The sequence below is a fragment of the Microbulbifer variabilis genome, from assembly GCF_020524905.1.
Lineage (GTDB): Bacteria > Pseudomonadota > Gammaproteobacteria > Pseudomonadales > Cellvibrionaceae > Microbulbifer > Microbulbifer variabilis_A.
The window spans coordinates 57,672-173,014 of sequence record NZ_JAIVKI010000008.1 but is presented as its reverse complement, the minus strand read 5'-3'; the positions used below and the strand labels follow the sequence as shown (position 1 = coordinate 173,014).

General features: G+C 54.1%; 101 protein-coding genes (2 of these 101 cut by a window edge). 55 read left to right on the top strand and 46 right to left on the bottom strand.

The genetic code is table 11. The annotated features are described in order from the left end of the window. A protein-coding gene (locus LC073_RS11470) for a hypothetical protein (protein ID WP_226647135.1) crosses the window boundary here: on the top strand, positions 1-996 show its 3' portion. 258 nt of this gene lie to the left of the window's left edge; only the last 996 of its 1,254 coding nucleotides appear in the window; its start codon lies off the left edge, out of view; the stop codon is at positions 994-996. A gap of 115 nt (positions 997-1,111) precedes the next feature. On the opposite strand, the gene LC073_RS11465 is transcribed toward LC073_RS11470, so the two are convergent. The 5 genes from LC073_RS11465 to LC073_RS11445 form a co-directional block, all read right to left on the bottom strand. Then, a complete protein-coding gene (locus LC073_RS11465) occupies positions 1,112-1,927 on the bottom strand; it encodes an isocitrate lyase/PEP mutase family protein (protein ID WP_226647132.1) in 816 nt (271 codons plus the stop codon). 242 nt (positions 1,928-2,169) lie between these two features. Then, a complete protein-coding gene (locus LC073_RS11460; RefSeq protein WP_226647131.1) occupies positions 2,170-3,000 on the bottom strand; it encodes an alpha/beta fold hydrolase in 831 nt (276 codons plus the stop codon). Positions 3,001-3,387: 387 nt separating this feature from the next. Next, positions 3,388-3,771: a hypothetical protein gene (locus tag LC073_RS11455; RefSeq protein ID WP_226647129.1), complete on the bottom strand. Its 384-nt coding sequence runs from the start codon at positions 3,769-3,771 to the stop codon at positions 3,388-3,390. A gap of 690 nt (positions 3,772-4,461) precedes the next feature. Further along, complete coding sequence (locus LC073_RS11450; RefSeq protein ID WP_226647127.1) at positions 4,462-5,181, bottom strand: hypothetical protein; 720 nt, start codon at positions 5,179-5,181, stop codon at positions 4,462-4,464. 124 nt (positions 5,182-5,305) lie between these two features. Continuing rightward, entirely contained in the window at positions 5,306-5,572 is a 267-nt protein-coding gene (locus LC073_RS11445) for a hypothetical protein (RefSeq protein ID WP_226647125.1), read from the bottom strand. Between the two features lie 124 nt (positions 5,573-5,696). On the opposite strand from LC073_RS11445, the gene rpsF reads away from it, so the two are divergent. From rpsF to LC073_RS11415, 6 genes are all read left to right on the top strand, one after another. Further along, positions 5,697-6,143: a 30S ribosomal protein S6 gene (rpsF, locus tag LC073_RS11440; RefSeq protein ID WP_226647123.1), complete on the top strand. Its 447-nt coding sequence runs from the start codon at positions 5,697-5,699 to the stop codon at positions 6,141-6,143. A gap of 12 nt (positions 6,144-6,155) precedes the next feature. Next, positions 6,156-6,386 carry a 30S ribosomal protein S18 gene (gene rpsR, locus LC073_RS11435; RefSeq protein WP_108731487.1) on the top strand — a complete coding sequence of 77 codons (231 nt, stop codon included), beginning with the start codon at positions 6,156-6,158 and terminating at the stop codon, positions 6,384-6,386. Positions 6,387-6,429: 43 nt separating this feature from the next. Beyond that, positions 6,430-7,272 carry a hypothetical protein gene (locus LC073_RS11430; RefSeq protein ID WP_226647121.1) on the top strand — a complete coding sequence of 281 codons (843 nt, stop codon included), beginning with the start codon at positions 6,430-6,432 and terminating at the stop codon, positions 7,270-7,272. Positions 7,273-7,309: 37 nt separating this feature from the next. After that, complete coding sequence (gene rplI / locus LC073_RS11425; RefSeq protein WP_226647119.1) at positions 7,310-7,756, top strand: 50S ribosomal protein L9; 447 nt, start codon at positions 7,310-7,312, stop codon at positions 7,754-7,756. A gap of 108 nt (positions 7,757-7,864) precedes the next feature. Then, positions 7,865-9,307: a replicative DNA helicase gene (dnaB, locus tag LC073_RS11420; protein WP_226647117.1), complete on the top strand. Its 1,443-nt coding sequence runs from the start codon at positions 7,865-7,867 to the stop codon at positions 9,305-9,307. A 68-nt stretch (positions 9,308-9,375) separates the two neighbouring features. Then, positions 9,376-10,467 (top strand): winged helix-turn-helix domain-containing protein, encoded by a 1,092-nt coding sequence (locus tag LC073_RS11415; protein ID WP_226647116.1) that lies wholly within the window; start codon positions 9,376-9,378, stop codon positions 10,465-10,467. On the opposite strand, the gene LC073_RS11410 is transcribed toward LC073_RS11415, so the two are convergent. The 6 genes from LC073_RS11410 to LC073_RS11385 form a co-directional block, all read right to left on the bottom strand. After that, positions 10,457-11,137 carry a DUF6515 family protein gene (locus LC073_RS11410; RefSeq protein ID WP_226647114.1) on the bottom strand — a complete coding sequence of 227 codons (681 nt, stop codon included), beginning with the start codon at positions 11,135-11,137 and terminating at the stop codon, positions 10,457-10,459. The two genes, LC073_RS11415 and LC073_RS11410, sit on opposite strands and share 11 nt — an antisense overlap. 110 nt (positions 11,138-11,247) lie before the next feature. After that, positions 11,248-12,120 carry an agmatinase gene (speB, locus tag LC073_RS11405; protein ID WP_226647112.1) on the bottom strand — a complete coding sequence of 291 codons (873 nt, stop codon included), beginning with the start codon at positions 12,118-12,120 and terminating at the stop codon, positions 11,248-11,250. A 63-nt stretch (positions 12,121-12,183) separates the two neighbouring features. Then, a complete protein-coding gene (gene nspC / locus LC073_RS11400) occupies positions 12,184-13,374 on the bottom strand; it encodes a carboxynorspermidine decarboxylase (protein ID WP_226647109.1) in 1,191 nt (396 codons plus the stop codon). Positions 13,375-13,445: 71 nt separating this feature from the next. Then, the gene (locus tag LC073_RS11395; protein WP_226647107.1) at positions 13,446-14,639 is read right to left on the bottom strand and encodes a saccharopine dehydrogenase family protein; all 1,194 of its coding nucleotides are present in this window, start codon (positions 14,637-14,639) and stop codon (positions 13,446-13,448) included. Between the two features lie 71 nt (positions 14,640-14,710). Next, positions 14,711-16,633, bottom strand: a complete 1,923-nt coding sequence (speA, locus tag LC073_RS11390) for a biosynthetic arginine decarboxylase (protein WP_226647105.1) — start codon at positions 16,631-16,633, stop codon at positions 14,711-14,713. A gap of 231 nt (positions 16,634-16,864) precedes the next feature. Beyond that, positions 16,865-17,575 carry a DUF6515 family protein gene (locus LC073_RS11385; RefSeq protein ID WP_226647103.1) on the bottom strand — a complete coding sequence of 237 codons (711 nt, stop codon included), beginning with the start codon at positions 17,573-17,575 and terminating at the stop codon, positions 16,865-16,867. A 307-nt stretch (positions 17,576-17,882) separates the two neighbouring features. On the opposite strand from LC073_RS11385, the gene panC reads away from it, so the two are divergent. Further along, a complete protein-coding gene (gene panC, locus LC073_RS11380) occupies positions 17,883-18,731 on the top strand; it encodes a pantoate--beta-alanine ligase (RefSeq protein WP_226647101.1) in 849 nt (282 codons plus the stop codon). A gap of 13 nt (positions 18,732-18,744) precedes the next feature. Further along, positions 18,745-19,131: an aspartate 1-decarboxylase gene (gene panD, locus LC073_RS11375; RefSeq protein ID WP_226647099.1), complete on the top strand. Its 387-nt coding sequence runs from the start codon at positions 18,745-18,747 to the stop codon at positions 19,129-19,131. Between the two features lie 107 nt (positions 19,132-19,238). Here the strand turns inward: panD and LC073_RS11370 are convergent, their stop codons facing one another. Next, positions 19,239-20,156, bottom strand: a complete 918-nt coding sequence (locus LC073_RS11370; RefSeq protein WP_226647098.1) for a polysaccharide deacetylase family protein — start codon at positions 20,154-20,156, stop codon at positions 19,239-19,241. A gap of 178 nt (positions 20,157-20,334) precedes the next feature. Between LC073_RS11370 and LC073_RS11365 the strand changes: the two genes are divergently transcribed. The 11 genes from LC073_RS11365 (at position 20,335) to LC073_RS11315 (ending at position 30,028) form a co-directional block, all read left to right on the top strand. Then, entirely contained in the window at positions 20,335-20,829 is a 495-nt protein-coding gene (locus tag LC073_RS11365) for a DUF523 domain-containing protein (protein WP_226647096.1), read from the top strand. Between the two features lie 48 nt (positions 20,830-20,877). Next, positions 20,878-21,147, top strand: coding sequence for a cupin domain-containing protein (locus tag LC073_RS11360; protein WP_226647094.1), 270 nt, complete (start codon positions 20,878-20,880; stop codon positions 21,145-21,147). 358 nt (positions 21,148-21,505) lie between these two features. Then, positions 21,506-23,443, top strand: coding sequence for an acetate--CoA ligase (gene acs, locus LC073_RS11355; protein ID WP_226647092.1), 1,938 nt, complete (start codon positions 21,506-21,508; stop codon positions 23,441-23,443). A gap of 143 nt (positions 23,444-23,586) precedes the next feature. Beyond that, on the top strand, positions 23,587-24,003 hold the full coding sequence (locus LC073_RS11350; RefSeq protein ID WP_226647090.1) for a hypothetical protein: 417 nt from the start codon (positions 23,587-23,589) through the stop codon (positions 24,001-24,003). Between the two features lie 186 nt (positions 24,004-24,189). After that, positions 24,190-24,567: a VOC family protein gene (locus LC073_RS11345; protein WP_226647088.1), complete on the top strand. Its 378-nt coding sequence runs from the start codon at positions 24,190-24,192 to the stop codon at positions 24,565-24,567. 38 nt (positions 24,568-24,605) lie between these two features. Next, positions 24,606-25,004: a DUF6632 domain-containing protein gene (locus LC073_RS11340; RefSeq protein WP_226647086.1), complete on the top strand. Its 399-nt coding sequence runs from the start codon at positions 24,606-24,608 to the stop codon at positions 25,002-25,004. A 134-nt stretch (positions 25,005-25,138) separates the two neighbouring features. Then, the gene (locus LC073_RS11335; protein WP_226647084.1) at positions 25,139-26,638 is read left to right on the top strand and encodes a catalase; all 1,500 of its coding nucleotides are present in this window, start codon (positions 25,139-25,141) and stop codon (positions 26,636-26,638) included. Between the two features lie 65 nt (positions 26,639-26,703). Beyond that, positions 26,704-27,186 (top strand): ankyrin repeat domain-containing protein, encoded by a 483-nt coding sequence (locus LC073_RS11330; RefSeq protein WP_226647082.1) that lies wholly within the window; start codon positions 26,704-26,706, stop codon positions 27,184-27,186. Positions 27,187-27,344: 158 nt separating this feature from the next. Further along, positions 27,345-28,331, top strand: a complete 987-nt coding sequence (locus tag LC073_RS11325; RefSeq protein WP_226647080.1) for a serine/threonine protein kinase — start codon at positions 27,345-27,347, stop codon at positions 28,329-28,331. A 1-nt stretch (position 28,332) separates the two neighbouring features. Then, on the top strand, positions 28,333-29,163 hold the full coding sequence (gene cysE / locus LC073_RS11320; protein ID WP_226647078.1) for a serine O-acetyltransferase: 831 nt from the start codon (positions 28,333-28,335) through the stop codon (positions 29,161-29,163). Between the two features lie 70 nt (positions 29,164-29,233). Beyond that, positions 29,234-30,028 carry a GNAT family N-acetyltransferase gene (locus tag LC073_RS11315; RefSeq protein ID WP_226647076.1) on the top strand — a complete coding sequence of 265 codons (795 nt, stop codon included), beginning with the start codon at positions 29,234-29,236 and terminating at the stop codon, positions 30,026-30,028. A 38-nt stretch (positions 30,029-30,066) separates the two neighbouring features. Here LC073_RS11315 and epmA read toward each other — a convergent pair whose 3' ends face one another. The 4 genes from epmA to LC073_RS11295 form a co-directional block, all read right to left on the bottom strand. Further along, positions 30,067-31,020 carry an EF-P lysine aminoacylase EpmA gene (gene epmA / locus LC073_RS11310; RefSeq protein ID WP_226647073.1) on the bottom strand — a complete coding sequence of 318 codons (954 nt, stop codon included), beginning with the start codon at positions 31,018-31,020 and terminating at the stop codon, positions 30,067-30,069. A 53-nt stretch (positions 31,021-31,073) separates the two neighbouring features. After that, entirely contained in the window at positions 31,074-31,646 is a 573-nt protein-coding gene (gene efp, locus LC073_RS11305) for an elongation factor P (RefSeq protein ID WP_226647071.1), read from the bottom strand. A gap of 344 nt (positions 31,647-31,990) precedes the next feature. Beyond that, the gene (locus LC073_RS11300; RefSeq protein WP_226647069.1) at positions 31,991-32,785 is read right to left on the bottom strand and encodes an aldolase; all 795 of its coding nucleotides are present in this window, start codon (positions 32,783-32,785) and stop codon (positions 31,991-31,993) included. 189 nt (positions 32,786-32,974) lie between these two features. Then, complete coding sequence (locus LC073_RS11295) at positions 32,975-33,685, bottom strand: TenA family transcriptional regulator (protein WP_226647067.1); 711 nt, start codon at positions 33,683-33,685, stop codon at positions 32,975-32,977. Positions 33,686-34,383: 698 nt separating this feature from the next. On the opposite strand from LC073_RS11295, the gene epmB reads away from it, so the two are divergent. Beyond that, positions 34,384-35,424, top strand: a complete 1,041-nt coding sequence (gene epmB, locus LC073_RS11290) for an EF-P beta-lysylation protein EpmB (RefSeq protein ID WP_226647065.1) — start codon at positions 34,384-34,386, stop codon at positions 35,422-35,424. Positions 35,425-35,554: 130 nt separating this feature from the next. Here epmB and LC073_RS11285 read toward each other — a convergent pair whose 3' ends face one another. Continuing rightward, on the bottom strand, positions 35,555-36,166 hold the full coding sequence (locus LC073_RS11285) for a hypothetical protein (protein ID WP_226647063.1): 612 nt from the start codon (positions 36,164-36,166) through the stop codon (positions 35,555-35,557). A gap of 760 nt (positions 36,167-36,926) precedes the next feature. Here LC073_RS11285 and LC073_RS11280 point away from each other — a divergent pair. Beyond that, positions 36,927-37,652 carry an autoinducer binding domain-containing protein gene (locus tag LC073_RS11280; RefSeq protein ID WP_226647061.1) on the top strand — a complete coding sequence of 242 codons (726 nt, stop codon included), beginning with the start codon at positions 36,927-36,929 and terminating at the stop codon, positions 37,650-37,652. Here the strand turns inward: LC073_RS11280 and LC073_RS11275 are convergent. From LC073_RS11275 to LC073_RS11230, 10 genes are all read right to left on the bottom strand, one after another. Then, the gene (locus tag LC073_RS11275; protein WP_226647059.1) at positions 37,649-39,187 is read right to left on the bottom strand and encodes an AMP-binding protein; all 1,539 of its coding nucleotides are present in this window, start codon (positions 39,185-39,187) and stop codon (positions 37,649-37,651) included. The genes LC073_RS11280 and LC073_RS11275 overlap by 4 nt on opposite strands. Positions 39,188-39,274: 87 nt before the next feature. Then, positions 39,275-40,096, bottom strand: coding sequence for a class I fructose-bisphosphate aldolase (locus tag LC073_RS11270; RefSeq protein ID WP_226647058.1), 822 nt, complete (start codon positions 40,094-40,096; stop codon positions 39,275-39,277). Positions 40,097-40,127: 31 nt separating this feature from the next. Then, complete coding sequence (locus tag LC073_RS11265) at positions 40,128-41,450, bottom strand: ABC transporter permease (RefSeq protein ID WP_226647057.1); 1,323 nt, start codon at positions 41,448-41,450, stop codon at positions 40,128-40,130. Between the two features lie 8 nt (positions 41,451-41,458). After that, complete coding sequence (locus LC073_RS11260) at positions 41,459-43,468, bottom strand: outer membrane lipoprotein-sorting protein (RefSeq protein ID WP_226647153.1); 2,010 nt, start codon at positions 43,466-43,468, stop codon at positions 41,459-41,461. Beyond that, positions 43,468-44,202: an ABC transporter ATP-binding protein gene (locus LC073_RS11255; protein WP_226647054.1), complete on the bottom strand. Its 735-nt coding sequence runs from the start codon at positions 44,200-44,202 to the stop codon at positions 43,468-43,470. The genes LC073_RS11260 and LC073_RS11255 overlap by 1 nt, the downstream gene beginning before the upstream one ends. A gap of 41 nt (positions 44,203-44,243) precedes the next feature. Next, entirely contained in the window at positions 44,244-45,443 is a 1,200-nt protein-coding gene (locus tag LC073_RS11250) for a hypothetical protein (protein ID WP_226647052.1), read from the bottom strand. Between the two features lie 23 nt (positions 45,444-45,466). Beyond that, positions 45,467-47,254 carry a class I adenylate-forming enzyme family protein gene (locus tag LC073_RS11245; protein ID WP_226647050.1) on the bottom strand — a complete coding sequence of 596 codons (1,788 nt, stop codon included), beginning with the start codon at positions 47,252-47,254 and terminating at the stop codon, positions 45,467-45,469. 7 nt (positions 47,255-47,261) lie between these two features. Then, positions 47,262-48,671 carry a hypothetical protein gene (locus LC073_RS11240; RefSeq protein WP_226647048.1) on the bottom strand — a complete coding sequence of 470 codons (1,410 nt, stop codon included), beginning with the start codon at positions 48,669-48,671 and terminating at the stop codon, positions 47,262-47,264. Positions 48,672-48,681: 10 nt separating this feature from the next. After that, entirely contained in the window at positions 48,682-49,797 is a 1,116-nt protein-coding gene (locus tag LC073_RS11235; RefSeq protein WP_226647046.1) for an NAD-dependent epimerase/dehydratase family protein, read from the bottom strand. 74 nt (positions 49,798-49,871) lie between these two features. Further along, a complete protein-coding gene (locus tag LC073_RS11230; protein ID WP_226647043.1) occupies positions 49,872-51,185 on the bottom strand; it encodes a 3-dehydroquinate synthase II in 1,314 nt (437 codons plus the stop codon). A gap of 752 nt (positions 51,186-51,937) precedes the next feature. Between LC073_RS11230 and LC073_RS11225 the strand changes: the two genes are divergently transcribed. Then, positions 51,938-54,025 carry an EAL domain-containing protein gene (locus LC073_RS11225; RefSeq protein WP_226647041.1) on the top strand — a complete coding sequence of 696 codons (2,088 nt, stop codon included), beginning with the start codon at positions 51,938-51,940 and terminating at the stop codon, positions 54,023-54,025. 82 nt (positions 54,026-54,107) lie between these two features. Here the strand turns inward: LC073_RS11225 and LC073_RS11220 are convergent, their stop codons facing one another. Next, positions 54,108-55,769 carry an alkaline phosphatase D family protein gene (locus tag LC073_RS11220; protein WP_226647040.1) on the bottom strand — a complete coding sequence of 554 codons (1,662 nt, stop codon included), beginning with the start codon at positions 55,767-55,769 and terminating at the stop codon, positions 54,108-54,110. Between the two features lie 62 nt (positions 55,770-55,831). On the opposite strand from LC073_RS11220, the gene LC073_RS11215 reads away from it, so the two are divergent. The 3 genes from LC073_RS11215 (at position 55,832) to LC073_RS21670 (ending at position 58,509) form a co-directional block, all read left to right on the top strand. Then, entirely contained in the window at positions 55,832-56,062 is a 231-nt protein-coding gene (locus LC073_RS11215; RefSeq protein ID WP_226647038.1) for a hypothetical protein, read from the top strand. Between the two features lie 17 nt (positions 56,063-56,079). Then, positions 56,080-58,023: a M1 family metallopeptidase gene (locus tag LC073_RS11210; RefSeq protein ID WP_226647036.1), complete on the top strand. Its 1,944-nt coding sequence runs from the start codon at positions 56,080-56,082 to the stop codon at positions 58,021-58,023. A 360-nt stretch (positions 58,024-58,383) separates the two neighbouring features. Next, on the top strand, positions 58,384-58,509 hold the full coding sequence (locus LC073_RS21670) for a hypothetical protein (protein ID WP_264190523.1): 126 nt from the start codon (positions 58,384-58,386) through the stop codon (positions 58,507-58,509). 25 nt (positions 58,510-58,534) lie between these two features. Here the strand turns inward: LC073_RS21670 and serB are convergent, their stop codons facing one another. Then, positions 58,535-59,644: a phosphoserine phosphatase SerB gene (serB, locus tag LC073_RS11205; RefSeq protein ID WP_226647034.1), complete on the bottom strand. Its 1,110-nt coding sequence runs from the start codon at positions 59,642-59,644 to the stop codon at positions 58,535-58,537. Between the two features lie 404 nt (positions 59,645-60,048). Between serB and LC073_RS11200 the strand changes: the two genes are divergently transcribed. The 7 genes from LC073_RS11200 to LC073_RS11170 all read left to right on the top strand — a co-directional run bounded on the left by LC073_RS11200 (position 60,049) and on the right by LC073_RS11170 (position 68,456). After that, positions 60,049-61,107: a hypothetical protein gene (locus LC073_RS11200; RefSeq protein WP_226647032.1), complete on the top strand. Its 1,059-nt coding sequence runs from the start codon at positions 60,049-60,051 to the stop codon at positions 61,105-61,107. Between the two features lie 129 nt (positions 61,108-61,236). Further along, positions 61,237-61,653: a MerR family transcriptional regulator gene (locus LC073_RS11195; RefSeq protein ID WP_226647030.1), complete on the top strand. Its 417-nt coding sequence runs from the start codon at positions 61,237-61,239 to the stop codon at positions 61,651-61,653. A 134-nt stretch (positions 61,654-61,787) separates the two neighbouring features. Beyond that, a complete protein-coding gene (locus LC073_RS11190; protein WP_226647028.1) occupies positions 61,788-62,957 on the top strand; it encodes an isovaleryl-CoA dehydrogenase in 1,170 nt (389 codons plus the stop codon). Between the two features lie 118 nt (positions 62,958-63,075). Then, complete coding sequence (locus LC073_RS11185) at positions 63,076-64,683, top strand: carboxyl transferase domain-containing protein (protein ID WP_226647026.1); 1,608 nt, start codon at positions 63,076-63,078, stop codon at positions 64,681-64,683. Between the two features lie 71 nt (positions 64,684-64,754). Beyond that, a complete protein-coding gene (locus tag LC073_RS11180) occupies positions 64,755-65,552 on the top strand; it encodes an enoyl-CoA hydratase/isomerase family protein (RefSeq protein ID WP_226647024.1) in 798 nt (265 codons plus the stop codon). A gap of 4 nt (positions 65,553-65,556) precedes the next feature. Then, positions 65,557-67,560, top strand: a complete 2,004-nt coding sequence (locus LC073_RS11175) for an acetyl/propionyl/methylcrotonyl-CoA carboxylase subunit alpha (protein WP_226647022.1) — start codon at positions 65,557-65,559, stop codon at positions 67,558-67,560. Then, on the top strand, positions 67,557-68,456 hold the full coding sequence (locus LC073_RS11170; protein ID WP_226647020.1) for a hydroxymethylglutaryl-CoA lyase: 900 nt from the start codon (positions 67,557-67,559) through the stop codon (positions 68,454-68,456). The genes LC073_RS11175 and LC073_RS11170 overlap by 4 nt, the downstream gene beginning before the upstream one ends. Before the next feature lie 91 nt (positions 68,457-68,547). Here the strand turns inward: LC073_RS11170 and LC073_RS11165 are convergent, their stop codons facing one another. The 6 genes from LC073_RS11165 to LC073_RS11140 all read right to left on the bottom strand — a co-directional run bounded on the left by LC073_RS11165 (position 68,548) and on the right by LC073_RS11140 (position 75,762). Next, entirely contained in the window at positions 68,548-69,768 is a 1,221-nt protein-coding gene (locus LC073_RS11165) for an SDR family oxidoreductase (protein ID WP_226647018.1), read from the bottom strand. 2 nt (positions 69,769-69,770) lie between these two features. Continuing rightward, a complete protein-coding gene (locus LC073_RS11160; RefSeq protein ID WP_226647016.1) occupies positions 69,771-70,805 on the bottom strand; it encodes a Mut7-C ubiquitin/RNAse domain-containing protein in 1,035 nt (344 codons plus the stop codon). Between the two features lie 571 nt (positions 70,806-71,376). Further along, positions 71,377-71,829 carry a multicopper oxidase domain-containing protein gene (locus LC073_RS11155; RefSeq protein WP_226647014.1) on the bottom strand — a complete coding sequence of 151 codons (453 nt, stop codon included), beginning with the start codon at positions 71,827-71,829 and terminating at the stop codon, positions 71,377-71,379. A gap of 299 nt (positions 71,830-72,128) precedes the next feature. Further along, a complete protein-coding gene (locus LC073_RS11150) occupies positions 72,129-73,295 on the bottom strand; it encodes a multicopper oxidase family protein (protein ID WP_226647012.1) in 1,167 nt (388 codons plus the stop codon). A gap of 152 nt (positions 73,296-73,447) precedes the next feature. Beyond that, positions 73,448-74,023: a DUF1287 domain-containing protein gene (locus LC073_RS11145; protein ID WP_226647010.1), complete on the bottom strand. Its 576-nt coding sequence runs from the start codon at positions 74,021-74,023 to the stop codon at positions 73,448-73,450. A gap of 677 nt (positions 74,024-74,700) precedes the next feature. Continuing rightward, a complete protein-coding gene (locus tag LC073_RS11140; protein ID WP_226647008.1) occupies positions 74,701-75,762 on the bottom strand; it encodes a hypothetical protein in 1,062 nt (353 codons plus the stop codon). A 965-nt stretch (positions 75,763-76,727) separates the two neighbouring features. Between LC073_RS11140 and LC073_RS11135 the strand changes: the two genes are divergently transcribed. Beyond that, on the top strand, positions 76,728-77,975 hold the full coding sequence (locus tag LC073_RS11135) for a DUF945 family protein (RefSeq protein ID WP_226647006.1): 1,248 nt from the start codon (positions 76,728-76,730) through the stop codon (positions 77,973-77,975). Between the two features lie 184 nt (positions 77,976-78,159). Here the strand turns inward: LC073_RS11135 and LC073_RS11130 are convergent, their stop codons facing one another. Continuing rightward, positions 78,160-79,368 (bottom strand): nitroreductase family protein, encoded by a 1,209-nt coding sequence (locus tag LC073_RS11130; protein WP_226647004.1) that lies wholly within the window; start codon positions 79,366-79,368, stop codon positions 78,160-78,162. Positions 79,369-79,477: 109 nt separating this feature from the next. Between LC073_RS11130 and LC073_RS11125 the strand changes: the two genes are divergently transcribed. Next, complete coding sequence (locus LC073_RS11125; RefSeq protein ID WP_226647002.1) at positions 79,478-80,038, top strand: TetR/AcrR family transcriptional regulator; 561 nt, start codon at positions 79,478-79,480, stop codon at positions 80,036-80,038. 24 nt (positions 80,039-80,062) lie between these two features. Here the strand turns inward: LC073_RS11125 and ppc are convergent, their stop codons facing one another. The 5 genes from ppc to alaE form a co-directional block, all read right to left on the bottom strand. Then, positions 80,063-82,726 carry a phosphoenolpyruvate carboxylase gene (gene ppc / locus LC073_RS11120; RefSeq protein WP_226647000.1) on the bottom strand — a complete coding sequence of 888 codons (2,664 nt, stop codon included), beginning with the start codon at positions 82,724-82,726 and terminating at the stop codon, positions 80,063-80,065. A gap of 409 nt (positions 82,727-83,135) precedes the next feature. Next, complete coding sequence (locus LC073_RS11115) at positions 83,136-83,504, bottom strand: DUF4870 family protein (RefSeq protein ID WP_226646998.1); 369 nt, start codon at positions 83,502-83,504, stop codon at positions 83,136-83,138. Between the two features lie 128 nt (positions 83,505-83,632). Continuing rightward, positions 83,633-85,006, bottom strand: coding sequence for a response regulator (locus tag LC073_RS11110; protein ID WP_226646996.1), 1,374 nt, complete (start codon positions 85,004-85,006; stop codon positions 83,633-83,635). A 383-nt stretch (positions 85,007-85,389) separates the two neighbouring features. After that, entirely contained in the window at positions 85,390-86,085 is a 696-nt protein-coding gene (locus LC073_RS11105; protein WP_226646994.1) for an aspartate/glutamate racemase family protein, read from the bottom strand. 47 nt (positions 86,086-86,132) lie between these two features. Next, positions 86,133-86,636 carry an L-alanine exporter AlaE gene (alaE, locus tag LC073_RS11100; protein WP_226646992.1) on the bottom strand — a complete coding sequence of 168 codons (504 nt, stop codon included), beginning with the start codon at positions 86,634-86,636 and terminating at the stop codon, positions 86,133-86,135. Positions 86,637-86,878: 242 nt separating this feature from the next. Between alaE and LC073_RS11095 the strand changes: the two genes are divergently transcribed. Next, entirely contained in the window at positions 86,879-87,430 is a 552-nt protein-coding gene (locus LC073_RS11095) for a PadR family transcriptional regulator (protein WP_226646990.1), read from the top strand. 60 nt (positions 87,431-87,490) lie between these two features. Here LC073_RS11095 and LC073_RS11090 read toward each other — a convergent pair whose 3' ends face one another. Beyond that, positions 87,491-88,636, bottom strand: a complete 1,146-nt coding sequence (locus LC073_RS11090; protein WP_226646988.1) for a beta-ketoacyl-ACP synthase III — start codon at positions 88,634-88,636, stop codon at positions 87,491-87,493. A 159-nt stretch (positions 88,637-88,795) separates the two neighbouring features. Further along, a complete protein-coding gene (locus LC073_RS11085) occupies positions 88,796-89,485 on the bottom strand; it encodes a ComF family protein (protein WP_226646986.1) in 690 nt (229 codons plus the stop codon). A gap of 162 nt (positions 89,486-89,647) precedes the next feature. Between LC073_RS11085 and bioB the strand changes: the two genes are divergently transcribed. From bioB to bioC, 3 genes are read left to right on the top strand one after another with little or no spacing between them, the layout of a single operon-like run. Then, on the top strand, positions 89,648-90,697 hold the full coding sequence (bioB, locus tag LC073_RS11080) for a biotin synthase BioB (RefSeq protein WP_226647151.1): 1,050 nt from the start codon (positions 89,648-89,650) through the stop codon (positions 90,695-90,697). Further along, the gene (bioF, locus tag LC073_RS11075; protein WP_226646984.1) at positions 90,694-91,887 is read left to right on the top strand and encodes an 8-amino-7-oxononanoate synthase; all 1,194 of its coding nucleotides are present in this window, start codon (positions 90,694-90,696) and stop codon (positions 91,885-91,887) included. The genes bioB and bioF overlap by 4 nt, the downstream gene beginning before the upstream one ends. Further along, the gene (bioC, locus tag LC073_RS11070; RefSeq protein ID WP_226646982.1) at positions 91,884-93,443 is read left to right on the top strand and encodes a malonyl-ACP O-methyltransferase BioC; all 1,560 of its coding nucleotides are present in this window, start codon (positions 91,884-91,886) and stop codon (positions 93,441-93,443) included. The genes bioF and bioC overlap by 4 nt, the downstream gene beginning before the upstream one ends. Here bioC and LC073_RS11065 read toward each other — a convergent pair. Then, positions 93,434-93,922: a L,D-transpeptidase family protein gene (locus LC073_RS11065; protein ID WP_226646980.1), complete on the bottom strand. Its 489-nt coding sequence runs from the start codon at positions 93,920-93,922 to the stop codon at positions 93,434-93,436. The genes bioC and LC073_RS11065 overlap by 10 nt on opposite strands. A gap of 234 nt (positions 93,923-94,156) precedes the next feature. Between LC073_RS11065 and bioD the strand changes: the two genes are divergently transcribed. The 7 genes from bioD to creD all read left to right on the top strand — a co-directional run bounded on the left by bioD (position 94,157) and on the right by creD (position 101,410). Next, positions 94,157-94,843, top strand: a complete 687-nt coding sequence (gene bioD, locus LC073_RS11060; protein WP_226646978.1) for a dethiobiotin synthase — start codon at positions 94,157-94,159, stop codon at positions 94,841-94,843. Positions 94,844-94,961: 118 nt separating this feature from the next. Next, a complete protein-coding gene (locus LC073_RS11055) occupies positions 94,962-96,743 on the top strand; it encodes an acyl-CoA dehydrogenase C-terminal domain-containing protein (protein ID WP_226646976.1) in 1,782 nt (593 codons plus the stop codon). Between the two features lie 126 nt (positions 96,744-96,869). After that, a complete protein-coding gene (locus LC073_RS11050) occupies positions 96,870-97,061 on the top strand; it encodes a DUF3094 family protein (protein ID WP_226646974.1) in 192 nt (63 codons plus the stop codon). A gap of 10 nt (positions 97,062-97,071) precedes the next feature. After that, on the top strand, positions 97,072-97,740 hold the full coding sequence (locus LC073_RS11045; RefSeq protein ID WP_226646972.1) for a nitroreductase family protein: 669 nt from the start codon (positions 97,072-97,074) through the stop codon (positions 97,738-97,740). Between the two features lie 59 nt (positions 97,741-97,799). Further along, a complete protein-coding gene (gene creB, locus LC073_RS11040; RefSeq protein WP_226646970.1) occupies positions 97,800-98,486 on the top strand; it encodes a two-component system response regulator CreB in 687 nt (228 codons plus the stop codon). A 1-nt stretch (position 98,487) separates the two neighbouring features. Then, positions 98,488-99,912: a two-component system sensor histidine kinase CreC gene (gene creC, locus LC073_RS11035; protein ID WP_226646968.1), complete on the top strand. Its 1,425-nt coding sequence runs from the start codon at positions 98,488-98,490 to the stop codon at positions 99,910-99,912. Positions 99,913-100,036: 124 nt separating this feature from the next. After that, positions 100,037-101,410, top strand: a complete 1,374-nt coding sequence (creD, locus tag LC073_RS11030; RefSeq protein ID WP_226646966.1) for a cell envelope integrity protein CreD — start codon at positions 100,037-100,039, stop codon at positions 101,408-101,410. A gap of 60 nt (positions 101,411-101,470) precedes the next feature. Here the strand turns inward: creD and LC073_RS11025 are convergent, their stop codons facing one another. Beyond that, positions 101,471-101,932, bottom strand: a complete 462-nt coding sequence (locus LC073_RS11025; protein WP_226646964.1) for an EVE domain-containing protein — start codon at positions 101,930-101,932, stop codon at positions 101,471-101,473. A gap of 120 nt (positions 101,933-102,052) precedes the next feature. On the opposite strand from LC073_RS11025, the gene LC073_RS11020 reads away from it, so the two are divergent. The 9 genes from LC073_RS11020 (at position 102,053) to LC073_RS10980 (ending at position 114,114) form a co-directional block, all read left to right on the top strand. Next, positions 102,053-103,141, top strand: a complete 1,089-nt coding sequence (locus LC073_RS11020) for a sensor histidine kinase (protein WP_226646962.1) — start codon at positions 102,053-102,055, stop codon at positions 103,139-103,141. A 4-nt stretch (positions 103,142-103,145) separates the two neighbouring features. Next, the gene (locus tag LC073_RS11015; protein WP_226646960.1) at positions 103,146-103,961 is read left to right on the top strand and encodes a LytR/AlgR family response regulator transcription factor; all 816 of its coding nucleotides are present in this window, start codon (positions 103,146-103,148) and stop codon (positions 103,959-103,961) included. A 375-nt stretch (positions 103,962-104,336) separates the two neighbouring features. After that, positions 104,337-107,432, top strand: a complete 3,096-nt coding sequence (locus LC073_RS11010) for an efflux RND transporter permease subunit (RefSeq protein WP_226646958.1) — start codon at positions 104,337-104,339, stop codon at positions 107,430-107,432. Next, positions 107,429-108,553 carry an efflux RND transporter periplasmic adaptor subunit gene (locus tag LC073_RS11005; protein WP_226646956.1) on the top strand — a complete coding sequence of 375 codons (1,125 nt, stop codon included), beginning with the start codon at positions 107,429-107,431 and terminating at the stop codon, positions 108,551-108,553. The genes LC073_RS11010 and LC073_RS11005 overlap by 4 nt, the downstream gene beginning before the upstream one ends. A 96-nt stretch (positions 108,554-108,649) precedes the next feature. Then, positions 108,650-109,300 (top strand): DUF6515 family protein, encoded by a 651-nt coding sequence (locus LC073_RS11000; RefSeq protein ID WP_226646954.1) that lies wholly within the window; start codon positions 108,650-108,652, stop codon positions 109,298-109,300. 119 nt (positions 109,301-109,419) lie between these two features. Further along, positions 109,420-111,612 (top strand): mechanosensitive ion channel domain-containing protein, encoded by a 2,193-nt coding sequence (locus LC073_RS10995; RefSeq protein ID WP_226647149.1) that lies wholly within the window; start codon positions 109,420-109,422, stop codon positions 111,610-111,612. Between the two features lie 148 nt (positions 111,613-111,760). Continuing rightward, on the top strand, positions 111,761-113,173 hold the full coding sequence (locus tag LC073_RS10990; RefSeq protein ID WP_226646952.1) for a rhomboid family intramembrane serine protease: 1,413 nt from the start codon (positions 111,761-111,763) through the stop codon (positions 113,171-113,173). A gap of 86 nt (positions 113,174-113,259) precedes the next feature. Next, positions 113,260-113,727 carry a cupin domain-containing protein gene (locus tag LC073_RS10985; RefSeq protein WP_226646950.1) on the top strand — a complete coding sequence of 156 codons (468 nt, stop codon included), beginning with the start codon at positions 113,260-113,262 and terminating at the stop codon, positions 113,725-113,727. A 21-nt stretch (positions 113,728-113,748) separates the two neighbouring features. After that, positions 113,749-114,114, top strand: a complete 366-nt coding sequence (locus LC073_RS10980; RefSeq protein ID WP_226646948.1) for a thiol-disulfide oxidoreductase DCC family protein — start codon at positions 113,749-113,751, stop codon at positions 114,112-114,114. A 112-nt stretch (positions 114,115-114,226) separates the two neighbouring features. Here the strand turns inward: LC073_RS10980 and LC073_RS10975 are convergent, their stop codons facing one another. After that, a protein-coding gene (locus tag LC073_RS10975; RefSeq protein WP_226646946.1) for a hypothetical protein crosses the window boundary here: on the bottom strand, positions 114,227-115,343 show its 3' portion. The gene runs 296 nt beyond the window's last position; the window shows 1,117 of its 1,413 coding nt (coding positions 297-1,413); its start codon lies beyond the right edge, outside the window — the gene reads right to left on this strand; the stop codon is at positions 114,227-114,229.

Genomic DNA, 115,343 nt, shown 5'->3' with positions numbered 1-115,343 from the left:
CGCGAATTGGCTGCGGTCAAACACTACCGTATTGTGCGGGAAGGGGCGGCCACAGAAAAATTGCGGGATATGGCCGCCCGTCGCCTGCGTTTACTTGCAGAAGATCATCGCGGCGAGCACGAAAGACCTTGGCTGGCCACTATCAGCTTAACGGTTGGTAATGATGACAATGCTTATGCGCTGCAAAATGAATTGTTGGAAGAGGCTTCGATTGGGGCTGACAACTTCGCAGAATTGTTTGCCTGGGGACAATACCGCCTGGGAGGAACTCCCGAAAATGGATGGCGGGTGCACGGTTATGGATTTGGGCGTAAATATAAAGACTATGAAAATCTCGATCTGGCCAGTGCCCGGGCAGCTTTTTCCCGTGATCGCCGTTGGTTTGGCTGGTCTACGGAGTTGGGGCTTGCTGTTGAGACGGTAACTCTGGGAGGTGAGCCGGTTACACAGCAAGCACGGCTGCTAAGTAAAATTTCAGGAAACTGGGGCCGCTCTATAATCTCTTTTTCCTATAGCCCCGGTTATTATTTCGGCGGCGATGAATATGCTTATCTGGATGGTTGGCGCCAGTTCTTTGATTTGAGTTGGCAGCGCTCACTTTTTTCAACCGAGACGAAGTTGTATTATCGTTACGATTACAATGATCGGGAAGGTCAGGTAAAAGCTGAGGGAGATTACTACAGCTATTCTCCTGCCCGACACACCCTGGGGGGAACCTTGGTCTGGATACCGTCTCCACGATGGAATTTATCCACCGGGGTGGAGTATCGCAGCAGTCTATATAACGAAAATAACCGTATTACCGATAGTGAAGGCAATGTAGATTCCTACTATAGGGAGTCTGATCGACTGAGGTCCTGGTTGGGAGCGAAATTTCGCGTTACGCCCAATTTCCACATTAATGGAAAATATCAGTTTATTGATAATGAGGAAAACCGGGATATCTACACTTACGACAAAAGTGAATACAGTTTAGGTATCGGTTATAGCTTCTGAGCCTTTCTTGTAATTGCTGGGAGGAGCCAAAACTGACTCCCCCCAGTGCTGCCTACCATTTTGCAGTGAATATTGTGTTTATACTTATTTCTGCAGCTGTCATCTCTTATTAATTTTATTCAAGATTGATCGCTAGGTTATTTAGATAATGATAAGTTAGCCTGTGATCAAAAATGTCTGTCGGGTTTTTGTCTAACAGGAGATTAGTTACCCTATTGCTAAAAAGCGCATAACTCGATTGAAATAAAGCCGGTCCCCAGCTGAGTCTGCGAATACCGGCCTTCCAGAGTTGTGCAGGCTTTTCCATACCGGGCAGTTGCATTAAATTAAGTGGCATACCGATTTCTTTTGCTAGTTGCCGGGCATCTATTGGAGATGTTAAGCCCGGAATAAACCCTCCGTTGGCACCGGCATTCTGGTAACGCGCTAGTCTTTGTATAACTTCCTTCAGAGCTTCTTTGCTGTTGTCCGCGCCGTTTAGGTAAACGTCGGTTCTCGCATTGATAAAAAATGGCCGCGTCTTTCTCGCCGTTAAAGTGGAGCGGATTGCCAGAATTTTTTCTTCCAATAATTGTGGGCTTCCGCTGCCATCCTCGATATTGATACCGACTACACCTAGGTCACACAGAGTCTCGGCTAACTTGGCCACCCGCGTAGGGTCGGTGCTGTAGCCATCCTCGATATCGATAGAAACCGGTACTTGGGAAACACGCAAAATACGCTCAATGGCACTTAGGTGTTCCAATATTGGCAAGTTACCACCATCGGCATAGCCCAATGACCAGGCTATAGCGGCGCTACTTGTGGCAATAGCGGGAGCGCCGGCCGCTTGAGCGAGTTGTGCACTGGCCGCATCCCAGATATTGGGAAGAATTAAGGGCCGGTCTCCCTGATGCAAAGCATTGAATTGTTCGAAGTGGGTAACAGCCATCGAATTTCTCCTAGTGATGATTTTTTGGTTGAACCAGTGGAGTGGAAATTACTTCGAATTTTTTCTTGGTATTCGGCTTGGTTCTGGCCACATCCGGAAGTGAACAAAGGGAACAGCGGCAGGGAAGGGGAGCACTGAAATAGCAGGGAGTGAAAAACTAATGAAAAGAGGAGGTGTTGGGTGTTAGGGAATAGTTGATAGCTTGGCGCCAGTGCTCAACCAGCGCCAAGAGGTACTTCTTCTTAGTGGGAGCCCGTCGGCTGCTGGGCCAGCCAACTGTCCACCTCGGCGATAATGGGACGTGGATTTTTGATCCAGCTCAGGTGGGGGTTGCCTTTCGGATAGGTGGCGGCCATCTCGCGGGTTTCGCCATCCACAATAGCTGCCAGTTTGCGTGCAGCCTTTACTGGTGCAAAGGGGTCGCCGGCCAGGGCGATATGTAGAGTGGGTTGGCAGCTGGGCTGGTGTTCCCCGAAGCGTTTTTCTGGGGCAAAGCGGCCGCTGAAAATAGAGCGGGCCCAGTCCTTCATTAATTTGCGCGCTTCGCGCCAGCCAAAGCCCATCTTCGCGCCGGGAAAATAGCCGAGCAGGCTCGAGGTGACACTCACAATTGAGGCAAAAAGCAAAATGGCGTACCGGTGTAATCCGCTCCAGCTGCGGTGATCCACATGTCCGGAGGCGATGGTGACAACCCTGGCGTTGCCGGTCAGGCCGGCGCGTGCCGCGAGAGTGCTGGTTTGACCACCGATACTGTGGCCGAGGATCAGGGCCGGGCCGCCGGGGAAGGATTCTTCCAGCAGGGCTAACAGCTGTGGGATAAAGGCAAATACCAGGTCGTCATAGCCATAGTCGGCATCCCGGCTGGGCCTCGGCAGGCTATCGCCGGTGCCCGGTAGCTCAGTGATGGCGGTGCTGTAACCGAGCCGTTGCAACTCCTGCAGCAGAAGCTGATAGCGATTGGCGGGAACGCCCATGGCGGGAATAACCAGGACTAGTGGGCCTTCGCCGTTGCGAACCGTGGTGACGGGCACCTGGAAGGCGCCAAAGGTAAGGTTATGGGTTTCTTGGGGCATGGTACTTCTCCCTGCAGATGGAGGCACTATATGCCAGCTAGCGGCTGTAAACCCATGACCAGAACGCGCAGTTCCGTGGCTGAATCCACACAAATTAGGGGTTGGCAGGATTTGGGACCGTTATGCGCGGGTGGTACCTAGGGGATAACGAGTTATCTTGCAACCGGGTTTGCCAAGGCGCTAGTTAACTCTTGAAGCTGTTGATTTTCTGGAAGAATTTCTGCCAAAAAGTAATTCCATTATGGGCTTGCTTAGCATCGTATTTTAGGGGGGCAGTGCGGCAGTCCCTTTATTCGACCGTAATAAGTAATTAGGTGGTTACCGAGGTAACCACCCTGTTAATCTTCGTGAAGAGGGAGATCGAAATCGGATTAACTTTTAAACCGATTAAGATGCAATATCACATGGCCTAGTTGGGCAGGAAGTGCTACCGCCGCCGCCAGTACCACCACCCAAGACAGTCATGTACTTCCAGCTGCTGTAGCACTGCCTATCAAAACTTCTCGCACGATATTGAACATCACATCTTGTGGAGTAACTGTATCTATCACGATCACTAAAGCCTGCATTCTGCCAGGTTGCAGTTTCTTCTACCACATCACAGAAGTTTCCTGTCCAGCGTGCAACGTCTTTTATCTGAACTTGATATTTAATTAGCACGCCAGCAACTGCATTCACCGAATAGCTTTGATTCATGCTCCCTAACAAATCCACGAAACCAGAATGATACCCACCACTAGTATTGGTATCACTTTTAGCCATCGTTAACATGGGTGCACTTTGTACCCGTATATCATTACACTAATTCAGGTAATCCCTAATATCTCCAGTAATTATCGGGGTGCCGATATGAACATAATGTCGGCCCCTGATATTAAACTTTATCCCCTTCTTCGCTCTCCATTTAAGATCTTGGTAATTATAAGTATCAGTACGGCTATACCCTTCAGAAGTGGTAAATGTAGCAACCTCGCCATCGTAACTGATGAGCTTGGCTCCGTCCTGATAGTAGGTATTAGTTGCGCCAACTAATACGTATTTTGGCCCCTTTGGGGTTCAACCTATACTTATATATCCTGCGTTCTGACAGGTTGTAGCAAACACACTAGAAGAGACAGCAGAGGCAATAGATAGTTAGTAGCTCTATACCCAATATTTTATTTATTATTAATCCATTAAAATATATAGAGCGGGCGGGAATAATGTTATAAAATTTTTCAAAAACAATACAATTGTTATTCGCTTAGTGTACCAATTGCAAGAAGTTTGCTTTTTATAAAAGCAGCTGGGCTTTGTTGGTTTCTTCCTGGAAATTGTTTTCCCGATTATTGGCGTATACACCTGGCGCGATAAGCAAGTGATTGTAGTGCATGAAGGGCAGGTGATACCAGAAGCATAAACAACACTTCACGCCTGGGTGGCTACAGCAGTAGCCACTCAACTTTACAATAGCTTTATGAATTAGAAAGGCTGGCAGTCATCGCAAGGGGGTCTACCGATGCCACCTACTTCAATCCAACCAGGGGATGCGGACGCCTTATAAGTACCATCTGTTATGATCGCACTAATGTAATAATCATCAGCGCCTGGAAGTGTTAGGATTTTTGTAACCGTTCCACTCAATTTAGTTGTACTAATCTCACCAGCACTTCCAGTGCCACCATACTCTCTACCAGCGTATTTGAAGGTGATTTTTAAAGGCTTGCCTTCTACGGCAAATTTCGAATTGCTATCAATTTTATAGCTCACACTTACCTTAGCACCTCCAAGAGAAGTAACACTTAGTGTTGGCTTATTTTGAACGTATACATTGTTACAGAAATTTTCTATAGGATCAGATTTACCTGAGATAACAACCGGGGTCTTCACGTTAACAAAGTGATGGCCGCGAGTGTTAAACTTTATATCCTTCTTAGCTCTCCATTTAAAATCCTGATAACCATAGGCGTCAGTACCACTAAAACCTTCCGAGGTCGAAAAAGTAGCAACTTTACCGCTATAAGATATGAACTTAGCTCCGTCAATATGATAGTTGTTGGTAGTTCCAACTAAAATATACTCTTTCCCCTCTGGCGTTCCCCCGACTCTGGTATAACCAGCATTCTGGCAACTTGCAGCAAATACACTAGAAGATAAAACAGAGGCGACAGATAGAAGCCCAAATCCCAATATTTTAATCATTATTAATCCATTAACATATGTAAAACGAGCGGGTATAATGTCATAAAATTCTTCAAAAACAATACAATGTTATTCGCTTAATGTACCAATTATTATTGGCATAAAATTTAATAAATATAAGATGCTAGGCTCCCTCTATATCTGACAACAACTCCGCCAGCTGCCGCTGCAGGTCTAGGGCGCGCAAACGCCATAGCAATCGTTGTAAAAGTCTGGTGGCTTTGACTTTGTTTGACGGTGGCTCGCCTAGAAAGCTCGCCCCGTACACCTGCAGATTGGTGCCCAGGCTGTAGTATCGTATACCCTGCAGGCCCACCACTAGGCAGGTATTCCCCCCTCCCAGCGCTTGTCCCCGAGCTGGAGAAGATACCGCCCAAGAGTAATTGATCAACTTGCAACCAATCCCGCAACTGCCTAGAATACGCCGCCCGCAATGGGCTCGGTCTATCCGCACCCGTTGTACTCCTTGCCTTACCGGACTGTCCGGAAGGCTGATTAACCCGTAAGGAGCTAAAATGCGTCATTACGAAATTGTATTCCTGGTTCACCCGGACCAGAGCGAGCAGGTACCTGGCATGGTGGAGCGTTACACCGCTGCCATCAAGGACACTGGCGGTGAAGTACACCGTCTGGAAGACTGGGGCCGTCGCCGTCTGGCTTACCCGATCAACAAGATCCACAAAGCTCACTACATTCTGATGAATGTTGAGTGCACCGAAGAAGCTTTGGAAGAGCTGACCACCAACTTCCGTTACAACGATGCGGTTATCCGTAATCTGGTAATCCGTGAAGACGAGGCGATCACCGACGAGAGCCCGATCATGAAAGCGGAAAAAGAGAGCCGTGAGCGCAAGGCAGCCCGTGCAGAGCGCTCCGAGCGTCGCGAGCGCGCTGAAGAAGATGAGCAATCTTTTTCTGACGACGCGGAAGTATCTTCCGATAACGCTGAAAGCGAAGAGTAAGGGGATTATCAGATGGCACGTTTTTTCCGTCGTCGCAAGTTCTGCCGTTTCACCGCTGAAGGTGTTAAGCGTATCGACTACAAAGATCTCGATACCCTGAAAGCCTACATCTCTGAAACTGGCAAGATTGTTCCGAGCCGTATTACCGGTACCAAAGCCAAGTATCAGCGTCAGCTGGCCTCCGCGGTCAAGCGTGCGCGCTACCTGGCCCTGCTGCCGTACACGGACAGCCACGAAGCCTAAGCCGCAGTTTGCTTAGACTCATTAATAGAGAAGCTATCTAACTATGCGCGCCGTAGCTGAGTTTATTATGCGCGGGCGCGTGCGGGCGGTGATCCTCACCATGTTGGGGATACCGCTGATAAGCCCGGCAATCCTCGCTCTAGTGAGTTTGCGCCGCGGCAGCAGTGAAGGCCTGATGGTTTTGGCCTGGGCGCTGTTGCCGATTGTTGTTATGGGCATGAGCGGCCATGTGCCACCAATAGTGACCGGTATTTCCGCCGGCCACTTTGCGGCAGTATTCTGCGGCGCCATGGCACTGCGTAGTAGCCGCTCATGGGCCGTTGCACTGTTCACAGTAATGGCGGCCTCGGCGGTGGGCATATTGCTCACTTCAGCCTTCGGCGGAGGCCTGTTGCAGGGCTTTATGCAAGCGCTCGAAAGAGCGGCGGAGCAGCCCAATACGGTTCCGATGGAAGAGCTGAAGCAGGTGTTTTCAGGCGAATTGCAGATCACTGGATATCTGAGCCTGATATCGGCGATGAGCGCCACACTGGCTTTGGTTCTTGGCCGTTACTGGCAGGCACTGCTGTATAACCCCGGCGGTTTTCGCCAGGAGTTTCACCAGTTGCGTATGCCAGTATGGCTGGCGTCACTGAGTATGTTGCTGTGGGTGGTGAGCCTGGTGACCCCGGGTTACGCCTTCTGGGGCGCGGTGATCGCCTTTCCTATGGTGGTTGCAGGTATCGCTCTGATTCACTGGCTGGTTGCCAGTCGCGGCTGGGGGATTGGTCCCCTGGTGGCGATGTACGTGATGCTGGTGATCGGTGGCCTGCCCCTGGCTGGATTCCTGTGCGGTCTGGCTCTGGTAGATAGCTGGATAGATATTCGCGGGCGCTCCGCAAAATAGGCGCGTTCCGCACAATACAGAAATTGAGGAAACCGAGATGGAAGTTATTCTGCTCGATAAAGTAGGCAAACTGGGCAACGTGGGTGACCGCGTTGAAGTTAAAGCCGGTTTCGGCCGCAACTTCCTGGTGCCGACTGGTAAGGCGATTCCGGCTACCGCAGCCAATGTTGCCGAGTTCGAAGCCAAGCGCGCTGAACTGGAAGCTGCTGCTGCTGCCAAAATGGCAGAAGCTGAAAGCCGCGCTACCAAGCTGGCCGACCTGGTTGTAACCATCGCTGCCAACGCTGGCGACGAAGGCAAACTGTTCGGTTCTATTGGCACTCGCGATATCGCTGACGCAATCACTGCTGGCGGTGTTGAAGTAGCCAAGGCTGAAGTGAAGCTGCCGGAAGGCGCTCTGCGCGAAGTGGGCGAGTACGAAGTAGACGTACAGCTGCACTCCGACGTGACTGCTGTAGTTAAAGTCGTTATCGAAGCCGAGTAAGGTTTTGCCGACAAGCAGTTGGTGCCATAGGCGCCAGCCGCGCTACAATCGGGCGCTGTACCCTAATGGGTCAGCGCCTGTTTTGTTTCTGGTATCCAGTAAAGTCCCATGATCGACGAATACGCTACCCCCGAAGAAGATATCCACAGTGAAGAGAGCTCACCGCTGCCGCATTCGGTAGAGGCGGAGCAGTCTGTGCTGGGGGGCCTGATGCTGGACCCGGGTCGTATCGATGCGGTCGCCGAACAGCTGAGTGAAGAGGACTTCTTTACCGCCAGCCACCGCAAGATTTTCGCGGTAATGCGCGAACTGAGCGATGCTGAGCAACCGCTGGATATCGTTACTCTCGCCGAAGGCCTCGCCAGTCGCGACCTCCTCGGTGAAGTGGGCGGCCCCGCCTATCTGGCAGAGCTGGCCGAGAATACCCCCTCTGCGGCGAATATCGTCGCCTACGCCAAGATAGTGCGCGAGCGCTCCATGCTGCGCCAGCTGATCGCCGCCGCCGGTGAAATCAGCCGCACCAGTTTTAACCCCGGTGGTCTCGCCTCTGCAGATCTGTTGCAAATGGCCGAGCGCCGTGTGGCAGAGATTGCCGAGGGGCGCGCCAAAGAAGGCGGTTTCGTCGGTGTAGATACCCTTCTTAAGAAGACCGTCGAGCGTATCGACGAGCTGTTCAAGACCGAGGGTGATATCACCGGCCTCAGTACCGGCCTTACAGAGCTGGACCAGCGCACCTCTGGCTGGCAGCCGGGCGAACTGGTGATCCTCGCCGCGCGTCCCTCCATGGGCAAGACCGCGCTGGCGCTGAATTTTATTGAGAGTGCCATGCTCAGCCAGGAGCGCCCGACTCTGGTCTTCAGTATGGAGATGCCATCTGACAGCCTGGTGATGCGGATGCTGTCCTCCATCGGCCGTATTGACCAGGGCCGTATTCGGAATGGCAAGCTGCAGGAAGAGGATTGGCCCAAGCTCTCCAGCGCCGTACAGAAGATGAAAGGCAAGGCCCTCTATATTGACGACACCCCGGCGCTCAGCCCCAGCGAAGTGCGTGCGCGTACCAAGCGCACGGTGCGCGATCACATCAATAAGCTGATGCGAGAGAATCCCCGTATGAGCCGCGAGGATGCCGAAGCCAAGAGCCTGCCGGCGATGATTATGGTGGACTACCTGCAGCTGATGCAGGTGAAGGGCTCTACCGAGGGCCGCACCCAGGAAATCTCCGAGATTTCGCGCTCTCTCAAGGCGCTCGCGAAAGAGTACGACTGCCCGGTAATCGCCCTGTCACAGCTTAACCGCGGTGTGGAGCAGCGCCCCAACAAGCGGCCGATGAACTCGGACCTGCGGGAATCCGGGGCGATTGAGCAGGATGCAGATGTGATTCTGTTTATCTACCGCGATGAGTACTACAACGAGGACAGCCCGGATAAGGGCTTGGCCGAATTGATTATCGGCAAGCAGCGTAACGGTGAGATCGGTACTTGCCGCGCGGCATTTATCGGTAAATACACGCGCTTCGATAACCTGGCGCCGGAATACTATCAAGGCGAGTAGGCCACCCCGTCTCTGCTCCTAAATCCTGTGCCGGCAGGCGCGGCTTACCGAATTCAAGGAGGGCGACCTTGCTGTCAGAGCAACAGATCCGCGCACTGGTGCTGGAGCGCCAGTTTATCCACAACCCTTGGAGCGAGGGCTTGTCTGGCCTAATAGGACATCTCGGCGCTTTACAGCTGGATGCCATCCAGCGCATTACCCGCGCGCACCATCATCAGCTGTACAACCGCCTGTCCCGTTACCGTGAGTTTCACTTGGCAGAAGCGGAACAGCGCCGCGAAATTTTTGAATACTGGTCCCACGCCGCCGCTTATCTGTCTATGGATCACTATCCCTATGCACGGGTGCGTATGGATCGTATCCGCGCCGGACAGCGCCACTGGTTTGAGAAGAATGCCAAGCTGTGTCGCTATGTGTTGGACCGGGTACGGGCTGAGGGGCCCTTGCGGGCCAGTGACTTTGTACGGACGAAAAGTGGCTGGTGGGAGTGGTCCGATGAAAAGAAAGCACTGGAGCAGTTATTTCACGAGGGTGAGCTGATGGTCAGCCACCGCGAGGGTTTTCAAAAAGTCTTCGATCTCCCGGAGCGGGTACTGCCGGCAAATACCTCGACCAGTGCCGCTTCCGAACTGAGATACGGCAGCCATCTGGTTCGCACTTTTCTCGGCTGCCAGGGCATTGGTCGCGCGGAGGAAATCGCCTATCTGCGTCGCGAAGATAAGCCCCTGATTCAGCGGGCCATCGAAAATATGCTGGCAACCGGTGAGCTGACTCCACTGGGTAAGGAACTGATTTTGACAGAACAGCTGGAGCAGAGTCCGGCACGGCCAGCGCGCAGGGTACGGCTGTTATCGCCTTTCGATCCACTGATACTACAACGCAAGCGCCTGCGCCGCCTGTTTGGATTCGACTACCAGTTGGAGTGCTATGTCCCTGCGGCCAAACGCCGCTATGGCTACTTCTGCCTGCCGATTTTATACGGCGATCGCTTTGCGGGGCTGGTGGACCTGAAGGCGGATCGGGATGCGGGAGGCCTGCGAATCGAGGCTCTGCATTGGCTGGAAAAGCCCGGTGTCTCACTCGAGGCGAGCTTTCACCGGGCTTTGAGTCAGTTCGCCCGCTTTCACGGGCTGGAGTGTACGGCGGCGCTTACAGCTTGACCACCACATAGACTTCCTGGCCATCGCGTTGGGTCGGCATAAAGTAGTTGCCGCCATAGCGGTAATACTGGATGCCATTGATGATCTCAGCGGCATAGCCTACAGGTAGGGTTTCCACCACCTGGCCGGGCTGGAAGCCATTCGGACCTGGATCCGGTGTTGCGGGGACTGCTGCCGGTGCCGGAGCCGCGACGACAGGTGCTGGGGCCGCAACTACTGGCGCCGGAGCCGGGACGACCGCGACCGGTGCGGGAGGCGCTACCACCACATAAGTGCGGCTGGCGGGTATCCACTGGTAATAGGCATCTGCATATTGGTAGTAAGTCACACCACCTATCTGAACCGGCATTGCCCTGGCCGGAAGTGTCACGACGGAAGCGCCAAGCGGCGCACTGACTACTACATAACCCCGGGGACTGTGACGATAGAAGTACCCACCGTGGTAGTAATAGGGGCGTCCACCGACGGCAACCCGTACATGATTGGTGGGTAGCACTGGGGCAATGAAGCCGATAGATATACTACTACCACCATGGTAATGGCCGTGGCGATGGTGGTAGCGGTGGTCTCCGCTGCGCTCATAGCCACGGGCGTCCGCAGATGGACTAAAGGCAAATGCCGCCAGTGCGATGAAGGCACTGGCGCCAAGAACTAGATTCAGCTTATTCACGGTCTCTCCAGCGAAGTGATTGCTCACATCGACATACTAACCCTTAACCTGACAGCAATGACAGGTTAATTGGTTAAGAATTGTCAAAGTGCTGGAGAGCAAAGTGTGTCTCAGCGGTTGCGCTGGATAATCCCCATCAGCTTGTACATCAGCTGGGCCGCGGCGAAATCATAGGCGTGGAAGCCTTCAATCGGCGCGAATTCCAGCACATCGAAGCCGATAATCTGGCGCTGGCGCGCCACAGATTCAAACAGGTTGAGTGTCTGGTACCAACCCAGACCACCGGGTACTGGGGTGCCGGTGGAGGGGAAGACCGATGGGTCCATACCATCCACATCCAGGGTGAAGAAGACTTTCTTGGGGAAGTTTTCCGGTAGCTGGAATTCCTGCACGTTATTGGGCACCAGCTGGTGGGCATCCAGGTAGCCGACGTTGTAGTCCCTGCGCGCCTGCATTTCCTCTTCGCAATAAGCGCGAATACCCAGCTGGAATAGGGGCACACCGGCCTCTACCACCAGGCGCATCACGCTGGCGTGGCTGTGCTTGTGACCTTCATAGCGATCGCGCAGGTCGGCATGGGCGTCGATCTGCACCACGCCAAAGTCGGTTTCGCCGGCATCCAGTAGGCCTTTGATTATGCCCCAGGTCACCGAGTGCTCGCCGCCGATGCCCACCGGCATCTTACCCAATGCCAACACTTCTTTGGTGGCTGTGGCGATATTGTCCATGACCTGCTCTGCGGCACCGCTTACTTCGACCGGCGGGCGGGTGTAAATACCCAGCTCGGAGGGCGAGGAGAAGTTGTCGAAAGTCTCCAGCTGCCAGGAGGCCTCTAGGATGGAGGCCGGGCCCTTGCCAGTGCCGCCGCCGTAGGAGACGGTCTCCTCGTAGGGGATGGGGATAATATGGAAAAAAGCGTCCTCGGGCTTGGGTTGCTCGATTTCCGAGCCCAGGAAGATGGGGTAGTCGTTTTCTGGCTGCATCTGCATGTCCTCTGGCGGCGGGGCCTTAGTGCGGCCCACCGCATCAATATCATGTTGGGGCTATCAGGAGAGACGTTCCTTGAAGTCCTCGTAACCGAAGCTTTTGATCATCCTCAGGTCATCGGTTTCTGAGTTCCACAGGGCGATGGATGGGAGGGGAATGCCGTTGAAGGTGTTGGTTTTCACCATGGTGTAGTAGGCCATTTCCTCGAATACCAGGCGCTCTCCCACCCTGAGGGGGTTGTGGAAGCTGTACTCGCCGATACTGTCGCCGGCCAGGCAGCTCTGCCCGCCCAGGCGGTAGGTGTGGGGCAGCTCGCCGGGGCGCGCGGCGCCGGTGATCTCCGGGCGGTAGGGCATCTCCAGCACATCCGGCATATGGCAGGTGGCGGAGGCGTCCAGAATAGCCTGGTTCTGGCCGTTCCAGGCGGTGTCCACCACTTCTGTCACCAGGATACCGGCGAACAGGGAAATGGCCTCACCGGGCTCTAGATAGACCTGCACATCGTATTTTTCCGAGAAGTTGCGCACAGCGGCAATCAGCTCATCCACCTGGTAATCGCGCCGGGTAATGTGGTGACCGCCGCCGAAATTGATCCACTCCATCTGTGGAATCAGGTCACCAAACTTCTCTTCCACGGCGGCGATGGTGCGCTCCAGCGGTTTGAAGTCCTGCTCGCACAAGGTGTGGAAGTGCAATCCGCTGATGCCCTCCAGGGATTCACCTTCAAACAGCGAACGCACTATGCCCAGGCGCGAGCAGGGCGCACAGGGATCATAGAGGTCGGTGTGGCCCTCTGAGTGCTCGGGATTGATGCGCAGGCCGAAGCGCAGTTCGGGGCGCTGCTCCTGCATGTCCAGGCACAGTTCCCGGTAGCGATTCCACTGGGAGAAGGAGTTGAAGATTACATGGTGGGCGAACTGCAGTATTTCGCGCAGTTCTTCGTCTTTATAGCCAGCGCTAAAAGCGTGTACTTCCTTGCCCTCGCGACCGCCGTATTCTTCGAAGCCGAGCTTGGCCTCAAACAGGCCACTGGCGCAGGTACCCGATAGGTACTCAGCGACAATAGGTCCGGTGCTGAACATAGAAAACGCTTTAAGCGCCGCCAATACCTTGGCGCCACTGCGTTTCTGCACGTCGGCGAGTAGCGCAAGATTGTCGCGCAAGGCGATTTCATCGACCACGAAACAGGGGGAGGGTACGCGGTAGGGGTCAAAGTGTCCGAAGTAGTCTACGCGGGGAGTGAGATCCATGGGGAGCTTTCTATCCTGCTGCGCGGGATGGGCACCGGGGCCCATCCCGAGGGGGGTGGAAAAGTGCGGAATTACTGGAAGGGTTTATCCAGCCAGGTTTCCTGCCAGGGCAGGCCGTACTGGTTCAGATCGTCCATAAAGGGATCTGGGTCCATCTGCTCCATGTTCCATACGCCGGGCTTCATCCACTTGCCTTCCAGCATCATCTTGGCGCCGATCATCGCCGGTACACCGGTGGTGTAGGAAATAGCCTGGGATTGCACTTCTTGGTAGCAATCCTGGTGATCGCAGGTGTTGTAGACGTAATAGATCTTCTCTTCGCCGTCTTTGGTACCGCGGATAATGTTGCCGATACAGGTCTTGCCTTTGGTCAGCGGGCCCAGGCTGGCGGGGTCCGGCAGCAGTTCTTTAAGGAACTGGATGGGCACAATTTCCTGGCCTTGGAACTGCACCGGCTCAATGCTGGTCATGCCGACGTTTTGCAGGACTTCCAGGTGCTTCAGATAGCTCTCGCCAAAGGTCATCCAGAAACGCGCGCGCTCAATTTCCGGGAAGTGCTTGGACAGGGACTCCAGCTCTTCGTGGTACAGCAGGTAGATGTCTTTATCGCCAATGCCTTCGGGGAAGTTGAAGACGCGCTTCTCCTCCATCGGCTTGGTGGTTACCCACTGGCCATTTTCCCAGTAGCGACCGTTAGCGGTGATCTCGCGGATATTGATTTCCGGGTTGAAGTTGGTAGCGAACGGCAGGCCGTGGTCACCGGCATTACAGTCGAGAATATCCAGGGTGTGGATACGATCGAAGTGGTGCTTCTTGGCGTAAGCGGTAAATACGCTGGTCACGCCGGGATCGAAACCGCTGCCCAGTAGCGCCATCAGGCCCGCTTTCTCGAACTTTTCCTGGTAGGCCCACTGCCACTTGTACTCGAACTTGGCCTCTTCCGGCGGTTCGTAGTTGGCGGTGTCCAGGTAATGTACGCCGGTTTCCAGGCAGGCATCCATGATGTGCAGGTCCTGGTAGGGCAGGGCCACATTGATGACCATGTCCGGCTTCACTTTTTCGATCAGCTTGACCAGTTCGGGTACGTTGTCCGCATCTACTTCGGCGGTATCGATTTTGCGCGGCAACATTTCCGCGATCTTGTCGCACTTGCTCTTGGTGCGGCTGGCGAGGGTGATATTTTCAAACACTTCCTCTACCTGGGCGCACTTGTGTGCGACCACCTGGCCGACGCCGCCGGCGCCGATGATCAGTACGTTGGCCATAAAGATCTCCTTAGTCTGCGGCGTTAGCCGCCGCTATCTTCTCGAAGGCGCTGGCGCCTTATTTTTCAAACTTATTTTTCAAAGTAGGTGTAGCCGCTCATGCTGGCGGTGTAGGTGTGCAGTATCTGCTTGCGCTGAGCGGCGGTGATCAACCCCTGCTTCACGGCGCGCTCCGCCATGCGGCGGAAACGCTCGAACAGCGCCTTGGGTTGATATTCTACGTAACTCAGCACGTCGGAAATACTGTCACCGTGAATTTCGCGGCTGAAGTCGATACTACCGTCCTCCTGGATGCGAACGCTCACCACGTTGGTGTCGCCGAACAGGTTGTGCAGGTCTCCCAGGGTCTCCTGGTAGGCGCCCACCAGGAAGGTGCCGAGGATATAGTCTTCACCGTCTTTCAGCTCGTGCAGGGGCAGTGTTTTCTGCTCTTTCTCGCGGCCGATAAAGCGGTCGATCTTGCCGTCGCAGTCGCAGGTGATGTCGGCGATGATGGCCGAGCGGGTCGGCGCTTCATCCAGGCGATGGATCGGCAGCAGCGGAAATACCTGGTCGATGGCCCACATATCCGGGATCGACTGGAATACGCTGACATTGGCGTAGTAGATGTCCGATAGCACCTCTGGCAGAGCTTCAAGGTCCGCTGGTATTACTTCTGCTTCGTTGAGCAGTGCGCGAATTTCCTGGGCGCCCTGTAAGAAAAGGTTTTCGGCGTTGGCGCGCTCGCGCAGGCTCACTTGGCCGTGCAGGTACAGGGAGCGAACCTCGTCGCGATAGTAGAGGGCGTCGTTATAACTCTCCTGCAGATTTTTGGGGGTGATATTACTCACCGCGTCTTGCAGGTTGAGCAGCATCTGGTGGTCGCCGTCGCTGATTTTAGTGTGATCCAGCTCCACGGGCTCGAAGCGGGTGGTGTCGAGTACATCGAATAAGAGCACTGAGGAATAGGCCACGGTGGCGCGGCCGGATTCGGTGATAATGACCGGGTGAGCCACGCCCTCGCTGTCGAGGGTACCCATAATGGCCTCGACCACATCCACACAGTACTCGTCCAAGGAGTAATTCTTGGAGTGGGTGTAGTTGGTTTTAGTACCGTCGTAGTCCACCGCCAAGCCACCGCCCAGGTCCAGATAACCCATGGGTGCGCCTTCTTCTACCAGGTCGGCATAGTAGCGGCAGGCTTCCAGAACGCCTGTGCGGATATCGCGAATATTCGGCACCTGTGAACCCAGGTGGTAGTGCAGTAGCTTGAGGCAGTCGAGCATATTGTGACTGCGCAGCTGGTCGACCATGGCGATCAGGTCGTTACTGCCGAGACCAAAAATGCTGCGGTCGCCGCTGGTGGCGTTCCAGTAGCCGCCCACCTTGGAGGCGAGTTTTACCCGCGCGCCGATATTGGGGCGCACCTGCTCGCGTTCTGCGCAGCGGATGATGGTCTCTACCTCTGATGGGGTTTCCACTACGAAGAAGATCTGCACACCCAGGCGCTGCGCTTGCAGGCCGAGGTTGATAAATTCCTCGTCCTTATAGCCATTGCACACAATCAGGGATTCCGTGTTGTCCAGGATGGACAAAGCGGCGATCAGCTCAGCCTTGCTTCCGGCCTCCAGGCCGTGATTAAAGCGGTGCCCGGCGCTGGCGATCTCTTCGATCACCTGGCACTGCTGGTTCACCTTGATGGGGAAGACCCCGCGAAACACATTGCCGTAGCCGCAGCCTTCGATGGCGCGGGCAAAGGATTCATTAATGCGGGCAACTTGTGCATCGAGCAGGTTTTCGATACGCAATAGCAGCGGCATACCTAGGCCGCGCTCGGTAGCGCCGCGGGCGATCTCCATCAAAGAGACGCTGTGGGATTCCCCGTTGGGACCCTCAATCAGGACCGAGACTTCACCGTTTTCATTTAAATCGAAATAGCCGGCGCCCCAGTTGCGGATACCGTAAAGCTCGGCCGAATCGTCGCAGGTCCAGTTTTTTACTTGTTGCTGTTTCATGGCGCCTTTCCGTTGATCTGTGGCGGGCGCGAATCTTGGGCCCAGCAGTGCTGGAAAGCAATAACTATAGATAAAAAAACGCTATTTTTTCCCGGCTAAAAACTAAATATTTATTCGGTTTTCCCAGATTTTAGCGCTTTTTGCAATGTAGATTTTCAGTGCGGATTTAGGTGCGAATTAAAAAAGCGGTCCTAAGACCGCTGAAGCTAGGGGGGATGGAAGAGGGTCGGGTTAAAACAATCCGGGGTTGGGCACAACACGGTAGCCGCGTTGCAGGTTATCCCATAGGTAGTAGGTGTCGTAGGCTACGTAGTAGTTGTAGCCACCAAAAACCACCGTGAGCGCTGAGGCTGGCAAGCTGTGTACTATGGCACCGTGCGGCGGACGGGTTACCACATAGCCTTGGGAAGCTGGGCGGTAAAAAATTCCATCGCTGTAGTAGAAGCCGGCGGCACCTAGGCTGATATTGACAAAATTATGCGGCAGGTGGCGCCAGCGATATCCGTAACCGTAGTGCGCCGGACGCCAGTGTGGCCGATGTCCATGGTGGCCGCGGCGATAGTGAGGCCTGTGTGCCGCACGGTGTTCGTGCTTGTGCCCCTTACTGTGGCCGCGATTGTATCCATCGGCATAGCCATCTTTATAGGCGTGGCGAACTTCGCGGCGTTGTTTGCGCTCTTCTCTACGCTCTTCTCTACGTTGTTGTCTGTGGTGCTCTCTCTCATGTTCCCGATTGTGATGACCGTTGTGATGCTTGTCGTGGTGACGATCGTGATGTCTGTCGTGTCCACGCTCCATATGGCGTTGTTCGCGTTGGGCTCTACCCTGTCCGTGGTGATCCTGGTCCATTGCCCGCTGATGCTCCCGGTGCACTTCCGATAAGGCAGGGGTTGCTAGCAGCAGCAGGCCCGCAGTGGCGATGGCAGTAGTGAGTTGTCTCATGGCAGCGCTCCCGAGCACGAATGGCTCTTTCGATGTCATTAAAGTCTTTTGTGAATCTTGGCGGGCAGTTTGCCCTGGCGGGTCTGAACACTTCCTGAACTCTGTGCGGTAATCTGAATTGGGATAAAACGTGATGTGATGTGGTGTTGGATCTGACTGGCAATCCGGCTTATAAGACTTGAGCAGCGGGTTACAGCCTGCCGGAGTTGCCAAAGAAAAACCTGGGGATAGCGGCACTTTCACTATGTTGAGACGCCCCGTCTCAGCGAGTATGATGCCGCGCTGATTCATAGTGAGCCGCATAGAGATGCAAGTCTTTCACCACGTAGCCAGCCTGCGAGAGGCACTGGCCAAAGCCCGTGCAGACGGCAAGACCGTGGGCTTTGTGCCCACCATGGGCAATCTGCACGATGCCCATATCGAACTGGTTAAGTTGGCCCAACAGCACTGTGACCTGGTAGTGGTGTCTATCTTCGTCAACCGCCTTCAGTTCGGTTTGAATGAAGACTGGGACAAATACCCGCGCACTATGGAAGGGGATATGGCCAGGCTGCGTGAGGCCGAGTGCGATTTCCTATTCCATCCGGATGAGAATGAGATTTACCCTAACGGCATGGATCAACAGACCCGAGTGGTTTGCCCGGCTATGACCGATGTGCTCTGTGGCGCCAGCCGACCGGGTCACTTCGAAGGGGTTACCACAGTGGTATCCAAGCTGTTTAATATTGTGCAGCCGGACAAGGCCATCTTCGGTATCAAGGATTTCCAGCAGTTGGCGGTTATACGCCGTATGGTGGAAGATCTGTGTATCCCGGTGGAAATTGTCGCCGCGCCGGTACATCGCGAGAGCGATGGCTTGGCAATGAGTTCGCGCAACGGCTATATCACCACTGACGAGCGCCCCAAGGTGGCGGTACTCAACCAGTCGCTGAACTGGGTCAAAGATGAAATTGTGGCCGGTCGCCGGGACTTTGCCGAGCTGGAAGAGGAGGCACGTAAGCGCATCGAAGATACTGGCTTCCGCGTTGACTACTTTTCCATCTGCTACAGCAAGGATCTACAGCCGGCGGCTGATGACGATAAACAAATTACGATTCTGGGCGCGATGTTCACCAGCGCCGCCCGCTTGATCGACAATGTATCCCTGGAACTCTGAGGGGCATCCAACCATGCAAATTGAAATGTTGAAGTGCAAACTGCATATGGCAGCGGTGACCCAGGCCGAACTCTGGTATGACGGCTCCTGCGCGATTGACGAAGACCTTGTGGAGCTGGCCGGTCTGCGCGAGTTCGAAAAAATTGATATTTACAATGTGAGCAATGGCGAGCGTTTTCACACCTACGTGATCCTGGCTGAGCGCGGCTCCGGCATTATTTCCATGAACGGCGCCGCTGCCCGTCGTGTACAGGTCGGCGACCGTATTATTATCGCTTCCTATGCGCAGATGAATGAGGCCGAGGCCGATAGCCACAAGCCCAAGTTGGTCTACCTGGATGAAAATAACAAGGTGGAACGCAGCACCAATACCATTCCTGTGCAGCTCGCTGAAGCTTAAATTCCCCATGCTACAGGGCCTGCAGCCCTGTAGCACTCATTCCAATTTAATATCTATCTCTTGCGCCTGTGCGCCCAATGCAGCCCCCAAAATGTACTCTCAATGGATCACTGTTTAGAGAGTAATAACACTTCCTGCTGGAATCTTTTTTCCAGATAGGGCTCATCCAACGTGTAGTGCCATAGCCCTTTCTTTTGCCCCTTACTAAGAGCGATTTCCCCAACTCTTCCCGGGTTGTATTTAAGCGGTTGGAGAAGTTGGTATTCAGCTATGGGGTCCTCGTAGGCATTTTCTATAGAAATTATCTCCCAGCCTTCCTGCCTCAAGTGTTGCACCAGATCCCCGATGAAAAGAGCGGAAATATCCGTCTCGTGTAAAAGCAATATGTGTTTAGGCGAGCGACCGAGATGTTTGATTGCCATCTGGTCATAGTAGTTAATGCTCTTCATCAACACATCCACATACATTTCTGCAAGCTTTTGTAGGTTAACGGGTTTGTCTTCTTTTAAAGCTTTCTGAAATAGTTCCTCTATATACCAATCGTAATTATTCAGTGTTATGTAGGCATTTTGGTACTTATTTTCTTTTAGCAGATTTCTCATACCATTCCGTTTTTCGACAGTTTCTCCCTCACGCAGATAAGGAAAGCGAAAGTAGCGCTTAAAGTTGTCAAATTGCTGAAGTAATTGGTGTGCCTGTAAAAACTCATCCTGGTAAGTGGATAGCTCTGTTTCAAGGAAGTTTGGGTGGCTGTGAGTGTGGTTTCCAATAATATGCCCGGCTTTGTCGTAAAGACGCATCCTTTCCAGTCCTTCCTGGTCCAGAAATTGTGTGGTCGAAAAGAAAACTACTTGGCTAATATTATGTTTTTCCAGGTTCTCAATGAGTGTTTTGGCTCGGGTTGGCCCATCAAAATAACCATCGGCTTTGCGAGGGGCATCGTCAAAAGTAATTGCCAGTTGTTTGGCATTAAGCGCGGGGCTTATTATCAGGCAGATGATCAAAAGCAATATTGAAAGTCGCATTGTTTCTATCTCGAATAAGTATATTTATGGATTTCTCGATAAGTCTGGTGGACCTGTCCCATGATTCCGGCTTTCTGTCCTAATTTGTTATTCATGCAGGCTGGATCATTGTGTAATGGGACTTTCAATGATCTATGAACTGGTTACCCTATTTTGTCGACTTTGGGTGAAGGTGTATATGGCAAAAATTTTAGTAAGCTCTTGTCTTCTGGGATGTACGGTGCGCTATAACGGTAGTGATGTTGCGGTTAATAGCAAAGATTTTAATTGGCTTGTGTATTCCCAGGAGATTGTTTCCTTTTGTCCGGAGGTGTCGGCAGGTTTACCTATCCCCAGGGTGCCGGCAGAGATTTGCGGCGGTAGCGGAACTGAGGTTTTAGCGGGCACGGCCAGAGTTATAGGAAGCGACAGGGAGGATTTGACTGATCAATTTATATTGGGAGCGGATTTAGCCCCGCGCCTATGTCGTGATAAGGATATCAAGTTCGCGGTTCTAACAGAAAACAGCCCCTCCTGTGGCTCGAACTTTATTTACGATGGCAGTTTTTCTGGAGTGAAGAAAAAAGGGGTTGGAATAGTGGCTGCCCGTTTACGAGAATCGGGAGTGTTGGTTTTTAGCCAGCATACGGTTGGAAGCCTCGGAGGCCTAATTGAGATTTCACGCTCGATATAGTTTTTAACGTGTAAGTGCTTTTTTTGCTTGGGAGAAAAGGATTAGGTAATGAGTTATAAAGTCATTAATTTCAGAGAAAAGCTAGCAAAGTTAACGGACCATTGGTCTCCTAAGGTTATCGCGGAGATGAATGATTACCAGTTCAAGCTGGTAAAGATACTAGGAGAGTTTACCTGGCATGATCACCCCGATACGGATGAGGTTTTTATCGTTGTCTCAGGACAAATGGAAATTGAGTTTCGGGATAATACGATCTTTTTGGGTCCTGGGGAGATGACTGTGGTGCCCAAAGGCGTGGAGCACAAGCCAAGGGCTTAGCAGGAGTGCGAGATTCTACTGGTCGAGCCCAGAGGTGTTGTGAATACTGGTGATGCCGGGGGTGAACTGACCGCGGATGATAATATCTGGATTTAATACCCGGTAAATTGCCCGGCGCTTATTCGATAATTTTCTGTTGTTAATTAACCCTCTGGCCTTTTGTTGTTTCAGCCGTCCCCGGTGGATGAGGGATAGGCGAATGATCTTGCACTGGTGTGAACTTTTCCTAGTTTTCAACTCTGCCAGAGGTGGGGGGATTGTTTCACCCTGGCAATACTATAAAGTGAGTCGAATAAAGCCCTAATAAGTTCAGATTTCTCTAGGCCACCATGCCACGCTAATAATAAAGGAGAAGAAGATGTCAGAAGTGCATACTCGTCCCATACCTGCTGAGTTTGCCGCCAATGCCCTGATTGGCGCAGAAGATTACGAGAGAATGTACCATCAGTCGGTGCAAAATCCGGAGGCTTTCTGGGCGCAACAAGCAAAGGATTTCCTGCAGTGGGAAAAACCCTTTACCCAGGTGCTGGAAGAGGATATGCATCGAGGGCATACGGCCTGGTTTGCCGATGGTCAGCTCAATGTCACGGTGAACTGTATCGATCGGCACCTGGCTAGCCGCAGTGATCAAACCGCCATTTTATGGGAGGGGGACGACCCGGCGGATAGCGTGGCAATCACCTACCGCACCCTTTACGACAATGTTTGCCGCCTGGGGAATTTACTGAAATCCCGCGGTGTTAAAAAAGGGGACCGGGTTTGTATTTATATGCCTATGATTCCCGAGGCAGCCTACGCCATGTTGGCTTGCGCTCGTATTGGCGCGGTCCACTCGGTGGTGTTTGGTGGCTTCTCTCCGAGCTCACTGAGGGATCGCATACTCGATTCCGATTGCCGCCTGGTGATCACTGCCGATGAGGCAATTCGCGGTGGCAAGCATATCCCTCTCAAAGCCAATGTGGACAAGGCTCTGTCCGAGTGTCCCAACGTACACACGGCCATTGTGGTGAAACATATCGGTGCCCCGGTGGACTGGGATAGTAAGCGCGATATCTGGTATGCGGATTCCATTGCGGAAATGGATGGCGAATGTGAACCGGAAATCGTCAATGCCGAGGACCCCCTATTTATCCTCTACACCTCCGGTTCCACCGGCAAGCCCAAGGGTGTACTGCATACCACAGCAGGCTACCTGCTGATGGCCACCATGACCTTCAAGTATGTGTTCGATTACCGCGAGGGCGAGGTTTTCTGGTGTACCGCCGATGTCGGTTGGGTTACCGGTCACAGTTATATCGTTTACGGTCCCCTGGCCGCAGGGGCCACCACGCTGATGTTTGAAGGTGTGCCGACCTATCCGGATGCCTCGCGTTTCTGGCAGGTTGTGGATAAACATCAGGTCAACAGCTTCTACACCGCGCCCACGGCGATCCGCGCGTTAATGGGAGCCGGAGATGAGTTTGTCACAGGTACTGAGCGCAGCTCCCTACGACTGTTGGGAACAGTGGGTGAGCCGATTAACCCGGAAGCCTGGGAGTGGTATTACAAGGTGGTTGGCGATGAGCGCTGCCCGATTGTGGATACCTGGTGGCAGACAGAAACCGGCGCCCACATGATTACCCCGCTGCCCGGCGCCATGGCACTTAAACCCGGTTCCGCAACAAAACCCTTCTTTGGCGTGCAGCCTGTATTACTGGATGGTGATGGCAAAGAAATCGAGGGGCCAGGAGAAGGCTCGCTTGCGATTAAGCGGAGCTGGCCGTCGATGATTCGCGGGGTTTACGGTGACCAACAGCGCATGATTGATACTTATTTCTCCACCTATCCCGGTTATTACTTTACTGGCGATGGTGCGCGCAGGGATACCGATGGTTATTACTGGATCACCGGGCGAATTGACGATGTGCTGAATGTTTCCGGCCATCGTCTGGGTACCGCAGAAATTGAAAGTGCCTTGGTGTTACACCCTGATACCGCAGAAGCTGCTGTGGTGGGTTACCCCCACGATATTAAGGGGCAGGGCATCTATGCGTTTGTCACTCTCAAGTCAGGGCGTGAGCCCAGTGAGGCCCTGCGGCAAGAGTTGATTGGGCTCTGTGCCAAGGAGATAGGGCCCATTGCCAAGCCTGATGTGATTCAGTGGGCGCCGGGCTTACCTAAAACCCGTTCCGGAAAAATTATGCGGCGTATTCTGCGCAAGATTGCTTGCAACGATCTGGACAACCTCGGGGATACTTCCACTTTGGCGGACCCTGCAGTGGTTGACGACCTGCTGGCACATCGCGAAAATCGCTGACCTGAATTCAGCGCAGTGACTTTTTCCTAGATAGTGTGACTATCGGGGCCATAGAGAAGCCGGGCAATGCCCGGCTTTTTTACAGCTACTTGAATCTCAGCGCTGTTATTTCAGGTTAATAAATTGACTCAAGGAGAAAGAGTTTGGAGCAGGTAAAGTATCTTTGTGAGCACTATCGCTTCGCCGCTGACCAGCGTCTCAAAGTATTTAACTTCTTTGTAATTCTGACCATGTTTGTGGAGGGGGGAATTTTTACCGCGGTGGAGAAAAATTTTCACCCGCTGATACTGGCTTTGCTCGGCGGTTTTGTGATGATTCTGGTAACCGTTTTTTGGCTGATGGATATACGTAGCCGAGAACTGCTCAGATTGGCGGTGCCTGCCCTGCAAAACCTGGAGCAGGAATTTCCCGAAGAGGCCCGGATTTTTTCCAACGATGCTATCCGCCGTGGAGAAATAGCACGTTACACTTTCGCCTACCGTGTACTGTTGATCGGCCAGCTAACCTTTGGATTTGGTGTGGCGACTTATGGATTATATCACTGGTATATAAGTCTCTAACCACGTAGATTCTTGAATGGCAACCCCGCGACAGGGTTTGCAGGGTTGTCATTCCCCTCTAACTTTCTTTGTGCTTTCTCGCGCAGTAAATCCCGTCACGATTCCCCCTCGACCAGGGCTGAACACTCTTCCCTGAGCTATCTTGCAGATTGGCGGTGAAGCCACCAAGAGAGAGAAGACTGAACCATGTTGGATCACATCAGAATACCGGTAGGGGATTTTGCCCGCTCCCGTGAATTTTATCGCCAGGCTCTGGCGTGTCTCGGCTATGAACTGGTGATGGAGTTTGATCATTCGGCAGGATTTGGCTGGGCGGACAAGCCGGAGTTCTGGATTCGCGATGACGGCCCGAGCAATGCCCAGCTGCATATTGCCTTTCGTGCGGAAGAGCGAGAAGTGGTACGGGATTTTTATCGAGCCGCACTGGCGGCGGGCGGTACCGATAATGGCGTACCGGATATCTATGAAGAGTATCACCCGGATTACTACGCCGCCTATGTGCTGGACCCCGATGGCAATAATCTAGAAGTGGTCTGTCATTTACCGGGTGATTTGCAAGAATAATTCAAACGGCCGTCCGCTGATAAATGTGAGAGAATACTATGGATGATATTGCCCGCGCCAAGTACTTACCTGTTGCTCTGGTTGCTGTTGGCTTGATATTTATTTTTGCGATATATCCGATGATGATGTGGGTATGGCCTTCAGGTTGGGGATGGTCACCACGGCAGCCGGAATACGAGCAAATGATTATGGGGATCTATGCAACCCTGGGAGTATTCCTGATTCGTGCGGCAAAAAATCCCGTTGCTAATGCCAGTTTAATTTGGTTTACGGTTTGGTCCAGCCTCGTGCATGCCACCATTATGCTGTTACAGGCACTTTATGATCAAACCGAGAGAGCCAATTTAATGGGGGATATTCCAGCCCTTTATTTTGTGGCGCTTTTGCTTTGGTATCTGATGCCAAAAAATCAATCCAATAAAAGTGATTTAACTTGAAAGTAAATTTAACCTTTTGTGAAATTCATTAATCCCAGCTATAAGGGCGATTATAAGCTCTAATTTCCCGCCGATCATACACGTCTATAAGCTCTGCCCCTGTAATAGAAACCGTTGTAGGGGCGAACTTGCCAATGAAATATCTTCCTTTATTTGCATTAACTATTGGCCTGATAGGCGGCGCCAATGCCGAGACATTGACTCGCGATAATGGTGCGCCGGTGGGAGACAATCAAAACGCGCAAACTGCGGGGGAAAATGGTGGGAATCTTCTGCAGGATGTGCATTTGATCCAGAAATTACAGCGCTTCGCCCGTGAGCGTATCCCTGAGCGGGTAGTGCATGCGCGCGGCACTGGTGTTCACGGCGAATTTGTTGCCACTAAAGATATCAGTGACCTGACCCGTGCGGCGGTATTTGAGCCGGGCAGTAAAACGCCGGTCTTCGTGCGCTTTTCAACCGTAATTCATTCCAAGGGTTCGCCGGAAACTCTACGCGACCCTCGTGGTTTCGCCACCAAATTATATACTGATGAGGGCAACTGGGACTTAGTGGGTAACAACCTGCCGGTATTTTTTATTCGCGATGCAATCAAATTTCCAGATATGGTGCACTCCTTGAAGCCCTCCCCGGTAACCAATCAACAGGACCCGAATCGCTTCTTCGACTTCTTTAGCCATGTCCCGGAAGCGACCCATATGCTGAGCTGGGTTTACTCCGATTATGGTACCCCGGCGAATCTGCGTCAGATGGATGGTTGGGGAGTGCACGCCTACAAGTTGATCAACGATAAGGGCGAAGTGCACTACGTGAAATTCCATTGGAAGACGCGCCAAGGTATTAAAAACTTGACTGCGGAGGAAGCGGCAGAAATCCAGTCGAAAGATTTCAGCCATGCGACGCGAGATATGTATACGGCCATTGAGAAAGGCGATTACCCCCAGTGGGATTTATATATCAAGGTACTGAAACCTTCTCAGCTGGATGGCTTTAATTACAACCCACTCGACGCAACTAAAATGTGGCTGGATGTGGAGGAAACTAAAATCGGCACCATGACGCTCAACCGTGTGCCCACTAATTTCTTCCAGGAAACTGAGCAATCCGCATTTGCACCAGCCAATATTGTGCCCGGCATTGAACCCTCTGAAGACCGACTGCTACAGGGCCGTGTTTTCTCCTATTCCGATACGCAAATGTATCGCCTGGGCGCAAATCACCAGCAGTTACCTATCAATCGCCCCCGCGCAGTAGTGAATAACTGGAACCAAGATGGAGCCGCTAATTACGGCCAGCAGACTTCCGATGTGAATTACCAGCCGAGTCGCATTGATGCGCGCAGCGAAGATCCCAAAGGCCTATACAGCAGTAAGCCGCTCACTGGCAGTACCCAGCAAAAGGCGATTGAGAAGAAGCTGCCGTTTGCCCAGGCCGGTGTTTTCTACCGCAGCTTGAGTTCGGAAGAGCGTCAGAACCTGATCGAAAACCTAGCTGGTGATCTGGGTAAGGTGCGCGATGACAACACCAAGCACATTATGCTGAGCTACTTCTATCAAGCTGATAAAGACTATGGCCAGCGCCTGACCAAAGCGGTTGGTGGTAACCTGAGCCGAGTGAAAAAGCTGGCCCAGTAATATTGAACTGTAAGTAGAGGTGGGCGGGCGGCAGCCACTGTCCACCCAACGGTAAAGGTGAACTCATGAGATCAATGCTGTTTGCAATCGTCCTTCTCGCCCAGGGGCTCACCCTTATGGCTCAGGCTGGGGAACCGGAAAAAAACGACTCTGACTTTACCGAACTCTCCCAGTATTTTTTTGCTGCGGCCAGGGTGGGAGATACCGAAGTATCGCGGGAATTTTCGCAGGCGGGTTTTCCCTTGGATATCCGCAACCCAAAAGGTTATACGGCGCTGATGATTGCCACTTATCACGGCAATACGGAGGGGGTGAATTACCTGTTGCAAAAGGGGGCCAATGCCTGCGCCCAGGATCGCCGTGGCAACACCGCGTTGATGGCAGCTATTTTCCGCGGTGAATTTGCTCTGGCAAGGACCCTGTTAAAATCGGATTGTGACACGCAACAGGTCAATAAAGCCGGCCACACGGCGGAGGATTTCGCCAGGGTATTTGGCCGCGACCAAGTGGTTCAGCTCTTGCGGCAACAGCGCTCAAATGGCGGCTAATCCTTTCGACAGAGTAGTTGGCTCTGGTTAGAGCCAACACTCTCCTTTTCTCTCCCGCTGTTTTGCCGTCGCCGCTGTACCCGTAGTCTTATTCTGTGTTTGTCCCTGCCCCCGCGAGCGCGTTAGCATAGCCAACAGATATTCAGTTGGTACCCGCTATGACCCAGAACCATCATCCCTATGAAGCCCTCACGCCGGACGTGGTGATTGACTGTGTCGAGAGCACCGGGCTTATTTCTGATGCGCGCATTTTCCCTTTAAACAGCTATGAAAACCGGGTCTACCAGGTGGGTATCGAGGGCGCCGAGCCGTTGATCGCCAAGTTTTATCGACCCGGTCGCTGGACTGATGAACAAATTCTGGAGGAGCATCGCTTTACCCTGGAATTGGCCGAGGCAGAGATCCCAGTGGTAGCGCCGCTGGTGTTCGATGGACGTACCTTGATGGAATCAGCGGGCTTTCGCTTTGCCCTGTTCCCCCGTCGCGGTGGTCGCCAGTTGGAGCTGGATAATTTTGATCACCTGGAACAGGTGGGCACCATGCTTGGGCGCATCCACTCTGTAGGTGGCGCCAAGCCCTTTAGCCATCGTCCAACTCTGACGCTGCAGCACTTCGCGATCGATAGTCGCGAATTTATACTCGACGGTGATTTTTTACCGAGGGAAAACCGCGAGGCCTATGCCTCGGTCACTGGGCATATCATTGAGCAGATTGCGCCGCTGTTTGAGCGCGATTGGGAGCTGCTGCGCCTGCACGGTGACTGTCACAGTGGCAACTTCCTGTGGCGCGATGAGACCCCCTGGTTTGTGGATCTGGATGACTGCCTGATGGGGCCGGCCATCCAGGATATTTGGATGCTGATCTCTGGTAATCGCGCCGAGCAAACCGCCTACCTGGATGCGGTGATCGAAGGCTACGAAACCTTCTATAGTTTTGATCCCCAGCAGTTGCAGTTGGTGGAGCCACTGCGCTGTTTACGCCAGATGCATCACGCCGCCTGGCTGGCGCGCCGCTGGCAGGACCCGGCTTTTCCCCAGGCATTCCCCTGGTTTAATACCCCCCGCTACTGGGCGGAACATATACTGGCATTGCGCGAGCAGCAATCGGCACTATTGGAGCCACCTCTGACACTGGGAGCGGTTTGAAATGGAAAAATCCATCCTGAATGCGTCAAGCACCGAGGCAAATTCGGATTTATTGTGGGAGAGAATCCGCATCGAAGTGGCGCAGCAGGTCGAGCGCGAGCCGATTCTGGCCAGCTTCCTGCACGCCACTATTCTCAACCATAGTTCGCTGGAGGCGGCGCTCAGTTTTCATCTGGCCAACAAGCTGGACAACGCAGTGGCACCGGCACTGCTAATTCGCGAGGTAATCGATGAAGCATTGGCGGCGGACCCAGGCATCGGCCGCGCCGCGCGCGCGGATCTGAATGCCACTTACCTGCGCGACTCCGCCTGCAACTCCATGCATGAGCCCTTCCTGTATTTCAAAGGGTTTCACGCCCTGCAGGTGCACCGGGTGGCGCATTGGTTGTGGCAGCAACAGCGCCGTTCTTTAGCCATGTTTTTACAGCACCGGGTCTCGGTGGTGTTCAGTGTGGATATTCACCCCGCGGCAAAGGTGGGGGAGGGCATCCTGCTGGATCACGCCACCGGCATTGTGATTGGTGAGACTGCGGTAGTGGAGAACAATGTTTCCATTATGCAGTCGGTGACCCTAGGGGGAACTGGTAAGGAGAGTGGTGACCGCCACCCCAAGATCCGCTGTGGGGTTTTGATCGGTGCCGGCAGCAAGGTGTTGGGCAATATCGAAGTGGGCGAGTGCGCCCAAGTGGCCTCTGGCAGTGTGGTGTTAAAACCGGTGCCGGCAAAGACCCTGGTAGCCGGTGTGCCGGCCAAAGTGGTGGGACCGGCGACTTGCGCCCAGCCGGCAATGTCTATGGATCAGTGCGCGCTTTCACAAGTGGAAAAGCAATAACCGCGGCCTCGCTGTGTGCGGGGTTTTTCGTTCTTTAGGGAGTTGGATAAACGGAACTATCCTTGTATCCATGAAATACAGTCTCAGCGCCAAAAATCTCGTCTGTCGCAATCTAGAGGCCCACGCCGGTTATTGCGCGGGCCTGCTCAACCCCAATCACACTAAAGAGATCACCGGCATTGTACGCAGTGATACCGGCCTTTTGTCGGGCCGCCTCAACCAGGCGGTTTCCAATACGGTGATGCCGCCGCGCATACTGCAGCGTTTCGCATTGGACTATTTTGCCGAGCGCCACAGCCCTTTTACCTTGTGGCACAGTGCCTCCAAGCCCCTGGATGACGAGGCTCTGGCGCAGATGGGGTTGCAGCGTAAGCAATCATTGGTGGCCATGGCCGCAGAAATTGAGCGTTTGGCAGTGCAGGGCGTTGCGCAGACTGTGGATGAGCTGGTGGTCTCTGCGGTCGATAGAGAGGCGCTGTCTGACTATGCCGAAGTGCAGGCAGCGGAGTGCGGCAGTGCCCTGGAGGCTGCGGAGTTGCAAAAGTTTTATACAGGGCTGGCGGAGATTCCCGAGCAGCGGCGTGCTCGGCTCAGGTTCTTTTTGGCGCGCCTGAAGGATATCCCGGTGGCGGCGGGCTGCCTGTTTGCCTCCGCCGATGCCCTGGGCCTCTACGATCTGGTGACTCTGCAGGAGTACCGGGGGCGTGGAATTGGCAGAGCTCTGTTTCACCACCTGCTGCAGCAGGCCCAGGCTAGCCATCACCGCAGCCTGGTGGCGCTGGTACCGGCGGAGCGTCAGCAGTTGCCACTGGATTGTGGCTTCTTTGCCGTGGGTGAGGTGGCGCGCTATATGTACACACCTTGAGAGGGGCTGATCTGCTCGTTGTCCCAACGATTCAAGTATCAAGCGCGCTCAATAGGAAAGGCGATCACTTCCTCAATAGTTTTATAGCCACCAGCCAACATTAATAAACGATCTATTCCAAGTGCCACACCGGCACATTCGGGCATACCCATTCGAAGTGCTTCCACCAATCGCTCCTCATACGGATAGAGGTTGAGGTCGTGTTTTTGGCGGTAGGTGTGATCTGCCTTGAAGCGGCGCAGCTGCTCCGCGCTATCGGTCAGTTCCCAATAACCGTTGGCCAGCTCCAGTCCGCCCACATAGGCTTCGAAGCGTCGCGCCACCGGGGTGCCGCTGTTATCTGGAATTACCTTGGCAAGTGCCGCCTGGTCGGCGGGAAAATCGTACAGCAGAGTAATCCCTTCACCCATAGCGGGTTCCAGGCGATGGCTCATCAATAAGTCCAGACATTCGCTGCGATCAGCGGGACTAAAAGCTAGATCCATCTCTTCTTCGACGCAACGAAGTAATTCATTGTCGCTGGCGCTGTGGGGATCCAGCTGTAATTCGCGTTGGAACAATTCCCTGTAGCTGAGTGACTGCACCTGTTGGATCTTCAGTATTCCACTGAGTAGATCAGCTACCTCTTTCATCAGGCGGCGATCATCCCAGCCGCAGCGGTACCACTCCAGCATGGTGAATTCCGGATTGTGGCGGCTACCCGCTTCACCCTGGCGGAATGCCTTACCCAGGTAGTAGCAGTCACCGAGACCCGCGGCTAACAGGCGCTTGAGACCAAACTCCGGGCTGGTGGCCAGGTAGGCGTTGTCACCGCCGCACTGTACGGGGATAGATTCGATATGCGGGTCGCTGGTGGCGCGGCGGGAGAGCACAGGCACTTCGGTTTCCAACACCTGGCGCTGGGCAAAGAACTGGCGGATTTCAGTGAGCAGTGCGGCGCGATGGCGCAGGGCTTTAATTGTGGCGCTAGGGCGCCAAAGGTCAGTGGTCATGGAATGGGCTCAGGCTGTGGGCGGCCGGCGGCCGCCCACGAGAGGTGGGGAAATCAGTCTTCTTTGGCTCGGCCCAGGTATTCACCGGTGCGGGTGTCGACCTTGATGGTCTCGCCGATTTCCAGGAACAGGGGCACTTTCACCACGGCGCCGGTCACCAGGGTGGCAGGCTTGGTGCCGCCCTGGGCGGTGTCACCGCGCACGCCAGGATCGGTATCGCTAATTTCCAGAATCACATGATTGGGCGGGGTGACCGCCAGCGGAGAGCCGTTGTACAGGGTAACGGTGTATACATCTTGTTCCTTCAGCCACTTGGCTGCGTCGCCTACTGCATCGGTGCTGGCCTGATGCTGTTCGAAGGTTTCCGGCTCCATAAAATGGAAGAACTCTCCATCGTTGTAGAGGTATTCCATCTCGCGGTCCACAACGTCCGCGCCTTCCAGGCTTTCGCCGGAGCGGAAGGTACGCTCCCATACACGGCCGGTTTTCAGGTTGCGCAGTTTGACCCGGTTGAACGCCTGGCCCTTGCCAGGTTTGACGAACTCGTTTTCCACGATAGAGCAGGGATCGCCGTCGAGCATGACCTTGAGGCCGCCCTTGAATTCGTTGGTAGAGTAATTAGCCATAGCAATTAGAGCCCTTATAAGTCATGTATCTTTTTGATATTTAACGAGTTTTTCCCAAGCTTAAACCCGACCTCGGCCCGGTTCAGCCCTGGGTATCCCGTTTGCTCCCGCCAAAACTGGTAGCTGCAGGCGACTCGTTCGGCCGCGGCGCAGAGACTTTACCGGCGACCCTGAAATGTTGGGGCGGGATTATACAGGAGGGCGACGCCTTGAACGACTCCGCGTGGTTATTTGTAGTGCTGCAATGAGCGGCTGCGGAGGGCCTGGTTAGTGCCGGGTGCGGTAGTGCCACAGTCCGCGGGGTATTGGACCCGCGGACGAGTAAAGGTGGCGGTGACTGTTTATCAGCCCAGGGGGTTATCGGTAGTTTTATCGATATCCCGCAGCAGGCGTCTGGCGTAGTAGGCGAAGGTGGCCTGACTGCGTTTTTCCTGCAAGATCCAGTCGTGCGCCTCGCGGCCGAGCTCCGGTTTAATGTCCTGAATGGTACCGGAAGACTCCGCCAGCATTTGCAGGTGCGCAGCGCGCTCGCACTGCAGGGCCATGGAGCAGGCCTCTTCTACGGAGCGACAGGCGATGATCAGGCCGTGATGGGCGAGCAGAATAGCGCGCTTGTCACCGATCGCCTCGGCAATCAGTTCGCCCTCGCTGTTGCCCACTGGCACACCGGGCCATTCCTTGAGGAAGGCGATATCGTCGTACAGCATGCAGGCGTCCATATGGGAAATCTTCAGCGGGCGCTCCAGCATGGACAGGGCGGAAATATGGATTGGATGAGAATGCACGATGCATTTTACATCCGGGCGCGCGCGATAAATCCAGGTGTGGAAGCGGTTGGCTGGGTTGGCCATACCCTCTCCGGATAAAACCTCCAGGTCTTCGTTCACTTCCAGCAGGTTGGATGCTGTAATTTCATCAAAACCCAGCCCCAGGCGTTGGGTGTAATAATTTCCGGGAGTTTCTGCGCGGGCGGTTATTTGCCCGGCTAGACCGGAGTCGTGTCCGTGGGCAAAAAGAATTCGACAGGTCAGTGCGAGCTTTTCGCGCAGGGACCAGTCGGGCACACCCAGATGCTGTTTCATGGATTCGCTGGCGCGCTCGATCAGCTCGCCTTTATTCATTGATAGTGTTTCAGCCATATTTGACTCCATTGCTTACGAAAGGCAATTTCTCAGAAGTTGACGCCGACAGGCAGAACTCCTGTAGAAAATTCCCATTCAATTGTTTTAATTATTCGCGACAACAAGCGCAGCTATTTTACTGTTTTACTGTTGCGCACACGTCCCTGTGATGTGCCCAGCCAGACTCAATGGCTGGGCACACACGGCTTAGGCGGAAATCGCTTGGGGCTGGTTCTGGCTCGAGGCGCGGTAGGCAGTTTCGATAGAGTCGAAGAACTGTTGGCGGGCTTGCACCAGGCGGCGCCCCGCATCGAGCATTACATCGAGTTGGGAGGCATCTTTGCTGCCGATCTCGACCATAATATCGCGGATGGTTTCCGCGTGGCCGTCATCGCATTCGATGTGCAGCAGGAAGAAAGTTAATTGCTCATCGGCTACGCCGCGGGCGCGGAAGCCGGCTACGATATCGCTATAAAGGTCCGGCACCAATGCTTCGGCACCCAGGCAAAGTGCGCCCAGGCCAGAGCTTGCGCGCAGGTCGCGGCAATGCTGGAACATGGTGTCGATCAGGTGTTGGGTACCGGGCAGAATTTCTGCGTTTTCCAGGCTCAGACCAAAGTGCTCGAGGGTCTCGCGGTAAATTTCGGCATGGGGTTTGGGGCTGTCGGGCTCCAAGCCCAGTTCTTCCATAAGGTTCTCCGCCAGTTCAAGGACTTCCTTATTGCTGGGGAGGTTGGCCATCATCGCACAGAGGTAACGCACGAAATAGCTGCTGTAGATTCCCTGTTGGACCAGGAAAATTTTCAGCTCTTCCATGGTTATGGAGCCATCGCGGCAGCGCTTGAGGAACGGATGAGCGCGGGTCTGCTCAATCAGTAAATCTTTGTTGGCCTCAAGTAATTCGAGCTGCATTTCCATCGAATTTTTCCTTTTTTGTAATTCCATTTTTATTGGACGGGGGAGATGCCCGGACTTATTTTTATTGAAATTCGAGTGCACTGATTTCAAGAAAGACAAGGATGTTATCGCTTTGTCTTTGGCTAAATTAACACCCTATTAACCCTGTTGTGAATGGGGGAATTGTGAAGATTTTTATAAAGAAATTTGTACGGTCAGTAATATTTTTATATTGATGGTTAAATTTCTGTTATTGGTATTTTTTATAATTTGGAGTGAGCTTTTACTTATACACATGGCGGAGTTACCACTTCGCTTTTAAGCCAGGCAGTGCGCCTTTTCTAATAAGTAAAGAGTTATTTTTATTGCTTTTACGGGTTGTGAGACATCCACTTTTTCGTCGATTTTTTTTTATTGTTTCTGTGACAAAGTTGAATAATTGTCGAGTAGAAAATACCTGGCTAAAGTCCCCTTTTATGCGCTCAGGCATTGTAAGGCTGGCCTAGGGCCCAGCTGGAACCGATATTAGTTGGCTTTTAAGCCACTATGACTGTGTGGTTTTTGTTCTTTCTGGCTCAGGATCTGCGCTACGTAGTTTTTCTTCCTTCAAGGGCGCCGCTGCCAGCCCAGGTGGCCGATTACCTGGGGTGTCTATGCCTGGGCCAGCTTCTGGTACAATTGCCACTTCTCTAGTGTTGCTCCCCCCTGTGCGAATTCCTATGGCGAACCCCCCAGCTGTCGACTGTGAATTGATTGGTATCCGCGAAGCCCGCCGCTGGCAGGATGAACTTTCAGACCTGGTCACCGACCCCGAAGAGTTGATTCAATTATTACAGCTTGATCCGGCGCAATTACCCTGGGCCCAGCGTGCCAGCGATAAGTTCGCCTTGCGGGTGTCGCGCCCGTTTATTCGCCGCATGCGCAAAGCCGATCCGAATGACCCGCTGTTACTGCAAGTATTGCCGGGTGCCGCAGAGCTGGAAGTGGTTCCGGGCTTTAGTGCCGATCCGTTGCAGGAAGCTGAGGCGAATCCGCTGCCCGGGGTGGTGCATAAATACCATGGCCGCCTACTGTTTATCACGGCGGGGCAGTGCGCGGTAAATTGTCGTTACTGTTTCCGTCGGGAATTTCCCTACGGTGACAATCACCTGAATCGCCAGCAGTGGTTTGCAGCACTTGACTATGTGCGCGCACGCAGCGAATTGCGCGAGGTGATACTGAGCGGTGGCGACCCACTGGTGTTGAACGATCGCCAACTCGGCTGGCTTGCCGGAGAGCTGGCACAGATCCCTCATCTCAATAAACTTCGTATCCACAGTCGTGTGCCCATAGTGGCACCGAGCCGTATTACCGATGAGATGCTGTCCTGGTTCAGCCATTCGCGTTTGAAACCGGTGTTGGTCCTGCACTGTAATCACGCCAATGAGATCGATAGCGAAGTGCGTGCTGGACTAGCGCGCCTGCGCGGTGCCGGTGTCACTTTGCTCAATCAGTCGGTCTTGCTGCGAGGTGTGAATGACAACATTAGTGCCATGGAAAATTTAAGCGAGGCACTATTTGACGCAGGGGTACTGCCTTACTACGTTCACCAATTGGACAAAGTAAATGGCGCAGCGCATTTCGAAGTGTGTGACGAAGAGGCTCTGGCTATTATCGAAGAGTTGCGTCACCGGCTGCCTGGTTATTTGGTACCAAAACTGGTGCGTGAAGTCCCAGGGGCCTTCTCCAAGTCGCCGGTGGAAAGTGGCAATAATAAGTGACAGTAGATTGTGGCAATAAGTGCAGAATTCTTTAGCTAAATCTCCCGGTTACTAATCGCTTTCAGGGGGCATTTGTTTTGGGCTTAAGTAGCTAATGGCCCCCCGTAGCTGTAAATCCACCAGAGTGTAATCAACATTTATTCAGACAGTATTCATTTGGCAATGCTATTGGGTAGATAGCCCCACTAAATGTGCTGACAATGGTTAACCCAAGTAGTAATCCTACTGTCATAACACCGCCTGCGGCGCGGTTAAGAGTTTGTGTAGATAGGTGTTCTCTCAGAATCCAGCGAAGACCACAGGCCAAATGCGTGAAATAGGCCACCACTGCGAGCGTATAGTATGGGAGAAAAAACCACGGATAGGCACCAGGTTGCAGCCCCGCAGCGGCAAAGAAAAAGTTGGTATCCAATCCCTGCACCAATCGGCCATACATTACTGCGGAAACATGAAACATCAGGAAAAATGCCAGGTAGCCACCGGATATTGCCTGAGCATGGTCAAAGAAGCCCCTGCGTTTCCCCCATCTTCGAGCAATAAAAATAATACCCGAGGTTACTTGGAAAAGTGCACAGAACAGCAGTATGGGTTCAATTACTTTTGCTCGATAAATTGGCCGTAAGTTTTCCATGAAATTGATATGTGCCGAAACCCCTCCCAGAGCGATAACATGATTTGTTAGGTGAAAAAGCACATATAAACTGATTAATAGTGCTGATATTCTGTGCAGCTTGTGTAGCATGGTATCCATTCCTTACCGCATTGATGTATTCAGCGATATCAGGCTGGGCCGATATTCCTGTGTGAATACAGTGCAAGACAGTCATTTCCTAATAATTAAGTGGTTGTTTTATATGGTCACTTTCTAGGGGGTTAGGGAATGACCGTTGTCGTAGTGAGGATATTCTCAAGTTCATGTCTTGCGCCCTTTCCAGTCGTTCATTTCTTGCCGGTAAATCTGTAGGTCTCAGTCTTAAATTCATCATTCCCTTCTTACAGAAAATTTATTTTATTAAGATTGTGGTGATTCTATTGATAAATCTTTGGGTAGTAATTTTTACTTAATCGAAATGTTTTTTTGTGTTTTTTCATTATTGCCGCCTTATGTTGACTGCGAATTAATTTGAATAATTTGTGTGTTTCTAAGTGATCGATATTTATTTTGGATATTTGTGCCAATTTTCGAGACAGGCTGTTTAAAAGAGGTTAGGGTGTCACCCTGGTCATATATTTTTGGGTGGTCAGTCGTAAAATCCGGGACTGCATTGTGAATGTACATGTTCCGCGAGAAGTTCTGCCTAGTTTGTACAATCATCCCTCCTAATTTTTTTGGTTCTGGGTGGGCTTGTATTTAATGAATTTTTAACATTACTTACGTCGGGGGTTGTTGAGTAAAAAATCAGTGAAAGGATTTTTCTGATTGTCATATGTAGAGGTTAATGTCCGGTTTTTGTTGGTGGATGTTGTGAAGTGATATTTGTAAAAAATTTGGGGGATAAATTTTGTACCCGAGAAAGCAAATTATTCAGGCCCTGCCAGATCTTTTGAACGCGCAGACTGTTCAGCAAGTAAAAGATCGCGTGCAACGTTCTATTAGTGCTATTGGATTTGATTACTATCTTATAGGTCTTGAAGATCCTGCGGGCGCGATTGACCAGTACTCTGTGGAAACCAATTATCCCCAAGATTGTGTCGAGAGCTACAGCCGTCAAAAGTGGGTGACTCGTGACCCGGTGGTGCGCCATTGCCGCCAGTCGCTGGTGCCAATCGTCTGGCATCGAGAGCACTTTTCGGGAGACGTGGGTCGCCTGTATGAGGAATCGGAGTCCCACGGTATTGCCACCGGAGTGGCAACGTCCTTGCGCGGCGCTTCTCACAATCGCCTGATGATGATTTCTGTCGCTAGTGGAGCAACCTATACCCCGAGACTCGACAGTTGGTTGCAGGAAAGCATGCCCATGATTCAACTGCTGGCTTCCTACGCTTACGAGGCGATCAGCCGCATTGATAGAGAGGGCGCGACAGTGGAAGCCGGCCTTACCCGGCGCGAAGATGAGTGTTTGCACTGGGCGGCGGTTGGTAAGACGTCCTGGGAAATTTCCCGGATTCTCGGCTGCTCGGAAGCGACTGTGAATTTTCATTTTCGCAATGTTATACGCAAGCTCGGTGTTACCAACCGCCGCCAGGCCGTGGCCCGCGCGCTCTCTATTGGTCTGATTAAACCTTAAGCCAGAACCACGCCCGCCCGCGCAGCTTGTTGCCCCATATAACTGCGCAGTTCCTGGCGTTTCAGCTTGCCGCTCGGTGTACTGGCGATCTCCTCGACCAGTTCTATTCGGTCAGGGCACAGTGCGCGTGGGTGCAGATGTTCGCGAATACGCTTCATTAGATCGTTCACCAATGCGGTTGCGGGGTAACCGCTATTGTTGGCGACTACATAGGCGCGAAGCCGGGTGAGCCCTTCGGGTGTTTCAATCGGCAGGGCCGCAGCCTTAACCACACGCTTGTCCGCGATCAGGAATTCCTCCAGTTCCTGGGGACTGACCCAGTGCCCCGCCACTTTGATCCGCTCACTATCGCGGGAGACAAAATGAAAACCGTCCACATCGCGCTGGAATAGGTCACTGGTTGCGAAGGTTTCGGGGGCCTTTTGCAATTCGCCGGTGGCTGGCGCCAAGTAACCGAGCATCAAACATCCACGGGACAGGGAGAGACTGAGGGTCCCGCCATCGCCATGGGGTATTTCGGTATAGTGAAATCCTTCCACCCGTTGCAGGGCGGTGGCTTTGTCGTGAACCTCTGACAAATAAGGTGCGAAGGTTTCCGTAGTGCCAATGGAGTCCAGAATCTTCGCACCGCTCCACGCCTGCCAGCGCTCGCGTACGATTGGTGGCAAGCGTTCGCCGGCCGACAGTGACAGTCGCAATGCCTCCAGTTGATATTCCCGTTTAGCGCGGGACATTAACAGGTGATAGAGCGTGGGTACGGCGAGAAATACGCTGACTTTTTCCGCTTCGATCACTTCCAGGAAGTCCGTGTGCTGTTCCCACTGCGGTAGCATGATTGCGGTGGCTCCCTGGCTGAGAGGCACATGCAGACCTTGCAGCCCGAAGGAGAAGAATGGGCCGGTACTGGCGAGGACTCTGTCTTCAGCGCGGATGTCCCACATGGGGTGGGTTACGGTGCGCTCGAACTCCCAGAATGAACGATGGCTGTGCAAGCAGAGTTTTGGACGTCCGGTGGACCCTGAGGTGGCCAGAACCAGAGCCGGGCGCAAATCCAATTCGGCGGCGAGCCGGCTGATTTCATGGGTTTGTGTCGCCGTGACAGAAATAGTGGCCAGCTCTTCAACAGGCGACATAGTTTCCACTGGTGCGCGCAAGTTCTTGGTTGCCACCGTGCTGTCTGCCAGGATTACCTTCGGGTCAAAATCCTCCCACAAGCCACGATAGTGCGCTTGGGGAAGAGTGGGGTGCACCATAAATGGCAGGTGACCGGCGCGCATGGCGGCCAGCCAATAAATGGTATTTTCCAGCGTAGCCGAGCCCACCAGGGCGATACGCTGTTGTGAGCGGCTGCCGGCCAAGTGCAAATTCAGATCGATTGCCGCGGCAAAAGTGAGCTGCTGCAATTCTCGATAGCTGACAGTGCGCCGACCGGAAGGGCCTATTTCGACGAGTGCGGTGTGGTCACCGCGCCCGGCGCGAACGTGGCGATCCACCAGCAAATCTACGCATCCGGGATTGGAATCAATATGGGTCACTGCAGGGCTCCTCTTTAATTACCTGCTGGTGCCGGCCCTAACGCCGGCACCGTTGAACGGCTGAGCTATTCAACCGTCTGTTTTTGCCTAAAGAACCAATTCCGCTTCCTGTTGGCACAGGGCCAGTGAGCGGGCAAAGCCGGTTTCCGACAGCACATCATCGCGGAACACGCTTTGTAGTTGTCTGAGGGTTGCGGTGGGATTGGAGCGTTGGAACACATTGCGCCCAACGCAAATTCCTCCGGCATTGTGCTCGACGGTGGCGGCCGCCAGTTCGATCAGAGCGCGTTCGTCGGCGAGCGCGCCGCCGGCAAACAGCACCGGGGTATGGCTCTGGATACCGTCGAGCATTTCCGGGATCTGCCGAAAGTCCTGCGGTGCGGCCACCTTGAGTGCATCCACACCCAGCTCCACCGCCGCACGCATAAAGTGGCGTATCGATTCGAGGCCTTGCGAGCCGTTGGCACTCTTGTCGTAGACCATGTTCAAAACCGGCATTCCCCAGGCGTGCGCTTCATCGACGACATGACCGATCAACCGCAGGTTGTGGGAAGCCGTGGCAGAGGAGAAATTCGTTTGAATCGAAACGGCATCGGCCCCCAGGCGCACAGCCGCTTCCACAGTGGTGACCAGCTGCTTTAAATCCGGCTGCTCATCGGTATTCACCGAGCCGTTGAGATGAATCATCAGGCCACAGTTGAGGTGGCTGCCGATGCGCTCGGCGAGCCCTTTGTGTAAAACCACACCGGTGACCGCTTCGGTATTGACCCAGCTGAGAATTTCCTCTGGGCGGTTAATCCCCCGGATTGGGCCCATGGTGAGGCCGTGATCCAGTGGGACGACCAGGGCTTTGTTAGATTGGGGATCAATAAAGCGCTTCCAGCGCCGGATGCGTGCCATTTCAGTCATTGAAATTTCTCCTTTGCTACGAAAGCAGTGGTTACGCGTCGGAGAGCACAGCTCGAATTGGCCGTCTCAGTATTTTGCGAGTGGGGATGGTGCTGGCGATGGCCGCAATCAATACCACGGCAAAGGCAGTCACCAGGTAAATGGGTATCACCCAGGCGAGGTCGACAGGAATCGCGTTACTGGAACCGGGCGGTGTCCACATAATTTGTGCTTCCCGCACAGCCCAAACGATAGCGGCGGTGGTGCCGATGCCGAGCAGTGCGGCGCCCAGAGCCAACCAGCTGTTTTCCAGCGCGGTGAGGGCGAGTACGAAGCGTCGGGTAAAGCCCAGGCTGCGCAGCGTGGCAAATTCCCGCGCGCGCTGGGAAAAATTCATATAACTCGCATTCAACAGGCTGGTAAAACCGATGGCGCAGGCGATCAACGCGATAAAGTTAAGGAATCCACCCAGCACCGCCTTGAACTGGTGGTAAAAAGCGGCGCGATCGGACCACAGGAAGACTTCGATATCACCGAGGCCGGCCTGTTTGAAGTGCTCCGCGAGACGGGCCTGTGCTGCGCCGACATCGGCGTTCTCATCGAGAAGTACGTGGTACTCGCTGACGTCAGAGGTGTTGAGCAGGGCCTGAGCATCGGCCATGGGCAATACCACCAGGCGATCATTAATTTCCTTGATACCCCAATCCATGATTCCGGTGGGTACCGCGCGCACCGCGTTGACACGCGCCTTGCCGCGGGTGGTGGCGGTCAGCTCAAGAGGACCGGGTGGGCAGTTGATCGGCCGCGATTGGGGCGTATCCCCTGGTTGCAGCGGCGCGAAGCCCACATCGGGAATCTCACAGCCGAGGATCGCCGCCAACCCCTGGCCGAGAATCAACGGCTGGGCGCGGGTTTCCATCCATAGAGGTGTACCCGCGACCACATCGTACTCGTAGGCGGCCCCTTTAATTGCACGGATTTCCCGCACATCCTGGCCGATGCCCGCGAAAATGCTGCTCACCTGCGCATTGGAGACCATGCCGGAAATCCGCAGAATACGAGCACTGGCAACGACCTCCGGGTCGGAGTCCAGCGCGGCGTCGATCTCCCGCTGCAGATCGGCGGTGAGCGGCAGCTGTCCGGCACCTTCGACCTGCCGGGCCAAATCGGAAGCCGGCCTTTCGATCACCAAATGCCCGCGTGCACCCCAGCGCATAAAGGCATCGCGGATCAACTCCACACTGGACTGCATGTAGCCCGCCAGGAGGCACAGGGCGAGTACAGAGATGCTCATCACCACAAAGGTGCCGAGCGATTTACGGCCCTGGCGCCATAGGTTGCGCAGGGACATGGTCAGTAATAATTTGACAGTCATATCTGCTCCTAGAGGGTCATCAGTGTGTCGACGGTAAACAGGCTCTCCGGTGGATTGGCCGGGGAAACCTGTGCGTATTCCAGTACGCTGTAACGCTCTGGAAAATTGGCATTGACGATTTTCATACGCGACACAAAGGGTTGCTCCTCGCCCTCAACCAGCACGGCATTGCCGTATTCAAACTGGGCAATCTTGAGTGGCATGCCACTGGCTGTGAGGAACTCGGCCTTCACGCCGAGCAGGCTGTCCCGATCGAGGTAGTAGATGATCGATTCATAGGTGGCGCTGTTGGTGGCCGCAGTGAGCTTGAGCTTGTAGCAGGGAGTACCGTCCAGCGCCTCGGTGCCCAGATACTCGGGGGTATAGTCGCGGGCGTACTGGGTGGAGGCGATATCGCCGTTGGCGGCTTCGCCCACCAGGCGCTGCTGCGGACTGATACTCACCGGCTTGCGCAACCCAGGCTTGGCATACCACATAGCGCGCGAGGCAATCAGGATCTTCTCGCCGCGGTAGCGTCGCGGTGCGGTGGTCATCGCCAGGGCGCGGCCATCGCGCACAGCGATGTCGTAGTTGGTATCCGTCGCGCCGGCGGGATCCTTGGTGTGAATGCGCAGCTTCCACTGATAACTGCCCCAGCCGCCGCGGGCAAGATCTGCTTCGCGCAGCCACTGGCGCATGACTTCCTCACTCGGTGTCGCTGCGTCTTCGGCCACCTGGGGCTCCATCGCCTGCGGTTGCATCGGCAACAGGGTCACCGCGAGGACAACACTGGCCGAGGCAGCCAACAGATGGGTAAGTGGCACACTGCGACGACCGGGGCGGACCTCACCGCCGACTCGTTTGCGCGCTGTCATCAGGGCGCCCAATGTGATGCCCGCACCGACGCAGACAATCGCAGCCAGGGCCCACAGCGGTGGTAATTGCAGCGCTAATGGCGCGGGCTCGGAAATCCGCGGCAGTTGTGTTTCAACCCCGGTCAACGCCAGCGTGAATATGGTTAGGTAGGCCAGGATTGTGGCGACCACCGCGGCAGCCACAGTGGTGAGTACGCTCTCCCGCACAAACAGGCCGGCGATACGCTTGCGCCCAAAGCCGAGGGAGCGAAGCATGCCGATTTCGCGGATGCGGTCGGCCACGTTCATCGCCACCGTATGCTGAATAGTGGTGAGGGCGATGGTGAATACAACGATACCGGTAAAGGCAAACACCATGTTGAAGAAGCCCATAAAGCTGGTGTAGAGCTGACCGATCTGGGGGTGATCCCAGGTCGTGACCTCGAATCGGCCCGGCGCCTGGCGCTCCAGCTCAGCGGCCAGTTGTTCGCGGAACTGGGCGCTGTGTTCCCGGTTGTCGAGCTGAATCACCACCCGGGATACCGCATCGGTGTCATACAGGGATTGCAGCAGGGTGAGTGGTGCCTTGAGCCCCTTGTCTTCGATGGCCTCGATACCGGTGGAAAAATCACCCAGCAGGGGGGCTTCAATCGCATTAATGCGGTTGGCATAAGACGCGCTGAAGAGCTGCAGATCGGTGCCCTTTTGCGGGTAGCCGAGCAGGTCCTGTAACTGCGTGGTTAAGAGCAGGCCGTCTTCCGGCGGCGGTGTCGCGGCGAAAGGACTCTGTTCCTGAAGTGCCCTTTCAAACTCCGGGTCGATACCGCGGGCGAGGAATACAGCGCTTTCATTGTTTGCCTGTACCACTCCGACGCCGGCCAGTTGGTTGGAGGCGCGTTGGAAATGGGGCAGGTCGGCGCTGATTTTGTGTATCAGAGCCTGCTCCTCACTATTAAGTGAGTACTGCGCTGGAGACGCCGCGAGCTGCTCGGGGCCATCTTTGCGGTAGACCTGCACATGGGCGTTGGCATCGCGGTAGATCACCACCGAAGCCAACGAACTTTCCACAAAGCGGATATAACCCAGGAACAGCAGTACGGCGAAGAGTCCGGCGGCCACGGCGATAACGGTCGCTATAGTGCGCCTGCGATCGCGGTAGAGGTTGCGAAAAGCCATGGACCACATCACGCCACCTCACTTTCGTCGGCTTTTTGGGTGGCTCCCTCTTTCACCGGAGCCCCTGCGGCGCTGTCGGTCAGGCGCCCATCACGCAGCTCAACGACCCGTTTTACATGTTGCAGCAGGCGCTGGTCGTGGGTGGAAAATACAAAGGTGACCTTGCGCTCGGTATTGAGCTGTTTCATCAGTTCCACCAGGGACAATGCGCTGGCGGTATCCAGGCTGGCGGTGGGTTCGTCGGCAAGGATCAGCTTGGGTTCGGTGACCAGGGCGCGGGCCACGGCGACCCGTTGGCGCTGACCACCGGACAGTTGATCGGGGCGGAAGCCGGCAAAGCGGGTGAGGTTTACCGCAGCCAGGGCCGCCTGGGCGCGGTTGCGCATTTCGGCCTTGGACAGGGGATGCAGATACAGCGGCAGCATGACATTTTCCAGGGCACTCAATACCGGAACCAGATTGAAGTTCTGAAAAATGATTCCGTAGGTACGGCTGCGCAATATATCCAGTTCGCGATCGTTGAGTTGGCTCACCGGCTGTCCGGCAACGCGAATCTCACCGGAAGTGGCGCTGTCCAAGCAGCCAATCAGATTGAGCATGGTGGTTTTGCCACTGCCGCTGGGGCCGGTAATCGCAACGAAATCGCCTTTTTGCACGGTGAAATTGACGTTATTCAGTGCGGTGACTTCGACTTCCCCAAGCCGGTATTGCTTGGTGACGGATTCAAATTCTACCAGGTTCATCGTGTTCTCCTTTTTGTTGTTCGCTGTATTCGTTTCTTCCATTAAAAAAAGACATCCACCGCCAGGTAGCCGCTGTGTGTTATTGGCTGGCTCAACGCCAGCGCCTTGCCAGCTCGGCTTCTGGAAAGCCCCAGATAAAAGGTGGCGCCGTCGCTGGGGCTGTAGGAAACCTCGCTAAAGGCGCTGGTGCTCGAGTGGTCGAGCCCCTGCAGCAGTCTCGCGGTCAGGTTCCAGCGGCGGTTGCCGAATAACTTCGGCCAGGTGGTTTGCAGCAGGGCATAGCGGCGCTGGACATAGGGGTGTAGCGGTCGATTGCGAGAGGGGCCGCGACCCGCTGAGGGGAGAGCGGCCAGCTGTGGATTGAGAAGCTCCTCGTCGCTCAGCGCGTAGCCGTTGTAAATCAGTTCGAGGCCGGTTTCGGCGCCGGAGCTGGCGCCATAACGCAGGTTGAAGATGCCGTCCCAGTGCCAGTGGCCGCTGTTTTGCTGCAGTTCCAGAGCGCCGCCTAGTGACTCGGCATAACCTCGCGAGGTCGCTATCTCGGCGCCAACCGTCCAGGCATCGCCGAGAGTGTGCTGGAAGTAGCCACCGGCGTAAGGTTGGAAGCCGCCGCCACCCGCGGCTACGGCGCCCAGGGTGGTGACCTGGCCCTGTACCCAGTTCCACTCTGTGCGCGCCATCTGAAAACTGCCGCCGCTATCGATTCCACTGACGTCATCCAGGCGCGGATCGGCGACCAGGAAACTGGCGCGCCCGTGGGCGGAGATATCGGTGCTGATAAACGCCATGGGTTTGCCTGGGATATCGCGGCGCGGGGTCACCGCGCCATTGTCGGGAAACAGACGATTTGTAGGGCTGTAGAGCAGCGATGGTCCCCATCCCTGCAGCCGCTTGCCCGCGCCGATCCGGGTTCCTGTGCCCGTTTCGTAAAGCAGATACCCTTCGGCAAACCAATCCGGATAGGGATCGGGCATGGAGGCGGGGCGATCGTCTTCGTGCAAGGCCAAGCGGGGTTTGAGGACGAGGCGCGTGCCCTTGCAAAGTCCTTTGTTGCAGCGCAATTGCAAATCGAGACGCATCTCTACAGCACTGCGCCGGGTGTCCTCATCGCCATACAGATCGCTGAGCTGCTCCTGTTCGCGGATCAGCTGTAGGCGCAGCTCATAATCACTGCTCCAAGTCTCGGTGTTGGCACTGGTGTCGAAGGCCCATTGGGTCTGACTGGCGACTGGTAAGGCCACCAGTGTCGAGATCACGAAAGCAATCAGGCCGGTTCCACAGCGTCGTTGCGACACGATGCTTCCTCCCCGGTTGCAATCTGGGACGGTTGCAGAAGCGAGTTATAGCGCTCGCGCAACCGACGCTTGAGGGTTTTGCCCGTGGCCCCTATGGGGAATTCCTGCCAGTCGATCAGCCACAGGTGCACCAGCTGCTGTTCCGCTGGCAGCAGCGCATTGAGGGACCGGCGCAGCGCTTCCGCATCCTGCAGATTGGCATTTGCCTGTGGGGCAACCACGGCAGCGGTGACTTCGGGACCGTCGGAGGTGGGGCGCACACCGAATACACAGGTATCGAGTACGCCTTCGTGTTTGAGGATCACCTCTTCGAGAGGCAGTGTGTAAACCGGGCCCCCGGCGGTGTGGATCACATCCACTTCACGGTCCAGGTGGACAAATTCACCGTCGCTGCCCTCACGCATCATGTCGCCAGTGAACCACCAACCGTCCCGGGTGGATGCGTAGAACACATCGTGGGCATTCCAGTAGCCATCGAACATACTTTTGCCCTTGATCATCAGGCGCCCGACCTGGCCTTTTGCTACGGGTCTGCCGTCGGCATCGGCGATCTTGATCATTGGGCCGAGGGGCGTTTTACGTCCCACGCGCCGTTCGAATCGCTTGGTCCAGGGCGTGGCGATACGCAGCAGCGCGGCGATGCCCACTTCGCTGGAACCCAGGCCATCGACAAACAGTGAACCGCGCACCGGGATGCCAAGACGAGTAAAGAAAGAGCCCTGGGCGATAAAAGCGCGCTGCTGGACCTCGTGGCTCGCATCCGCAGTGGTGCCCCAAATACGCACACTGTCCAGCGATTGCTCCAGTGCACCGGCTTCCATCATCCGTGTGTAGGTAATGGGAAAGCCAAAGAATACGGTGGGTTTGCGCTCGTGCAGTTGCCGGACCAGTTCCTCGGCTTCGAGTTTGTCATCAAGGATCAGGTGTATCCCCATCATTAGCATCCCGTGCAGATAGAGATGTGAAACCTGATGGTTGAGCGGCAGCGCGAAACAGGCCAGATCGCGGGTGGAAATGGGGTTGAACAGCACAATGGAGCGGAGTGATTGGGCGATGCCCTCCTGTTTCAGGATAACCCCTTTGGGAACTCCTGTTGTACCGGAGGTATGCACGATATAGAGCGGATCCGCAGCACCGCGGTTGCATTCTGGAGCGGCCGGCAATGCTTCCTGCAACAGCGCCGGCAAACTGTGTACTTGGGCCGTTTGGCTGCTGTCGTGCAGAGGCGCATCGCACAGGACCACCCGCTGCAGGCTCTGCGGCATGGGTTCTTTTCTCTTGCCGGGCGCGCCCAGTTTTTGCCAGCCGCTGCGATCACTAATCAGCAGCGTCACCCCCACGCGTTCCATATAACCGAGGGCGACCTCTGGTGCCACATTGCCATTGATGGGTACCGCAATGGCACCGATGCGCAAGGCCGCAACTGAAAACAGGAAATAGTCGAACTGGTTGGCCTTGTAGATCGCTACCCGGTCCCCTTCTTTTACACCGAGGTGGTGCCAGCAGGCCGAGAGTTTTTTCACGGTGTCGAGAATCTGAGGTGCATTCCAGTGCTGTTGCTGAGTCCATGCCAGTGGCCGAGTCAACTCAATCAATTCCCGCTTGCCGTGGCGGTGGGCGGCAAACTCCAGTGCGCGGTCGATGCGATCGTCCCAAGTGGCCAGTAGTGACAGGCGCCCTACATAGCCGAGGCGAACGATGGCGAAAATCAGGTACCCCAGTAACAGGGTAACGGCGGTTGCAATTGCAAAAGTCATGGTGGCATCAACTCCGGGGCGGCGTGGAAAGTTCGTCCAAAAGCGACCGCAGTGTGTCTAGGAAAGGCGCTGCAAATTCCTCGTGGATATCTCTGAATGCGGAGCGGCGATACACCAAATCCAATTGCATGCGGCCGTTTACCGTGGGGGTGTAGAGAATGAAATCGTAAGGGGGCACCAGGCAGCCAAATCCCACATAGCTCTGGGTTTTATGCTTTTCAGAGCCGAAGGAAGAGAAGTCCTCCTCAATACGGCCGGGATTGGAATAGCAGGCGTTAGTACCGAGGCACTGGTTGAGCAGGCGGCGCGCCAAACCGTGCAAAGGGCGCAATCTCAGTATCAACATCAGGGTTTCGAGACGTGCGAGTTCGGTACTCACCTGCTGGTCGCTTCTCGCCCGCGCCATGGCGTTGTGCATGCTGCTGACCAGTGCCCTGGTAGTCTGTCCCGCGCGCAGTCTGATAGGGCTGGGAATCAGATAGTTGCGAAAACTGTGGTCGTAGCGTTTGTCGATCAGTCGCCGCAGGCTCACTGCGCAAGTGATGCGCAGAGTACCAGAGCGGTAATTACCGGTTTTTTCCACCAGCTGGGCGAGTGCGGTGGAAAGCAGCGTGTTGATTGTGACCCCGTTGCTTTTGGCTGTGCTGGCGAGTCGCGCCTCCAAACCCTTTGGTATCAGGCTCTGGAAGAAGTCGAGCTGGCCAATAGCGCTGTCGCTGGTTTCGGTCTCCCAGCGCTGCCCTTTTAATTTCACCGGCAGGCTCTTGTCGCTGCGCAGCAGATCGACACTAATACTGGCAAGTGCGCGCAGCCAACGGCGACCGCGCTCTAGGGGGCGAAACCAATCGGGGCGAATTTTAGGGAGAGGGGCAAAGGGCAGTGATTGACTGGGTTCAATCGCACCGGCTACCCCGCTGAGGAAAGCGTAGTGATCAATAATCGCCCGCAGTAAAAGACAGTCGCTACGCGCATCGGCAACGCCGTGATGGCTGCTCAGATACACGCAGGAGTTGTGACCATTGCCTCCGTTGACTAACAACACTTGCAACGGCGGGCGATCCCGCCACTGCAGCCGGTGTGCCGAACTGAAATCCATCAGCAGCCGGCGGAAATCCAGGTCGTTGAAGTCGCAGGGACCGGAGTATTCGCGGTAGTGAACCCACTGATTTTTTGTGGTGTCCACTCCCCGCAGGTGGGTCCCTTTAGGACGCGTGCGCAGCAACGGTATTTGTCGTACCGCGCGCTGCACACTTTGCTCCATAACTTCAGGCAGCAGCTGCCCACTGACGATCAGGATTTGGTTGGTATTGACGTTGGCCAGCTCGCCGAGATGTACAAAGAACTCAGCCATAGCATCGATGGGCTGAGTGTCGGTAACGGTGAGATCGGCGGCTGTTGTTGCGGTGATACTGTTCACTGTGACGCCCTCAGCTGGCTTCTGCGACTTCTGCTTCGCGGACTTTACGTGTGCCAGTACTGGTGCTGTTGGGTTTATCTACATACCAAGCACACAGTGCCCTGACTTCCTCTTCCGAAAGGGGCTGTACCGGTTGCTTGCGACCGGTGGCGGCATCCAGTCGGGAGCGGTCAAAATGCCACTCGGTGCGCACGAAGCGCTGGTTCAGGCGCACGGCATGATCAAATTTTTGTTCGATGGATGTGGTTGGTGTGCCCAGGTGGGCTTTGATTCCGGCCACGCTAGCCCAGATTCCCACTAGCTTTTCTGCCGGAATTTGAACGCCGCCCGAGCAGTGGAAAACCTCGAACTCCCCAGCATCTTTGTTGCGGAGAGTCAGCGAGCAAGCATCCGCACACAGCTGGTCGACACTGACCAGGTCGAGACGCGGCTCGGGTAACAGATCCACGGCGAGATCGCATTTGCCCGCGCTGGCCACGGCCAACATGGCATCCTGGAACATGTAGAAACCAAAGCCGTTCCGGTGGACCCAATGGGTGTAGCGGTGACCGACAACAACGCTGGGGCGGAAAATGGTGATGGGCAGTTTGTTGCGCAGTGAGAGCAGGTGCAGGGACTGCTCGGCGCACCACTTGGTGGTTTGATAGGTATTCACCATGTGGCTGAATGGGTGTAGTTCCTCTCTGACTTCGCCTCCGGCCATGCCCGCAACATAAGCGGTGGATACGTAGTAGAAGCGGCGGCAGTCGGGCGCCTGTTGTTGAACGATTTCGTAGAGTCGCGCGGTATTACCCACATTGGTGTTGATCGCCGTTTCCAATTTGTGCGGGGAGTAGCTCATTTCCGCCGCTACATGCCAGACCTCAGTCACACCGCTCAGGTCGATATTGGAGAGGGTGCTCTCCAACTTGCTGAAATCGGTATCGATAACTTGCAAGTGACTCTCCGCTGCGCCACTCACATCCAATTGGCAGCCATGTGCTGCAGTGAGTACGGCATTAATTGTGCGTACACTGTCTGGGTCGTTGCGCGACAGGGCGATAACCTTTACGCCGCGGGCCAGAAGATTTGCGGCCAGTGCGCTGCCGACAAAGCCAGTTGCTCCGGTAATAAGTACCTGATGCACTTTCACACTCCTTTGAATCCGGTGGATGGTTGGGGGGAGGCGCCCAGCAAAATCTGTGCGCCTCCGGGAGGGAATCAGAGTTCGATGATGTGTTCATCGACCTTGACGCCAACGTGACGGCCCGGCTCTGTGCCAAAGCCGAGGACGCGATCGCCGGGTTTCAGTTCGGTAACGTTGAGCGGTTTTGCCTCATCGGAGAACACGCGCACATGCCAGTCGTCCTGCATGATGATGTTCACCTTGCGGTTCTGCGGGAATGTGGCCTCAATCAGAAGCAGCGGACGGATTTCCGTCTTGGTGCGCCCCACATAGACCTGGCGGGTCTCGCCGCGGGAGTTGACGGTAGTGAGCTGGCTGCCCGCGCGCAGCTCGCTGATGTAGCTAGTGCGATCATTGCTCTGGAATACATAGCTGTGTACAGAGGCCGCGTTAATGCGGAAGGGGCGCAACTCCATGTAGGGCAGGTGGAATACTTCGGGGCAGCAGAGGATGCCACCAGTCGAGGTGGAGCCCACCAGGATGCCCTCATCTGGGTTGAACATATGGGTTGTATCAATACAGGCTCGATAACCCAGGCCCAGGTGAGTAATGCGGTCGATTACACCCACTTCGATATCAATCTTCGGAGAAGTTTGAGCATCCATTTTGCTGGCGAAGCGATCGAATTGCTCCATGGTGGTGAAAGAAGCGAGTACGCCGTCACTACCAAGTTCCAATACACCCAGAGCGATTACCGCATCGTCTACGTCTTGGTGCACTTCTTTTAATAAAACCGTGTTGGTTTTGTGCAACTCCGCGATAACCAGTTCCAAAGGAATATTGGTTGGGTCTTTAAAGGAAACCATCAGGTGGTCGTAATGCATACCCTGGTGGAAGGAGGCGTGCAGGCTCGCAGCATTGTCCACATGAATACGCAGACTGGTGCGAAAGCCCGCTTCTGAGGCGCTGGCCAGAACTTGCGCGTCGTAGCTGGACACTACGGCAGTTTTGTTTTTAGTGAGGGTTTCTTCGAAGCGTTTTCCGAATTTTTCCCACTCGCTCATATTCTCCAAATGAAGAACCCGCAGCAGTCTTGGTGAAACGGCTTCATTCAAGGTTTCGAAATTATCGGCGTAGAGAACGATACCGTTGTAGCGGCCCTGGCCGAGGCGTTGGACGATGGCCTTGTGGTTTTCCTCATCCAGCGTGGCGAGTACTTTGGAGTCGTACCAAAGGACGTGTTCACGCATCTCACGTACTTCAGTGGTTACAGGGAAAAGCGCGGTGTTGGCCGGTTGCGCCGGTTCCAGCGGCGTTGTTGGCTCGCGTTTATTCTGGGTGTTTTTGGCGGCGGCGCCTTTGTTTAATTTTTTTTGGGGAGCAGGATGTTTGCTCTCAACTTGTTCCATGTTGGTTTCCTGTTGAGGGTTGAAAATCTTTGCACCGCTGCTGGAGGGAAATTGGATTCGGTCTATAAAAAAGGACCTATCGACGGGAGAGGTGACTGCGAAACTAACCCTTCCGAATGCTTCCCTGCATCTGGCCAGTGGCCATCGGTGTGGGCAGCTAGAGTAGGTGGGGGGGATATCAGCGTCACCTAGCAGAAATGTTAGGTGCGTTTACCTGACGCCTCTGTTAACTCATTTTTTATTGGTCTGCTGACAATTGGACTTATTTTTAGCAGGCGGTGAGTTATGTGATGGCACATTCCCTTTCCTGGGACTTGTATGATGAGAGGTTCGTTTTTAATGCTTTAACGTCGTTGCAATAACGAAAGACCAATTACCAGGCTATCGAATAGTTAACGCTCTGATGCTGAAATTATTGCAAGGTACCAATGAGCAACAGTAAGGGCGGAATTACGCTAAATTGATTTAGGCTAAATATGCGGACTCATCTATCTATAGACTGGCCGCCATATTAGTGGCCACCATATTTGTATTTCCGAGTTCCCTTCGCTTTTATTGTGCAGGGTTCCTCAGAACTGATTAGTGAATACTCATTAGCAAAGAGTAATTTCTGCACTGACTTTGCGGCGGAGGGCTTAGTGTGACTTTGATCACGGGTACCATCCTGAAGTGCTCTTGTATGCCACCATGGGGGCCCCCTAAACTTACCGCATGGGGTTGCGGTGCGCTGCCCTGAATAAATAGAGCAAATAATGAATAGCAACGACACTATCCGACTCCTTCTGATTCATGATATGCCCTCAGAGGCACAGCGCCTGGTGAGCATGTTGCACAATGCAGGCAGACCGAATCGCGCCCAACATGTCGCCAATGAAGCGGTTTTTACTCGCCTGCTGCAAGACAAAACCTGGGACCTGGTTATTACCTCAGAAAGTAGCACCCAGATTCCACCGGCAGTGGCCCTGCGCACTATCAGTAAACTGCAAAAAGATATCCCGGTGATCCTGCTGAGTGAGCGCAGTGGCTCCCAGCCCGTGGTGGAGGGGTTGAAGCTCGGTGCACGGGATGTGGTAACAGTGGATGAGGACCAGCATCTACTGCTGGTGATTCAGCGTGAGATGAATGCTCTCGCAAACCGTCGCCAGGCACGGATACATGACCGCCGCTATCACGCCACGCTCAAGCGCGCGAAAGAACTACTCGACAGCTCCAAGGACGCTATCGCTTACGTCTCTGACGGCCTTTTGGTATATGCCAACGATTCTTTTGCTGAGCGCTTCGGCTATGAAAGTGGCGAGGATGTCGAATACCAGCCACTGATCGACATGCTGGCGGAAAATGAGCAGGAAGGAGCGCGGGAATTTCTCAAGCGCTGCGCCATCGACAACAATGAGGTTGAAGCCAAGGAGTGGCGGTTTACCGCCAGAACAGTGAATGGCGATCCCCTGCCCACCCGAGCCGAAGTGCTCAGCACCACCTACGAGGAAGAGCGTTGCCTGCAAGTGCGCATTGCCAGTCGTCGCGGTGATACCGAACAGCTGGAAGCCCAGCTCAGCGATATCAAAAACCGCGACCCCCTTACCGGTCTGTTCAATCGTCAGCACTTCTTGCAGCTGCTGGACTCCACTATCAAGGCCTCGGCAGATTCGCACCGCACCGGCGGCTTGATGTTTATTCAGGTGGATCGTTTTGCTGAAGAGGTGCAAAAGGTCGTGGGTGTGGCAGGTGCCGACGCGCTGCAAAAGGCCATGGCCGAATTGTTACAGGGTTGTCAACGCAGCGGCGACACCCTAGCGCGCTACAGCGATGACAGTTTTTGCCTGCTGAGCCCGGATACAACACCGGACAGTATCGAGCTGCGCGCCAAGGACATACTCAAGCGGATTGCTGACACTATTTTCGATGCCGCTGGCAAGACTCAGCAGGTGACTGCCTCTATTGGGATTTCTCTGTTGAGCGAGGCTTCCAGTGGTTCCCAGCAGGTGCTGGAACAGGCGCAGGCCGCACATAAACTGGCTCTCGGCGAAGACGGGCAGGGCGGAGCCTTTGCCCTTTATGAGCCGGATACTGAAAACAGTGCTGATGCTGGCACCTACCACCGTGCCCGTGTGGTGCAGGCGCTGGAAGCGGGCAGTCTTAAGCTCCTGTACCAGCCGATTCTGAGTCTGCAGGGCACCGGTGAGCAGATGTATGAAGTATTGGTGCGCATGCTCGATGAAAAGGAGGAGCTGGCGCCGCTGGCTTTTTTGCAGGAGCTGGGCGATGCGGGCCTATCGGCAAAAATGGATCGCTGGGTGATCCTCACTGCAATCAAAGCCGCATCCGTTGCCAGGGCCGAGGGCAAAGAAGTGTCGCTGTTGCTGCACCTCACCACCGCCTCGCTACTCGACAACAGCCTGCCGGCTTGGCTGGGGGTGGCCTTCAAAGCTGCCAAACTGGTACCAAGTTCGGTCGTATTTCAGTTGCGTCAGGAAGATATCACCAGCAATTTGCACGCCGCTCGGGACTTCACCACCCAGGTTCAGCAACTCGGATGCCGCGTATCTGTTTGCCACTTTGGCACCGGTCTGAATCCATTCAAGGCTTTGGAGCACGTGAAGGTGGATATCGCCAAGATAGATCCGTCATTTGTGCGTGAAGTGCAGGATGAGGGTGAGAGTAGCGATACCCTTGCGGGTTTGGTACAGCGCTTGGGCGAGGCGAACACCAAGGTGATCGTGCCCCATATCGAGCAGGCCAGCATGCTGCCCACTCTGTGGCAAACCGGCACCGATTATATCCAGGGCTATTATGTACAAGCTCCGGCGGAGGAGATGAACTTCGATTTCAGCCTGGATTAAACAGGCTTTTTGAAGGGTGGAGAATAACCGCGCAGCCCAGAGGGCTGTGCGGTTTTTTTATACCTCTTAAACCTTGCAGCGGCTAAACCTTGTAGCGGCTGCGTAGGGCGGCAATAGTATTGCGCGCCAGGGTGGCGTAGCCGGGGGCAGGAGTTGGTGCACTCTCTGGGCCACTACTCTCACTCCAGGCCCGCTGCACATGGTTGGCACCGGCTTTTTGCTTGTAGATTCGCGCCAGGCTGGCGTTGTAACTCTTACTGGTGACGGTATCCACGTGATACCAATGGGCTTTGGTGCGGGAGTGGGATATATCCATCAGCAGGTAGCCGCGCTGAGTCACATCCACCCACTTCAGGTGTGGAATCAGTCCATCCATGGCGATGGCGGCTACATCGGTCAGGTGGGACTTATCCAGGAAACTGGAGGTCACGCCTGGGGTGACAAACTCGCCACCCAGGGCGCCGCGACCGGTGAGGCGACCGTATTCGAGGATATTGAAGGGGTTGCTGGCCAGGTCCCAGGCCCAGGAGCTGTGGATATCTCCAGTGAGCACAACGAAATTGTCGATATTGTGGTTGCTGATATGGTTGAACAGGCGTTCGCGGGAAGCGGTGTAGCCATCCCATTGGTCCATGTTGATCGATAGATCTTTGGCCAGGGTCAGTTGCGCCATCATTACCTGCTGGCCCAGGACCCGCCAGCGCACACCATCCGACTGGGATTGGATCAGTCCATTGTGCAGCCACCGTTCCTGTTGTGCGCCGAGGATACTGCGATCGGGATCATCGGCGGTCTTCTGGTCGAACCAATTGGCCTGCTCGTCACGGGCGGCGATCCGCGTATCCAGCATCATCAAATCCATCAAGTTGCCGAAGCGGAAACTGCGGTAGATGGCCCTGTCTCCAAACAGATCGAGGATGCCGTTGTCGCGGATTGGCATCCACTCGAAGTAGGCCTGATTGGCCATTGAGCGGCGTGTCTCCCAGTCCCCTTCGCCGTCTTGTGGATCGTGGTTTTCCGCACCACCAGCCCAGGAGTTGTTGGCGCTCTCGTGATCATCCCAAACACAGATAAACGGATGCTGGCGGTGGACTTCCTGCAGGTCCGGATCTGAACGATATTGGGCGTAGCGCTGGCGGTAGTCCTGAATTTCCACTATTTCCTTGGCGGGAATCGGCTCACGTCCCAGGCCGGTGCCGGTGCCGAACCCGCCTGGGCCGTATTCATAGATGTAGTCGCCCAGGTGCAGCACGACATCGAGGTCGGCGCGCAGAGCGATCTCGCGGTAAACATTGAAATAGCCCATGGGATAGTTGGAGCAGCTGGTCACCGCGAAGCGCAGGCGCTCAACATGGCCGATGGGCAGGGTCCGGGTGCGGCCGATGGGTGAATCGATACCGTTGGAGTAGAAGCGGTAATAGTAACTAGTCCCCGCTTGCAGGCCGGAAGCGTCCACCTTGATGGTGTAGTCCACCTCTGGGCCGGTCAGGCCACTGCCGCTGTTGATCACCATAGTCATCTCCGGGTCCAGAGCGATCTGCCAGGTGTAAGGCACCATGGACTGGAAGGCAGGGTCATCGGAGGGGGTGATCCGAGTCCAGAGAATAACGCGATCAGCCAGGGGATCGCCGCTGGCCACGCCGTGCTGGAAGGGCTGCAGGCCGGCACCGTAAGCTTTCAACAGTGGCAGGGACGCCAAGCCGGCGCCGGAAAATTGTAGGAACCGCCTCCGGGACAGTGACATGGGACTCTCCTTTATGTGCTTGTTTTAGAGGACCCGCAGTCTGAATTCGGAAAGTGAAGGCTTTGTTAATCACAGACGAGATTTTTTCTTTTCCTGCGGAGATTAGTCAGCAAATTCGTCCGTCAGCGCAGAAGTTGAGACATACGTCTATTTTTATTGCTGCGCAGAGCATGATCTTCGGTGGGGATAATCATCGGGCGTTGCATGGGGTCAGTGTTCAGCAGCGATCTGTCTCCCTGTCGTTCCGCAAGCGCGCACTCTCGGGTATCCTGTGGCGCAAATTGAAAAGCTGAACCCAGGGAGTAAACCCATGTTGCCCCGTTTACTGTGCACCAGCCTGATCGTTGGCGGCCTCGCCGTAGCCTCAGGTTGCTCCAAGACTGAACCTTCCAAAGTCGAAGCCGACAGCGCCAGCGCGCCGATAAAAGCGGCCGCGGTGATCGAGAAGAAAAGCACTGCCGACAAGGCGCCGCAGTCCGGTGTGGATTACCACTCCTTCGCCAACAGTAATGACTACCAGGTACAACACCTGGATCTGGACCTGACCGTCGACTTCTCCCACAAAGTTCTCGAGGGTGAAGCCAAGCTCGACTTCAAGCGCCTCAACGATAAGAACCTGCCGATGGTGCTGGATACCCGCGAGCTGGAAGTGGTTTCTGTATCAGCCGATGGTGCGCCGGTGAAGTTCTCCATGGGCGAGAAAGACAGCAACCTGGGTACTCCGCTGAATATTGAGCTGCCGAAAGAGGCCAACAGCATTACCATCCGCTACCGCACAGCGCCGGGCGCCTCTGGCGTTCAGTGGTTGGAACCCCAGCAGACTGCTGGCAAGAAGCATCCGTTCCTGTTTACCCAGGCTCAAGCGATTCACGCGCGCAGCTTTATCCCGCTGCAGGATTCCCCGAAAGTTCGTATTACCTACAATGCCACCATTCGCACCCCGAAAGAATTGCGCGCGGTGATGAGTGCCAACAACGACCCGAAGGCGGCCAAAGATGGCGTCTACGAGTTTGAAATGCCCCAGCGCATACCCTCTTACCTGATAGCTCTGGCAGTGGGCGATCTGCAGTTCAAACCTATGGGTGAGCGCACCGGTGTTTACGCCGAGCCCTCCATGCTGGATTCTGCAGCGGCAGAGTTTGCCGACACTGAATCCATGCTGGAAGTGACCGAGAAGGCCTACGGTCCCTATCACTGGGATCGTTACGACCTGCTGATCCTGCCACCCAGCTTCCCCTTCGGCGGTATGGAAAACCCGCGCCTGAGTTTTATCACTCCAACCGTAATCGCCGGTGACAAGAGCCTGGTGGCCCTAATCGCCCACGAACTGGCCCACTCCTGGTCTGGTAACCTGGTGACCAATGCCAGCTGGCGCGACCTGTGGCTGAACGAAGGCTTCACTACCTACCTGACCAACCGCATTATGCAGTTTGTCTATGGTGACGAGCGCTACCAGATGGAAATGGCCCTGGGCTATGACGATCTGCAAGCCGACCTGGATGACAAAGAGCCCCGCGATGAGATTATGGCGATCGACCTGCGCGGCCGCGATCCCGATGAAGTGTTCTCCAATATCCCCTACGAGAAGGGCTCCCTGTTCCTGTACGAACTGGAGCAGAAAGTGGGCCGTGAGGCGTTTGACCGCTTCCTCATGGAGTACTTCAACCACTTCTCCTTCCAGAGCATTACCACCGAGGACTTTGTGAAGTACCTCGACGAGACTCTGCTTGTGGAGCACGGCGACAAGCTGGATCGTGAGCGTATTCAACAGTGGATCTTCGAGCCGGGCATTCCAGAAGGCGCCCCGCATCCGCAGTCTGATGCCTTTAGCAAGCTGGACCCGGTGCGACAGCAGTGGCTGGATGGCAAATTGGCGGCGAAGGATATCAACACCAAGGGCTGGACCTTCCACCAGTGGAAGTACTTCCTCGACGGTATGCCGGAGAAGCTGACTGAAGCACAATTAAAAGAATTGGACAGCGCCTTTGGCCTGACCAAATCCCGCAACAATGAAGTGGCTTTCAGCTGGCTGATGATTGCCGTGCGCAACGACTACGAGCCAGCCTTCGACCGCCTGGAGAACTTCCTCACCAGTATCGGCCGTAACAAGTTCCTGAAACCGCTGTATCGCAATATGGTTGAAAGCGGCAAGCAGGATGTGGCCGCGGGTATTTTTGAGCGCGCCAAGGCGGGTTACCATCCGTTGACGGTAAAAGTGAACAGCTTGGTAATTTACGGTAAGAAAGAAAGTTAACACTTCTGTTCAACTCCGGTGCTCTGTGCCGGAGTTCTAGCATTCTGTGGGGAGTGGTCGAGCTGATGCAAAGTCGGCAGTTTTAGGCATCACTCCCCATATTCACCTCAGTTTCTTGTTTGAATTTTCAGTAGTTGAATTCTGCTTGAAAAGTGAGCTGTCACTGTGCTTTTGCTAGGTGCCTGAGACGAAAAAAGCCCGGTGTAATCCGCTGTGTAGCAAACTTCATCAATCTGGTACAAATTAATGATTTTTACGCCAATTTTCTGGCATAAAAATCATTAAATTGCTGTTCAAATCGGGACCCTTTGCGTAATCTGCTGCTCGAATAAAATTCCAATTAGGCAAAGGGAGGTACCTATGTACAAGCGGATTTTATGGTTGGTTATTCTCGGCCTTTTTATCGTAGGTTGCGAATATGAGCCCGGTGCCTGTTCAGATAACAACAAGCCGCGCTCAATACCTTTTCCCCATGCGATGATCTGAGTCTTACCACAGATGGTAATCGTAGCTAACCGAGATTATTAATCTGCCGGTCGTTGAGGCCAAATAGATAGAGCGCTGCATCCAGGCCAAACTGATTGATCACCTGCGGCGCTTCCAAGCGGACTTTGGGCTTCGGATGAATAGCGATACCCAGCGCACCCAGGTGCAACATGGGGATATCGTTAGCGCCATCACCTACGGCAATAACCCGATCTAACTCGAAGCCTAGCTCCTGTGCCTTGGCGTGTAAAATTTCACGTTTGCGCAATCCATCGATAATCGGTTCGACAACTTCCCCGGTCAGTAAGCCCTCCTCAAACTCCAACTCATTGGCGTGCACATAGTCCAGCGGTAGGCGTTCCCTTTGCAGGTAGCTAGCGAAATAAGTAAAGCCGCCGGAGAGAATTGCCGTTTTGCATCCCAGGGCGCGAAGGCTGCTAAGCAGTTTGTAAGCCCCTTCTTTTAAGGGCAGTTGCTTGGCAATTTCCGCCAGGCGCTGTTCAGAAAAACCTCGCAATAAAGCCATCCGTCGTTTGAAGCTCTCGCAGAAATCTAAATCGCCGCTCATGGTGGCTTGAGTAATGGCGGCAACCTGATCGCCAATGCCGGTAATTTTGGCCAGCTCGTCGATCACCTCGGCGTCGATCAGGGTAGAGTCCATATCGAAGCCAGCTAGTGCAGGAACCCGGTGGCTACTCGATGTCTGCAGTACCAGGTCGGCTTCCAGGGTGTCCGCCATCTGTAGGAAATCGTTGCGAGCGCCAGTGAGATCGATGGCTCCATCCAGCTGAAAGCGGATTACCGTGCGACCCGGGTCATCGGATAGGGTATCAATAGCAGCGGTCGTCCAGCCTTGTTGGGCAAAGAACCGCAGCAGCTGCCGAACTTGGGATAGGGTCGGGCTGCTGGTGAGCAGGGTGACACACCAGGGTGCAATAAGCTCGGAAGGCGCCTCCTCCATGGGGGAAAATGCCTGTGCAGGATAATCTGCAAACGTTTCAGTATTTTGGTGTTCGAGGCCAAGGCGTGCGATATCCTCGCTGTAGTTCAGATGTCGCAGAGTGCAGTCCCACTCAGACTGGATGATTTGTGCCAGCGGCAAATGAAATTCTTGGCGGTGGGGTTGATCACTCATGGCGAGGTTCCTTGGGGGTGTAAAGAACGATTTATGGCGCATTATAGCTCTGCGTGCAATCCCAGTTGTCATTCGACTATCCCCTACATCCTCAACAGCGAAAAAAACCTAAGTTTCAGCAACTTATCACTGCCCTTGATGAGCTTGTGTGGAACTATTTTTGCCGGAAAACAACAAATGGCACATAAAATTACAGTGTCCCATTTTGGCAAGTTTCAAGATTAGAATAGCGCCGCGGCCATAGGCCGTCGCGAGCCCAAAAAACGACAGCAGATCCACGTATTTGCGCCAGTGTTTTTTGGGCGACGTCTCCACAAGTCAGGATGAGTTGTAGAGACGTAAGATAAAAAGAACCAAGGCAAGGTATTAAAGCCGCTTATATGTCTGTATCGATGATCTCCTTTTTGCGCAGATTGCCAGAGCAGTTTGCGCATTTATCCAAGCGTGTACGCCAGCGCCTGCTGGCGGCGACAATCTGGTTGATCCTAGCCCTGTTCTGCAGCGTGGCTCTTGGTCACTACTATGGGCAGCGCCATGCCGAAGCTGTGGAGAAAGACCGCGCCTCGGCGCAGGCGGCGGCCAGTTTTCTTGCCGGGCAGAGTCTGGAGCGTATCGTCGCCGACGATCGTATCAGCATGCAACTGCTGGCCCGGCAGCTGTTGGAGTTGCCCGCCATCAGCGGCGTTGCCGTTGAGGATGTGGAATCTAATAGTTTGGCGGAAGTCGGCGACTTAAAAAATGGCGAGACCATTAGTGTGCCGGTAGTACTTCATGACAGTATCGCCGGCAATGTTACCGTTGCTCTGATGCCAGGTGCGGATGTCACCTTCCCTTGGGCCAGTCTGTTGCTGACACTGGTTTTTGCGTTGCCGTTTAGTGCGGTGGCGGCATTGATGGCGGGGGGCTTTTCCGCACCGCGCAGCTTGCCAGCTGAAGAGTCCCTATCATCTGCGAATCTTTCCGAACAAAAACAAGACGCCATAGGTTTGTACCTGCGTCCATTGAACTGGGCCCAGTTGACCAACCAATTGAGTCGCAGCGCACTCGAAGGAATACAGCGGGAGTTGGATGGACGTATGCAGTTACTGCGTAGAATCTACGGCGCCCATCCGCTGAGTTGCGCAGGTCCACAGATCGGCTTGGGATTTTCTGGCGCCGATGCAGCATTTCGCGCAGTCTGTTGTGGCTTGTTATTGCGGGAGATGCAGAGTGTCAGCCGGGCTACGGGCTTAAAGTTGGCCTTGGCCGTGGCCCCTTGTGAACCCAATACGCCAGACTTTTCCGCCGAGCAACTACTTAATCAATCGCGCGGCTTATTCCTGCATCCGGAGCTGTTGGAAGATACCTCACTGGCCGGGCGCATAGAGCATCATGGCGCCGGCTGGTCCCTGGAGGTCACTGGCCTGACACCCTCCTATCAAAAGTTGCTCGACAACCAGTTGCAACAGCTGTTGGGCGTCTGACCCCTCACTTCCGATCACTGCGACGGGTTAATGACTGAGTAGCCCCTCGCAGTTATTTTTTGGCGTTTGCTTTACGTTTACGTCAACGTAAACTCTTGCTAGGCTCTGTTGCGCCTCGAGGAAGTACTTATGAAAGCCAAAGCCAGCATCGTAGAGCCCCAGAGTTACAGTATTTCGGAGCTGGCGCGGGAGTTTGATATCACCACCCGCGCCATCCGTTTCTATGAGGACAAGGGCCTGCTCAAGCCCGAGCGGCGCGGTCAGACCCGTGTCTACAGCCCAGAGGAACGGGTGCGCTTAAAGCTGATTTTACGCGGTAAGCGCTTGGGTTTTTCCCTGGATGAAAGCCGCGAGATTATCGATATGTACGATCCTGCTCACGGCAACGTGGAGCAGTTGCAGCGCCTGCTGGAGCGCATTGCCCAGAAGCGCACACAGTTGCAGCAACAGCTGCGGGATATCGAAAGCCTGATGGGGGAACTGGACGACGCGGAGACCCGCGCAGAAGCGGCCTTGGTAAAAAGTCGCAAAGAAGAAAACCCCTAGCACACAGCTTAAAAATTTCGGCAGGCGCCTGCGAATGCCTGTGGTCCGCTGAGGTTTAGCGGGTCACCCTATGTACCGAGTGGTTGCAGGTACTGCCAGTTTAAAAGACTTTTCTAATCATTATTGGAGCCATTATGAATACCTCCTATCCAACCCTGAATTTCGGCCTCGGTGAAGAGATCGATATGCTCCGCGACATGGTCTACAAGTTCTGCCAGGCGGAGCTGGCCCCGCGCGCGGCGCAGATCGATGAAGACAACCTGTTCCCCGCCGATATGTGGAAAAAATTCGGTGAGCTGGGCCTCCTGGGTATGACCGTGGAAGAGGAGTTCGGCGGCTCTAATATGGGTTACCTGGCACACGCCGTGGCTATGGAAGAAATCTCCCGCGCCTCTGCTTCTGTGGGCTTGTCCTACGGTGCTCACTCCAACCTGTGTGTAAACCAGATTCGTAAAAATGGTACCCAAGAGCAGAAGCTCAAGTACCTACCCAAGCTGTGTTCCGGTGAGCATGTGGGCGCGCTGGCCATGAGCGAACCCAATTCCGGTTCCGATGTTGTGAGCCTACAGCTGCGTGCGGAAAAACGCGGCAATCGCTTTATTCTGAACGGCAATAAAATGTGGATCACCAACGGCCCTGACGCCGATACCTATGTGATCTACGCGCGCACCGAGCCGGGTATCAGCTCCGGTGGTATTACCGCATTTATCGTTGAGCGCGGTTTTGCCGGTTTCTCCCAGGCGCAGAAACTCGACAAACTGGGCATGCGCGGCTCCAACACCTGTGAGCTGGTGTTCGAAGACTGCGAAGTGCCTGAAGAAAATATTCTCGGTGAATTGAACGGTGGCGTGCGTGTTTTGATGAGCGGCCTCGACTACGAGCGCACCATTCTTTCCGGTGGTCCGGTAGGTATTATGCAGGCCTGCCTGGATGTGGTGGTTCCCTATATTCACGAGCGTAAGCAGTTCGGCAAAGCCATCGGCGAGTTCCAGCTGATGCAGGGCAAGATCGCCGATATGTATGCCGACCTGAATGCCAGTCGCTCCTACCTCTACGCCGTGGCCCGTGCCTGCGATCGTGGTGAGGATTCGCGCAAGGACGCCGCCGCAGTAATCCTGTTTACTGCAGAGCGTGCAACCCAAATGGCCCTGCAGGCTATCCAGACCCTGGGCGGCAATGGCTACATCAACGAGTACGCCACCGGTCGCCTGTTGCGCGATGCCAAGCTCTATGAAATTGGTGCGGGCACTTCTGAGGTGCGCCGTATGTTGATTGGTCGCGAGCTGTTTAACGAGACCCGCTAAGGCTGGGCATTTCTTCTCGCCGTCGACGCCTGTCGGCGGCCGCTGTCTCCAGCCGGGCACCGCGGTGACAAGCTGCGTCCTGCGGAGATCTTTTCTCCGGGAAAGTGAATCAGACTTTATGAATCAGTTGCAGAGCAAAATAAATACGCGCGATGCCGCCTTTGGCGAAAACCGCGAACAGATGCAGGCGCTGGTGGCAGACCTGCGTGAAAAAGTGGAAGCCATCGCCCAGGGCGGCGGCGAGCGCGCACGGGAAAAACACCTGGCGCGAGGAAAATTATTGCCCCGTGACCGCATCGATGCGCTGCTCGATCCGGGCAGTCCCTTTCTGGAATTTTCCCAGCTGGCTGCTCACGAGGTTTACGGTGAGGATGTCCCGGCTGCGGGCATTATTACCGGCATTGGCACCGTCTCTGGCCAGCCCTGTGTGATTGTCGCCAACGATGCCACGGTAAAAGGCGGGACCTATTATCCGCTCACGGTAAAAAAACATCTGCGCGCGCAGACCATTGCCGAGCAGAACAACCTGCCGTGCATTTACCTGGTGGACTCGGGTGGCGCCAACCTGCCGCGCCAGGACGACGTTTTCCCGGACCGCGAACATTTCGGTCGTATCTTCTTTAACCAAGCCAACCTGTCTGCACAAAATATTCCGCAGATTGCAGTGGTAATGGGCAGCTGTACTGCCGGCGGTGCCTATGTACCGGCCATGGCAGACGAATCCATTATGGTGAAAGAGCAGGCCACCATCTTCCTGGCCGGCCCACCCCTGGTAAAGGCCGCTACCGGTGAAGAGGTTTCCGCCGAGGAACTCGGCGGTGCCGAGGTGCACTGTCGCACTTCCGGGGTTTCCGATCATTATGCCAATAACGATGTACACGCCCTGCAGTTGGCGCGCCGCTCTGTGGCGCGCCTGAACCGTATTAAAAATCCGGGCCTGGATATCCAAAAGCCGGTGGAACCGATTTATCCACCGGAAGATATTTACGGTGTGGTGCCCAAGGATTCGCGCCAGCCATATGATGTGCGCGAGGTTATTGCGCGGGTAGTGGATGGTTCTGAGTTCGATGAATTTAAAGCGCTATATGGCACTACCCTCGTCACCGGTTTTGCCCGTATCCAGGGCTATCCGGTAGGTATCGTCGCCAACAACGGCATTCTGTTTGCGGAGAGTGCGCAAAAAGGCGCGCACTTTATTGAGCTGTGTGCACAGCGCAAGATTCCGCTGGTGTTTCTGCAAAATATTACCGGCTTTATGGTGGGCAAACAGTATGAAGCGGGCGGCATCGCCAAGCACGGCGCCAAAATGGTGACCGCTGTAGCTACCGCTAAAGTGCCAAAAATCACCATTCTTATCGGCGGTTCCTTCGGCGCCGGTAACTACGGTATGTGTGGCCGCGCCTACGATCCCAATTTCCTGTTTATGTGGCCCAACGCGCGCATCTCAGTCATGGGGGGCGAACAGGCGGCCGGTGTATTGGCCCAGGTAAAGCGCGACCAAATGGCTGCGAGGGGAGAATCCTGGAGCGAAGAGGAAGAGCGTCAGTTTAAACAGCCGATTGTGGATAACTACGAACACCAGGGGCACCCCTACTACGCCTCCGCACGCCTGTGGGATGACGGCGTTATCGATCCGGCGGATACCCGTCGCGTGCTCGGCCTGTGCCTGGCGGCGGCCAGCCACAAAGAGCCGGAAGAGACCAAGTTCGGCGTGTTCCGTATGTAAGGAACTGTGGTTGCGGTGCCGCGAGCTACGCAGGTGCCGCTAGAGAGAAACGCCCCAATCGAGGAATAACAATGAGCGATAAATTGCTGTGCGAAGTGGATAGCGAGGGCGTGGCCACGGTCACCCTGAACCGACCGGAAATCCACAATGCGTTTGACGATGAACTAATTCACGAGCTGGCCACCACCTTTGACACCCTGGCGCAAAACCCCGCTGTACGTGTGTTGGTGCTGGCTTCCAATGGCAAGAGCTTTTCTGCCGGAGCCGACCTCAACTGGATGAAGCGCATGGCGACTTATTCAGAAGAGGAAAACCGCCGCGATGCCGCCGCGCTCGCCGCCATGCTGTACAAACTCGACACTTTTCCTGCGCCTACCATCGCGCGGGTACAGGGCGCTGCTTTTGGCGGCGCTGTGGGCCTGGTGAGCTGCTGCGATATGGCCGTGGCCTCTGAGCGCGCCAGCTTCTGTTTGTCGGAAGTCAAAATCGGACTGCTACCCGCCACCATCAGCCCCTATGTCATCAACGCCATCGGCACCCGCCATGCACGCCGTTACTTTGTTACCGCGGAGCGCTTCTCCGCCGAGCGCGCCGAGCAGATCGGATTGGTTTCTGAAGTCTGCGCCGAAGGCGATCTGGATCTGCATGTGCAGAAATTAGTAAATGCTATTGCCGACAACGGCCCCAAAGCAGTCGCCATGGCCAAGCAGCTGGCCATGTCTATGTCCAACCGGGTTATCAACGATGAATTGCAGGGGCAGACCAGTGCGTTGATTGCCGCTGTGCGCGTATCGCCGGAAGGGCAGGAAGGGTTGAGTGCATTTTTGGAAAAGCGCGCACCCCAGTGGATGAATGGTGGCGAAGGATAACTTTATGATTCGCAAACTGTTAATAGCTAATCGCGGCGAAATTGCCTGCCGTATTATCAAGACCGCCCGCCGCCTGGGGGTTGCCACCGTTGCGGTCTATTCCGATGCGGATGCCGACGCCCTGCATGTGCAGATGGCGGACGAAGCGGTACACCTGGGGCCGGCTCCGGCCAGGGATTCGTACCTGGATATCGACAAGGTATTGGGTGCTGCCAAGCAGACTGGTGCCGATGCCATCCATCCGGGTTATGGCTTCCTATCGGAAAATGCCGAGTTTTGCCGTGCCTGCGATAGCGCCGGCATTATATTTGTCGGTCCGCCCACCGGCGCGATTGAGGCGATGGGCTCCAAGTCTGCCGCCAAGCGCATAATGGAAGAGGCCAATGTGCCCCTGGTGCCCGGCTACCACGGCACCAACCAGAATGAAGAGTTGCTGGAAGGCCATGCCAACCGTATCGGTTATCCGGTGTTGCTGAAAGCCGCTGCCGGTGGTGGCGGCAAGGGCATGCGTCGCGTCGATAAAGCCGACGAATTCTACGACGCACTGGCTGCTGCCAAGCGTGAGGCCATGAATGCCTTTGGTGACGATGTGATGTTACTGGAGCGCTATGTGGTGAGCCCGCGCCATGTGGAAATCCAGGTGTTCTGCGATCAACAGGGCAACGGCGTCTACCTGTTTGAACGGGATTGCTCGGTGCAGCGCCGCCACCAGAAGGTGGTGGAAGAAGCTCCTGCACCGGGGATGACCCCGGAGCTGCGTGCCCGCATGGGTGAAGCCGCACTGCGCGCAGCACACGCCATCGGTTATGTAGGCGCCGGCACGGTGGAATTCCTGCTGGATGCCAGCGGTGCTTTCTACTTTATGGAAATGAACACCCGCCTGCAGGTGGAGCACCCGGTCACGGAAATAATCACCGGACAAGACCTGGTGGCCTGGCAGCTGGCAGTCGCTGCTGGCGACTCCCTGCCCATGAGCCAGGATGCGCTGCAGATCGACGGTCACGCCCTGGAAGTGCGTATCTACGCCGAAGACCCGGACAATGACTTCCTGCCGGCAACGGGCGTGTTGGTGTGCCACCAGCCCCCGGTGGAAGGCGAGGGCGTGCGTGTAGATACCGGTGTGCAGACAGGCGATGAAATCAGTGTGCATTACGATCCTATGATCGCCAAGCTGATCTGCCACGGCCGCACCCGCAAAGAAGCCCTGGCCAAACTGGACCGCGCCCTGCGTGATTATCAGATCGCTGGTGTGCGTCACAATATCGAATTCCTGCGCCGGGTGATCAATCATCAGGCCTTTGCCAGTGGCAGTATCTCCACTCACTTTATTGAGGACTATGAAGCGGAAGTTCTGAAACAGGAGCAAGCGCTGACCCCGTTGAAGTGCGCCGCTATTGCCGGATATCTGCAGCAGCGCGAAAAGCGCGACCTGCGCAACAGTGCTCCGCAGCGGGACCCCTTCTCCCCCTGGCATAACGGCGATAACTGGCGCAATGCCCTGGCCGGCAGTCGCACCCAGACCGTGGACTACCGTGGCCAGCATGCGCAAATCCGATTCGTCGCAGAGGGCGATAGCCTGCGTTGGAATTGCGATGTTCTGCCTGAGGAAAAAAACAGCGGCGAGATTCGTCTGCTGCCTGGCCGCGATTTAATGCTGGTGGATGGCCGCCGCATGAGTTTCTCCGCCGTGGATACCCGTGATGGCGGTTCTGTGTTTATCGATGGCACCCAGGTGGAATTCAAACTACTGCCGCCGGATATTGGTGAGAGCAGTGACCAAGCCCACGGACTAGACGCTCCTATGAACGGCACCATTATTTCCCTACTGGTGCAGCCCGGCTCCACCGTGGAGAAAGACCAGCCGCTGTTGGTGATGGAAGCCATGAAAATGGAACACACCCTGCGCGCCCCCGCCGCCGGTACCGTGCAACAGTTTTTCTGTGCCGAAGGTGAGCTGGTGGATGGCGGAAGCCTGCTGGTGGATTTTGCAGTGGAGGATCAAGAATGAATTTGCCCAAACAGGTCAAAATGGTGGAAGTGGGTCCGCGCGATGGTCTGCAAAATGAAAAGCAGCCCATCTCTGTGGAAACCCGTATCGCCTTGGTGGATAAGCTCAGTGCCAGCGGTCTGCCGGTTATTGAAGCCGGCAGTTTCGTCAGCCCCAAGTGGGTGCCGCAGATGGCCGCCAGTGAGGAAGTATTGGCGGGTATCCAGCGCAAGGCCGGCGTTATCTACAGTGCACTGACACCAAATTTAAAAGGCTATGAGCGCGCTCTGGAAGCCAAGGCCGATGAGGTTGCGGTATTCGGCGCCGCCTCGGAAGCTTTCACCCAGAAAAATATCAACTGCAGCATTGCCGAAAGCCTGGAACGCTTCCGTCCTTTGGTGGAACAAGCCAAACAGGACGGTATCCCTGTGCGCGGTTACGTTTCCTGCGTACTTGGCTGCCCCTACGAGGGTGATATTGACCCGGTCAAGGTGGCCGAAGTCAGTGCCGCTTTGTTGAAAATGGGCTGCTACGAAATTTCCCTCGGCGATACTATCGGTGTCGGCACCCCGGAAGCTGCCAAGCGCATGCTGGAACAGGTGATGGCACTTGTCCCAGTGGAAAAACTTGCTGTGCATTTCCACGATACCTACGGCCAGGCATTGGCCAATATCTACGCGGCCTTGCAAATGGGTGTTGCAGTAGTGGATTCTGCCGTGGCCGGTCTGGGCGGCTGCCCCTATGCCCGTGGCGCTTCAGGAAATGTTGCCAGTGAGGATGTGCTTTATATGCTTAATGGCATGGGTATTGAAACCGGCGTGGATTTACAGTTGCTGGCAGAGGCTGGGAACTTTATTTCTGAGCGGCTGGGGCGGGAGACCAACTCCCGTGTGGCTAAGGCATTGGTGCCCTGCTGAATTTTTTGAATGCCCCCTACAGAACAAAAGCCTTTGTCTTGGAGAGGGGCATGATTTTACTTTTCACCAGAACTCGAATTTGACCAAGATATTACCAATCGGTAGGAGCATAGTCTTTTAAAAATACTCCATATAGAGCTTTATCGCCGTTGATGGTATTGAAAATAGGGTCTAGGATTCTAGATGCCCCATCAATACAGTCTAATGGAGGAACAACTCCTTTTGCTCTATTTTTTTGTCGTATTGGGAATGGATGTTCTTCTGTCACCCACCCCGTATCTACGCTAGTGATATAAATATTATCCTGGGCATAGTCTTTGGCACTAGTCCGAGTAATCATATTTAAGGCTGCCTTGGCCATGTTGGTGTGAGGATGCCTATGGGTCTTATTTTTTCGGGAAAACTGCCCTTCCATAGCTGAAACATTTACGATGAATTTATACTTATTCTGTGATTTCAACAGTAGTGGTTTTAGTTTTGCACAGAGAATACCAGGAGAAGTTGCATTTATAATCATTACTTCTACCATCTCTAAAGGGGCTATTTCGTCCAAAGCTAAGCACCAAGAATTTTTTGAGGCAAAGTCAATGGGCTCATCATTTTCATCAAAAAATTCAACCTCTGGAATAGAACCTAGCAAGAAGCGAGAGTGGTTTTTCTTTAAATCTGGATCAGAAAATCCAGCGATAAGTTCGCGTGGAGTTTTGTTTTCTAGCTTAAGCTCTTGCTTAGCCATATAAATGTAGTATGAGTCAGATTTTCTAATCGTTTGCGCTGCATTATTAATCAGTATGTCTAGGGGCTTTCCTTTATCAATAAGATACTGAATAAAAGATTCCACCGAGGGTAGATGTTTTAAGTCCAGAGAGTATATGGATAGCCTGTGTTTCCATTCTGAAAAGTCATTTTGCTGCTGGAATCGCCTGGCTGCGTCATTGGTAAACCTTGTTGTGATCAATACTTCAGCGCCGGCTCTAAGCAATTTAAGTGCTGTCTCAAAACCAATTTTTATACGACCTCCAGTTATTAGGGCACGATATCCCTGCATGGGGGGGCTAGAATTTCTCTTTCTGATGTTGTAATCAGAGCAAGTGGGACAAAGAGAATGATAGATTTCTCCAATTTTTCGATACGGCTCTTTGCAAATGTAACATTTCTTTGATTTGAAAAGAGTTCTAGTACCTTTGAACTTAGGAGGAAGGCTGATCAGCTTTTTTCCTATAGGTGAAAAAATCTGACTTTTCCTAACTACCTGTGTACTAGCTAGAAGAAGTGAATCATGGGATTTTTGTTTGAGCTTTCTTGAAAACATGCTTAAGCCGCCCTAGCCTTTACGAGTAATGACTTCATTCGCTTGAAATGGGAGCCTATCCAATAAACTTGTTTACATGTTTGGCACTGACTGAACTCTTTCTGTGTTTCAAGGACACTTGTAGGAACTTTGTCAACAATACTTGCCGTAGTCACCTTTTCAATTTCACCATTACACTTTATGCACCGGCTAAATGGCTTGAGCTCTTTCGAAAGTTTATAGTGTTTTATAACTTCAAGAAACTGAGTTTCAGGATCTTGACTCCGTAACCAGCGACCATAGCTGACTTTAGCATGTTTAAGTAGACCTATATCTCTGGTAAGAAGAACGCAATTTTGAAGTGCCGCTACTTCTGCCAAAAGTTTATCACCTTGATCTTGTGGATTATAAAGAGTGTCAAATCCGGCCATTCGAAGGTATCGGGCAAGAGTTCCTAAATGGACGTCTAGTAAAAAAGTAATTTTTGATGGTTTGTAGGGAAAATAGCTATCCTGGTTACAGGGAAAGACTTCAATATAGTCTTTGTCTTGAATCAATTTTTCGAAATTAGAGGAAATTCCATTAATACGAATGCTACCTACTTCGGTGTGAGGAACACCTAAGGATTCAATGCAATCCTTAACACTAGGATTAGCATCAAAATGATAGATAAGTGATTCGCTATTGTCAGTAAAATCTAGGCACTCACCATAGAGGTGAACTTTACTCTTGTATAAAAGAACATCTTTATACTCTTTTAAATATCCATACCAAAGCTTGATGATAAGTTGCTTTGATTGGCCCTGATTCATTTTTCCGAGTGAGGCAAGCTTGGACGACCACTCAGGTAGCTTCATTGCGACAATTTTGGCATCTAAGGGCTTCTTATCACAGCTAGTTTGTGATTCTACTTTTTGAAAATGGTGGTAGTTTTTATAACCGTATAGGATGCACAGGATTTCTCTTGTACGCGAGGCCTTTGCGCCTGGGAAGGGCCAAAATTTGGTTGCAATCTTGACTTGCTGTTTGAGGGTTTGATTCGTTATAGCGTACAACATCTTATTTCTCAACTTTGCGATCAGTACCTGTCCCACTCTATGGTATTTCGCGTAAATTTTGAGAATAAGCTATTGATGAACTAATTCTTATTGAGAGTTCAGGCTTCGTGATCTATTGATCTGCTCTTGTGGGAAGAAAGGGTTGAAGCTACCTTGAGGTAATAATAATCAATCGTCATACCTGATGTAAAGAGGAATTTAGTAGTTGTGTTGCTCACTTACCCAGTGAAGCGAGGTGCTTAGCGCGTTCTTAACTTGAATAAGTTGATTGGCCAACTTGTCGATTACCCCCAAGTCCCAATAAATTTTGAAAGCTATTTTCCCTAAAGAACAAAGATGGCAAAATCATTAAGGGAGCATCTTAATATGTTTAATGCTCAAATTGCATGGATTGATATTTGAGTATGATCTATTTTTCTCTATATCTGACATCATTCTCAGTTTTCGGTTTTTTATCTTTTAGTAATTTATAGAGTGTTTGTGTCGTAGCTTTTAGTTCTTTTGTCTATTATTCACTTCATTAATTAAGTATTAACTTCTTGGTGGACTCTTTAGGTTAAAGAAAGACTGTTTAGTGTTTATTTTCTGATGTGGGCGCCAACACCCTAAACGGCCGCATCATATGGTAATCCTCATGGGAGAGCAGATGGCAGTGCCATACATAGAGGCCTTCGCGGTCAAAGCGCGCAATTACCCGGGTCACTTGGCCGGGAAGGGCGATCACTGTATCTTTGGGCCCACTTTCTTCTAGCTGTGGTGGAAGGGGTTTTCCCTGTAGAGATTCTATCTCCAGCCGTGCTCCCTGGAAGACTTCACCGGTGTGCATAAATTTTTGCGGCTTAGGAATAAGTTTTCCTTTAAAAGGCTGGCGATTCAGTACCTGGAATTCCACGAGATGAATATGAATTGGATGAGCCGATACTGTAGGGTTATATATCTCCCAGATCTCAACGGCGTTGTGTTGGATTACTTCTGTAGTAGGGTCTTCAAAAAATAGAGAGCCTTCTTTTACTGGACCTAACATGAGCAGGTTGCGGCCGTAGGGATCGTCCAACCGGTAGGTGGCAAGTTGTCGTGTGCGGCTGGCATGGTTAAGCCTTTAAGGGGCGCGCGCAAGGGAGTATCTAGAGTGAGATTTAAATCTCCAATGGTATTTCTGATCGTTGGTTTCTGTTTACCAGAAGGGGCGTTTGTAGATGTTGAAGCAATATGGAATTGTAGGATCTGGCCTGTAGTGTTTGGATCGGTAGCTGGTGTGATGCCACCGCGTCCATCGCTTAACACGTGTTTACCATCCGGGTTGTAGACAAGTGGAATTGAACTCTATGGGTCATTGGCCTCTACAAAGCCTTTAAAGGGGACATTCGGTCCAAAGTTCCGCAGTGTCAGCTTACGCTCTTCATAATCACTGAAATCTACTAAAACATCTGCTCGCTCTGCGGGTGCCAATATCAGCTCGTCCAATTTTACAGGATGATCGAGAAATCCGCCGTCACCGCCGACCTGCACAAAGGGGGTATTTTCGTCGATCATGAGTATCAGTGTGCGGGTATCGGATGCGTTGAGTAACCGCAATCGATAGACGTGCGGAGTGACACTGACTTTGGGCCAGGTCATGCCGTTTACCAGTATAAAATTGCCAAAAAACTCATCTAGGTGAGAGGGATTGGGCCAATTGACTTTAACTGCTTCATGGGAAACTGGTGATGGAGGCTGGTCCCTCCAGCCAGGAAAATATAGTTGTCCATCGGAGCTAAACAAGCTGTCTGTAATAGCGGCTACAAAAGTGCGATCTTCTGCGGGGAGCAGCTTCTCCTGTATCAGGCGGTCTTCATTGTCATCGCCGACCAGGTAAAAACCGAATAAGCCTGCATAAACGTTAAGTCGGGTCATGCCCAGGGTGTGATCGTGATACCAGATAGTGGCGGCATCCTGGGAGTTGTCGTATTCGTAAATCCTTTTCTCAAATACTGGTCCTGTCTCACGATAATTGCGGGTGTACCAAGCGAGGGGATTGCCGTCACTTTTCCACTCTGTATGCCCGCCGTGAAGGTGGATAACCATAGGTACAGCTTTGGGATCTTTTACATCGGCGAGGTGAATGGATCTATCTACAGGAAAGAGATGTGGGCCGGGAAGTTCATTGGCCCATTGTACAAATACTGGTTGGCCTTCTCGGGCGCGAATAGTAGGGCCGGGAGAGTGGATGCGACCTGCATATTCAAAACCCCAGGCTTTAGTCATTATGCGTTTGCCCTTCTTATCTCGCAGGCCCATCCAAACCTGGGTGGGCCGTGCTGGCAGTTTGATAGAAGTTGAGCCCTGAGGGTGGATTTCTAGCGGGACTGGTAGTTCGTTCTCAAACTTAACTACTGTGTCAGGGTCGAGCAAGGTTACTGGGCTTGCTGGGCTGGTGCTAACGTTCTCATGGGCAGCAGTTAGAAAACAAAGCAGTAATAGTAATAGGCATAAGTGGGTCAGCCTTAACATGATTAGTTCTCGATGGTTGAGCCAAATCGCATGTTAATGGGGTAAAATTGCCCTGCAGACGTAACTAACCTCTTAGCGTGAATAAATTTAATAAATTCTTATTTCTAAGCACTCTGAGTATAGTTGGATATTCCCGGTATCTAGTAAATCTTTTATTCAAGGTTTAATCGATAGTGTCCAGTTATTGTATAAGAGAACAGTATGTCTTCCAGTACTGGGCCGGCGCCAATATTATGAGCAATCAAAAAACGATCTGTATTTTTAGATGGCTTTGGTGAGACGATTCCGATATGGGGGAGGTTTCCCGGAAGCATCCAGGTAATAATATCTCCGGGTAGATAGTCACTCGGCTTATCAGTAATGGGGATTGACATACCTTTGCGATGAAAGAAGGTCTGAAGGTTTGGTACCCGTCGGTGGTCAATATTCTTATCTGGTCTTAAAAGTCCCCAGATACGCTTCGAAGGATAGGCTTGGAAATTGCTTGAGATATCTTCATGTACCTCTTTCTGTAGATCAATGCCCAGCTTTCGAAAGGAGCGAATGACTACATCTGTACAGACACCAGTATCGGCTGGCACATCACCATTTGGATAGGGAATAGAGACATAAGATGGGTCGTAGCGTACTGTGTGGTAAGTGCGCTCCAAGGCTGCTTCGGCTAGGGGAAGATTTTGTGTATAGCAATTGGATGAAATAATGCCGACAAAGAGAATTAATCTTCTCACTTTAAGCTTCCTTTTTTATTTCAAGTAGATAGATTTATTTTGCCAAATATGGTGTTAGCCTTAATCTCGTTTGGTCGTATCAAATTAAACCTTTTTATGATATGGCGCTGCCGGCAAAATTCAAGTAAACGACATAACTGAATAGGCCGACAACAAACCAAAATAAGACGCTGGAGAAAAATATCTGTCCAAAGCTTGGTGCCTCTTTTTTAAGGGAGAGGAGCTTGCTGATATAGTATCCGGGAAAGTAGAAAAAATCTCGAAAATTAACCTAGCTACCACATCAAATAAAAAATGAAAGGCAAATCTAATTATACCTCCAATAACTTCTTCCATATTGCTTACTAATTATTGGCAAGAGAGTGTAAATTTAGTGGTCTGTAGGCTTCTTTAAATCAATTAATCAATTTCGATAAATTGGCAATTACTAATGAGTGTCTTTGTCTTGATCGGGGCGGGTGTTAATTCTACCCGCTGCCTCCTTACTAATTGTACTTATTATCTGAAACTAATGGATAAATCCATTGCCTAAATACACTGGCATAGTAAAAATCTTAAAAGCCAGTAGATTTATTCTTGTCATTGGTCTCTCATAACGTAGATATGATGGACGCCGCGTAGCGGCGTCCAAGAAGGTGGAGGCCTCGGATCGATAGATTTGCTATTTATATTAGCAATTAGTCAGCACTTGAAAAAAAGCATCTAATACCATCGCATTTAATTGACTTAATGCTATTTGATGGCAATGAATTCACATGCTGATCTTTTACGTCAACTCTTAAATTTCCTCCTCTGGAATGATTAACCAGTTGTATATGAGTAATAGTCGCATCATTCCAGGTGTAAGGAGCGGGAGGCTTTGGAAGATATTTCTCATTCTTAAAGAGGCTCAAAAATTCAAATTTATTTTCCTGATAGAGCACATCTAGATACCTAGCGTTGGATGACAATTTATCTCCATGTAGGATAGTTTGACATTTTTTCTCTTGAAAACATTTGTTTGGATCTAATTCATTGTAGTTTGTGAAGAAAATTTCGTCATTTTTTTTTGCTTCGCATTCTTCATCAGTGGAGTTTTTGTCTTTGCAGTGGATGCTATTCATATCAATATTTCCGAAATTGAATACCAGTACTCCTATTGAATAAGAAATGTCATTTGGGAAACGTACCACAACATCCTGTGATACATATAGTGTAGAAGGATAAGTACACAGTGGTTTACTTTTGTTGGCGACTTTTGCTTTGAACTCCACCTCAAGAGAAGTTATATCTCCTAAGATTATTGGTTTTCCTTCACTGGTTCTTTTTAATGATAGATCAGGCCACTCCCAGCTAAAACTGACTTCTCGCAATTTGCATGGGTCAGGTAAACCTTGTGTATTATTAATGAGAGCGATTTCAAGTGGACTTCCCCAGCCTCCAGAAATATTCCATAGAGACCACCCGGGAGACCTGTCTTTATCTGAAATATCCCATCCGTATGTTATAACATTCCATAATGGGCAGTATCCGTTATTGCCGAACGAATCGCAGCTGCTTGAAGTTTGGCGCCTGGAAATTATAGGGCAATCATCATTTTGTAAGTATTCCGTTTCCATGTCAGCAACATCATGATTTTGTTGGACGTGCCTAAAACATCTATTTTTAGGCCCATCATTCCATAGAATATCCAGTTTTTCTCCTCCAAATGCATTAACTGAAACTACTGCTATTAGCAGTACAATTAATTTCATTTTCATGATTTTATCCTTGCTTTTGAAATATTGAAATCAGTGTTAAGTGTTTAATAGGTATGCAAAATTAGCCAGAAAACCATTTTCAATCAGGTATTAATGAGAGTTGTGATGATAGGTGGGGTCATTTCATACAAGTTCTATTCTAGAAAACTGTAAAGTCATTAAGTAGGTGAAACATAAGTCGTCCCAGCACAGTCGTGCCTTTAAATAGGTTTAATTTGAACTCATTCCTTTTTCTCTGTATTTTCTTTATTTATCCATTTCATGGCTGTTTACCTGGCTAACTTATCTCAAGCTAACGCTGTATTTATCCCAGTACCATTTAAAGAACGGTAATTCAATTAGTAAAAAGCTGATTAGAGAAAAGCCAAACCAGTTAGCAGTAAATAGCAGCATATTAAAATTGTATCCAGACTCCCAAAAGAGAGCGCCGGCGATCAGTAGTGCGATACCAGTTGCCAGGAGGTCATTAATTATGATCTTGTTAAGGTCAGCGCCTGCATGCCTTGGGTAGATATAGAGATAAGCGGCGCAGATGATTATAGCGTTAACGGTTAGTAACGTTACCTCGGGTTTCAAAATTAGATCTCTCTGATTGGTACAACTTTGAATACCATTATACGGCAGGACTGCGCCAAAGTACTCTAGATATTGGGGTTATAGAGGGTTAGTTAGCTACTGGAATCTGTGGGAGTTATTGCACTTATAAAAGGGGAGAATATTTTTAGCTTTTAATTTTTTATAGCGAACACTCGTGCCGTATTATCATTAACCCACAGGCTCAGGGGTTATTTTATATCAAGCCTGGCAATTCGTTATATCTGGTTGTTTAGCGTGGCCCCTGCTAAAGGGAATCGCCCATTGGGGCTATGGAATAGGCAAAGAGGTTCAGCCCTGTTACTGCTGTCGCACTAATAACTCCATAATCTGCTACCATCAGCGCAAATCCTGCTGTTAGATCGACTCTTATGAAACTCTTGCGTTGGCTTCTGTTAATCCTACTGGCTCTACTGGTAATTTCAGCCCTGGCGGCGCCAGGTTTCATTGGTCCTAAGGTGGAGGAGGTCTGGAAGCAGCAGCTGAGCAGGATGAAGGGGGGAAGCACTACCGGCTACCAGCGCGGTTGGTTTGGGGCTGAAACCAATACTGAAGTGGCGTTACAGAATGGCACCACTGAACTGCGCACCGAGATTCATCATGGTCCATTGCTGTTGACCTCCAGTGGACCACGCCTGGGGGTTATCTATAGTGAAACCCGTCTTGATCTTGAGCAACTAAACCCAGAGCTCCGAGCACAGCTCGAGGGTGTCTATGGCCGCTTACAGAGCAGCCCACTGGTTTTGGAAACCCTGGTTCTGGCGGATAACCGAGTGCTCAATACTCTGCGCCTGGAACCCTTTAAGAAGTCTGATGACACTGGTCAGTGGGAATTTGAGGGTGGAGAGATCGCGGTTTCGACAGACTATCGCGGTGCTGTGTTGGATGGGGTGATCGACCTGGGTAGCCTGACCCAGCTGCGCGATGGCGCAGAGGTGTTATTTACCGAACCACTTAAGGGTGAATTCCAATTAGAGCCCCGCCGTGGCGGCAAGGCGCAGCTTTATTTGTCTCTCTTGCGCGCAGAGTCTGACTCAGGCCCGGTGGAGCTGCGAGATATTAGCCTGGAATTGGATGTGGAAATGCTCGCAGCGCAGACACTCAAAGTGGTGAGCGATCTGCAGCTGCCCAGTGTCCAGTCTGCCACACCCATCACCTCAGCGCGTCAACAGATGACCTTACCGAAGATTACTGCCGCTGATCTAGGGCATTACCTACGGGTGCTGCTGCCAGTGGCGGAACGTAATTGGGCCAGCGATATGCGCCCACCGCTGCGCCTGCAGCAGCAGCTAGCGGTGCAATCCCGCAATGGCCCGGTTCTGGTGGATGCAGATATCGATTGGCAGGGGATGAAGCGCCCACCGCGTCATCGCAACGGCAGCGCCCTAAACCAGTGGTTGAAACCCCTGGTGGGAACCATGACCCTGAGTGCGGCGGAGTCGGCTCTGCTGCAATCGCCGCTGGTGGGCCAAGCGATGATGTTGCGTGAATACGGTTTGTTGATCGAGCATAATAATGAGCTGCAAATGCACCTGGAGGTCAATCGCGGGCGCTTGGACGTGAATGGCCAGCAGTTGCCCCCAGACCTGTTCCTGATGGCACTGACCGGGCAATTTTAAAATGTGATTTGCTTTACGCTAGATTGGAGAAAGGAGCGATGTGATCGCTCCTTTCTTTTGGCAGTGAATCAACTTTTTAAAAAGTCAGTTTCTTGTGTACTCATTGTGCTTGTGTTCCGAGTTGTCAGGTTACTTATTGAACTCTGATTTTTATCGCTCGGACCATGCACGAATCCTCTTGTTATTAAATTAAAGTTTCACAGAGCCAGCTGATCTCATAGTGAGGTGGTAGCTCTTCGCCCGCTTTTATTTTTCTTTCCTGGGGGGGCAGTTTTACAAAATCCCCTTTAATTCCTAAAGCTTCGCCCCCCATTTCCCAGTTAGCGCACCAGATGCCAGTAGCCACTGCGGCATAGTATCTAGAAGATGTTGTCGCATAAAAATCAAGGCGCACCTGAGTATCCTTTTTGTGGGCAATACAACGTGTGGTTTGACCGTTGTAGGAAGACGGCGCCCAACGGCAACTTTCAAAACAGCGATCAAACGCCTCCCAGGGTGATTCATCTATTTTTAATGCCTCTTTCATGGCGTTATCGGCAAAGAACAGACGGGACAGCGGCAAACGTTTGTGAAGTTGTGCGTTAAAAAAACGGATAAATAGCGGTGTGTACCAGCTTTTGTAGCCGATGGCGCAGAGGCAAATAATAGAATCTTTTTCTTCATCAAAGCGTTCGCCAAGGTGGGTTTTGACACTGCGGTGATCTGCTCCAGGGCCAATCCAGCAAGTACCTAAACCCATTTGTGTAGTGTCTAAGACAATTTTCTGCAGGGTCCTGCCGACATCGAGAATGGCTGTACGATTGTATTCCGCTGGGGCTATTGCAACGAGGAAATATCGGGCATTGACTACCGGCCAAACAGTGATTGGTGCTTTGACCCACTCCAGGCGTATCGGTGCATTGCCGAGGCGTGATTCCTGTAGGTGCATCGCGATGCGCGCTTTTAATGCTTGCTCATGGGCGAGGGTCAGAGGACGGGTTTGATAGGCGCGGCACGACCTACGTTCACGCATCAATGTGAATATGTCTTCACCGCTGCGGGCTTTGGGTAGAGGTTCCGGTAAACGGATACAAAAACGGCAAGTCACGATATCAAAAAGAATAATGGCCGTTAGTATCAAGGGTAGCCAGATCAGCACACTGGCAAGGCCCGGTAAACCTACCAGGTGTATGAGTCCCACCAACAGGAAGAGACCCAGAGTGATGGGGACAGGCATCAGGTACTGCAGCCAGCCAGTAAATTGAAGTTGCAGTTTTATCCCTACAAAACGAATAAACAGCCGACGAAGCCAAGAGTTATGTACTTTGTCGATCATGGCCCGTTCGTTCGGGCCCAAGCTGGCGTAAATGACCTCTGACTGATGGGTTCTGTCTGTGGTGGCAGTATTGCTCATCGTCATCTCCCGTAATGCAAGTGACTGCTTGCATTATGCGCCTGTCGGTATCTTTTGCAAGCGTATACTTGCAAAAGATATAATGGCTTCCTATCTAAAAGGAGTTCCTATGCCGCGCACTATTGATGAAGCCAAGCTGTTTGAAGTCGTCATCAATGAATGGATGGCCCATGGTTATGGGGGTTGTACCACCAGGGATATCGCGAATATCGCAGGTGTTAATGAGGCGACGCTGTTCCGGCGCTATGGCAGCAAAGCGGGTTTATTCACGCGGGCGATTGATCATCAGCTAGCCGATACTCCACTGGCTTTGGTCTGTATTTCGGGTGATTTGAGTACCGATCTACTGGCTCTAGCAGAAGCCTATATGGACACCTATCGGTTGTATGGGGATGTGGTGTTTCGTGCTGTCCAGGAGTTGCCCCGGTATCCGGAAGTCCGAGAGGCGGCGTCCCATTTCCTCGGCAATATTCAAAAAATGGTGCAGCTGGTGCTTTATTATCAGCAAAAGGGGCTCCTGCGAGTGGAGCACCCCCTTTTGACCCTCACGGCTTTTATCGGGCCTATTGCCACCTTCCTGATGTTCGCGCGATCGGGGCTTAGCCCGGAGATGCCGCCATTCGATGTGGGAAGCCATATCTCCGGTTTTCTACACGGGCGGGCAGAGTAGTCCATTCTCTCTGCCCACCATCGGTTAACCGGTATTGCGCATTCCCGCGGCAATGCCGGCAATGGTCACCATCAGGGCACTTTCCAACACCGCGTCGCTCTCCCGCTCGCGCAGGCGCGCCATCAGCTCGGCTTGCAGCAGGTGCAGTGGATCTGTGTAGGGATCGCGTACGCGGATGGACCAGCGCATCACCGGGTTGTTGTCCAGTAGGCTTTCGCGGCCGGTGAGCTGTTGCAGGGCGCTTACTGTGTGGGCCAGGCGCTCACGCAGGCTTTCCCCGAGCTCGATTAGCTCCTCGCTATTGGTGAGGCGCTCCTCATACCAGGAGGCGACGCGGGTGTCAGACTTGGCCAGGACCATTTCCAACATATCCACCACCCCCTGGAAGAAGGGCCATTCAGCACTCATCTGCCGCAGTATGTCGGCTTCGTCGGCCTGTTTCAGGGCGTGTTCCAGGGCGGTGCCCGTGCCGAGCCAGGCAGGTAGCATCAGGCGCATCTGGGTCCAGGCGAAAACCCAGGGAATGGCGCGCAGGGTTTCGACACCGCCGCCGGGTTTGCGCTTTGCAGGGCGGCTGCCCAGGGCCAGGCGGCGTAGTTCGGTCTCCGGGGTGACAGTACGCAAGTAGGCCACCAAGGCTGGATCGTCCCGCACCACTTCTCGGTAGCTCTGTACCGAGACTTCGGTGAGGCGCTCCATCTGGTGTCGCCATTCGGGGCGCGGCTGTGCCGGTGGCATCAGGGTGGCCTCCAGAGTGGCGGCCACATACTGTTCCAGATTGTAGGCGGCCACTGACGGACGGCCGTATTTGAAGCGGATCATCTCCCCTTGCTCGGTCACGCGGATGCGCCCGGCCACCGAACCTGGTGGCTGCGATAACAGCGCCATTCGCGTGGGGGAACCTCCGCGGGAAATGGAACCGCCGCGGCCGTGGAACAGCGTCAGGGGGATACCGTGGTTGCGGAAAATCTTGGTGAGTGCCTCCTGGGTACTGAACTGCGCCCAGGCTGCACCGAGGAAACCGGCGTCTTTGGCGGAGTCCGAGTAGCCGATCATCACCTCCTGGCCCTCCAGCACGCGCTGCTTGTATTGGGGAATATTGAGCAGGGTACTCATGGTTTCAGCGGCATTGTTGAGATCGTCGAGGGTCTCAAACAGCGGCACCACTCGCATGGGTTGGTGCACACCGGCGATTTTCTGCAGCAGCATGACCGCCAGCACGTCGGAGGGCTTTTTCGCCATGGAAATCACATAGGCGCCGAACCCCTCGGGGCCTTGCTCGGCGATTATCTTGCAGGTCTCTAAAACTTCGCGCACCTCCCCATCGCAAAAATCTGTTTGGTAGAAATCCTCATCGACCAGCGGGCGGCGGTTATCCAGTTCGGCCAGCAGGAAATCCAGCTTGCTCTGCTCGTCCCAGCTGGTGTAGTTGCCCAGCCCCAGGTAGCGGGTAATGGCATCGAGGGCATCTGCATGGCGGGTGGATTCCTGGCGGATATCCAGGCGCAGTAGGGTGATACCAAAGCAATTGAGCCGGCGCAGGGTATCTTTGAGCTGGCCATCGGCGATAGCGGAGAGACCCACGGTGCGCAGGGAGCGGTCGATCAGGCTGAGGGGCTCAAACAGTTGTTGAGTAGTGTTAAATACTTTACTGGTGGTGGTCTCACCGCCGTTGATGCGCGCCTCCATTTGCGCAAGGGTATTGCGCAGGCGTTGGCGCACGCGGCGCAGTATCAGCCGGTAGGGCTCATGGCTTGGGCCCGTTTGCTCCAGTAACTCCTCACTGGCCTTGTGCATAGACAGGTCGGCCAGCAGGTTATCCACATCCCGGAGAAAAAGGTCGGCGGCCATCCAGCGGGCCAACAGTAATACTTTGCGGGTTACCGCTGCGGTGACATTGGGGTTGCCGTCTCGGTCGCCGCCCATCCAGGAGGCAAATCGGATTGGTACCCAGTCGTCGGGCATTGGGGGAAGTTCGGCCAGGGCCAACTCTGCCTCGATAGCGCGCATGCCCTGGGGCACCGCCTGCCACAGAGACTGCTCGATGGTGGCGAAGCCCCACTTGGCCTCATCCACCGGCGAGGGTCTTTCACGGCGGATCTCATCGGTACTCCAGGCAGAGAGTATTTGTTCGTGCAGGTGACGGCGCAACTCGCGGCCTTCCTCCTGGGTGAGGTCGGGCCTGTCCAGGGCGGCGAGGAGGTCGGCGATATGGTCGTATTTGCGGATCAGGGTGCGGCGGGTGACTTCGGTGGGGTGAGCGGTGAGGACTAGCTCTACCGAGAGCTCTCGGAGGGTTGCATGAATGTCGCCGGGGGATCTTTTGGCGCTTTTCAATTCCGCTAAAACTTGGCGTAAGCCGCGGTCTGTATCGGGGTCACCGGAGAAGCGCTGGTGTTGGCGGTGTAGGCGTTCCCGGTGGCGTTGTTCGGCAATATTGGCCAGATTGAGAAATTGGCTGAAGGCGCGGGCCACTTCCAGTAATGTGTCATCGTCGAGGGGGTCCAGTAACTGGTGCAGGCGGTCCACCTGCATCTCTCCCGTACTGCGGCTCTCCACCGCGACCTGACGAATAGTTTCGACGGTATTGAACAGTGTGTCACCGGCCTGCTCACGCAGCACCGAACCGAGCTCCTCGCCGAGTAGGCGGACATCCTCCCGTAGTGGGGTGTTTTGATCCTGACTCACAAGCCTTTTTCTCCCTAGCAATATCCGGTGAAAATACTGGGCTTTATCTTCGCATAATTTGGAGGAGACTGTATTGCCAATACAAAAGGAGCGAGAACGATGAATATCTTTGAAATACAGAAAATAAATAGCTTGGCTTGCGTATAAAGTGGAATTTAAGAGAGCCTGTAATTCCAAAAATATCATTCGAAAAATTTTATCTGCTAGCGAATTGTCTTCTCCACTCGATATTTCTGGGGGTTTATATTCTGGTTTTCGCTTAAGGGTAAATTAAGCTGAGAAACCTATAAATAAATTGCTAATAAGCAGGTGGGATTTGTAAGAGAAAGTCTGAGAATCGCGGACTTGAGTGGTGAAAAACTGACCCGCGCGCAATTTTACGAGCGGGTCAGCTTTTAAAAATGTATTTTTAATAGTGCATAGGGTCATAGGCGGGGCGGCGATCAACCAGCCTCAACCAGCCGCGGATAACTCGGTAAATGACCCAAATCCAGTTAACGGCGAGAATCACGTAACCGAGCCCAAAAATCCAAAAGGTCAGGGAGCCGACCACAGTCCACAGCAACCAGAACCAGAAGGTGCGAATCTGCCAGCGAAAGTGGGATTCCGCCAGGGTGCCGCGCACATCGCTGCGTTTGAAGTAGTTAATCAGTACGCCGACAAAAAAAGGAACCGCGGTAAACAGACTGATGGCCTGAATCAAATAGACCATGATGGCCAGGTCGCGGCCACTCTGTTCGCGGGCCTCTTGGGAGCGCGTGGGGTACTGCTCAGACATAACCTTATTCTCTTGTGGACTCTGAGAAATATAGTGTGGCCTCCAGTACGCAATTCAACTTGGCTGCGCTGGAATGGTATTTTTACGCGACAGTCGGTGAATAGCCCAATATGTCGCCACACACCATATTATTTTAGCGCCCACTCGGTGTGTACATTGCGCTCGCGCCAGGCCTTCAGCTGGCGCACCGATTCCCGCATTAATTGCAGTAACTCGGTACGCTGCTGACGGCAGTGTTCCCGTTCACTGTCGATAGAGAGATTCGCTGCGAGACTGCGCAGACGAGTGGCCACGCTGTCGAGTCCTACTTCCGCCGCGGCACGGGCGACCTCCTGCGCCTGTTTCTCCGCATCTAACCAGTGGCGGCCGGTGAGGGCACTGGTGAGTACGGTGATACGTTTGGGTAGGGTGGCGCTGCGGTCACTGAGCAGCTCGGCGAAGGACAGGTGGTCCAGGGTGTCCCTCTGGCGTAAAAGGGTATTAGTATTGAGCAGCTGCGCTGGGCGCGTTTTTTGTTGTGGTGAAGTTCCCTGGATACGTCGAGCGGCCCATTGCATCAGTTGCATCAGCTGGCGATCGGCAATCGGGTGGGTCAGCACGCCGGTAAAACCTCGGGCCTGGTAGCGCTCCTTGTCTCCGGTCTTGGCTGATTGCAACAGGGCGAAAATGGGTAAATCATTGCCCCGTTCGCGGCGAATTTCCCGCACCGCCTCCACGCCGTCCATTAGCGGCAGATGGGTGTCGGTTAGGAGCAAGTCAAAGTTTTTCTGCAGGGCGGCGCTGCTGCCGTCGATACCATTGCACTCCCTTTGTACATGGTGGCCCATAGCTTCCAATGGTGCCTGCAGGGATTCGTGCTTGTTATTTTCCACCAATAGAACGGCGAGACCACTGCCGGTGTTGCCGAGCATTTCTTTGGGAAGCTTCAGTTCTACGGTTTCCACTTTGCCGAATTGGCGCAGGTCGTCCAAGGATTTGAGCGCGGCGTTTAACTGGCGCTTACCGATTTCCACGAGGGCTTTAATATTGTTGTCCTCACTGCGTGCAATCAGGTTGAGGGTGCCCATCAGCGTATCCAGAGGGTGGTGCAATTGGTGGCGGACTATGGTGAGTAGGTCGGATTTTTCCTGCCGCAATAATTCGAGGCTTTCTCGAGTTTCATCCAATTGTTTTTCCAGTGCGAGAAATTCACTGTTACGGCTGTGCACTTGCTGAAACAAATTAGTATTTTCTGCACTGATTTTATCGACACGTTCTGCATTTTCCCTGCGCAGTTTGTTTAGTCTCAGCTGTCTATTGAGCGTAAAAGCACAAACTAGTAGTAATAATGCCAGAGCTGCGGCGAGCCAAGAAATCGGAATTTGTTGCTGGAGATTATTTAATTCAAAGGCTTGCGCGGTAGTGGAGATAAATACTGAGCCGCACAGCAGTGCCCCGACCGGCAGAGCATGGGAAAAAATACGATGAGAGGGCAATCCCCCAGAAAAAATGGCTTTTATCATCCTTATAACCACTTATGTTAGGGCGGACTAAATCCTGCAGTCCGCATTGTGATTTTCACGGTAGGTTTTGATCGATACTCCCGAAAAGATCAGAGCGTTTGATACTGCAATATGGCACGTCGTACAAGAGAAATTTTTGCATGGCCGGCAGGGTTACCGGTGGAGAATCCAGTCATAGGTATGACCGCTATCGCCAATAGCCAAGTAATATTGCGCCAATAACTCGCAGTGTTTTTTTTCGATGCGCTTTGCGAAGAAGAATTGCACGCTATTACATAGGCGCATATGACAGGAGTTTAGTTGCGGGGCCGGCGTATTTTACCGAAGTCGGCGGTAGGGGGGCTCGATAAAATACGCGATAAATAAAAAAGGTTGAGCTGGGTTTAGGCGGCCTGGGGGAGGCGTCCCTGTAATAACTGCAGCATACGCTCTGAAGGCAGGAAAAGGCGGATGCCGTCACAGTGGGCGAGCAGTTCATGATAAAAATAATCGAAATGTGTGCAGCCCAGAATCAGGATCTGCACGCCGCTTTTTACCAGTGCCGCTACCAGGTCATCCAATGCGTGTTGCCGCACGATCATTTCGGCGGCGAGGCCATCTTCAATATCTTCGACAATCTGAAGGTTGCCGATGCCGATCACCTTGGCAGTTGTGTTGCGCTCAAGGATTTCGCGCTCAATATTGGCGCAGCTTTGGCAGTTGGCGGCGAGCAGGCCAAAGTTGCGGTAGCGTTGGGTGAGTTCGGCGTAAACCTCCAGGGGTGATACCACCTCAATGGGGGAGGTGGCTTTGACCGCCTCCATATCTACTGCACCAGATAGGGAGTTACAGTAGATCATGGCGGCATCGGCACCAGCCTGGTGCAGCTGCTCTATGGCTCCGATCAACTGCTGGGTGAGGGCGCCGCGCTCCAGAGCTTGCAGCTGAGTCTGTGCTTGGGGAGAGGCTGACAGGGATAGGCCGATGCCGCGCAGCTGGCGCGCGGCGAGGAAATCCAGGCCAAAGCGGGTGTCTGTGGGGGTGCCGGCGACCACGCCAATGGTCATGGAACTCTTTTCAATGGCGTTTTGCGTCAACACAGCGATTTTCCTCTCTCGTAATACTCAGTCGAGTGTCAGCGTCCTTTCTAGGAGGCTCTCTTGCCCAGTAGGGGACTGATGTTATTAATCCACACTCGGCGCAGCCAGTCGAGATAAATTCCATAAGGGCCGCCGAGGGCGCCGGCGATCAGCATGAAAGTGATACTGGCGGTGGCAATCTCGTCCCAGCTGGCGCCACCCAGGCGCATATTGGCCATGTAAAGGGGGAACTGGAAGCTCACGAATACAAAGGTGTCTACCAGATAGGCGTTGATTGTGCCGCCGCCGCCAAAGCGGTTCACTACCCAGTTACGGTAGACACTGAAGGGGCGGGCGATCAGGGTATTGAACACCAGCGCCATCAGGCGCACTTTCAAGTGTTCGCTCCAGCTCATACCGGCCAGCACCAGTTCGATGGGAACCGCTACAGCCCAGGAAAAGCTGTTCATGGCGAAGATATCCAGCAGGAAATCCCAGCGGCGCGTATTCGGCGCGTTGGGTTCGGCTTCGGGGCCGGATGGTGTAGACGGTGTTAATGCAGGCGCGGACATGAAGAAGACAACCTCTTAAACCTCGAATCGCTATCTCACGACGGCGGCAGGCCGGCGATTATATCTCCAAATTACGTAAAAGCTAGCCTTGCATCTCGACTGATGAGGTCTGTCGAGATAAACGTCCTACTATTTATTAGAAAATTAATCTAATTATCTTATTGGCTTAACATGTCTCCTGGCCAGAATGGCGCCACAGGGGTTAATATGCAACTCTTTGCATAACCCCAACCGGAGCCGCCATGTCCTTGCGCTACGCCGTACTCACCCTACTGGATATCGAACCCGGCAGCGGTTACGACTTGAAGCGCCGATTCGAGCGCAGTGTTTCCCATTTCTGGAGCGCCAGCCATCAGCAAATGTATCGGGAATTGCACAAGTTGCACGATGAGGGGCTTCTGGATTGCGAGGAGCAGCCGCAAGAGGGCAAACCCGACAAAAAGGTCTATAGCCTCACCGATAAGGGGCGGTCGGAGCTGCGCGAGTGGGTAATTCAGCCAGCGGCTCCGCAGAAAATTCGCGAGCCCTTCCTAGTGCGTATGTTTGCCGGCCACCACTTGAGCCAAGAAGAACTGCGCTCGGCTCTCAATGATCAGTTGCACAGACACCGGGGGTTGCTGGAAAACTACCGGGAGCAAAACGAACGGGTGTTGAAAAGTGACCCCGCCCTACAGGAGCGCTATTGGCTGGCCCATCAGACTCTGCTACTGGGTATAGAGGCCGAGAAAACCTGGATCAGTTGGGCGGAAAATATGCTGCAGCAACTGGAACAAAAATGTGTTGAAGGCAGTTAAAAAAACCGGGCAATGCCCGGTTTTTTGTGCCTGTGTAGAATGAATCAGCCGCTCGAGGGCTTAGATAGCGATCTTCTCCACCACCAAGCTGCCGATAGAATAGCCGGCGCCAAAGGAACAGATGATTCCGCGCTCGCCTACTTGCAGGTCATCGCTGTGTAAATTGAAGGCAATGACCGAGCCGGCACTGGCGGTATTGGCGTAGCGGTCCAGCACTACCGGGGCGCGCTCTTCGCTGGCCTCATCCCCCATCAGTTTCTTGGCGATCAGGTTATTCATATTGATGTTGGCTTGGTGCAGCCAGTAACGGCTTACCTCACGGGGATCGGTACCAGTCTCGCGCAGGTGCTCCTCAATATGTGTGGCGGCCATAGGGCAGACTTCCTTGAACACCTTGCGGCCGTTCTGGCGGAACAGCTTGCCGGGGCCGAAGGGATCCACATCGGCGGCACGCGCGGCATAGCCGAAGTTAGAGCGGATATTGTTGGAATAGACGGTCTTGGCCTTGGTGCCGAGGATCTCCCAGGCGCTGTCTGCATTGCAGGTCTCGCGGCGCTCAATCACGCTGGCCACGGCCACATCCCCGAAGATGAAATGGCTGTCACGATCGGTGAAGTCCACCTGTGGCGAGGCCAGTTCCGAGTTGATCACCAGTACGGTGCGCGCGGCGCCGGAGCAAATGGCATCCACCGCGCGCTGCAGGGAGAAGGTCGCCGAGGAGCAGGCCACTTCCATATCGAAAGCGAAGCCGTCGATGCCGAGGGCCCCCTGAATCTCGATGGCAATGGCCGGGTAGGCGCGCTGCATGTAGGAGGCACCGACAATCACCAGGTCTACATCGGAGGCCTGCTTGTTGGCTTTTTCCAGTGCCAGCTTGGCGGCTTTCAGGCCCATTTCCGCCTGTACACACAGGTCGTCATCGTTGCGCTCAGGGATGTATGGGCGCATGCGCGCGGGGTCGAGAATCCCTTCGCGGGTCACCACATAGCGGCTCTTGATCCCGGAGGCTTTCTCGATAAATTCCGCCGAAGAATGAGGCTTGGGTTGCAACTCACCGGACTCTATCGCCTGGGCATGTTCCAGATTGTACTGAGTGGCATAGGTATTGTAGGCATCTACCAGCTCTTCGTTGCTGATCGCTTCTGGAGGGGTCCACAGGCCGGTGCCGCTGATGACAATGCCCCGTGGCAACTTGTATTCACTCATCGCTGAATCCCTGGCTCGCAGCAAAACACCTGCGAGCAATTAGTCACTAAATAAAACCTTAGCAGTGCCGGCTTGTATGGGATTTCGGTGCCAGAACGGCAAGGCAAGTTATTGTGACGCTTCTGTGACTGTCGGTCTATCTGCGGTCGCGCCGAAGAGTCATGGCGTTCTGGCCAAAACAAAGGCGCTGACCTTGCGCGCGCCGGCTTCCTTGAGTCTCTGTGCCGCCGCCTCCAAAGTGGCGCCGGTGGTCAATACATCGTCCACCAGCCCGATATGCATCCCATCCACAGATTCGTGCAGGGCGAAACTCTGCAACAGGTTGCGCAGACGCTGCTGGCGGCGCAATTGGGACTGGGTGCGAGTGGCGCCGGTTTTACGCAGCAGGCGCGGTCGCACTGGCAGTTGCCAGCGCCGGCCTAGTTCGGTCGCTATCAATTGTGCCTGGTTGTAACCACGCTGCCAGTAACGGCGCCAGTGCAGGGGGATGGGGACGAGCAGATTGGGGGGATCACTACAGGGAGTAATCACGGTTGCGGCTAGTTGCGCCAGGCTATGACCGGCAGCCAGGTCGCGCTGGTACTTGAAGCGCTGAATCAGCTGGTTTACCGGATAGGCATACTGCCAGGCAGCCTGAACCCGCTGGCAGTGCGGCGGCTGGCACAAGCAACTGGGGCAAAGACGTGCGCTGGAGGCCAATGGCAATGCGCAGCTTTCACAAGCCTGACCCAGGTAGGGTAGCTCCCGGGTACAGCTGGTACAGATACCAAAGTCACCGGCTCTATCGCCGCATAACAGGCACCGTGCCAGGTGGCGAGTGAGTAGGGATGGAATCAGGTTGTAAACCATAAAAGGGTATCTGAGTTGACAGCGGATAGGGCCTGGCTAAACTGGCCAGTCTGTTTGGTCGAGTTTGCCACTGCTGCTCATTGCAGTCACCCCCGCCCAAATACACAACAGCACAATAACTCCAGCAACAGAGAGAGTAAGCCTGTGACCGCCGCCCAGACCATGCCCGCCGCCGATATCCGCCACGACTGGACCCGCCAGCAGGTTCTGAATCTCTTCGCCATGCCGTTTAGCGATCTGATGTTTACCGCGCAGCAGGTTCACCGGACACACTTCGATCCCAACCGGGTTCAGGTCAGCACCCTCTGTTCCATCAAGACCGGCGCCTGTCCGGAAGACTGCGCCTACTGTCCACAGAGCGCTCGTTACGATACCGGGCTGGAGCGGGAAAAATTGATGAAGGTGGAGAAGGTGCTGGAAGAAGCCCGCGCGGCTAAGGCCGGCGGTGCCACTCGCTTCTGTATGGGCGCTGCCTGGCGCTCGCCCAAGAAAAAAGATATGCCTTACGTTACCCAGATGGTGCGCGAAGTGAAGGCCTTGGGGATGGAAACCTGTATGACTCTGGGCATGCTGAATGATGACCAGGCGCAGGAATTAGCTGATGCCGGGCTCGACTACTACAACCACAATCTGGATACCTCGCCGGAATACTATGGTGAGATTATTACCACCCGCACCTACCAGGATCGACTGCAGACCTTAGGGCGTGTGCGTGCCGCCGGTATGAAAGTCTGCGCCGGCGGTATCGTCGGTATGGGCGAGGGCGACAAGGACCGCGCCGGCCTGCTGATGCAATTGGCCAACCTGCCCGAGCACCCGGAGTCGGTGCCTATCAATATGTTGGTGAAAGTGGCCGGTACTCCGCTGGAGCAGGAAAAGGACTTAGATCCCTTCGAATTTATTCGCTGCATCGCCGTAGCGCGCATTATGATGCCCAAGTCCCATGTGCGCCTGTCCGCCGGGCGCGAACAGATGAGCGATGAGATGCAGTCCATGGCTTTCCTCGCTGGCGCCAACTCCATCTTCTACGGCGAGAAGTTGCTGACTACTGCCAACCCCGAGGCCAACAAGGATATGCAGTTGTTCTCCCGCCTGGGTATCCAGCCGGAGGAGTACCAACAGTACGCCGATGAGACCGCAATGGAAGCGGAGCTAAACGCACAGATCACCGAGCAGCAAAACGACGCTTTCTTTTACGATGCGTCCAAATGACCCTGGATAAAACCCTGCGTCAGCGTCTCGATGAGCGGCACCGGGACAACCTCTACCGCCAGATCAAAACCCTGGAAACGGCCCCGAACCCTCTTGCTGTAGTGGATGGGCGAGAGTTGCTGACGTTCAGCAGCAATGATTATTTGGGGCTGGCAAGCCACCCGGAAGTTATTCGTGCCCAGCAGGCCGGTGCCGAGTTGGGTGCCGGTGCCACCGCCTCCCACCTGGTCAACGGTCATCTCCAGGTCCACCAACAATTGCAGCAGAGCCTTGCCGAAGCCACCGGACGCGAGGCCGCACTGGTTTTTTCCAGTGGCTATATGGCCAATGTGGGCACACTCTGTGCGCTGCTGGGCCGCGCTGACAATGTTATTTCCGACAAGCTCAACCACGCCTCCCTCATTGACGGTGCGCGCTTGTGTGGCGCCAACAGCCTGCGCTTTGCCCACAGCGATTTGGTGGCCCTGCGCCGCCAGCTACAGCGCGCCGCCGACAGAGGCGGCAATATCCTTGTGGCGGTAGATGGCGTTTACAGTATGGACGGCGACCTGGCCCCACTGGCGGACATAGCCGCCCTGTGCCGGGAATTCAGCGCCTGGTTGATGGTGGATGAAGCCCACGGCTTTGGAGTGATGGGGAGCGAACAGCTGCCCCTTGCCGGTAGTGGCGCAGCCGCTGGACTCGGCCAGGATGCGCTGCCGGTGTTGATGGGGACCCTGGGCAAGGCTGCCGGCAATGCGGGTGCCTTTGTGGCCGGCTCGCGAGCGCTGATCGATTATTTGGTGCAGTTTGCACGGCCCTATATCTATACCACCGGTATGCCACCGGCGGTGGCGTCAGGCTGTAATGCCGCGATTAAACAGATGCGCAGTGAGCCCGAATTGAACCAGCGTCTGCAGGCGAATATCACTTATTTCCGTCGGTGTGCAGCGCAAGCGAATTTGCCTTTGACGGATTCATCCAGTGCGATTCAGCCACTTCTGCTCGGCTGTGAAGAAACTGTGATGACTGTGTCCGCACAGTTAGAGCAGCGTGGCTTTCTGGTGGGCGCTATTCGCCCACCCACCGTGCCTACCGGTACCGCTCGCCTTAGAATCACCCTGAGTGCTTCCCATAGCCACAGCCAAATTAATGCCTTAGTAGACGCACTGGTGGCCGTGCTCCAGGAAAAAATGGCGGTGCCTTCGTGACTGAGGTAGAGAGTCAAATAGAGAACTTGGTGTTCCTGCACGGCTGGGGCGGAGATAATGGACCCTGGCAGCCGCTACTTGAAGCTGTATATGAACAGCTGGCGCAGCCCCTGACTTGTATCGAGTTACCGGGGTGTGGTGAGCGCAGCAACGAGCCCTGGCCACAACTAGAGACACTTTTACAGCAGCTGTATAAAGAGCTACCCAATAACAGTGTTTTGGTTGGGCACTCCCTCGGCGGCATGTTGGCCTTGCAGTTGGCGGCCAGGCCGGGACAAAAAAAAATCCTTGGTGTTGTCACCATCTCCGCCAATGCCTGTTTTGTGGAGCAGGACAATTGGCCGGGTATGCAGCGGCGTGTTTTTCAGAGATTTCGCAAAGCCTTTGTGCAGGACCCCTACGCAATCTGGGAACGCTTTTGTGCCCTGCAGTCCCATGGTGATAGTGCCATGCGCGACCTGCTCAAGCAGCTGAAAGAGCGCAAGCCCCATATCAATGTCGAAGCCTGGAAGCAGGCCCTGGACTGCCTGGCCGACCTGGATAATCGACAATTACTGCAGACACTCGAAGTTCCCACGCTGTATCTGTTTGGTAAGCAGGATGCCTTGGTGCCCCAAACTGCCGTAGAGGAAATTCAGGGCTGTGGTGCAGAAGTAGAAGTGTTTAAGGGCTGTGGCCATAAACCGCATTTATCCCAGCCGCGCCAAGTGGCGGAGCGATTGCGGCATTTTGTCGAGAATCTATCCCCGCCTGATAGCGAGATTTCCGAGCCCTTCGATAAATCCGCGGTGGCGCGTTCCTTTGGCCGCGCCGCCGCCAGCTATGACGACTGCGCCCATATACAGAGAGCGGTGTGCTGTCAGCTGATGAAAATGGCGGATCGCCATTGGGCGCCGCGCACTATTGTTGATCTGGGCAGCGGCACCGGCTTTGGCAGTGAGCTACTGCGCCAGTATTTTCCCGAGGCGAGGATTATCGCCCTGGATCTTGCCGAAGATATGTTGCGCTTTGCCCGTACAGAGCGCCCCAAGGCAGATGACTATATTGCCGCAGATGCAGAACAGCTGCCCCTGGCGAATGGCACCGTGGATCTGGTGTTCTCCAGTATGGCGCTGCAGTGGTGCTATCGCTTGCCGCAGCTGTTTGCCGAGTTGCGCCGGGTACTTTCCCCGGAGGGGCTCTGCCTGGTGGCGACGCTGGGGCCGGGTACCCTGGCAGAGCTGCGCAGCAGTTGGGCCCAGTTGGATGGCGATGTGCACGTCAATCGATTCATGCCGCTGGCCAAGTGGCGTGAAGCGGCGGCGCAATCACAATTGAATGGTGCAGTGCTCGACGAGCAGTGTTTGTTTTATTTCGATAGCCTGCGTCAGCTGATGAAGGAATTGAAGGGCGTAGGGGCACACAATATTAATCGCGCCGCCAAGCGGGGGATGACCGGGCGTGTCAGGTTACAGCAACTGGCCGAAGCCTATGAAAGCCTCAGGCAGCCCGAAGGGCTGCCTGTGAGTTACGAAGTCATCTATATGAAGCTTGCCTGTGAGCCCGATCAGGGGTAGATATCGATCGGGGTGGGGGTTTTCACCAGCTCCCAGATCTCGTCCATCTCCCGGTTGGAAGCCACCGCGATACAGCCATCGGTCCAGTTGTTGCGGCGCAGGTGTCTTTCCATATAGGACCACTCGGGTTTGATGCCATGGATCATGATATCGCCGCCGGGGCTGACCCCCATTTTAGCGGCCCGTGCGCGGTCCTGTTTGTTCGGATAGGACACATGAATAGAGCGGTAGAAACGGCTGTTGGGGTTTTTCCAGTCGAGGGTGTAGCGCCCTTCGGGGGTGCGTTCATCTCCCTGGCGCACCTTGTGTCCTCTGGGATTATCGCCGAAGGAGACGGTGTAGCTTTTCACCACCCGGCCGTCGCGAATCAGCTGCATCAGCTTCTTCGACTTGTACACAACAACATGATCGACAGGAGTTACTTTTGCTGAGGCGAACAGAGGCATCGCCAGCAACAGGGCAAGAGTCAGGTATCGCATGGTCTCTAAGCTGCTTGAATGTTTTCAGTTATTTCGAGATTTCCCGCGTCCCTGCAGAGCAGTTTCCCCTTTTGAGGGAATTATTTTGTGAGCGCGGCCCCGTGCCTTTGTTATCAGTGCTTGGCTTGACTTGTTCAAAATCTGCGCTACACGGCTAAATTATCATCAAGTGGCTGGCGTGAAAAGTCACCACAAGAAAAAATTTGAACTTTTTGAATAGGGGAGGCCTGGGCCTTGGGCAGAAGTTATTTTGTAGCCGGTACCGATACCGAAGTGGGCAAGACCTTTGTCAGTGCGGCCCTGCTCACAGCAGCCGCAAATGCGGGTCTGCAAACCGCAGCGGTAAAACCGGTGGCCTCCGGCTGTGAGCAAACTGAAGATGGGCTGCGCAACGAGGATGCCTTGCTATTACAGGAAGCGATGACCTTGCAGATGCCTTACCAGCAGGTAAACCCCTTTGCCTTGGAACCGGCAATTGCCCCTCATATCGCCGCCATAGAGGCAGGCAAGCAGCTCAATGTGTCCCGCATGGCCGGGGTCTGTCGTGGTGTGATGTGCGCGGGCGCCGATCTAGTGTTGATCGAGGGCGCCGGCGGCTGGCGCACACCGCTGGGGCCGAGGGCCTTTTTGTCGCAACTGCCGCGGGAGTTGAATACCCCGGTGATCCTGGTGGTTGGCATGCAGCTGGGTTGTATCAACCACGCATTGCTGACCGCCGAGGCCATCCGCCACGATGGCTTGCCCCTGGCAGGTTGGGTGGCCAACTTTGTCCGCCCGGGCATGGCGCGCGCCGAGGAAAACCTGGCCACTCTTGAGGCCTTGCTGCCGGCGCCACTGCTCGGTGTGGTGCCCCACAGCGAGGCGCGGGATTACCGTGAAGCGGCCAAACACCTGGATATCCGCCCGCTGTTACCTACCTAAAGCACCCAGTACAAGCCTTTCCATTCGGGCTCGGCGAGGGCCCAAACCGGTTGACTTTGTACGCCTTCGGCCCTAGATTCAAACAAGCGTTTGAAACACCTGAATGAGGACCGGGAGCATGGCCGACTACAAGGCGCCACTGCGGGAGATGAACTTCCTGCTGCACGAAGTATTTGCTGCGGAAAAACTCTGGGCGGAACTGCCCGGATTGGCCGGAGCTGTGGATCGCGAGACCGCAGATGCGATTCTCGAAGAGATGGCCAAGTTGGCTTCCAACACCCTGGACCCGATTAACCGCAGCGGTGACGAAGAGGGCTGCCATTGGAACGATGGTGTGGTGACCACTCCCGCAGGCTTCAAAGAAGCCTATGCCACTTTCTGTGAGGGTGGCTGGGGCGCGCTGTTGGGCAACCCGGAGTACGGCGGCATGGGTATGCCGAAGATGCTGGGTGCACAGGTTGAGGAAATGATCAACGCCTCCAATATTTCCTTCGCGCTCTACCCGGTACTGACCAACGGTGCCTGCCTGGCAATCGATGCCCACGCCAGTGAAGCGCTGAAACAGAAATATCTGCCCAAGATGTATGAAGGCACTTGGGCCGGTGCCATGGACCTGACCGAGCCTCACGCCGGCACCGACCTGGGTATTATCCGTACCAAGGCCGAGCCCCGCGAAGACGGCAGCTATAGTATTAGCGGCAGCAAGATTTTTATCACCGGCGGCGACCAGGACTTGTCCGAAAATATTATTCACTTGGTACTGGCCAAGCTGCCGGACGCGCCCAAGGGCCCTAAAGGCATTTCCCTGTTCCTGGTGCCGAAGTACAAGGTCAACGAAGACGGCAGCGTCGGCGAGAGCAACAACGTCAATTGTGGCTCCATTGAGCACAAGATGGGCATTAAAGCCTCGGCCACCTGCGCGATGAATTTCGACGGTGCCCAGGGTTGGCTGGTGGGTGAGGAGAACAAGGGCCTCGCCGCTATGTTTACCATGATGAACTACGAGCGTCTGGGTGTGGGTATCCAGGGCCTCGGCGCTTCTGATCGCTCCTACCAGAACGCCCTGGAATACGCCCGTGATCGTATCCAGAGCCGTTCCCCTGCCGGTGCCCAGCAGCCCGAAAAAGCGGCTGATCCGATTATCGTGCACCCCGATGTGCGCCGTATGCTGCTCACCCAGAAAGCGCTGGTTGGTGGCGGTCGCGCCCTGTCCACCTACGTGGCTCAGTGGCTGGATATCTCCAAGTTCGGCGAGGGTGAAGAGAAGAAAAATGCAGAGGCTATGGTGGCGTTACTGACTCCTGTGGCCAAAGCCTTCACCACCGATATGGGCCTCGACTGCACCGTAATTGGCCAGCAGGTTTTCGGTGGCCACGGTTATATCCGCGAGTGGGGCCAGGAGCAGCTGGTGCGCGATGTGCGTATTACCCAGATTTACGAGGGCACCAACGGTATTCAGGCACTGGATCTGGTGGGTCGCAAAACCGTCGCCAGCGGTGGCGCTCTCTTTGAGCTGTTTGCCGCGGACGTACAGAAGTTTATCGATAGCCAGGTTGATCGCGAGGCAATGGCGGAGTTCGTACAGCCGTTGGCAACCGAGTTGCAGCGCCTGCGTGAAGCCACCGAGAAGATGGTCGCAGCCGCCAAAGAAGACCCACATGCACCGGGTGCAGCTTCGGTGGATTACCTGCACCTGTTCGGCTATGTGGCTTACGCCTTTATGTGGGCCAAAGTGGTTGCAGTAGCGCTGGAGCAGCAGGAGGCGGACAGCTTCTACAAGGGCCAGGTGAAAACCGCACGTTTTTACTTCGCGCGCTTACTGCCACGCACCCAGGCACTGGCCGGCAGCGTCAATGCCGGCAGCGCCACGCTGATGGACCTGGAGGAGGACCTGTTCTAACAGCTCCCTCACCAGATTCTAAAAAAGCCCCGCAATGCGGGGCTTTTTTGATGGAGTCGTTTTTCGCTTTCTCCTACACTCGGGACATAACCATTCAGGGAATAACAATAAAGAGCGAAACAGCCAATGACCGAAATCTCTCAAAAGAAACTCTCCGAGGAAGACCAGGCCCGGGTCGATCACTATCTGCAAAGCGGTGTGAATCAGGTGGAGCGCAAACCCTTCCGCCCCTGGTTGCTGTTTGTCATGTTGCTGGTGGTGTTGACCCTGCTGTCGTTAATCAGCGTGTTGATCGCAAAGACAAAAGGCGTGGTTTAAGGGGCTTGCTATGGCGCCCAAAAAAACTTTTCAGCCCCTGAACTTTATCTACCTTGGCGATGATGAGATGCGCCGTCGCGCCGGCGATTTTTCCCGCCTGATGCACCGGCGCCGATCGGTGCGGGATTTCTCAACCGAACCGGTACCCCGCGAAGTTATCGAAGATGCCGTGCGCGCTGCTGGCAGTGCCCCCAGTGGAGCCAATAGGCAGCCGTGGCATTTTGTCGTAGTGGAAAGTGCCGAGATTAAACGCCGTATTCGCCTGGCGGCTGAAGAGGAGGAGCGTGAGTTTTACCAGCGCCGCGCCTCTGAGGAGTGGCTCAACGCACTGGAACCCCTGGGCACAGATGCGCACAAACCCTTCCTGGAAACCGCCCCTTACCTGATCGCAATTTTTCTGAAGAAGTTTTCCAACGCGGAAAATGGTGAACGCTTAAAAAACTATTACACCGCGGAATCGGTGGGTATCGCTACGGGCATGTTAATTGCCGCCCTGCATAATGCTGGAGTGGCGACCCTGACCCACACCCCCAGCCCAATGAAATTTCTCAATGAAATTCTCGGCCGCCCTGTGCAGGAAAAGCCCTATATGATCCTGGTGGCTGGGCTGCCTGCTGAAGGTGCTCAGGTGCCGGCTATCGGCAGAAAGCCCTTGGATGAAATTGTGGATTTTATTTGAGTGATAGCTTTCCGCGCGGCAAAAATAGATACACTGGTGGAATTTGAGCTTAGGGTTCCATGCCAAGAATATTGATCGTCGAGGACGAAGGCGCAATAGCCGATACCCTGATTTACGCACTGCAAGCCGAGGGCTTTATTACCCATTGGGTTGCGCTTGCCGGTGAGGCGTTGGCGCTGCTCGAAAGTGAGCCTTTCGACTTGGTGATTCTGGATGTGGGGCTGCCGGATATCAGTGGCTTCGAAGCCTGTAAACAGCTGCGCCGATTCTCCGAGGTGCCGGTGATATTCCTCACCGCGCGCAATGGGGAAATAGACCGAGTCGTAGGGCTCGAAATTGGCGCCGACGATTATGTGGTGAAACCTTTCAGCCCTCGGGAAGTGGCAGCGCGGGTTAAGGCCATCCTCAAACGGGTGTCGCCGCGCTCCGATAGAGCTGAGCTGCCCGAGCCCCAAGGTCCTTTCCGCATCGATCCGGCGAGTTATCAAATACACTTCCACGAGCAGTTATTGCCCCTGACCCACCATGAATATTGCCTCCTGGAAACTTTACTGGCCCAGCCCGGACGAGTGTTTTCCCGCGCACAATTGCTCGATGCTTTGGGGGTGGCTTTAGAAGTGGGTTACGAACGCAATATCGACAGCCATATCAAAGGACTGCGGGCCAAAATACGTGAGATAGCGCCGGACTCCAAACCAATCCAGACCCACCGCGGCTTGGGATACAGCTGCTGCCCGGAGCAATAATATGCCGCTTGGGGTGCGCATTTTTGCCGTCTACTTTCTGTTTGTCGGGTTGGCCGGCTGGTTTGTATTGAGCACGGTGATGGATGAGATCCGTCCCGGCGTGCGCCAGTCCACCGAGGAGACCCTGGTGGATACCGCCAACCTGTTGGCGGAGATTCTGCGCGGCCCGGTCATCGCCGGTAACCTGGCCCAGAGCCACTTACCCGAAGTGCTCGAAGCCTACGGTCGCCGCCGGCCCGAGGCGAGTATCTGGGGGCATACCAAGAGCCAGGTCAATCACCGGATTTATGTCACTGATGACAGCGGCAAAGTACTGCTCGACTCCAGTGGCATCGCGGTAGGTCGGGATTACTCGCGCTGGAACGATGTCTACCTGACGTTGCGTGGCGATTACGGCGCCCGCTCCACCCGCGAAGACCCCAATAATCCTGATACCTCCGTCATGTATGTGGCGGCACCAATCCGTGATGGCGAGCGGATTATCGGCGTGGTGTCGGTGGCCAAGCCCAATCAAACCCTGCAGCCCTATATCGAGCGCTCACAGCGGCGCCTGATTTGGCTGGGATCTGGGCTGGTTGTACTCGGCTTGCTGGTGGGTGCACTGCTGTCCTGGTGGCTCAGCCGCTCCCTGGGGAAATTGACCGATTATGCCCAGGCCGCCAGTGTAGGTCAGAGGGTAAAACCGCCGCGGTTACCCAGTGGGGAATTGGGGCAGTTAGCAGTCGCGGTGGAGCAGATGCGCAGCGAACTTGAGGGTAGGGACTATGTGGAGCGCTATGTGCACACCCTGACGCATGAATTAAAGAGCCCCTTGGCGGCCATTCGCGGCGCCGCCGAATTGCTCGATAGCGATATGCCTGCCGAACAGCACCAACGCTTTGTGGGCAATATCCAGCGAGAAGCTGCGCGTCTGCAACAGTTGAGCGAGCGTCTGCTGCACCTGGCCCAGGTGGAGCAGCGCCAGGGGCTGGAAGAGCGGGTGGCGATCCCGCTGGCACCGCTCGTGGAGGAGCTGATAGAGGCTCAGCGAGCGCGAATCGACGCCGCTCAGCTGTGTGTGGAGCAAGAGCTGGCGCCGGCATTGATGCTACAAGGCGAACGCTTCCTGCTGCGGCAGGCCCTGGCCAACCTACTGGACAACGCACTGGATTTCACCCCGGATGTTGGCCTGATCCGCATCAATGCCGAACGCTGTGGTGAACGGATCACTGTGCGCATGTTCAATCAGGGTGAGGCGATCCCGGAGTATGCCTTAACGCGCCTTACCGAACGTTTCTACTCGCTGTCACGTCCTGGGGGCGGGCGCAAGAGTACTGGACTGGGACTCAATTTTGTTGAGGAGGTGGCGGAGTTACACGGCGGTACTCTGTCGATCCGCAATGTGCCTGATGGCGTTGAGGTCAGTCTGAATTTGCCCGCTGCCTGATGGATCAGGCAGCTGTCCACTGGCCCCCACACAATCTCCCCACACTCTCCATATTGCCTCCATCGGCAATCCATACTCGCAGCTCAGACTGAGGTTATCGAAATTAGATACCGAGATCTGAACCATGAACCGAGCCCTGGCTTTTAAATTGGGCGCTATTGCCATCTTGATTCTGCTGCTATTGATTCCATTGACCATGATTGACGGCCTGATTAATGAGAGAAAGCGTTATCAGGATGGGGTGATAAACGATATTGCCCGTAGCTCCAGCTTCAACCAGCAAATTACCGGGCCCATTTTGGTGGTGCCTTACGTGAAGAAATACTGGAAGTGGATGACCAATGGAAAAACCGGTGAGAGGCACAAAGAGCAGCGGGAAGAGCGCGGCCATTTGTATTTCCTTCCCGAGCGCTTCGTCTTCAACTCCGATCTGACCACCGAGCGGCGTGCGCGGGGCATCTACGAAGCGCTCCTTTACCACAGTGACAGCAAGGTAAGTGGCCTGTTCAGAGTGCCGGAGAAGATGGGGCTGGGAACCAATTTTGACCAGTACCGTTTTAGCACGCCTTACTTATCGGTAGGTATCAACGATATTCGCGGTATCCGCAATGACCTCAAGTTGCATTTGAACAACCAGACATTGGAGTTTGCCCCAGGCAGTCGCGCGCCGATTCTGGGCGATGGTGTACATGCAGTGCTGCCAATGATGGACTTAGAGGGTGGCCAAACCCTGGAGTTTGCCTTCGATCTCAAATTACAGGGCACCGAGCGCTTCAGCCTGGTGCCGGTGGGCCGTGACAGCCGCGTAGTGATGAAGGCCGATTGGCCGCATCCGAGCTTTTTTGGCGACTTCCTGCCCAGCAGTAGCGATGTGAACGATAAAGGCTTTACTGCGGAATGGCAGACCAGTTTTTTCGCTACCAACTTAGAGGAAATACTACGGCGTTGTCATGGGGATGATCACTGTAACAACCTGATCAATCGCCGCTTTGGCGTGAGTTTCCTCGACCCGGTGGATCAGTACCTGAAAACTGATCGCGCGATTAAATACGCATTGCTGTTTATCACCCTGACCTTCGCCACCTTCTTCCTGTTTGAAATACTCAAGCGCCTGGCGGTGCACCCGGTGCAGTATGCCCTGGTGGGTTTGGCGCTGGCGTTGTTTTACCTGCTGCTGTTGTCGCTGTCAGAGCATATCGCCTTCGTCAAAGCCTATATGATTTCCGCCGCGGCTTGCGTGGGGTTGATCGGTTTTTATACCAGTGCGGTGTTGCGCAGCTGGCAGCGGGGGCTGGGATTCGCTGGACTGTTAGCTGCTTTATATGCACTTTTGTATGGTCTGCTCAGCGCCGAGGACTATGCCCTGTTGATGGGCTCACTATTGGTGTTCGGAGTGCTTGGTTGCACCATGGTGCTGACCCGCAAACTGGACTGGTACAGTGTGGGGCGCAGCCCTTCACCGCGGGGCGGAGAGCCCGGTGGGAATAAACAACCGTAGACTGACTAAATCACTTCGGGGTGGCATACAGCCGCCCCGTTTTAGTTTTGCCCGCAGGTTTTATTGCCCGCCCAATTCCACGATGTAATCCCACTCCTCCTGGCGCACCGGCTGTATCGACAACCGCCCCTGCTTGACCAGTATCATTTCCGCCAGCTGTGGATCTTGCTTGATTTCTGCCAGGGGCACTGGGCGCTTGAATTCGCTGCGCCAGGCCAGGTCTACGCAGTACCAGCGCGGATTATCGGGGCTGGCCTTGGGGTCGAAGTACTTACTCTTGGGGTCGAATTGCGCCGGGTCCGTATAGGCGGCGCGCACTACTTCGGCGGTGCCCACTACCGCCGGCACCTTGCAAGCGCTGTGATAGAACAGCACCCCATCACCCACGGCGACCTGATCGCGCAGAAAGTTGCGCGCCTGGTAGTTTCGAATACCATCCCAGCGGCCGCTGCCACTGGTTTCGGCGGCGAGGTCTTGCAGGCTGTATTCATCGGGTTCGGATTTGAATAACCAGAGTGTCATGCGGCAGTTTGTCCCTGTGCTGCGCCGGTTGGTGTTTCGCCGGCGATCGGCGCCATTTAGTATGAAGCTATACAAAAGTGTCAAATCGGCGTTATTTTTTCACGCCTCTAGCGGGAGATTATGGGAAACAAAGCATTTCAGTGGCTTTCACAACACCTGTCGAGCCACAGGTCCCAATACTGGGCCCTGCAACTCAGCGGTTGGGCCGGCTACACCCTGCTGACTTTTGTCGGCAGCTTTTTCTGGGTGAAGGACCACTGGATTCACTCGGGTTATATTGCTGTGGCCACCGTCGCCGGGATATTCCTCAGTGAAGTCATGCGCTTCGGCTTCCAACGGCTTTGGAACAAACCGCCGGCAACTCGCTTCTTCGGCTCGCTATTGTTGGTACTCTCCGCCGCTGCCGTGTGGGCGGCAATTAAGTTTGGTGGTTCCCTGTGGCTCTATGGTAAGGAAAGCGATGAGCACCCGGCGGTGCTTGCCATGTATTGGTTTTCCTATTCCTTCCTGATCCTCACCACCTGGGCAGCGCTGTATTACGGTATCAAGTACTACCAGTCTTCGCAGACCCAGAGGGCCAAGGCCCTGCGTGCCGAGTCCATGGCACACCAGGCTCAGCTGAAAATGCTGCGCTACCAGCTGAATCCTCACTTCCTCTTCAATACACTAAATGCCATCTCCACTCTGATTCTGGATAACGACGGGCGAACCGCCAACAAGATGGTCACACGTCTGTCTCAGTTCCTGCGCCACTCCCTCGATAACGACCCCATGCAGAAGGTTACTCTGGCCAAAGAGGTAGAAGCGCTGATGCTGTATCTGGATATTGAGAAAGTGCGCTTTGCCGATCGTCTTGGCGTGCGCCTGGATTTGCAAGGGGAGTCGCCCCAGGCGTTGGTACCTAGTTTGCTCCTGCAACCTCTGGTGGAAAATGCGATTAAATACGGCATCTCCCAGTTGGAGAGCGGTGGAGAGATCAATATCAAGGCGCGGGTGTTCGCGGGGGAGTTATTACTCGAAGTGAACGATAATGGTCCGGGTATGCCGGAAGAGGAACTGCGACTGGTAGGCAAGGGTTACGGTGTTGGTATTCGCAATACCTGTGAGCGCCTGCGCGCTCTGTATGGCGATGATCAGAGAGTGCGTTTCCGCAACCGTCCTGAGGGCGGGTTATCGGTGAATATTCGCATTCCCTATGAACAGGAATAACGAGATGAGTGCAGTTGAAAACCTGACAGCAGTAATTGTCGATGACGAACCCCTGGCGCGCCGCGGTTTGCGCCTGCGCCTGGAGCAGATGCCCGGTGTCAATGTGGTCGCCGAATGTGGTAACGGCCGCGAGGCTCTGGAAGTTATCCTACAACAGAACCCGGATGTGGCATTTGTGGATATTCAAATGCCGGGTGTCAACGGCCTGCAGTTGGTGCAAAAAATTCCCCTGGAAAAACTGCCCCAGGTGGTGTTCGTGACCGCCTATGACCAGTACGCGGTGGAGGCCTTTGAGGTCAATGCGGTGGATTATGTTTTGAAGCCAATCGAAGAGGAGCGTTTGCAACTGGCTCTGACTCGTGCGCGGGAAAAAATGGCCACTGCGGATATCGCCATGCAGCGCGAGCAACTGCTGGAGGCGGTGGCGGATCTGACTAAAGAATCCCAGGAAGCGCTGGAGCAAAAACTGGTCAGTGGCCAGTTTGCCGGCAGCGCCTACCCGGACAAAATTGCGGTGAAGGACTCCGGTAAGATCACCCTGGTTCCGGCGCGGGAAATCGACTGGATCGACGCCGCCGGGGACTATATGTGTGTGCACGCCCAGGGTGAAACCCATGTGATGCGAATTACCATGAAGGAATTGGAGCAGCAGTTGGATCCAAAATTGTTCCAGCGTATTCACCGCTCGACCATCGTAAATTTAAGCCGTGTGCGGGAAATTCGCGCGCATATTAATGGCGAATATCACTTGGTATTGGATAGCGGCGAGTGTCTGAAAATGAGCCGTAGTTATAAGAGTAAAGTACAGCATTTTCTCTGAGGCATTTTCGGCTCCTGCGGGGGTAAAAATTGCCTCCGTGGCCTGATCGATAATTCCCGACACTTTGTCGCAAGGCCCTTGTTTGCGTTTTCTATTGCATTAGTCTTCCTTTCACTTCCCGCCGGTCTCCACCGGTGGGCTTATCGTGCGCACAGGAGAGTGCGGCTGTTGGCTCAGGGCTTGATGACAGAAAATACGCAGTTTTTTCACAAAAATATTGCGCTTTTCAATGAGAATAAAACTGGGCACGGGTCGGCGGAGTAGCCACAGATTTATGACTCTGCGCCAGTATTTTCCCGGAGACAGTGAAATAGATAAGGACTCGTCTATGTCATTGCCAGCTTAATCATAAAAAACAAAGTAAGGGCCTATGGAATGGCGCTGACAAAAGCCGCTATTAAAAATCCTGCCGCCGCCGGTGTGGCAGTGGTGTTCGCCGTTTTACTGGGAGCATTTCTCGCCAGTCGCCTACCGGTACAGCTTTTCCCCGATATTGAAAACCCGCGTATTGCCATCCAGGCCGGCTGGCGTGCTGCTGCGCCAAAAGAGGTGGAAGCGGAAATTGTTGAGCCGATCGAATCGGTGTTGCAGGGCCTCACTGGCCTGGAAACCATGGAGGTCAATGCCGGCAGGGGAGGCGCCTGGGTGAATCTCGAATTCACTATGGGCACCGATATGAACAAGGTGCTAATTGATGTAATCAGCCGCATGAGTAGTCTGCCGCCTCTGCCCCGGGATGCGGAGCCGCCGCGGGTGATGCTTGGCGGTTGGGGCGGTGATGCCACTGCACTCACCTATTTCTTTTTGCAGAAGCTACCTGGAAATCCGAACCACCTGGATGATTACGCAGGTCTGATCGAGGATGTGTTGCGGCCTGAACTGGAGTCCGTACCCGGTGTTTCCAGTGTGGAGGCCCAGTCTGGTCGTGCTGCGCAAGAAGAATTACAGGTTATTTTTGATCCTTGGAAGGCGGCCGACCTGGGCATTCAGTTACCGGCGATCAGTCGCCAGCTGGCCTCAGCGCGGGATGTTTCCGGTGGTTTTACCGATGTAGGACGCCGTAGATACACATTGCGTTTCGTTGGTGAATACAAGCCAGAGGATCTGTCTGAGCTGGTGTTGGAGTGGCGCGATGGCCAGCCGGTACGACTCGGTGATATTGCCGAGGTGCGGGTGGGGCCATCTGATTCCCGTGGGGTAACCACGCAGAACGGTAATCCTGCGGTATCCATGCGCATCAACCGCACTAACGATGCCAATATGCTCGCGACTCTGGAACTGGTAAAGCAGAAGGTTGCGGAGCTGAATGAGACCAAACTGAAAAACGAACAGCTGGTGCTGGTGCAGTCTTTCGATGCCTCAGTGTTTGTTTACCGCGCCCTTAATTTACTCGGTGGTAACCTGATACTGGGCATATTACTAGCAGTGGGGGTGCTCTGGTGGTTTATGCGGCGTATGCGCGCGACCTTAATAGTGGCCGCTGCTATTCCCATCTCCTTACTTTCCACTTTCATCGTTTTATCTGCAGCCGGGCGCAGTGTGAATGTGATTTCCCTCGCGGGGCTGGCTTTTGCCACTGGTATGGTGCTCGATGCCGCGATTGTGGTGCTGGAAAATATTGTGCGCCTGCGGGAAAAAGGTCTCGCTCCCGAGGAGGCCTCTGAGCAGGGTGCCGGCCAGGTATGGGGAGCGCTACTGGCGAGCACTGCCACCACCGTGGCTATCTTCCTGCCGGTATTTTTCTTGAATAGTGTGGAGGGGCAGGTATTTGGTGATCTAGCCCTGACCATTGCCGTGGCGGTGGTGTTTTCCCTGTTAGCCGCCGTTGCCATAGTGCCGCTGGCAGCGAAGCTATGGCTGCCTCCAATTTCCAATGAGGACCGACTGGCTCATTGGTGGGAGAAAATAACCACACGGGTCATGGCGCTGACGAGCACCCGTGCACGTCGTTGGCAGGTGATCGGAGGCTTCTTGCTGGTGCCTATCGCCGCAACCTATTTTCTTTTACCCAACCTCGATTATTTACCTCCGGTAAAACGCGATGCGGTGGATGTGTGGATGAATTTCCCCTCGTCGACTAATACCAAAACCATTGAAAAGGATATCGTCAACGAGCTTGACCGGCGTATGGCACCCTACATGAGTGGTGAGCGCGATCCGGCCTTGAAGAACTACTACATCATTACCTGGCCCAACGGCGGCACTATGGGCGTGCGGGTTAAAGATATGGATCAGGCCAAGGAGATGGAAAGACTGTTGCGAGAGGAAATCCTGGTGGATATTCCAGATTTCCAGGGTTTCGCCGCGCGTGGAAATTTATTTGGTCAATTCGGTGGTGACCGCCGCATCGCTCTGCACCTGCAGTCCCGCGACGCTGATGGTCTAATGCGCGCCGCCACCCGCGGTGTAGAAGTAATGGAAGAGGTGATGCCGGGCACACCAGTACAGACCAACCCAGGCCTGTCACTTTCGGAGCCCGAACTGACGGTGCGTCCCAATGACCGCGCCATGCTGGAGCAGGGCTGGAACCGCCAGGATATGGGTGGGCTGATTCGTACCCTCGGCAACGGTCTCTATGTAGGTGAATATTTCGATGGGGAAAAGCGCCTGGATGTGATTTTTAGGGCGCAGCCCTGGAGCACACCGGAGCAGTTGCAGAATACGCCACTGGTCACTCCACGGGGTGAGGTGGTACCGCTGAGCCAACTGGCGAGTGTGGAGCGCACCGTGGGGCCAGGTAACCTGCGCCGGGTGGATGGTCGCCGTACCATTACCCTCAATATTGTGCCCCCGGACGATGTTTCTCTGGAGGAGGTACTTGCCCAGCTGGAGGAGGACGTGCTGCCGAAAATTCGCGAGGCTCTGCCTGAGGATGGCAGTATCCTGGTGGGGGGGAATGCCAGCGATCTGGATAAGGCCCTGGTCTCTCTTTCACAAAACTTCCTGTTGGCGCTGTTGATTCTGTTCCTGCTCATGAGCGCCTTGTTCCGCTCACTGCGAGACTCCGGTTTGGTACTGCTAACAGTCCCGCTGGCCACAGTCGGCGGGGTTTTGGCACTGCAGTTACTTAACCTGATCAGCTTCCAGCCCCTCGACCTGCTCACCATGATCGGCTTCGTTATCCTGCTGGGACTGGTAGTGAATAACGCCATTTTGCTGGTACACCAGACCCGCGCAGCGGAAGACGCTGGCGCCAGCCGGGTAGAGGCGGTGGAGCAGGCACTGCGCCTGCGCCTGCGGCCAATCTTTATGAGTACCTTGACCAGCGTATTCGGCATGTTGCCCCTGCTGGTGGCGCCGGGCGAGGGCAGTGTAATTTACCGCGGTCTGGCCGCCGTAATCGTCGGCGGTATGGCGGTTAGTACCCTGTTTACTTTGATTCTGTTGCCGGCGTTGCTGCAGACCGGTCGCTTGCCACTGCCGCAATTTAGCCGCCTGCGCCATAAACTGGCCCTGAGGAGTTCCCAATGAAGAAGTTACTAGCCAGTGTTGCGCTGTCTCTCGCCTATGCGGGACCGGTGCTGGCCCAGAACGGCACGGTGGCGGTCACCGTGGACCGGGCCGAGACCCGCCAGATGGCGCCGAGCCAGTGGTCCGCTGGTCAAGTGGTGAGCCGCCGCGATATTCGTATTTCCTCGGAACTGGATGGTGTGCTGGAGTTTGTCGCCGAGCCCGGCAGCTTCATAAAGAAAGGGGAACGTCTGGCACAGCTGGATGGGACTCACTGGCGCCTACAGTTGCGCAACAGTGAGAGCCGTATTGCACAGCTGCAGGCACGTCTCACCTATTTAGATGCGCAGCTGCAGCGTTTAAGCAAGTTGGCGGAGAGCAATAGCACCTCTCGTGCGGCGCTGGAAGAGCAGCAAGCCGAACGCGAGGCCATGGCCCAGGATCTCTTGGCCGCACAGATTGAGCGGGACAGGCGTGCCTACGAGCTTGGCAAAACCACCATTGATGCCCCCTTTGATACCCTGGTGGTGAGCCGCGAATTACAGGCGGGGGAGTATGTGCGCACCGGCTCCGAGTTGCTGCGCGCCCTGGATATGTCTCAACTGGAAGTGGAAGCGGATATCCCCCTAGTCGCACTGTCTCTGATCGCCACTGGGGACAACATTGCAGTGCGCAGTGACGCGGTATCTTTATCCGAGGGCGAGCGTGTCAGTGCTCGAATCATCAGTGGTCAGGTGCGCCAGTTTGTCCCCGTAGCCAGTGACAATTCGCGCAGGGTCAAACTGATGGTTCAACTGCCCCGCAATAACACGCAGCAGAGGGAATGGATCGTAGGGATGCCGGTACAAGTGGCTGTGCCTCTATCTGAAGTTCGCGCCACCATGGCAGTACCACGGGATGCCCTGGTGCTGCGCAATGGTGAAACCTTCGTTTACCGTGTGGATAAAGAAGACAAAGCTGAGCGACTAACCGTTCGCGTTGGCAGTGGCGATGGAGAGTGGATAGCTGTCTACGGTGACCTCAATAGTGGCGACCGGGTTGTTGTGCGCGGCGCCGAGCGCCTGCAGCCGGGACAGGAGGTAAAGATACTCTCGGAAGTTGTGCGCGATGAGGACGGCGCCAGCGTTCTAGGCGGAAGTTGACTAATTTGCCGGTCACAGTCCCCCTAAATTAAATTGGGGAACAAAGTTCCACGACAATACACTTCTGCGACATTTACTTGCTCGCCGAGGTGTCTCATGCGTTTCCTGTTTGCGCTGCTGTTACTGACAATGACCTCAGCACCTCTAGCGGAGACGCAAGTGGTGCGCCTTCTAGATGGGGCGCGCCTTATCGAAGCCAATAACGAGATCTATTTCTACGTAGACGGATACTTCTATCGACAGGGGCCAGATGGTTATACCCGCGTGGAGCCGCCACTGGGAGCCAGAGTGCCGGAAGTCCCTATAGGGACTTCATTTTACCTTGAAGGCAAGGACTACCGGCGAGCTGGCAATGGCACTTTTTTCGAGTTCGATCCAAAGGACAATCAATTTGTGGTGGTAACGCCACCCGCTAACTGGCGTGGCTACAACCACAACACCCTGGCATCCGAAGAGAGAAATTACCCGCGCGCCTATCCTCAACAGCGCACCTATACGTCTCAATACGAGTCTTCTCGCGCCTATCCGCCTAAATACGAATCCTCTCGCAATGTCAGTCAACTTCGTCATTCACGCAGTGTACGCCGCTCAGGTCACGATACCGGTCGGCGAGAAGTATTCTGTCAAGCCAGGGCTGCGAATCTGGTAAGAAGTATGCACCCGGGGAGGGCGTCGGTGACCAGTACGCGAGCCTACCGCAGACAGTACCTTAATTGTATGCGTGGCTATGGGCGCAGACGTTACTGAGTTTTCTTTGTTCTGGCGGGTCGGGAGCTTGGCCGCTCTCGGCTACACTCAAGGCATATGCCCTTAGGGGCAAACTCTTCCCCCTTGCAGATACTGCTTCACGGACAGATGTGTACTCTATGCTGGGCGCTGGTGGTTACTCCTATTATTTTGAAAAGCATAAGACTTGCTCCGAACACCGATTACCCCACTTTATTTCGCTCGCCCTCTGCCTGATTTTTCTCGTCCTTTTTTCCCTGGCGGCTAGCGCCCAGCTGCCCGGCACCAAACCCAAGGAATTTAAACCGGTAGTCCCCGATTTTGCCGATCCCTCTGCAGACTGGTGGACTGGTTGGACTAGTGCATCACCGGAACAGCGGCGGGAGTGGCTACAGGCCTTAAAGGCGGGCTGGGACGAGTGGCAGCAGAATTTGCCGAAAGATGATGAGGCACTGCAAAAAGGCGCGAAGAAAATCACCCAAAGCTTGGAAGGAGTGGAAGTCACTTGGAACAAGCGCCAGGAGTATTTAAAAGTTGAGTTGATGCCGGATGTGAAGTTTCCGGAAAAGCCTACTGTGCTCGACTGGGCCCGCGCCGATGCGGCCATCAGCCGAGGTCAGCGCCGCTTGAGCGGGGTACAGTTGGAAGCGCGCCAGTTACGTGAAAGTCGTGCACAGTCTCTGGCGCAGCTGCGCAAGCAGGTTATTGTTCTGCGTGACGCCAAAGGTGATGAAGAAGATGAGGCGGCGCAAGCGCTGATGCTGGCGCAAGTTAATCACCTGAATATTATTGAGCAGCTGGAAACGGTGAATGAGTTCCTAGGAACCTGGCAGGAGAAAATTGATCTGGCAGAGACCAAGTTGCGAAGCATGCTCAATGACCTGCAGTTCAGTGAGAAAGACGCTGAAAAGCTGGAGAAATCCATCACCGATAGCGAAAAGAAAATTGAGCGCATTGCCACTACCCGCACCAGTATTCAGAGTACCACTGACCCCTCCACCGATCCCAACGTCAATATGAAAAAGGACCTCACTCTGATGCAGTTGGAGGTGGATCTGTTGGAGGAGCATCTGGGCAAGCGTAAGAGTGAACTGCTGCAGTCCATCAACCGCGTATTGAATCCCAAGAATGAAGAGGAGACGCTGGTTGTCAGCCGTGAGCTACTGGAGAATGCCACTGCGGTGATTGAGAGCACCTCGCGGGAGCTGGCGATTCGCCAGCGGCAGGTAGTGGCTTGGCGGGATGAGGAAGAAAAAGCCGATCTGAGTCGTTGGTGGGCTTACTTTGAGCGAATTGGCAGCGGTTTGGCGCGAGCCAACGACCTGGAGCAGGATATCCAGCGCTACGAAAAGGCCCAGCTGGAAGTCTATCGTGAGCGCCAGGGTTGGTGGGCCACGGTGCGCGAGCGCTTGGCTCTGACAGGCCGCCAAGTCTACAAGCGCTGGCGTACTTTGGCGGACTACCAGCTGTTTACTATCGCGCAAAACCCGATCACGTTGCGTCTGATCGCCAAGATGGTGTTTGTACTGGTATGTGCATGGTTGCTGTCGATGCTGACCCGCGCCTTCCTACATCGGCTCGTGCGAAGGGAGCACGCCAGCGAATCCTCTATGTACAACTTGAGCCGGGTATTGCATTACATCTATATCGGCGTCGCCCTGATTATAGTGTTGAGCATGCTCGGCCTGGATACCTCCAAGCTGGCACTGGTGGCCGGCGCTTTATCGGTGGGGCTCGGTTTTGGTTTGCAGGCAATCTTTTCCAATTTTATCTCAGGTGTGATCTTGCTGTTTGAGCGGCCACTCAAGGTGGGCGACCTGGTGGAGTTGGAGTCCGGTGTCTTTGGCCGTATCCGCGATATCAATGTACGCTCCACACGCATCACCACCCGTGACAACGTGGATATCCTGGTGCCGAATACGGAGTTTGTAGCGGGGCGGGTGATCAACCACACCCTGGATGACCCGGTGCGCCGTATCCATGTGTCCTTTGGGGTTTCCTATTCCTCCGACCCGGATCTGGTGCGCGAGGCTGCACTGGAAGCCGCCTCCCGGGTCAATATCACCCATACCGACTGGAAGCGCAAAACTGAGGTGTGGCTGATGGGGTTTGGCGATAGCGCTTTGAACTTCAAACTGGTGGTATGGGTGAACAGCAATATGGTCACCTCCCTGGGGGACTCCTATGCACTCTACAATCTGGAGTTGTTGCGGGAGTTCCGTGAAAAGGGTATCGAGGTGCCTTTCCCGCAACGAGACCTGCACCTGCGCAGTTGGGATGCGCCGGTGCTGATCGCCCGCGCCGAGAAAAACGAGAAAAACGAGAAGAAGTAGTGCCGCTGGGGCTGCCCTGGGCTTGAGTTGCCACAAACAGGCGTAGTATTTTCCAAAAGGCCGGCGAGAAAGTCGGCTCCATCCCTGTCATTTTTTATTGCTGCGTTTTGCTATCGGGCGCTCGTGCAATATCAATAAGGAAACGCCGGTGCTGATAATCCCGATCCAAAATAAACCAGACTGGCGCCGCCCTCCACTGATGTGCTTTGCGCTGATCCTCGCCAACCTGTTGATGTTTGTATTTTACCAGGGGGGGGATGAGGCCCGCTGGCAGCAGGCGGAAGAGTATTACTTTGGCAGTGACCTGCCGGACCTGGAAGAGCAGCGCTTTCTGGTTTACGTCAACGAGGAGCACCCGGAGTGGCGCCTGCAGATGGATGTGGAGGGAGAGGAGTTTGTCTACCGGGAACTGTTGTGGAATACGGAGTTTCACCAGTGGTTACTGCCCAAGCTGAAGCAGGAAGGGCAGAGCCAGTGGCTGCAACAGCGTATGCATTTTGCCGGGCTGCGCAATCAAGTCAGCAGCATGGCCTTGGGCCTGATCCCGGCGGAGCCGAATGTGGCTGGCATGCTCGGCCATATGTTCCTACATGGCAGCTGGGATCATTTGATTGGCAATATGGTGTTTTTGTTGTTGTTTGGCTTGTCTGTAGAGCTGGCTCTGGGCGGGCTCTGGTTTATCGCCCTTTATTTACTCGGTGGCCTGGCCGCGGCTGGTCTGCATATGCTGGTGGAGTCTGGCAGTTATGTGCCTATGGTCGGCGCCTCCGGCGCCGTGTCAGCGATAATGGGCATGTTCGTTGCTATCTACGGCGTGCGGCGGTTGCGATTCTTCTACACCGTTGGATTTATGTTTGGCGAGTTCAGCGCACCAGCTTTAATGGTGCTGCCCCTATGGCTGGGTAAGGAAATCTTCGGTTACTTTTACGGGGAGGTGGGTATCGCCTATTGGGCCCACACCGGTGGTTTATTGGCTGGATTTGCCCTGGCCCTGCTGCTGATTTACTGGCGCCCACCGCTAAAGGAGATGCCGCAGGAGGAAGGGGAGTTGCCCTCGCCACAACAGAGCGCGCTGGCGCGTATTAACCGATTCCAGGAAGAGGGCAAGTTGATTGAGGCCTCTGAGGCGGCAGCCGCGGCAGTACGTTTGTATCCCGATCATCTGGCTCTGATTCAGCGCTATATCGAATTGACCGCAATCAATCCGGACAGCGAGGCGTATCACCGCGCCAATTTGGCGCTATTCGCCCAGGCAGCCAACCCGACCATCGATGCCCGTATTCTTGAGGCTGGTTACCGCAACTATCGACAATCTACGCAGAAACCTCGTGCCCTAACTGCCAAAGCCTGCCTGCTTATGGCGCGTCGTGCCGCTGAAGTGAAAAACTGGTCCTGGTTGGAAGAGCTTTTAAACAGGCTTATCGCGCAACGAGTGCAGCATCCACTGATACCCAAGTTGGGCATGGCTTTGGTGAATTATTACCGGCGCCTGGGTGAGGAAGGGCGTGCGCGGGAGATGAAGGCGCTAACCCAGAGGATGGAAATAACTGGTCAGCCCTAGAAGGCAGCAGTCTATTTATTGGGATACATTGGCAATTGGACAATCGTCAGTGAGTATCAATAAGATCAAATTGGCAGGGGAGCCAAATGAATAAATCTATTATTAAAAACAAAGAAATCCTGGAAATGGAAGGGGAGCGCAAGGTGCACTTCCTAAACCCGAATGCTGTGCGTCGTAATAAATCCCTGGGTGATATCACCGGGATAAACGGTTTTGGTTTTCATATCATCGAAATAGAGCCTGGGTATGAGTCCACTGAATATCACTGTCATAAATTCGAAGATGAGTGTGTCTATATCCTGCAAGGACAGGCATCAGTGCAAATTGGTGACGAAACCCATACGGTGAGCAAAGGGGACTTTATTGGTTACCCCGCGAATGGCCTTCCCCATGTAATGAAAAATACTGGCGAGGGTACTCTACGCTGTATCGTGGTAGGCCTACGCCTGGATCACGATGTGGCCGATTACCCGAATAAAAATAAGAGAATTTACCGTAACAAAGGCTTGCCCTGGGAGCTGGTGGATCATGAAAATATTGAGCATCCCCGCTAATTGCCAACGCTGAGCTTCCTTATGGCCGCGAAAATTCGTGTTTTCTACAATTCTGCCTGTCCGGTATGCGATGCGGGTATTCGTGCACAGAGGAAAAAAAACACCACATGTGGTGTGGATTGGGAAGATGTCCACCTTGATAACGCCAAAGCACAACAGCTCGATGTCGACCTGGAGTTTGTGCGGGAACGCCTGTATGTGATTGATACACAGGGGCATCTGCGGGTGGGCTATGAAGCATTTATTGCCATCTGGGAGAATTCTCCCAGTGAGCAGTGGAAAGCAAGGCTGTCAAAAATACATGGTCTGCGTTGGTGCCTTAACAAAATCTACAATGACTTTGCCCGCTGTTTGTATATATGGAACAGGGCTTTGAAGCATTGGTGAGAGTGATTCTGCTGTTTCCGCAAGCAAAAAAGCTGATAACCGAAGCGCGCTGCTTTTTAATCGAAACGCGCTGTTGGCTCATACTTCCTATTTGCGGACTCTTATGAATAAATCAGTGTGTACTTTCTGAACTGTTTAATACTTTCCACAAAGCGTCGATCTGATTGGCCAGAGGGGTGTTCGGGAATTTCTTCCTGATAAACTGTAGCAATTTCCTGGCTAGATCTTCCCGGCTCAATCCGTCCATATACACCTGCGCGAGCAGCAAGTAGGCGGCATCCAATTGTGGATAATTTTCTTTGTGCAGATTGTTCAGCAATTGCGCCGCCTGCTGGTATTTGTGCTGTTGATAGAGCACCTTGGCCAGGGCGTGGCGAAGGTCGGGTTTAGTAATCGGCGGCGCCGGTTCGGTAGCCAGGTAGAGTTCTGCAGCTTTGTGTGGCCGGTTGATTTGTACAAACTTATCCAGCAGGTGCGGACCCAGTTCCCGCAGGGCTTTTTGGTCCTGGGTTGCCAGAAGCAAGCGGTAGTAGCGTTCGTTGAGTGCTTCGTCATTGGGATGGCGGCGCAGTCCATCTACCAGGGCCTGGCGCGCGGCAGGCAAATTCGACTCGCGCATTAATATTTGTGCATCTGCCAGAGCGCGCGCCCGGTTGAATTCCTCCTCGTCCATAAATGCGCTTTCGTCTTCCAGTTCGGCCTGGATGCCCAGCTTCTGCTGCCGTGACAGACAGATATAACCCATCATCGCGCTGGTCACGATATAAAAGTAGGTGGTAGTAGCCGCGATCACCGGAGCCAGGGACCAGGGTGGCAGCTTCTCGATGGCAATAGCCATCAGTAAATTGGGCGCAGCGGAAACCGCAGTGGTAGTAATCCACAGCAGCCAGTAGGGCCAGCCGATAATCAAAGTAAATTGCAGCAGCTTGAGCGGATTGATCGCTGCACGCAGGCTGTGCTCAAGGGCCAATATAATCATTGCTGCTGGCGCAAACAGGAAGAGGGCGAAAGCATAAATCTGCACGGCGCCCATGCCCAAGGCTAATAGCTTGTAGCCGACAAAACCGGCAATCAGGGTCATAGCGATGACCTTTAGAAACAGCGGTGCGCTATTGCCGTCCAGGGCATCACCGATTCCCGGAGCCTCCAGTTGCCCACTGGCGAGCCGCTCGATAACCAGTAGGTTGTAGCGACTCACCAAGGCTACGATTCCCACTATGATTACGATG

Bases quoted from the DNA above. Each gene is read 5' to 3' on its own strand.
- LC073_RS11465 (WP_226647132.1), bottom strand. From the start codon at position 1,927: ATGGCTGTTACCCACTTCGAACAATTCAATGCTTTGCATCAGGGAGAC.
- LC073_RS11460 (WP_226647131.1), bottom strand. From the start codon at position 3,000: ATGCCCCAAGAAACCCATAACCTTACCTTTGGCGCCTTCCAGGTGCCC.
- LC073_RS11455 (WP_226647129.1), bottom strand. From the start codon at position 3,771: ATGTTAACGATGGCTAAAAGTGATACCAATACTAGTGGTGGGTATCAT.
- LC073_RS11450 (WP_226647127.1), bottom strand. From the start codon at position 5,181: ATGATTAAAATATTGGGATTTGGGCTTCTATCTGTCGCCTCTGTTTTA.
- rpsF (WP_226647123.1), top strand. From the start codon at position 5,697: ATGCGTCATTACGAAATTGTATTCCTGGTTCACCCGGACCAGAGCGAG.
- rpsR (WP_108731487.1), top strand. From the start codon at position 6,156: ATGGCACGTTTTTTCCGTCGTCGCAAGTTCTGCCGTTTCACCGCTGAA.
- LC073_RS11430 (WP_226647121.1), top strand. From the start codon at position 6,430: ATGCGCGCCGTAGCTGAGTTTATTATGCGCGGGCGCGTGCGGGCGGTG.
- rplI (WP_226647119.1), top strand. From the start codon at position 7,310: ATGGAAGTTATTCTGCTCGATAAAGTAGGCAAACTGGGCAACGTGGGT.
- dnaB (WP_226647117.1), top strand. From the start codon at position 7,865: ATGATCGACGAATACGCTACCCCCGAAGAAGATATCCACAGTGAAGAG.
- speB (WP_226647112.1), bottom strand. From the start codon at position 12,120: ATGCAGCCAGAAAACGACTACCCCATCTTCCTGGGCTCGGAAATCGAG.
- nspC (WP_226647109.1), bottom strand. From the start codon at position 13,374: ATGGATCTCACTCCCCGCGTAGACTACTTCGGACACTTTGACCCCTAC.
- LC073_RS11395 (WP_226647107.1), bottom strand. From the start codon at position 14,639: ATGGCCAACGTACTGATCATCGGCGCCGGCGGCGTCGGCCAGGTGGTC.
- speA (WP_226647105.1), bottom strand. From the start codon at position 16,633: ATGAAACAGCAACAAGTAAAAAACTGGACCTGCGACGATTCGGCCGAG.
- LC073_RS11385 (WP_226647103.1), bottom strand. From the start codon at position 17,575: ATGAGACAACTCACTACTGCCATCGCCACTGCGGGCCTGCTGCTGCTA.
- panC (WP_226647101.1), top strand. From the start codon at position 17,883: ATGCAAGTCTTTCACCACGTAGCCAGCCTGCGAGAGGCACTGGCCAAA.
- panD (WP_226647099.1), top strand. From the start codon at position 18,745: ATGCAAATTGAAATGTTGAAGTGCAAACTGCATATGGCAGCGGTGACC.
- LC073_RS11370 (WP_226647098.1), bottom strand. From the start codon at position 20,156: ATGCGACTTTCAATATTGCTTTTGATCATCTGCCTGATAATAAGCCCC.
- LC073_RS11365 (WP_226647096.1), top strand. From the start codon at position 20,335: ATGGCAAAAATTTTAGTAAGCTCTTGTCTTCTGGGATGTACGGTGCGC.
- LC073_RS11360 (WP_226647094.1), top strand. From the start codon at position 20,878: ATGAGTTATAAAGTCATTAATTTCAGAGAAAAGCTAGCAAAGTTAACG.
- acs (WP_226647092.1), top strand. From the start codon at position 21,506: ATGTCAGAAGTGCATACTCGTCCCATACCTGCTGAGTTTGCCGCCAAT.
- LC073_RS11345 (WP_226647088.1), top strand. From the start codon at position 24,190: ATGTTGGATCACATCAGAATACCGGTAGGGGATTTTGCCCGCTCCCGT.
- LC073_RS11340 (WP_226647086.1), top strand. From the start codon at position 24,606: ATGGATGATATTGCCCGCGCCAAGTACTTACCTGTTGCTCTGGTTGCT.
- LC073_RS11335 (WP_226647084.1), top strand. From the start codon at position 25,139: ATGAAATATCTTCCTTTATTTGCATTAACTATTGGCCTGATAGGCGGC.
- LC073_RS11330 (WP_226647082.1), top strand. From the start codon at position 26,704: ATGAGATCAATGCTGTTTGCAATCGTCCTTCTCGCCCAGGGGCTCACC.
- LC073_RS11325 (WP_226647080.1), top strand. From the start codon at position 27,345: ATGACCCAGAACCATCATCCCTATGAAGCCCTCACGCCGGACGTGGTG.
- cysE (WP_226647078.1), top strand. From the start codon at position 28,333: ATGGAAAAATCCATCCTGAATGCGTCAAGCACCGAGGCAAATTCGGAT.
- LC073_RS11315 (WP_226647076.1), top strand. From the start codon at position 29,234: ATGAAATACAGTCTCAGCGCCAAAAATCTCGTCTGTCGCAATCTAGAG.
- epmA (WP_226647073.1), bottom strand. From the start codon at position 31,020: ATGACCACTGACCTTTGGCGCCCTAGCGCCACAATTAAAGCCCTGCGC.
- efp (WP_226647071.1), bottom strand. From the start codon at position 31,646: ATGGCTAATTACTCTACCAACGAATTCAAGGGCGGCCTCAAGGTCATG.
- LC073_RS11300 (WP_226647069.1), bottom strand. From the start codon at position 32,785: ATGGCTGAAACACTATCAATGAATAAAGGCGAGCTGATCGAGCGCGCC.
- LC073_RS11295 (WP_226647067.1), bottom strand. From the start codon at position 33,685: ATGGAAATGCAGCTCGAATTACTTGAGGCCAACAAAGATTTACTGATT.
- epmB (WP_226647065.1), top strand. From the start codon at position 34,384: ATGGCGAACCCCCCAGCTGTCGACTGTGAATTGATTGGTATCCGCGAA.
- LC073_RS11285 (WP_226647063.1), bottom strand. From the start codon at position 36,166: ATGCTACACAAGCTGCACAGAATATCAGCACTATTAATCAGTTTATAT.
- LC073_RS11270 (WP_226647058.1), bottom strand. From the start codon at position 40,096: ATGACTGAAATGGCACGCATCCGGCGCTGGAAGCGCTTTATTGATCCC.
- LC073_RS11265 (WP_226647057.1), bottom strand. From the start codon at position 41,450: ATGACTGTCAAATTATTACTGACCATGTCCCTGCGCAACCTATGGCGC.
- LC073_RS11260 (WP_226647153.1), bottom strand. From the start codon at position 43,468: ATGTGGTCCATGGCTTTTCGCAACCTCTACCGCGATCGCAGGCGCACT.
- LC073_RS11255 (WP_226647054.1), bottom strand. From the start codon at position 44,202: ATGAACCTGGTAGAATTTGAATCCGTCACCAAGCAATACCGGCTTGGG.
- LC073_RS11245 (WP_226647050.1), bottom strand. From the start codon at position 47,254: ATGACTTTTGCAATTGCAACCGCCGTTACCCTGTTACTGGGGTACCTG.
- LC073_RS11230 (WP_226647043.1), bottom strand. From the start codon at position 51,185: ATGGAACAAGTTGAGAGCAAACATCCTGCTCCCCAAAAAAAATTAAAC.
- LC073_RS11225 (WP_226647041.1), top strand. From the start codon at position 51,938: ATGAATAGCAACGACACTATCCGACTCCTTCTGATTCATGATATGCCC.
- LC073_RS11220 (WP_226647040.1), bottom strand. From the start codon at position 55,769: ATGTCACTGTCCCGGAGGCGGTTCCTACAATTTTCCGGCGCCGGCTTG.
- LC073_RS11210 (WP_226647036.1), top strand. From the start codon at position 56,080: ATGTTGCCCCGTTTACTGTGCACCAGCCTGATCGTTGGCGGCCTCGCC.
- LC073_RS21670 (WP_264190523.1), top strand. From the start codon at position 58,384: ATGTACAAGCGGATTTTATGGTTGGTTATTCTCGGCCTTTTTATCGTA.
- serB (WP_226647034.1), bottom strand. From the start codon at position 59,644: ATGAGTGATCAACCCCACCGCCAAGAATTTCATTTGCCGCTGGCACAA.
- LC073_RS11195 (WP_226647030.1), top strand. From the start codon at position 61,237: ATGAAAGCCAAAGCCAGCATCGTAGAGCCCCAGAGTTACAGTATTTCG.
- LC073_RS11190 (WP_226647028.1), top strand. From the start codon at position 61,788: ATGAATACCTCCTATCCAACCCTGAATTTCGGCCTCGGTGAAGAGATC.
- LC073_RS11185 (WP_226647026.1), top strand. From the start codon at position 63,076: ATGAATCAGTTGCAGAGCAAAATAAATACGCGCGATGCCGCCTTTGGC.
- LC073_RS11180 (WP_226647024.1), top strand. From the start codon at position 64,755: ATGAGCGATAAATTGCTGTGCGAAGTGGATAGCGAGGGCGTGGCCACG.
- LC073_RS11175 (WP_226647022.1), top strand. From the start codon at position 65,557: ATGATTCGCAAACTGTTAATAGCTAATCGCGGCGAAATTGCCTGCCGT.
- LC073_RS11170 (WP_226647020.1), top strand. From the start codon at position 67,557: ATGAATTTGCCCAAACAGGTCAAAATGGTGGAAGTGGGTCCGCGCGAT.
- LC073_RS11165 (WP_226647018.1), bottom strand. From the start codon at position 69,768: ATGTTTTCAAGAAAGCTCAAACAAAAATCCCATGATTCACTTCTTCTA.
- LC073_RS11160 (WP_226647016.1), bottom strand. From the start codon at position 70,805: ATGTTGTACGCTATAACGAATCAAACCCTCAAACAGCAAGTCAAGATT.
- LC073_RS11155 (WP_226647014.1), bottom strand. From the start codon at position 71,829: ATGTTAGGTCCAGTAAAAGAAGGCTCTCTATTTTTTGAAGACCCTACT.
- LC073_RS11150 (WP_226647012.1), bottom strand. From the start codon at position 73,295: ATGTTAAGGCTGACCCACTTATGCCTATTACTATTACTGCTTTGTTTT.
- LC073_RS11140 (WP_226647008.1), bottom strand. From the start codon at position 75,762: ATGAAAATGAAATTAATTGTACTGCTAATAGCAGTAGTTTCAGTTAAT.
- LC073_RS11135 (WP_226647006.1), top strand. From the start codon at position 76,728: ATGAAACTCTTGCGTTGGCTTCTGTTAATCCTACTGGCTCTACTGGTA.
- LC073_RS11130 (WP_226647004.1), bottom strand. From the start codon at position 79,368: ATGAGCAATACTGCCACCACAGACAGAACCCATCAGTCAGAGGTCATT.
- LC073_RS11125 (WP_226647002.1), top strand. From the start codon at position 79,478: ATGCCGCGCACTATTGATGAAGCCAAGCTGTTTGAAGTCGTCATCAAT.
- LC073_RS11115 (WP_226646998.1), bottom strand. From the start codon at position 83,504: ATGTCTGAGCAGTACCCCACGCGCTCCCAAGAGGCCCGCGAACAGAGT.
- LC073_RS11110 (WP_226646996.1), bottom strand. From the start codon at position 85,006: ATGATAAAAGCCATTTTTTCTGGGGGATTGCCCTCTCATCGTATTTTT.
- alaE (WP_226646992.1), bottom strand. From the start codon at position 86,636: ATGTCCGCGCCTGCATTAACACCGTCTACACCATCCGGCCCCGAAGCC.
- LC073_RS11095 (WP_226646990.1), top strand. From the start codon at position 86,879: ATGTCCTTGCGCTACGCCGTACTCACCCTACTGGATATCGAACCCGGC.
- LC073_RS11090 (WP_226646988.1), bottom strand. From the start codon at position 88,636: ATGAGTGAATACAAGTTGCCACGGGGCATTGTCATCAGCGGCACCGGC.
- LC073_RS11085 (WP_226646986.1), bottom strand. From the start codon at position 89,485: ATGGTTTACAACCTGATTCCATCCCTACTCACTCGCCACCTGGCACGG.
- bioB (WP_226647151.1), top strand. From the start codon at position 89,648: ATGCCCGCCGCCGATATCCGCCACGACTGGACCCGCCAGCAGGTTCTG.
- bioF (WP_226646984.1), top strand. From the start codon at position 90,694: ATGACCCTGGATAAAACCCTGCGTCAGCGTCTCGATGAGCGGCACCGG.
- LC073_RS11065 (WP_226646980.1), bottom strand. From the start codon at position 93,922: ATGCGATACCTGACTCTTGCCCTGTTGCTGGCGATGCCTCTGTTCGCC.
- LC073_RS11055 (WP_226646976.1), top strand. From the start codon at position 94,962: ATGGCCGACTACAAGGCGCCACTGCGGGAGATGAACTTCCTGCTGCAC.
- LC073_RS11050 (WP_226646974.1), top strand. From the start codon at position 96,870: ATGACCGAAATCTCTCAAAAGAAACTCTCCGAGGAAGACCAGGCCCGG.
- LC073_RS11045 (WP_226646972.1), top strand. From the start codon at position 97,072: ATGGCGCCCAAAAAAACTTTTCAGCCCCTGAACTTTATCTACCTTGGC.
- creB (WP_226646970.1), top strand. From the start codon at position 97,800: ATGCCAAGAATATTGATCGTCGAGGACGAAGGCGCAATAGCCGATACC.
- creC (WP_226646968.1), top strand. From the start codon at position 98,488: ATGCCGCTTGGGGTGCGCATTTTTGCCGTCTACTTTCTGTTTGTCGGG.
- creD (WP_226646966.1), top strand. From the start codon at position 100,037: ATGAACCGAGCCCTGGCTTTTAAATTGGGCGCTATTGCCATCTTGATT.
- LC073_RS11025 (WP_226646964.1), bottom strand. From the start codon at position 101,932: ATGACACTCTGGTTATTCAAATCCGAACCCGATGAATACAGCCTGCAA.
- LC073_RS11020 (WP_226646962.1), top strand. From the start codon at position 102,053: ATGGGAAACAAAGCATTTCAGTGGCTTTCACAACACCTGTCGAGCCAC.
- LC073_RS11015 (WP_226646960.1), top strand. From the start codon at position 103,146: ATGAGTGCAGTTGAAAACCTGACAGCAGTAATTGTCGATGACGAACCC.
- LC073_RS11010 (WP_226646958.1), top strand. From the start codon at position 104,337: ATGGCGCTGACAAAAGCCGCTATTAAAAATCCTGCCGCCGCCGGTGTG.
- LC073_RS11005 (WP_226646956.1), top strand. From the start codon at position 107,429: ATGAAGAAGTTACTAGCCAGTGTTGCGCTGTCTCTCGCCTATGCGGGA.
- LC073_RS11000 (WP_226646954.1), top strand. From the start codon at position 108,650: ATGCGTTTCCTGTTTGCGCTGCTGTTACTGACAATGACCTCAGCACCT.
- LC073_RS10995 (WP_226647149.1), top strand. From the start codon at position 109,420: ATGCTGGGCGCTGGTGGTTACTCCTATTATTTTGAAAAGCATAAGACT.
- LC073_RS10985 (WP_226646950.1), top strand. From the start codon at position 113,260: ATGAATAAATCTATTATTAAAAACAAAGAAATCCTGGAAATGGAAGGG.
- LC073_RS10980 (WP_226646948.1), top strand. From the start codon at position 113,749: ATGGCCGCGAAAATTCGTGTTTTCTACAATTCTGCCTGTCCGGTATGC.